77 protein-coding genes and 8 pseudogenes are annotated in these 97044 nt (G+C 69.1%); 63 read left to right on the forward strand and 22 right to left on the reverse strand.

All coding sequences use genetic code 11. The annotated features are described in order from the left end of the window. From QMK28_RS08285 to QMK28_RS08360, 16 genes are all read left to right on the forward strand, one after another. On the forward strand, positions 1-6344 hold a 6344-nt coding region (locus QMK28_RS08285), incomplete at its 5' end, for an amino acid adenylation domain-containing protein (protein ID WP_443050583.1). Then, complete coding sequence (locus tag QMK28_RS08290; protein ID WP_326436376.1) at positions 6341-10957, forward strand: non-ribosomal peptide synthetase; 4617 nt, start codon at positions 6341-6343, stop codon at positions 10955-10957. The genes QMK28_RS08285 and QMK28_RS08290, both read left to right, overlap by 4 nt. A gap of 35 nt (positions 10958-10992) precedes the next feature. After that, on the forward strand, positions 10993-20811 hold the full coding sequence (locus tag QMK28_RS08295) for a non-ribosomal peptide synthetase (RefSeq protein WP_326436377.1): 9819 nt from the start codon (positions 10993-10995) through the stop codon (positions 20809-20811). A gap of 97 nt (positions 20812-20908) precedes the next feature. After that, positions 20909-22132, forward strand: a complete 1224-nt coding sequence (locus QMK28_RS08300; protein ID WP_326436378.1) for a cytochrome P450 — start codon at positions 20909-20911, stop codon at positions 22130-22132. A gap of 137 nt (positions 22133-22269) precedes the next feature. Next, complete coding sequence (locus QMK28_RS08305) at positions 22270-23439, forward strand: cytochrome P450 (RefSeq protein ID WP_326436379.1); 1170 nt, start codon at positions 22270-22272, stop codon at positions 23437-23439. 342 nt (positions 23440-23781) lie between these two features. Beyond that, a complete protein-coding gene (locus tag QMK28_RS08310) occupies positions 23782-24354 on the forward strand; it encodes a hypothetical protein (protein WP_326436380.1) in 573 nt (190 codons plus the stop codon). Then, a complete protein-coding gene (locus tag QMK28_RS08315) occupies positions 24351-25703 on the forward strand; it encodes a peptidoglycan-binding domain-containing protein (RefSeq protein WP_326436381.1) in 1353 nt (450 codons plus the stop codon). Before QMK28_RS08310 ends, QMK28_RS08315 begins: the two co-directional genes overlap by 4 nt. Beyond that, positions 25700-26425 carry an ABC transporter ATP-binding protein gene (locus tag QMK28_RS08320; RefSeq protein WP_326436382.1) on the forward strand — a complete coding sequence of 242 codons (726 nt, stop codon included), beginning with the start codon at positions 25700-25702 and terminating at the stop codon, positions 26423-26425. Before QMK28_RS08315 ends, QMK28_RS08320 begins: the two co-directional genes overlap by 4 nt. After that, positions 26422-27672: an ABC transporter permease gene (locus QMK28_RS08325; protein ID WP_326436383.1), complete on the forward strand. Its 1251-nt coding sequence runs from the start codon at positions 26422-26424 to the stop codon at positions 27670-27672. Before QMK28_RS08320 ends, QMK28_RS08325 begins: the two co-directional genes overlap by 4 nt. A gap of 625 nt (positions 27673-28297) precedes the next feature. Beyond that, positions 28298-29569, forward strand: a complete 1272-nt coding sequence (gene dpgA / locus QMK28_RS08330) for a 3,5-dihydroxyphenylacetyl-CoA synthase DpgA (RefSeq protein WP_326436384.1) — start codon at positions 28298-28300, stop codon at positions 29567-29569. A 14-nt stretch (positions 29570-29583) separates the two neighbouring features. Next, on the forward strand, positions 29584-30246 hold the full coding sequence (dpgB, locus tag QMK28_RS08335) for an enoyl-CoA-hydratase DpgB (RefSeq protein WP_326436385.1): 663 nt from the start codon (positions 29584-29586) through the stop codon (positions 30244-30246). Between the two features lie 131 nt (positions 30247-30377). Then, on the forward strand, positions 30378-31550 hold the full coding sequence (gene dpgC, locus QMK28_RS08340; RefSeq protein WP_443050585.1) for a (3,5-dihydroxyphenyl)acetyl-CoA 1,2-dioxygenase DpgC: 1173 nt from the start codon (positions 30378-30380) through the stop codon (positions 31548-31550). Then, a complete protein-coding gene (gene dpgD, locus QMK28_RS08345) occupies positions 31547-32350 on the forward strand; it encodes an enoyl-CoA-hydratase DpgD (protein WP_326436386.1) in 804 nt (267 codons plus the stop codon). Before dpgC ends, dpgD begins: the two co-directional genes overlap by 4 nt. 74 nt (positions 32351-32424) lie before the next feature. Continuing rightward, positions 32425-33222 carry an alpha/beta fold hydrolase gene (locus QMK28_RS08350; RefSeq protein ID WP_326436449.1) on the forward strand — a complete coding sequence of 266 codons (798 nt, stop codon included), beginning with the start codon at positions 32425-32427 and terminating at the stop codon, positions 33220-33222. Positions 33223-33327: 105 nt separating this feature from the next. Next, positions 33328-33552: an MbtH family protein gene (locus QMK28_RS08355; protein WP_326436387.1), complete on the forward strand. Its 225-nt coding sequence runs from the start codon at positions 33328-33330 to the stop codon at positions 33550-33552. A 71-nt stretch (positions 33553-33623) separates the two neighbouring features. Further along, a complete protein-coding gene (locus tag QMK28_RS08360; RefSeq protein WP_326436388.1) occupies positions 33624-35729 on the forward strand; it encodes an ABC transporter ATP-binding protein in 2106 nt (701 codons plus the stop codon). A 159-nt stretch (positions 35730-35888) separates the two neighbouring features. Here QMK28_RS08360 and QMK28_RS08365 read toward each other — a convergent pair whose 3' ends face one another. Beyond that, on the reverse strand, positions 35889-36188 hold the full coding sequence (locus QMK28_RS08365) for a cupin domain-containing protein (protein ID WP_326436389.1): 300 nt from the start codon (positions 36186-36188) through the stop codon (positions 35889-35891). A gap of 369 nt (positions 36189-36557) precedes the next feature. On the opposite strand from QMK28_RS08365, the gene QMK28_RS08370 reads away from it, so the two are divergent. From QMK28_RS08370 to QMK28_RS08405, 8 genes are all read left to right on the forward strand, one after another. Further along, on the forward strand, positions 36558-37298 hold the full coding sequence (locus QMK28_RS08370) for a spermidine synthase (protein WP_326436390.1): 741 nt from the start codon (positions 36558-36560) through the stop codon (positions 37296-37298). A 270-nt stretch (positions 37299-37568) separates the two neighbouring features. Further along, complete coding sequence (locus QMK28_RS08375; RefSeq protein WP_326436391.1) at positions 37569-37811, forward strand: hypothetical protein; 243 nt, start codon at positions 37569-37571, stop codon at positions 37809-37811. Beyond that, a complete protein-coding gene (locus QMK28_RS08380; RefSeq protein ID WP_326436392.1) occupies positions 37808-39301 on the forward strand; it encodes an ABC transporter ATP-binding protein in 1494 nt (497 codons plus the stop codon). The genes QMK28_RS08375 and QMK28_RS08380 overlap by 4 nt, the downstream gene beginning before the upstream one ends. Continuing rightward, the gene (locus QMK28_RS08385; RefSeq protein ID WP_326436393.1) at positions 39298-39732 is read left to right on the forward strand and encodes an ABC transporter ATP-binding protein; all 435 of its coding nucleotides are present in this window, start codon (positions 39298-39300) and stop codon (positions 39730-39732) included. Before QMK28_RS08380 ends, QMK28_RS08385 begins: the two co-directional genes overlap by 4 nt. After that, positions 39729-40298 (forward strand): S26 family signal peptidase, encoded by a 570-nt coding sequence (locus QMK28_RS08390; RefSeq protein ID WP_326436394.1) that lies wholly within the window; start codon positions 39729-39731, stop codon positions 40296-40298. Before QMK28_RS08385 ends, QMK28_RS08390 begins: the two co-directional genes overlap by 4 nt. 372 nt (positions 40299-40670) lie before the next feature. Next, positions 40671-41402 carry a Fic family protein gene (locus QMK28_RS08395; protein ID WP_326436395.1) on the forward strand — a complete coding sequence of 244 codons (732 nt, stop codon included), beginning with the start codon at positions 40671-40673 and terminating at the stop codon, positions 41400-41402. A gap of 337 nt (positions 41403-41739) precedes the next feature. Continuing rightward, positions 41740-43470, forward strand: coding sequence for an aa3-type cytochrome oxidase subunit I (gene ctaD, locus QMK28_RS08400; RefSeq protein WP_326436450.1), 1731 nt, complete (start codon positions 41740-41742; stop codon positions 43468-43470). A 13-nt stretch (positions 43471-43483) separates the two neighbouring features. After that, a complete protein-coding gene (locus QMK28_RS08405; protein ID WP_326436396.1) occupies positions 43484-43831 on the forward strand; it encodes a hypothetical protein in 348 nt (115 codons plus the stop codon). A gap of 158 nt (positions 43832-43989) precedes the next feature. On the opposite strand, the gene QMK28_RS08410 is transcribed toward QMK28_RS08405, so the two are convergent. Next, entirely contained in the window at positions 43990-44238 is a 249-nt protein-coding gene (locus QMK28_RS08410; RefSeq protein ID WP_326436397.1) for an SCO4226 family nickel-binding protein, read from the reverse strand. 258 nt (positions 44239-44496) lie between these two features. Between QMK28_RS08410 and QMK28_RS08415 the strand changes: the two genes are divergently transcribed. From QMK28_RS08415 to QMK28_RS08425, 3 genes are all read left to right on the forward strand, one after another. Beyond that, positions 44497-45006, forward strand: coding sequence for a CHRD domain-containing protein (locus QMK28_RS08415; protein WP_326436398.1), 510 nt, complete (start codon positions 44497-44499; stop codon positions 45004-45006). Between the two features lie 161 nt (positions 45007-45167). Beyond that, a complete protein-coding gene (locus tag QMK28_RS08420; RefSeq protein WP_326436399.1) occupies positions 45168-45944 on the forward strand; it encodes an alpha/beta fold hydrolase in 777 nt (258 codons plus the stop codon). Between the two features lie 264 nt (positions 45945-46208). Continuing rightward, positions 46209-47396: an aminotransferase class I/II-fold pyridoxal phosphate-dependent enzyme gene (locus QMK28_RS08425; protein ID WP_326436400.1), complete on the forward strand. Its 1188-nt coding sequence runs from the start codon at positions 46209-46211 to the stop codon at positions 47394-47396. On the opposite strand, the gene QMK28_RS08430 is transcribed toward QMK28_RS08425, so the two are convergent. The 3 genes from QMK28_RS08430 to QMK28_RS08440 form a co-directional block, all read right to left on the reverse strand. Next, a complete protein-coding gene (locus QMK28_RS08430) occupies positions 47292-48011 on the reverse strand; it encodes a serine hydrolase (RefSeq protein WP_326436401.1) in 720 nt (239 codons plus the stop codon). The genes QMK28_RS08425 and QMK28_RS08430 overlap by 105 nt on opposite strands. 360 nt (positions 48012-48371) lie before the next feature. Continuing rightward, positions 48372-48608, reverse strand: coding sequence for a hypothetical protein (locus tag QMK28_RS08435; protein ID WP_326436402.1), 237 nt, complete (start codon positions 48606-48608; stop codon positions 48372-48374). Positions 48609-48788: 180 nt separating this feature from the next. Further along, on the reverse strand, positions 48789-49235 hold the full coding sequence (locus QMK28_RS08440; RefSeq protein ID WP_326436403.1) for a MarR family winged helix-turn-helix transcriptional regulator: 447 nt from the start codon (positions 49233-49235) through the stop codon (positions 48789-48791). 73 nt (positions 49236-49308) lie between these two features. Here QMK28_RS08440 and QMK28_RS08445 point away from each other — a divergent pair, with 73 nt between their 5' ends. Next, a complete protein-coding gene (locus QMK28_RS08445; protein ID WP_326436404.1) occupies positions 49309-49683 on the forward strand; it encodes a cupin domain-containing protein in 375 nt (124 codons plus the stop codon). A 478-nt stretch (positions 49684-50161) separates the two neighbouring features. Then, positions 50162-50302: a hypothetical protein gene (locus QMK28_RS08450; RefSeq protein ID WP_443050584.1), complete on the forward strand. Its 141-nt coding sequence runs from the start codon at positions 50162-50164 to the stop codon at positions 50300-50302. A gap of 50 nt (positions 50303-50352) precedes the next feature. Here QMK28_RS08450 and QMK28_RS08455 read toward each other — a convergent pair whose 3' ends face one another. Beyond that, complete coding sequence (locus QMK28_RS08455) at positions 50353-50997, reverse strand: hypothetical protein (protein ID WP_326436405.1); 645 nt, start codon at positions 50995-50997, stop codon at positions 50353-50355. A 438-nt stretch (positions 50998-51435) separates the two neighbouring features. On the opposite strand from QMK28_RS08455, the gene QMK28_RS08460 reads away from it, so the two are divergent. Beyond that, the gene (locus QMK28_RS08460) at positions 51436-51972 is read left to right on the forward strand and encodes a CbrC family protein (protein ID WP_326436406.1); all 537 of its coding nucleotides are present in this window, start codon (positions 51436-51438) and stop codon (positions 51970-51972) included. A gap of 1195 nt (positions 51973-53167) precedes the next feature. On the opposite strand, the gene QMK28_RS08465 is transcribed toward QMK28_RS08460, so the two are convergent. Beyond that, positions 53168-53545: a hypothetical protein gene (locus QMK28_RS08465; protein ID WP_326436407.1), complete on the reverse strand. Its 378-nt coding sequence runs from the start codon at positions 53543-53545 to the stop codon at positions 53168-53170. Positions 53546-53783: 238 nt separating this feature from the next. Here QMK28_RS08465 and bla point away from each other — a divergent pair, with 238 nt between their 5' ends. Then, a complete protein-coding gene (gene bla, locus QMK28_RS08470) occupies positions 53784-54704 on the forward strand; it encodes a class A beta-lactamase (protein ID WP_326436408.1) in 921 nt (306 codons plus the stop codon). Between the two features lie 180 nt (positions 54705-54884). After that, the gene (locus tag QMK28_RS08475) at positions 54885-55718 is read left to right on the forward strand and encodes an NAD(P)H-binding protein (RefSeq protein WP_326436409.1); all 834 of its coding nucleotides are present in this window, start codon (positions 54885-54887) and stop codon (positions 55716-55718) included. A gap of 472 nt (positions 55719-56190) precedes the next feature. On the opposite strand, the gene QMK28_RS08480 is transcribed toward QMK28_RS08475, so the two are convergent. Together QMK28_RS08480 and QMK28_RS08485 are read right to left on the reverse strand one after the other, a co-directional pair. Continuing rightward, on the reverse strand, positions 56191-56784 hold the full coding sequence (locus QMK28_RS08480) for an NAD(P)H-dependent oxidoreductase (RefSeq protein ID WP_326436410.1): 594 nt from the start codon (positions 56782-56784) through the stop codon (positions 56191-56193). A 521-nt stretch (positions 56785-57305) separates the two neighbouring features. Continuing rightward, a pseudogene (locus QMK28_RS08485) lies at positions 57306-57437 on the reverse strand (peptidoglycan bridge formation protein FemAB); the annotation flags it as partial. Positions 57438-57642: 205 nt separating this feature from the next. Between QMK28_RS08485 and QMK28_RS08490 the strand changes: the two are divergent. The 4 genes and pseudogenes from QMK28_RS08490 to QMK28_RS08510 form a co-directional block, all read left to right on the forward strand. Continuing rightward, positions 57643-58047 carry a M23 family metallopeptidase gene (locus tag QMK28_RS08490; RefSeq protein WP_326436451.1) on the forward strand — a complete coding sequence of 135 codons (405 nt, stop codon included), beginning with the start codon at positions 57643-57645 and terminating at the stop codon, positions 58045-58047. 537 nt (positions 58048-58584) lie between these two features. Next, positions 58585-59376, forward strand: a pseudogene (locus QMK28_RS08500) (N-acetyltransferase). Positions 59377-59476: 100 nt separating this feature from the next. Beyond that, positions 59477-60100, forward strand: a complete 624-nt coding sequence (locus QMK28_RS08505; RefSeq protein WP_326436414.1) for a class I SAM-dependent methyltransferase — start codon at positions 59477-59479, stop codon at positions 60098-60100. Positions 60101-60200: 100 nt separating this feature from the next. Continuing rightward, positions 60201-60314, forward strand: a pseudogene (locus QMK28_RS08510) (IS5 family transposase); the annotation flags it as partial. Between the two features lie 191 nt (positions 60315-60505). Here the strand turns inward: QMK28_RS08510 and QMK28_RS08515 are convergent. Continuing rightward, positions 60506-61867 (reverse strand): FAD-dependent oxidoreductase, encoded by a 1362-nt coding sequence (locus QMK28_RS08515; protein WP_326436415.1) that lies wholly within the window; start codon positions 61865-61867, stop codon positions 60506-60508. A gap of 278 nt (positions 61868-62145) precedes the next feature. On the opposite strand from QMK28_RS08515, the gene QMK28_RS08520 reads away from it, so the two are divergent. The 3 genes from QMK28_RS08520 to QMK28_RS08530 all read left to right on the forward strand — a co-directional run bounded on the left by QMK28_RS08520 (position 62146) and on the right by QMK28_RS08530 (position 66302). Beyond that, entirely contained in the window at positions 62146-62811 is a 666-nt protein-coding gene (locus QMK28_RS08520; RefSeq protein ID WP_326436416.1) for a TetR/AcrR family transcriptional regulator, read from the forward strand. A 407-nt stretch (positions 62812-63218) separates the two neighbouring features. Then, positions 63219-65222, forward strand: a complete 2004-nt coding sequence (locus tag QMK28_RS08525) for an APC family permease (RefSeq protein ID WP_443050586.1) — start codon at positions 63219-63221, stop codon at positions 65220-65222. Between the two features lie 627 nt (positions 65223-65849). After that, a complete protein-coding gene (locus QMK28_RS08530; protein ID WP_326436418.1) occupies positions 65850-66302 on the forward strand; it encodes a PhzF family phenazine biosynthesis protein in 453 nt (150 codons plus the stop codon). Between the two features lie 44 nt (positions 66303-66346). Here QMK28_RS08530 and QMK28_RS08535 read toward each other — a convergent pair whose 3' ends face one another. The 3 genes from QMK28_RS08535 to QMK28_RS08545 all read right to left on the reverse strand — a co-directional run bounded on the left by QMK28_RS08535 (position 66347) and on the right by QMK28_RS08545 (position 67237). After that, complete coding sequence (locus QMK28_RS08535; protein ID WP_326436419.1) at positions 66347-66577, reverse strand: VOC family protein; 231 nt, start codon at positions 66575-66577, stop codon at positions 66347-66349. Positions 66578-66615: 38 nt separating this feature from the next. Continuing rightward, complete coding sequence (locus tag QMK28_RS08540; RefSeq protein ID WP_326436420.1) at positions 66616-66744, reverse strand: hypothetical protein; 129 nt, start codon at positions 66742-66744, stop codon at positions 66616-66618. A gap of 307 nt (positions 66745-67051) precedes the next feature. Further along, positions 67052-67237: a hypothetical protein gene (locus QMK28_RS08545; protein ID WP_326436421.1), complete on the reverse strand. Its 186-nt coding sequence runs from the start codon at positions 67235-67237 to the stop codon at positions 67052-67054. A 230-nt stretch (positions 67238-67467) separates the two neighbouring features. Here QMK28_RS08545 and QMK28_RS08550 point away from each other — a divergent pair. The 4 genes and pseudogenes from QMK28_RS08550 to helR form a co-directional block, all read left to right on the forward strand. Next, positions 67468-67611, forward strand: a pseudogene (locus tag QMK28_RS08550) (methionine adenosyltransferase); the annotation flags it as partial. Between the two features lie 179 nt (positions 67612-67790). Continuing rightward, a complete protein-coding gene (locus tag QMK28_RS08555) occupies positions 67791-68399 on the forward strand; it encodes a TetR/AcrR family transcriptional regulator (protein WP_326436422.1) in 609 nt (202 codons plus the stop codon). A gap of 602 nt (positions 68400-69001) precedes the next feature. Further along, positions 69002-70237 (forward strand): glycosyltransferase, encoded by a 1236-nt coding sequence (locus QMK28_RS08560; RefSeq protein WP_326436423.1) that lies wholly within the window; start codon positions 69002-69004, stop codon positions 70235-70237. 187 nt (positions 70238-70424) lie between these two features. Further along, a complete protein-coding gene (helR, locus tag QMK28_RS08565; RefSeq protein ID WP_326436424.1) occupies positions 70425-72587 on the forward strand; it encodes an RNA polymerase recycling motor ATPase HelR in 2163 nt (720 codons plus the stop codon). A gap of 438 nt (positions 72588-73025) precedes the next feature. Here helR and QMK28_RS08570 read toward each other — a convergent pair. Further along, positions 73026-73450: pseudogene (locus QMK28_RS08570) on the reverse strand (alpha/beta hydrolase fold domain-containing protein). Positions 73451-73512: 62 nt separating this feature from the next. On the opposite strand from QMK28_RS08570, the gene QMK28_RS08580 reads away from it, so the two are divergent. The 3 genes and pseudogenes from QMK28_RS08580 (at position 73513) to QMK28_RS08590 (ending at position 76407) form a co-directional block, all read left to right on the forward strand. Next, complete coding sequence (locus QMK28_RS08580; RefSeq protein ID WP_326436425.1) at positions 73513-73887, forward strand: hypothetical protein; 375 nt, start codon at positions 73513-73515, stop codon at positions 73885-73887. 534 nt (positions 73888-74421) lie between these two features. Next, positions 74422-75747 (forward strand): MFS transporter, encoded by a 1326-nt coding sequence (locus tag QMK28_RS08585; protein WP_326436426.1) that lies wholly within the window; start codon positions 74422-74424, stop codon positions 75745-75747. 179 nt (positions 75748-75926) lie between these two features. Further along, a pseudogene (locus QMK28_RS08590) lies at positions 75927-76407 on the forward strand (macro domain-containing protein). 419 nt (positions 76408-76826) lie between these two features. Here QMK28_RS08590 and QMK28_RS08595 read toward each other — a convergent pair. Then, positions 76827-77357, reverse strand: a complete 531-nt coding sequence (locus tag QMK28_RS08595) for a GNAT family N-acetyltransferase (protein ID WP_326436427.1) — start codon at positions 77355-77357, stop codon at positions 76827-76829. A gap of 27 nt (positions 77358-77384) precedes the next feature. Between QMK28_RS08595 and QMK28_RS08600 the strand changes: the two genes are divergently transcribed. After that, positions 77385-77537, forward strand: a complete 153-nt coding sequence (locus QMK28_RS08600) for a hypothetical protein (RefSeq protein WP_326436428.1) — start codon at positions 77385-77387, stop codon at positions 77535-77537. 207 nt (positions 77538-77744) lie between these two features. Here QMK28_RS08600 and QMK28_RS08605 read toward each other — a convergent pair whose 3' ends face one another. After that, on the reverse strand, positions 77745-78392 hold the full coding sequence (locus QMK28_RS08605; RefSeq protein WP_326436429.1) for a DUF7691 family protein: 648 nt from the start codon (positions 78390-78392) through the stop codon (positions 77745-77747). 293 nt (positions 78393-78685) lie between these two features. On the opposite strand from QMK28_RS08605, the gene QMK28_RS08610 reads away from it, so the two are divergent. From QMK28_RS08610 to QMK28_RS08645, 8 genes are all read left to right on the forward strand, one after another. Next, the gene (locus QMK28_RS08610) at positions 78686-79069 is read left to right on the forward strand and encodes a hypothetical protein (protein ID WP_326436430.1); all 384 of its coding nucleotides are present in this window, start codon (positions 78686-78688) and stop codon (positions 79067-79069) included. Positions 79070-79154: 85 nt separating this feature from the next. Next, entirely contained in the window at positions 79155-79565 is a 411-nt protein-coding gene (locus QMK28_RS08615) for a hypothetical protein (RefSeq protein ID WP_326436431.1), read from the forward strand. 572 nt (positions 79566-80137) lie between these two features. Then, positions 80138-80659, forward strand: coding sequence for a putative immunity protein (locus QMK28_RS08620; protein WP_326436432.1), 522 nt, complete (start codon positions 80138-80140; stop codon positions 80657-80659). A gap of 1210 nt (positions 80660-81869) precedes the next feature. Further along, positions 81870-82499, forward strand: a complete 630-nt coding sequence (locus tag QMK28_RS08625; RefSeq protein ID WP_326436433.1) for a hypothetical protein — start codon at positions 81870-81872, stop codon at positions 82497-82499. Between the two features lie 84 nt (positions 82500-82583). Beyond that, a complete protein-coding gene (locus tag QMK28_RS08630; RefSeq protein WP_326436434.1) occupies positions 82584-83435 on the forward strand; it encodes a phytanoyl-CoA dioxygenase family protein in 852 nt (283 codons plus the stop codon). 75 nt (positions 83436-83510) lie between these two features. After that, complete coding sequence (locus tag QMK28_RS08635; protein ID WP_326436435.1) at positions 83511-84479, forward strand: phytanoyl-CoA dioxygenase family protein; 969 nt, start codon at positions 83511-83513, stop codon at positions 84477-84479. A 5-nt stretch (positions 84480-84484) separates the two neighbouring features. Further along, positions 84485-86101 (forward strand): B12-binding domain-containing radical SAM protein, encoded by a 1617-nt coding sequence (locus tag QMK28_RS08640; RefSeq protein ID WP_326436436.1) that lies wholly within the window; start codon positions 84485-84487, stop codon positions 86099-86101. A gap of 280 nt (positions 86102-86381) precedes the next feature. Next, a complete protein-coding gene (locus QMK28_RS08645; RefSeq protein WP_326436437.1) occupies positions 86382-86978 on the forward strand; it encodes a TylF/MycF/NovP-related O-methyltransferase in 597 nt (198 codons plus the stop codon). 358 nt (positions 86979-87336) lie between these two features. On the opposite strand, the gene QMK28_RS08650 is transcribed toward QMK28_RS08645, so the two are convergent. The 3 genes from QMK28_RS08650 to QMK28_RS08660 form a co-directional block, all read right to left on the reverse strand. After that, positions 87337-87879 (reverse strand): FABP family protein, encoded by a 543-nt coding sequence (locus tag QMK28_RS08650; RefSeq protein ID WP_326436438.1) that lies wholly within the window; start codon positions 87877-87879, stop codon positions 87337-87339. Positions 87880-88299: 420 nt separating this feature from the next. Next, the gene (locus QMK28_RS08655) at positions 88300-88716 is read right to left on the reverse strand and encodes a VOC family protein (protein WP_326436439.1); all 417 of its coding nucleotides are present in this window, start codon (positions 88714-88716) and stop codon (positions 88300-88302) included. Positions 88717-88726: 10 nt separating this feature from the next. Further along, on the reverse strand, positions 88727-89101 hold the full coding sequence (locus QMK28_RS08660; RefSeq protein ID WP_326436454.1) for a helix-turn-helix transcriptional regulator: 375 nt from the start codon (positions 89099-89101) through the stop codon (positions 88727-88729). 288 nt (positions 89102-89389) lie between these two features. Between QMK28_RS08660 and QMK28_RS08665 the strand changes: the two are divergent. From QMK28_RS08665 to QMK28_RS08690, 6 genes and pseudogenes are all read left to right on the forward strand, one after another. Continuing rightward, positions 89390-89626 (forward strand): annotated as a pseudogene (locus tag QMK28_RS08665) (AraC family transcriptional regulator); the annotation flags it as partial. A gap of 5 nt (positions 89627-89631) precedes the next feature. Beyond that, on the forward strand, positions 89632-89757 hold the full coding sequence (locus QMK28_RS08670; protein ID WP_326436440.1) for a hypothetical protein: 126 nt from the start codon (positions 89632-89634) through the stop codon (positions 89755-89757). Between the two features lie 114 nt (positions 89758-89871). Continuing rightward, positions 89872-90228, forward strand: coding sequence for a VOC family protein (locus tag QMK28_RS08675; protein WP_326436441.1), 357 nt, complete (start codon positions 89872-89874; stop codon positions 90226-90228). Beyond that, positions 90200-90708 (forward strand): annotated as a pseudogene (locus QMK28_RS08680) (pyridoxamine 5'-phosphate oxidase family protein). The gene QMK28_RS08675 and the pseudogene QMK28_RS08680 overlap by 29 nt, the downstream one beginning before the upstream one ends. Positions 90709-90879: 171 nt before the next feature. After that, positions 90880-93264 (forward strand): excinuclease ABC subunit UvrA, encoded by a 2385-nt coding sequence (locus tag QMK28_RS08685; RefSeq protein WP_326436442.1) that lies wholly within the window; start codon positions 90880-90882, stop codon positions 93262-93264. Between the two features lie 205 nt (positions 93265-93469). Next, the gene (locus QMK28_RS08690) at positions 93470-93700 is read left to right on the forward strand and encodes a winged helix-turn-helix transcriptional regulator (protein ID WP_326436455.1); all 231 of its coding nucleotides are present in this window, start codon (positions 93470-93472) and stop codon (positions 93698-93700) included. A gap of 257 nt (positions 93701-93957) precedes the next feature. Here QMK28_RS08690 and QMK28_RS08695 read toward each other — a convergent pair whose 3' ends face one another. Further along, positions 93958-94350, reverse strand: coding sequence for a hypothetical protein (locus QMK28_RS08695; RefSeq protein WP_326436443.1), 393 nt, complete (start codon positions 94348-94350; stop codon positions 93958-93960). A 149-nt stretch (positions 94351-94499) separates the two neighbouring features. Here QMK28_RS08695 and QMK28_RS08700 point away from each other — a divergent pair, with 149 nt between their 5' ends. Together QMK28_RS08700 and QMK28_RS08705 are read left to right on the forward strand one after the other, a co-directional pair. Further along, positions 94500-94721 carry a hypothetical protein gene (locus tag QMK28_RS08700; RefSeq protein WP_326436444.1) on the forward strand — a complete coding sequence of 74 codons (222 nt, stop codon included), beginning with the start codon at positions 94500-94502 and terminating at the stop codon, positions 94719-94721. 142 nt (positions 94722-94863) lie between these two features. After that, positions 94864-95508 (forward strand): ArsR/SmtB family transcription factor, encoded by a 645-nt coding sequence (locus QMK28_RS08705; protein WP_326436445.1) that lies wholly within the window; start codon positions 94864-94866, stop codon positions 95506-95508. On the opposite strand, the gene QMK28_RS08710 is transcribed toward QMK28_RS08705, so the two are convergent. Beyond that, positions 95496-95957, reverse strand: a complete 462-nt coding sequence (locus QMK28_RS08710) for a hypothetical protein (RefSeq protein ID WP_326436446.1) — start codon at positions 95955-95957, stop codon at positions 95496-95498. The two genes, QMK28_RS08705 and QMK28_RS08710, sit on opposite strands and share 13 nt — an antisense overlap. 295 nt (positions 95958-96252) lie before the next feature. Continuing rightward, entirely contained in the window at positions 96253-96777 is a 525-nt protein-coding gene (locus QMK28_RS08715; protein WP_326436456.1) for an SMI1/KNR4 family protein, read from the reverse strand. Positions 96778-97044: the final 267 nt, after the last annotated feature.

Raw genomic sequence — 97044 nt, forward strand, 5'->3', positions numbered from 1 at the left:
CGGCCCTGTGCGTGCTGTTCGCCGGGGTGTTGGGGCTGGAGCGGGTCGGGGTCGAGGACAGCTTCTTCGAGCTGGGCGGGGACTCGATCATGTCGATGCAGTTGGCATCGCGGGCGCGTCGTGCGGGATGGGTGGTGACACCACGTCAGGTATTCGAGGAGAAGACACCGGAACGTTTGGCATTGGTCGCGGAAGCGGACGGCGCGGCGGGACATGAGGCTGTGGGAACCGTCCTGGAGGCGGAAGCGGAAGCGGGTGAGGTGGCGTGGACGCCGGTGATGCGGTGGCTGGGTGAGGGGGCTGCTGGTTCGCGGTTTGCGCAGTGGATGGTGGTGGGTGCTCCGGTTGGGTTGGGGCTGGGTGTGTTGGTGGCGGGTGTGGGTGTGGTGGTGGATGCGCACGACCTGCTGCGGGCCCGGGTGCTGCCGGGTGGTGCGGAGCCGTCGTTGGTGGTGGGTGAGCGGGGTTCGGTGGATGTGGCCCGGCTGGTGGTCCGTGTCGATGCGGAAGGTGTCGGGGACGCGGGGCTGGACGGGTTCGCGGGTGATGTGGCGGGGGCGGCGGTGGAGCGGCTGGATCCTGTGGCGGGTGTGATGGTTCAGGTGGTGTGGGTCGATGCGGGGCCTGGTCGGGTTGGTCGTGTGGTGTTGGTGGTGCATCACTTGGCGGTGGACGGGGTGTCGTGGCGGATTTTGTTGCCGGACCTTGAGGCGGCCTGCGAGGCGGTGGCGGCGGGGCGGGTGCCGGTGCTCGATCCGGTGGGGACCTCATTCCGGCGGTGGTCCGCTCTGCTGGCCGCGCAGGCTCGTAGCGAGGAGCGGCTGGCGGAGCTGGACGCCTGGACCGCGTTGCTCGGCGGGACGGAACCGACGCTGGGACAACGGGCGCTGGACCCGGCACGGGACACCGTACGAACGCTGCGACACCGCTCGTGGATGGTCCCGGCACAACAGTCGGCCACGCTGACCGCCCGCACGCCGAGCGTCTTCCACTGCGGTGTCCATGAAGTGCTGCTGGCCACGCTGGCCGGGGCAGTCGCGCACTGGCGACCCGAAACGGATGCTGCCGGGGCGATGGTGGATGTCGAGGGACACGGGCGCGAGCCGGTGGCGGACGCGGACCTCTCACGGACGGTCGGCTGGTTCACCAACGTGCACCCGATCCGACTGGACACCGGGTCGGTCGACGTCGCCGATGCGGCGGCGGGCGGCCGGGCGGCCGGTGCGCTGCTCAAAGCGGTGAAGGAGCAGGTGCAGGCGGTGCCCGGCGACGGGCTCGGATACGGGCTGCTGCGTCACCTCAACCCGGAGACCGGCCCGGCTCTGGCCGCGCTGCCGGCGCCGCAGATCGGGTTCAACTACCTGGGCCGGTTCGCCGCCGGTTCGCAGAGCGGCCCGGCCGGTCCCTGGCAGTCGGCCGGGGAGTCGGCGATCGGCGGCTCGGCCGACCCGGACGCGCCGGCCATGCACACGCTGGACGCGGGTGCGGTCGTACGGGACACCCCGCAGGGCCCGGAGCTGACCATCACGCTGAGCTGGCCCGGCGAGCTGTTGGAGGACGCCGAGGTGGAACGGCTGGGCCAGGTCTGGCTGGAGATGCTGACCGGCCTCGCGGCCCACACCACCGACCCGGCCGCCGGCGGGCACACCCCCTCCGACTTCCCCCTCGTCGAGCTGACGCAGGAGGGCGTGGAGGAGTTGGAAGCCGCGGTACCGGAGCTGGTGGACATCTGGCCGCTGTCGCCGTTGCAGGAAGGGCTGTTGTTCCACGCCGCGTTCGACGACGGCGGCTCGGATGTGTACGGAGGGCAGCGGGCGCTGGCCTTGGACGGGCCGCTGGACGTCGGACGCTTGCGGGCGTCGTGGGAGGCGGTGCTGGACCGGCACCCGATTCTGCGGGCCGGTTTCCATCGGCGCGCGTCGGGCGAGGCGGTGCAGGTCATCGCGCGGGACGTGGTGCTGCCATGGCGCGAAGCCGACCTGACCGGGCTGACGGAGGCTGCGGCTTCGGCCGAAATGGCGCGGCTGGACGAGAGCGAGCTGGCGAGGCGGTTCGACCTGACGAGGGGCCCGTTGCTGCGGCTGCTGCTCGTCCGGCTCGGGGCGAACCGGCACCGCCTCGTGATGACCACCCACCACATCATCGTCGACGGTTGGTCGCTGCCGGTGCTGCTCGACGAACTGTCCGCGGTGTACGCGGAGGGCGGCGACGGACGCGCACTGCCCGCGGTGGCCTCCTACCGGGAGTACCTGGCGTGGCTGGGCCGGCAGGACAAGGAAGCGACACGGGCTGCCTGGCGGGCGGAACTGGCCGGAACCGACGAGCCCACCCTGGTGGTGCCCACGGACTCGGTCAGGGCGCCGGTCAGGCCGGAACTGGTGCGCATGGAGTGCACCGAAGAGCTGACGCGAGCACTGACGGAGCTGGCGCGCGTACACGGGCTGACGATGGCCACGGTGGTGCAAGGGGCGTGGGCGCTGGTTTTGGCGCGGCTGGCCGGACGTTCGGACGTGGTGTTCGGCACCACGGTCGCCGGCCGGCCCACGGACCTGCCGGGTGCGGAGTCGGCGATCGGCCTGTTCATCAACACGCTGCCGGTCCGGGTGAACCTGGTGGCGGGACAGCCGGTGATCGAGATGCTCGTCCGACTCCAGGAGCACCAAGTCAGTCTGATGAGTCATCAGCACATCGGGCTGTCGGAGATCAATCAACTCGCCGGTCCGGGCGCGGAGTTCGACACGCTCGTGGTGTACGAGAACTACCCGCGATCGTCTGCTGGGCCTGTCGGCGCCGACGCGCTGTCCATCCGCCCCGCCGGCGAGACGAAGGACGCGAGTCATTACCCCCTGGGCCTGATCGTGGGCCCCGGCGAACGGCTGGAGGCACAGCTGGACTACCGGCCGGACGTCTTCGAGCGCGCCCAGGCGGAGGAGGTCCTGGGGTCCCTGCTGCGGGTGCTGGAGCAGATCGCGGCCGCCCCCTCGGCGCCCGTGGCCCGGGTGAGCGTGCTGGACGACGTTCAGCGGTCGCGGGTGACGGAGGGCTGGCACGACACCGCCTGTCCGGTTGTCTCCGGTCCGCTGCCCGAGCTGTTCGGGCGGCAGGTGAAACGGTCGCCGGACTCGGTGGCCGTGGTCGCCGGCGAGCGGTCGCTGTCCTACGGCGAGCTGGAGGCGGAGGCGGGACGGCTGGCGCGCTATCTGGTGGCTTCGGGCGTGGGCCCGGAGTGCCGGGTGGCCGTGGTGGTCGAGCGCTCGGCCGCGATGATCGTGACGCTGCTCGCGGTCTCGATGGCCGGCGGGGTCTTCGTCCCGGTCGAGCCGGGCTATCCCGTCGAGCGGGTCGAGTACGTGCTGCGGGACGCGGATCCGGCCGTGGTGATCTGCACCGAAGCCACCCGGAGTGTGGTCCCGGAAGGATTCTCGGGCCGGGTGACGGTCTTGGATGAGCCGGAGGTCGTCGAGGCGGTGGCGGGCTGTGCGCCCGGCTTCGTGGACGACGCGGAGCGGACCGGACGTCTGAGCCACGCCAACGCGGCGTACGTGATCTACACATCGGGGTCCACGGGACGACCGAAGGGCGTCGTCGTGTCGCATACGGGGCTGGCGAACCTGGCGCGGGCACAGATCGACCGGTTCGGCGTGCATCCGCAAGCGCGGGTGCTGCAGTTCGCGTCGTTGAGCTTCGACGCGGCGGTCTCGGAGCTGTGCATGGCGTTCCTGTCGGGCGGCTCGCTGGTGGTGGTCGCGACCGGCGGCCTGCCGCCGCGGGTCGCGCTGGGCGAGGTCGTACGGGATACGGGAGCGACGCACGTGACCGTGCCGCCGAGCGTCCTGGCCGTGGAAGAAGCGCTGCCGGAAAAGCTGGAAACGCTGGTGGTGGCGGGCGAGGCATGCCCGGCGGGGCTGGTGGACCGCTGGTCGGCTGGCCGGCGGATGGTGAACGCGTACGGGCCGACGGAGCTGACGGTGTGCGCGGCCATGAGCCTGCCGTTGTCGCCGGGCGTCGGAGACACGGTGCCCATCGGGCGTCCCATGGCGAACATGCGAACCTTCGTGCTGGACGAGTTCCTGCAGCCGGTTCCGGTCGGGGCCGCCGGCGAGCTGTATGTCGCCGGGCCCGGCCTGGCCCGTGGCTATGCCGGCCGGCCGGGGCTGACGGCGGAGCGGTTCGTGGCCTGTCCGTTCGTACCGGGTGAGCGGATGTACCGCACCGGGGACGTGGTGCGCTGGACGGCCGGAGCGCAGTTGGTGTTCGTCGGCCGGGCGGACGCGCAGGTGAAGGTGCGCGGGTACCGGATCGAGCCGGGTGAGATCGAAGCGGTCCTGGCCGCACACCCGGACGTGGCACAGGCCGTGGTCGTCACGCGCGGCGACGGCCCCGGCGACAAGCGCCTCGTCGCCTACGTCGTCGCGGACATGACTGACCGCACGCACGAAGACCTGCGAACCGCCCTGCGCGCACACGTGGCCGCGGTGCTGCCCGAGTACATGGTGCCTACGGCGTTCGTGCCGTTGGACCGGCTGCCGGTGACGGTGAACGGGAAGGTGGACCGGGCCGCGCTGCCGGCGCCGGACTTCGAGGGGCTGGTTTCCGCGCGTGAGCCGCGGACGGGGGCGGAGACGGCCCTGTGCGTGCTGTTCGCCGGGGTGTTGGGGCTGGAGCGGGTCGGGGTCGAGGACAGCTTCTTCGAGCTGGGCGGGGACTCGATCATGTCGATGCAGTTGGCATCGCGGGCGCGTCGTGCGGGCTGGGTGGTGACACCACGTCAGGTGTTCGAGGAGAAGACGCCGGAACGTCTCGCGCGCGTCGTGGAAACGCCGGGAGCGGACGGCGACGGCACGGGGGATGACGGCGTGGGTGAGGTGGCGTGGACGCCGGTGATGCGGTGGCTGGGTGAGGGGGCTGCTGGTTCGCGGTTTGCGCAGTGGATGGTGGTGGGTGCTCCGGTTGGGTTGGGGCTGGGTGTGTTGGTGGCGGGTGTGGGTGTGGTGGTGGATGCGCACGACATGCTGCGGGCCCGGGTGCTGCCGGGTGGTGCGGAGCCGTCGTTGGTGGTGGGTGAGCGGGGTTCGGTGGATGTGGCCCGGCTGGTGGTCCGTGTCGATGCGGAAGGTGTCGGGGACGCGGGGCTGGACGGGTTCGCGGGTGATGTGGCGGGGGCGGCGGTGGAGCGGCTGGATCCTGTGGCGGGTGTGATGGTTCAGGTGGTGTGGGTCGATGCGGGGCCTGGTCGGGTTGGTCGTGTGGTGTTGGTGGTGCATCACTTGGCGGTGGACGGGGTGTCGTGGCGGATCTTGTTGCCGGACCTTGAGGCGGCCTGTGAGGCGGTGGCTGCGGGGCGGGAGCCGGTGCTCGATCCGGTGGGGACGTCGTTCCGGCGGTGGTCCGCTCTGCTGGCCGCGCAGGCTCGTAGCGAGGAGCGGCTGGCGGAGCTGGACGCCTGGACCGCGTTGCTCGGCGGGACGGAACCGACGCTGGGACAACGGGCGCTGGACCCGGCACGGGACACAGCGCAGACCGTGCGGGTCCGCTCGTGGGCGGTTCCTGCCCAGCAGGCCGCGACGCTGGGGGGACGCACGCCGAGCGTCTTCCACTGCGGTGTCCATGAAGTGCTGCTGGCCACGCTGGCCGGGGCGGTCGCACACTGGCGACCGGGCGCTGAATCCGGAGTCCTGGTGAATGTCGAGGGGCATGGCCGTGAGCCGGTGGCGGGAGCGGACCTCTCCCGCACGGTGGGCTGGTTCACCAGTACCCACCCCATCAGGCTGCGGACCGGCGATACCGATCTCGACGATGTGCTGGCCGGCGGACCGGCGGCCGGCGGCTTGCTGAAGGCGGTGAAGGAGCAGGTGCAGGCGGTGCCCGGCGACGGGCTCGGATATGAGCTGCTGCGTCATCTCAACCCGGAGACCGGCCCGGCTCTGGCCGCGCTGCCGGCGCCGCAGATCGGGTTCAACTATCTGGGCCGGTTCGCCGCCGGTGCGCGGAGCGGCCCGGTCGGTGCCTGGCAGTCGGCGGGGGAGTCGGCGATCGGCGGCTCGGCCGACCCGGACGCGCCGGCCATGCACACGCTGGAGGCGGGCGCGGTCGTACGGGACACCCCGCAGGGCCCGGAGCTGACCATCACGCTGAGCTGGCCCGGTCAGTTGTTGGAAGAGGACGAGGCGGAACGGCTGGGCCGGCTCTGGCTGGAGATGCTGGGCGGACTGGCCGTTCACACCACCGACCCTGTCGCGGGCGGGCATACCCCCTCCGACTTCCCCCTCATCCACCTCGCACAGGACGAAGTCGAGGAACTCGAAGCGATAGCAGCAGAACTCGAAGGAGGACGGTCCCTGTGAAATCGTCAACACCCGTCAAGGGCTCCGCCCTCGCAGAAGTCTGGCCGCTGTCCCCCCTCCAGGAGGGGATGCTGTTCCACGCCGCGTACGACGACCAAGGCCCCGACGTCTACGCGATGCAGTGCGTGCTGGCCGTCAACGGGCCACTGGACGCGGACCGGTTCCGGGCGTCCTGGAAGGTGTTGCTGGGCCGCCACGCGGCGCTGCGGGCGAGTTTCCAGCAGCGTAAATCGGGTGAGGCGGTGCAGCTCATCACGCGGGACGTCGTACTGCCGTGGCGCGAGGTCGATGTGTCCGGTCAGGACGAGCCCGACATGCTCGCTCAGGTCGGGAAGCTGGCCGACCAGGAGCGGGAGCACCGGCTGGACCCGGCGGCGGCGCCCTTGCTGCGGCTGCTGCTCGTCCGGCTCGGTGAGCGCCGGCACCGGCTGGTATTGACGACCCATCACATATTGATGGACGGCTGGTCGATGCCGGTCCTGCTCGACGAGCTGTCCGCGGTGTACGCGGCGGGTGGAGACGTACGGGTGCTGCCGCCGGTGGCCTCCTACCGGGAGTATCTGGCGTGGCTGAGCCGTCAGGACAAGGATGCGGCGCGGGCTGCCTGGCGGGCGGAGCTGGCGGGCGTCGCTGAGCCCACTCTCGTGGCGCCGGTGGACCCGGCCAGGGGCGCGGTGTTGCCGAAGGACACCCTGGTGGGGATTTCCGAGAGGACCACCGCGGCGTTGACGGAGTTGGCCCGTCGCCGGGGCCTGACGTTGAACACGATGGTCCAGGGCGCGTGGGCGCTGGTGCTGGCACGGCTGACCGGGCGCAGCGATGTGGTGTTCGGCGCCACGGTGGCAGGACGGCCGCCGGAGCTGCCGGGTGTGGAGTCGATGGTCGGCCTGCTCATCAACACGCTTCCGGTACGGGTGCGTCTCGAAGGCGGGCAGCCGGTCCTGGAGATGCTGGCGCGGTTGCAGGAACGCCAGTCCGCGCTCATCGCACACCAGCACTTGGGACTGTCGGAGATCCAGAAACTCGCCGGTCCCGGCGCGACCTTCGACACGCTCCTGGTGTACGAGAATTACCCACGTCCCCCCGCTGAACCCGCCCCCGCCGACACACTCTCCTTCGCCGGCATGGAGACGCACGAGGCGACCAATTTCCCGCTGACGCTGGGGATCGTTCCCGAAGATCGTCTGCAGATCCTCGTGACGCACCGGCCCGACCTGTTCGACGAGCAGGAAGCGGTCCGCATGGGCCGCCGTCTGGCGCGGGTGCTGGAACAGGTGGTGGCCGATCCGGCGGTTCGGGTGAGCGACATCGACGTGCTGGACGAGGCCGAGCGCTCGCGGGTGGTCGGGCAGTGGAACGACACCGGTCAGCCGGTGCCGTCGGGCACTGTCGTTGATCTCTTCGGTGCGTGGGCGTGCCGGTCTCCGAACGCGCCGGCGGTGCGGTGCGGTCCGGTGGTGCTGTCGTACGGGGAGTTGGAGGCGCGGGCGAATCGCTTGGCGCGGTATCTGACTGGTTTGGGTGTGGGTTGGGAGAGTCGGGTGGGTCTGTGTCTGCCGCGTGGGGTGGACATGATTGTGGCGCTCTTGGCGGTGTGGAAGGCGGGCGGCGCATTCGTGCCGTTGGATCCGGAGTATCCGGCTGACCGGCTGGCGTTCATGGTCGCGGACAGTGGCGCGTCGGTGGTGCTGGTGGACACTGGCGGAGCACTGTCCGAAGTGTCGGGAGGTACGGCGCGGGTGGTGCTGCTGGACGAGGTCGCGGAGGCCGTCGCGTCCGAGTCGGCGGAGCCGCTGGGCGTGCCCGTTGCGTCCGGCCAACTTGCCTACGTGATCTACACCTCGGGGTCGACGGGCCGACCGAAGGGCGTGGCGGTCGCTCACGGCGGCGTGATGAACCTTGCCGGGGCGATGCGACCGGTTCTCGGCGTCGCCGAAGGCACGACGGCCCTCCAATTCGCGTCGTTCAGCTTTGATGCGGCGGTCTTGGACGTGGCGGTCACGCTGGGGGCCGGGGGCACCCTGGCGATTGCTTCGAGCGAGGAGCGTACTGAGCTGGGGGCGTTGGCGGAGATGATCCGCTCGGCGGGCGTGACTGTGGCCAGTGTGGTGCCCTCGCTGCTGGGCGTGCTGGACCCGGCTTCTGTTCCCGGCGTGGAGAACTGGGTGCTCGGCGCGGAGCGTCTGAGTGCTGATCTGGCTGCTCGGTGGAGGGCTGGGGCGCGGGTGTGGAACACCTACGGCCCCACCGAGGCCACCGTGATCACTACGACGACGCTGCTGGATGAGGGCATCAGCCCGCAGGACGCGCCTCCGGCCATCGGCCGCCCCATCGACAACGCCCAGGTATTCGTGCTCAACGACTTCCTGAAGCCCGCTCCGGTCGGGGCGGTCGGCGAGCTCTACGTGGCCGGGCCCGGCCTGGCCCGCGGCTACAACGGCCGCCCGGACCTGACCGCCGAACGCTTCGTGGCCAACCCCTTTGCCACCGGTAGGCGGATGTACCGCTCGGGCGACCTGGCCCGGTGGACGGCCGACGGACAGCTGGAGTTCGCCGGCCGCGCGGACGACCAGGTCAAGGTCCGCGGCTTCCGCGTCGAGTTGGGTGAGATCGAATCGGCGCTCGCGTCCCACGTGACCGTGAGCCAGGCCGCGGTCGTCGTCCGCGAGGACCGGCCCGGCGAGAAGCGCCTGGTCGGCTACGTCGTCTCCGACGTGCATGAGGCCGACCCGAAGATGCTGCGTGAACACGTGGCCCGGACACTGCCCGACTACATGGTCCCGGTCGCTGTGGTGCCGCTGGTCCGGCTGCCGTTGACGGTGAACGGAAAGGTGGACCGGGCCGCGCTGCCCGCGCCGGACTTCACCGAACGGGTCTCCGGGCGGGCGCCGGAAGGCGAGATCGAAGAGACTCTGTGCGGCCTGTTCGCCGGGGTGTTGGGGCTGGAGCGGGTCGGGGTCGAGGACAGTTTCTTCGAGCTGGGCGGGGACTCGATCATGTCGATGCAATTGGCGTCGCGGGCACGTCGTGCGGGGCTGGTAGTGACGCCACGTCAGGTGTTCGAGGAGAAGACCGTGGAGCGTCTCGCGCGCTTGGTGGAGGCGGCGGGGGCTGAGGCGGACGCTGCGGATGATGTGGGTACGGGCGAGGTGCCCTGGACGCCTGTGATGCGCGCGCAGGGCGAACGGGTTGCTGGTTCGCGGTTCGCGCAGTGGATGGTGGTGGGCGCTCCGGTTGGGTTGGGGCTGGACGTGCTGGTGGCGGGTGTGGGTGCGGTGCTGGATGCGCACGACCTGCTGCGGGTTCGGGTGGCACCCGGTGGGGAGGCGCCCCCGCTGGTGGTGGGCGAGCGGGGTTCGGTGGACGCGGTGGGGCTGGTCACGCGGGTCGATGCGACCGGCGTGGCGGACGGTGAGCTGGACGGGTTCGCGGGTGATGCGGCGCGGGCGGCGGTGGAGCGGCTGGATCCTGTGGCGGGTGTGATGGCGCAGGTGGTCTGGGTCGATCCCGGGCCTGGTCGGGTTGGTCGTGTGGTGTTGGTGGTGCATCACTTGGCGGTGGACGGGGTGTCGTGGCGGATTTTGTTGCCGGACCTTGAGGCGGCCTGTGAGGCGGTGGCTGCGGGGCGGGTGCCGGTGCTCGATCCGGTGGGGACGTCGTTCCGGCGGTGGTCGGGTCTGCTGGCCGCGCAGGCTCGTAGCGAGGAGCGGCTGGCGGAGCTGGACGCCTGGACCGCGTTGCTCGGCGGGACGGAACCGACGCTGGGGCAACGGGCGTTGGACCCGGCACGGGACACGGCACAGACCGTGCGGGTCCGCTCGTGGGCGGTCCCTGCCCGACAGGCGGCCACGCTGACCTCCCGGACGCCGAGCGTCTTCCACTGCGGTGTCCATGAAGTGCTGCTGGCCACGCTGGCCGGGGCAGTCACGTACTGGCGAACGGGCGCTGACCGCCGAGTCCTGGTGGATATCGAGGGGCACGGCCGGGAGCCGGTGGCGGGAGCGGACCTGACACGCACGGTCGGCTGGTTCGCGAGTGTGCATCCGGCCCGGCTGGACATGACGGGTGTCGACCTTCCCCAGGCCCTGGCGGGTGGCCGGGCCGCCGGCGCACTGCTGAAGGCCGTCAAGGAGCAGGTACAGGCGGTACCCGGCGACGGGCTCGGATACGGGCTGCTGCGCCACCTCAACCCCGACACAAGTCCCACGCTGGCCGCGCTGCCGGCCCCGCAGATCGGGTTCAACTATCTGGGACGGTTCGCCGGCGGCACATCGACGGGCGTGGTGGGCCCGTGGCAGATGGCGGGGGAATCGGCGGTCGGCGGTGCGGCCGACGCGGACATGCCGGCGACGCACGCGCTGGAGGCGGGCGCGATCGTACGGGACACCCCGCAAGGGCCGGAGCTGACCATCACGCTGAGCTGGCCCAGCGAGCTGTTGGAAGAGGACGAGGCGGAACGGCTGGGCCGGGTCTGGCTGGAAATGCTGACCGGTCTGGCCGCTCACACCACCGATCCCGCCGCAGGCGGGCACACCCCGTCCGACTTCCTCCTCGACCTCGCGCAGGACGAAGTCGACGAACTCGAAGCCGAGTTCGCCGACGACCACATGTGACCCGCTGCAACATTCCGTTGTGAGGAGAAAGAGCGATGACTCGATCCCATGTCGAAGATGTATGGCCGCTTTCGCCGTTGCAGGAAGGCATGCTGTTTCACGCAGCCCTCGACGACCAGGGCCGTGACGCCTACCAGGGGCAACGGACACTTGAGCTGATCGGGCCGGTGGACGCGCAGCGGTTGCGCACGTCGTGGGAAGGACTGCTGGCCCGGCATGCCGTGCTGCGGGCGAGTTTCCGCCGGCGCAAGTCGGGCGAGGCGGCCCAGGTCATCGCGCGGGAGGTGACGCTGCCGTGGCGGGAGGCGGACGTCTCCGATATGACGGAGGCCGACGCTCTGGTCGAGCTGGACCGGCTGGCCGCACAGGAGCTGTCGGAGCGGTTCGACCTGGCGGTCGCACCGTTGCTGCGGCTGCTGCTCGTCCGGCTCGGTGCGGAGCGGCACCACCTGGTGGTCACCAGTCACCACATCCTCATGGACGGCTGGTCCCTGCCGGTTCTGATCAACGAAATGTTTACGGCATACACGGCAGGTGGTGACGCTGCGGGATTGCCCCCGACGACTTCCTACCGGGAGTACCTGGCCTGGCTGAACCGTCAGGACAAGGATGCGGCGCGGGCTGCGTGGCGGGCGGAGCTGGCGGGCGCCGCTGAGCCCACACTCGTAGCACCGGCGGGCCCACCCCCGGCGGCCGTGGCTTTCGCAAGCCTGATCACCGAGATTCCCGAGGACATGTCCCAGGGCCTGGTGAGGCTGGCCCGTAGCCACGACCTGACGGTGAATACGGTGGTGCAGGGCGCGTGGGCGCTGGTGCTGGCACGGCTGACCGGGCGCGGCGATGTGGTGTTCGGCGCCACTTCGGCAGGGCGACCCACGGAGCTGCCCGGCGTGGAGTCGATGGTCGGCCTCACCATGAACACCCTCCCGGTACGGGTGTGCCTCCAGGGCGGGCAGCCCGTGCTGGAGATGCTGGCGCAGTTGCAAGAACGCCAGTCCGCACTGATGACTCACCACCACCTCGGGCTGCCGGAGGTCCAGCGACTGGCCGGCCCAGGCGCGACGTTCGACACGCTCGTGGTGTACGAGAACTACCCCCGTCCCCCCGCCGCGCCGCCCACCCCGGACGCCTTCGCCATCCGTTTCGCCGGCGGGCAGGAATCCGCGCACTATCCGCTCACGCTGCTCGTGGCCCCCGGCGACCGGATGCCCTGCAAGCTCGACTACCGGTCGGACGTGTTCGACCGTGACGCCGTCGAGCTGATCTTCGAGCGTCTGGTACGGGTACTGGAGCAGATCGTGGCGGACCCGACGGCCCGGGTGAGCGACATCGACGTGCTGGAGGCGGCTGAGCGTTCGTGGGTGGTCGAGGAGTGGAACGACACTGCGCTGCCGGTGTTGGCGGGGTCGTTGTTGGAGCTGTTCCGGGTTCGGGTCGAGCGGTCGCCGGGTGTGGCTGCGGTGCGGTGTGGCTCGGTGGTTGTGTCGTATGGGGAGTTGGAGGGGCGGGCGAATCGTCTGGCGCGGTATTTGACTGGTTTGGGTGTGGGTCGCGAGAGCAGGGTCGGATTGTGTCTGCCGCGTGGGGTGGACATGGTTGTGGCGCTGTTGGCGGTGTGGAAGGCCGGTGGCGCGTATGTGCCGTTGGATCCGGAGTATCCGGTGGACCGGCTGGCGTTCATGGTTGCGGACAGTGGTGCGTCGGTGGTGTTGGGCACCGGCGGAGCACTGTCCGAGGTGCTGGTCGGGGCGGCGCGGGTGGTGTTGTTGGACGAGGTCGCGGAGCGCATCGGGTCCGAGTCGGGGGAGCCGCTGGGCGTGCCGGTTGTGCTTGGCCAACTCGCGTACGTGATTTATACGTCGGGGTCGACGGGTCGGCCGAAGGGTGTGGCGGTCGCCCATGGTGGGGTGGCGAATCTGGCGGAGGTGATGCGGCCGGTTCTCGGCGTGGCCGAGGGCACGGTGGCGTTGCAGTTCGCGTCGTTCAGCTTTGATGCTGCGGTCCTTGATGTTGCGGTGACGTTGGGCGCGGGCGGGACGCTGGCGATTGCTTCGAGTGAGGAGCGTAGTGAGCCGGGGGCGTTGGCGGAGATGATCCGCTTGGCGGGTGTGAGTGTGGCCAGCGTGGTGCCGTCGCTGCTGGGTGTGTTGGATCCGGTTTCTGTTCCTGGTGTGGAGAACTGGGTGTTGGGTGCGGAGCGTCTGAGTGCTGGTCTGGCTGCTCGGTGGAGGGTTGGGGCGCGGGTGTGGAACACCTATGGGCCCACCGAGGCCACGGTGATCACCACAGCGACGCTGCTGGATGAGGGCATTACGTCGCAGGACGCGCCGCCTGCCATCGGCCGCCCGATCGGCAACGCCCAGGTGTTCATCCTGGACGCTTTCCTTAAGCCTGCTCCGGTCGGGGCGGTCGGTGAGTTGTACGTGGCGGGTCCTGGTCTGGCCCGCGGCTACGTAGGGCGCGCGGATCTGACCGCCGAACGCTTCGTGGCCTGCCCGTTCGTACCCGGTGGGCGGATGTATCGCTCGGGTGACCTGGCCCGCTGGACGGCTGAGGGACAGTTGGAGTTCGCTGGCCGCGCGGACGACCAGGTCAAGATCCGCGGCTTCCGCGTCGAGCCCGGTGAGGTGGAGTCCGTCCTCGCCTCGCACCCGGACGTCGGCCAGGCCGCAGTCGTGGTCCGCGAAGACCGCCCCGGCGAGAAGCGCCTGGTCGCATATGTCGTTCCCATGGTCGCTGTCGAGTTCGACAGCACGGTGTTGAGTGGCTTTGCCGCCCGTCACCTGCCGGAGTACATGGTTCCCGCCGCGGTGGTGGTGCTGGAGGCATTGCCGCTCACGGTGAACGGCAAGCTGGACCGAGCCGCTCTGCCCGCACCTGACCGCGCGCTCAGCACCGGCCGTGCTGCTGCGACACCGACGGAGGAGGTGTTGTGCGGACTGTTTGGTGAGGTGTTGGGGGTGGAGTGGGTGGGGGTTGGGGTGTCGTTCTTTGAGTTGGGTGGTGATTCGTTGTTGGCGATGCGGTTGGTTGGGCGGGTGCGGTCGGTGTTGGGGGTGGAGGTGGGTGTTCGGGAGTTGTTTGGTGCGCCGACGGTGGCGGGGTTGGCGGGGTTGGTTGATGGTGCTGTGGGTGGTGTGGGGGTTGGGTTGCGGTCGTGGGAGCGGCCGGGGGTGTTGCCGTTGTCGTTTGCGCAGCAGCGGATGTGGTTTTTGAATCGGTTGGAGGAGTCGGGGTCGGAGGGTGCTGCGGCTTATAACTTGCCGTTGGCGTTGCGGATTTCGGGTGGGTTGGATGTGGGGGCGTTGGGGGCGGCGTTGGGGGATGTTGCTGATCGGCATGAGAGTTTGCGGACGGTTTTTCCGGATGTGGAGGGTGTGCCGTTTCAGCGGGTGTTGGAGGGGGAGTTGGGGCGTCCGTCGTTGGTGGTGGTGGAGGCTGGTGAGGAGTGGGAGGGGGTTTTGGCTGGGCTTTCGGGGCGTGGGTTTGATGTGCGGGTGGATTTGCCGTGGCGGGTGTGGTTGTTGAGGGTTGCGCCGTCGGAGTTTGTGTTGTTGGTGGTGGCGCATCATATTGCTTCGGATGGTTGGTCGATGGGGGTGTTGGCGCGGGATCTTGAGGTTGCGTATGGGGCGCGGTGTGTGGGTCGGGTGCCGGGGTGGGAGCCGTTGCCGGTGCAGTATGCGGATTATGCGTTGTGGCAGCGGGAGGTGTTGGGGGAGTTGGGGGATTCGGGGAGTTTGGTCAGTGGTCAGTTGGATTATTGGCGGGGGGTTTTGGCGGGGGCGCCGCAGGAGTTGGTGTTGCCGTTGGATCGGCCGCGGCCGGCGGTTCCGTCGTTCCGGAGTGGTTCGGTGCCGGTGGGGGTGGGTGCGGGGACGCATGCGGGGTTGGTGGAGTTGGCGGGGCGTGGTCGGGTGACGATGTTTATGGTCGTGCATGCGGCGGTGTGTGTTTTGTTGGCGCGGATGGGCGCTGGGGAGGATGTGGTGGTCGGTACTCCGATTGCGGGTCGTTCGGATGCGCAGTTGGAGGAGTTGGCGGGGTTCTTTGTGAATACGTTGGTGTTGCGGGCGGATTTGGGTGGGGATCCGTCGTTCGTGGAGTTGTTGGGGCGGGTGCGGGAGGCGGATCTTGGTGCGTATGCGCATCAGGAGGTGCCGTTTGAGCGGTTGGTGGATGAGTTGAATCCGGTCCGTTCGACGTCGCGGAGTCCGTTGTTTCAGGTGATGGTGGCGTTGCAGAATGTGCCGGAGGCGCGGTGGGAGTTGCCGGGGTTGCGGGTGAGTGCGGTGCCGCCGTCGTCGGCGCCGCCGGCGCGTTTTGATTTGTCGGTGACGTTGGGGGAGCGGCGTGGGGCGGATGGGGCTCCGGCCGGTTTGGGTGGCGGGATCTTGTATGCCGCGGATCTGTTCGATGAGGCGACGGTGCGGGCGCTGGCGGCGCGTCTGGCGCGGGTGCTGGAGCAGGTCGCGGCCGACCCGCAGATCCACCTCAGCGACATCAACGTACTGGAGGAGATCGAACGCTCCCAGGTAGTGGAGCAGTGGAACGACACCACCCAGCCGGTGCCGGTGGGAAGCGTTGTTGATCTCATTGCTGCGTGGGCTGGGGCGGCTCCGGGTGTGGCGGCGGTGCGGTGCGGTCCTGTGGTGCTGTCGTATGGGGAGTTGGAGGCGCGGGCGAATCGCTTGGCCCGCTATCTGACCGGTCTCGGTGTGGGTCGCGAGAGCAGGGTCGGATTGTGTCTGCCGCGTGGGGTGGACATGGTTGTGGCGCTGTTGGCGGTGTGGAAGGCCGGTGGCGCGTATGTGCCGTTGGATCCGGAGTATCCGGTGGACCGGCTGGCGTTCATGGTTGCGGACAGTGGTGCGTCGGTGGTGCTGGGCACCTCCGCGACCTCGGCGCGGGTGTCGGCCGGGGCGGCGCGGGTGGTGTTGTTGGACGAGGTCGCGGAGCGCATCGGGTCCGAGTCGGGGGAGCCGCTGGGCGTGCCGGTTGTGCTTGGCCAACTCGCGTACGTGATTTATACGTCGGGGTCGACGGGTCGGCCGAAGGGTGTGGCGGTCGCCCATGGTGGGGTGGCGAATCTGGCGGAGGCGATGCGGCCGGTTCTCGGCGTGACCGAGGGCACGGTGGCGTTGCAGTTCGCGTCGTTCAGCTTTGATGCCGCTGTCCTTGATGTTGCGGTGACGTTGGGCGCGGGCGGGACGCTGGCGATTGCTTCGAGTGAGGAGCGCACTGAGCCGGGGGCATTGGCGGAGATGATCCGCTTGGCGGGCGTGAGCGTGGCGAGTGTGGTGCCCTCGCTGCTGGGTGTGCTGGACCCGGCTTCTGTTCCCGGTGTGGAGAACTGGGTGTTGGGTGCGGAGCGTCTGAGTGCTGGTCTGGCTGCTCGGTGGAGGGCTGGGGCGCGGGTGTGGAACACCTACGGCCCCACCGAGGCCACGGTGATCACCACAGCCACCTTGCTGGATGAGGGCATCAGCCCGCAGGACGCGCCGCCCGCCATCGGCCGCCCGATCGGCAACGCCCAGGTGTTCATCCTGGACGCTTTCCTTAAGCCTGCTCCGGTCGGGGCGGTCGGCGAGCTCTACGTGGCCGGTCCTGGTCTGGCCCGCGGCTACAACGGCCGTCCGGACCTGACCGCCGAACGCTTCGTGGCCTGCCCGTTCGTACCCGGCGCACGGATGTACCGTTCGGGCGACCTGGCCCGCTGGACGGCCGAGGGACAACTGGAGTTCGCCGGCCGCGCGGACGACCAGGTCAAGATCCGCGGGTTCCGCGTCGAGCCGGGCGAGGTCGAGTCCGTCCTCGCCTCGCACCCGGACGTCGGCCAGGCCGCAGTCGTGGTCCGCGAGGACCGGCCTGGCGACATGCGGCTGATCGGCTACGTCGTACCCGAGACAGTCGTACCCGAGGAGGTCGTATCCGAGGCAGCCGTACCCGAGACACAGGGCATCGACCAGCGGCTGCTGCGTGAGCACGTGGCCAAGGCGCTGCCCGACTACATGGTCCCGACAGCGGTCGTCGTGCTGGAAGCACTGCCGCTCACCGCCAACGGCAAGCTCGACCGGAATGCCCTGCCGGTGCCCGATCTTGCCGAACGGGTCTCCGGCCGGGCGCCGGAGAGCGAGACCGAGAAGGCCGTGTGCGCGCTGTTCGCCGAGGTCCTCGACCTCGAACGGGTCGGTGTGGACGACAACTTCTTCGACCTGGGCGGCAACTCGACACTGGCGATGCGCCTGGCCGGGCGGATCAGGACCGAGCTCGGAACCGAGTTGAGCATGCGTCAGTTCTTCGGCGCGTCGACACCGCTCGGCGTGGCGCGGATGCTGGAGTCGAAGGTGCGCCCCGTACTGGAGCCGGTCGACCACCCGGACGACATTCCCCTCTCGGCGAGCCAACTGCGCACCTGGCAGCTGGCCCGGCTGAACGAGGACACGGCGGACCAGCAGACCTCGGTCGCACTTCGCCTGGGTGGTGAGCTGGACCCGGCCGCGTTGGAGCAGGCGCTGGGAGACGTCGCGGCGCGGCACGACATCCTGCGGACGACCTTCGTCGGCGCCGACGGCGGCGATGTGCGCCAGCACATCCTGGAGGCCGATACCGGCCGTCCCACGCTGACGGTGGTACCGGCCACTGAGGGAGAGCTGGCCGATCTGCTGGCCACCCGTACCCAGCACAGGTTCGACCTCTCGCGGGAGGCGCCCTGGGCGCAGTACTTGTTCGCCCTCTCGGACACCGAGCATGTGTTGCTCCTCGTGGTGCACCGGATCGCCGCGGACGACGCGTCGTTGGACGTACTGGTCCGCGATCTCGCGGCGGCGTACGGCGCACGGCGGGAAGGCCGCGTTTCCGAGCGAGCGCCGCTGCCCTTGCAGTTCGCCGACTACGCGCTCTGGGAGCGGGAACTGCTCCAGGGCGAGCAGGACGCGGACAGCCTGATCAGCGATCAGCTCACCTACTGGAAGAACACCTTGGCGGACGTGGGCGCGGAGACGCGGCTGCCGACCGACCGTCCGCGGCCGGTGCGGCCGTCCCACAGCCGCGGTGCGGACTCCGTTCCGCTGAGCCTCGACGCCGAGGCGCACGACCGGCTGATGGAAGCCGCCGAAGCTCATGGGGCTTCCGCGTTCATGGCCGTGCACGCCGCCCTCGCGTTGCTGCTGACACGGCTCGGCGCGGGAGACGACCTCACGCTCGGAACCGTCCTCCTGCGCCAGGACGCCGAAGAGGGGCTGGACGGGTTGGTGGGCCCCTTCACCGATCGGCTGGCGCTGCGTACGGACATCTCCGGCGACCCCACGTTCCTCGAACTGCTCGGCCGGGTACGGGAGACCGATCTGTCCGCCTACGCCTATCAGGACGTCCCCTTCGAGTACCTGGTGGAGGCGCTGCGGCTGCCCCCGTCGAAGGGGACCCATCCGGTGTTCCAGGTCCTGCTCGAAGTGCACGACGACATCGCCGAGAAGTGGGACACGTCGGAGCTGCCAGGTCTGCACACCACCCGGCTGCCGGTGGAGACCGAGTTCTCCGGGCTGGACCTGTCGTTCAGCCTCACCGAGCGGCAGGAGGACGACGGCAGCCCGGACGGCATGGACGGTTCCCTGCGGTACTCCGCGGAACTCTTCGACCGGGCCACCGCCTCAGCCCTCGCGAACCGGCTCATCCGTGTTCTGGAACAGGTGGGGGCCGATCCGGGGCTGCGGCTGAGTCAGGTGGACATCCTGCTGGACCCGTCCGAGCACCGTCGGTTGGTGGAGACTTGGAACGACACGGCGGCGGAGGTCCCGGACTGCACCCTGGTCGAGATGCTGGCCGAGCACGTGGCCCGTACCCCCGATGCCGTCGCGGTCTCGGATCAGGACGGCGCGCTCACGTACGGCACGCTGGATGCCGCGGCAGGGCTGCTCGCCCATCGGCTGGTCGGGCGGGGGGCCGGGCCGGAAGAGGTCGTCGTGGTGGCGCTGCCGTCTACGGCCGGGCTCGTGGTGGCGCTGCTCGGCGTACTCAAGTCCGGCGCCGCCTGCCTGTTCGCCGACCCGGACCGGCCCGTGGAGGGGATCGCGTCCGCTTTGAGGCGGAACCGTCCCGCCGCGCTGATCTGCACTGCCGTCACGGCCGGGCTGCTGCCCGACGACAACACGGTCGCGGTCGTGCCGATCGACGACCTGCTGCCGGCGGCGGTGAACGGCGCAGCACGCGAGGCCGGCCTCACGGGGCACGACCTCAGCCGGTTGCCGTCGCCGTTGCCCGGTCACGCGGCGCTGGTGCTCGACGCCACGACACCGGCCGGCGCCGCCGCGGGTGCGGTCGTCGAACACCGTGCGCTGGTCAACCAGGTGGCGCACCGTATGCACGCCTTCCCGGCGGATCACGCGGTGACGCTGGACGTACGCGCCCCCCTCTCCGCGCTGTACACGTCGCTGCTGGCGGCCCTGTGCGCCGGCTGCGGCGTCCGGCTGGGCGTACCCGGGCGGGACGGCACACCGGCCGCTGGAGACCCGGCTGCTGGAGACCCGGCCGCGCCGGATGGCACTTCGCTGCTGGTCACCACTCATGAGCAACTGGCCGCGGTGATGGAATCCCCGGCCGGGGAACCGCCTTTCGCCGAGGTCATGGTGGTGGACAGCGGGCCGGCGGCAGCCGGGAGCATGGAGGAGTGGCGGGAGCGGTATCCGGACGTGGCGCTAGTGAGCGGCCATGGCGCGGCGGAGACCGCCGGCTCGTGGCTCGACCACCGGCACGGGCCCGAAGAGCCCCTCGCGCTACATGTCCCCACCGGGCGGCCGGCGTGGAACACCCGTGCTTTCGTGCTGGACGACCTCCTGCGCCCGGTGCCGCCGGGTGTGGTGGGAGATCTGTACGTCGCGGGGGCCTCGCTGGCGCGCGGCTACGCGGACGCTCCGGGGCTGACCGGCGAACGGTTCGTGGCCTGCCCCTTCGGCCGTGCCGGGGAGCGGATGCTCCGTACGGGCGAGCGGGCGCAGCGCACCGCTGCGGGGCTGCTCACGGTGCTGGACGAGGACCCGAACAGCGACCAGCGGTCTCAAACGGCCCTGCGCGCCGTCAGGAACCGCGACGACCTGGACGTGCTGTTGCCGCTACGGTCGGCCGACGGCCGGCCTCCGCTGTTCTGCCTGCACCACAGCACCGGTTTGAGCTGGGGATGGGCGGCCATCCTCCAGCACCTGCCGGAGGACCAGCCGGTGTACGGGGTGCAGGCGCGCGGCCTCGCGGGGCCGGAGCCCCTGCCGCAGAACATCGAGGAGATGGTGGCCGACTACGCCGATCAGATCCGGTCCGTCCAGCCCTCCGGTCCGTACCACCTGCTCGGGTGGTCCGTCGGCGGCGTGATCGCCCAGGCGCTCGCCACCCGGCTTGAGGAAGTGGGCGAGGAGGTGGCGCTCCTCGCGCTGCTCGACGGTTACCCCGGCGTCCTCGGCAGGTCCACCTTCACCGGCGCCGAGGACCCGGGCGGCGCGGAAGGCGACGCCATGCCGGAGGCGCGCGATTTCCAGACGTCCCCCGGCGAGGGCGCCCCCTTCCCGATGGGCGTGAGCGGCCCGCTCGTGACGAACATGCAGGAGATCATGCGGAACACGGTCGAGATCGCGCAGAATCACACACCGCGTCGCTTCCGGGGCGACCTCCAGCTCTTCATCGCGACCGAGGACCGCCCGGCGGACCTGCCGGTGCCGGACGCGATCGCGAGCTGGCAGCCCTTCACGGGTGGGGAGGTCGTGGCGCATGAACTGCCCGTCAATCACAACGACATGCTCCAGGCGGCCAACCTGTCGCACATCGGACGCATCGTCGCGGATGCGATCCGGGCGGTGGGCGACGCGTGAGAGGCGCGAGCGCGACGACCGAGAGGCAAGGGACGACCGAGGGGCAAGGGACGACCGAGGGGCAAGGACGGAAGGAAAGGCCGAAGGGGGCCCGCGAATGACCAAGCCAGCAGACCTTCCCGCGCGTCGGCACCGGAGCGGGGTGAAGCCGTCGGACCTGCCGGTGCACCAGCAGCGGAACAGACAGGATCCGTTGCCCGAGCTGAGCCGGATGAGTGCGGAAACACCGCTCGTCGAAGACCCCGGGCCCGGCATCAACGACTGGGTCGCCACCGGCCGTGACGAGGTGCGGGCGATCCTCGCCGACGCGGACCGCTTCAGCACCCGTCCGCCCGCGGACAGCCCGGAGGACTCCCGACGGCTGACCCAGGTCGGCAACCCGCTGCAGTACGACCCGCCCGAGCACACCCGGATTCACAAGATGCTGCGGCCGGAATTCACCGTGCGGCGGATACGCAGACTGGAACCGGCCATCGAGAAGATCGTGGCGGACCGGCTGGACGTCCTGGAGCGCGCCGGGCAGCCGGCCGACCTCATGCGCCACTTCGCCTGGCCTGTACCGGGCCTGGTCGGCTGCTCCCTGCTCGGTATCCCCCGTGACGACCAGGCCGAACTGGCCCGCAACATGGACCTCAGCCGTCGCACCGACCGCCCCCGGAAGCTGGTGCTGGCCGCGGCGAACGCGTTCGACGGATACCTGATCAGGTTCGTGGCGCAGAAGCGTCGTGACCCGAGCGCCGATGACCTGATCAGCACGCTGATCCGGGAGTACGGGCAGGATGTCCTCGACAAGGAACTGGTGGGATTCTGCGCCTCCCTGCTGGCCGCCGGACTGGAGAACATGGCCGGGATGCTGGGGCTCGGCACGCTGGCGCTGCTGGAACACCCCGACCAGCTGGCTCTGCTCCGGGAGCGGCCGGAGCTGCTGGACCAGGCGGTGGAGGAGATGTTTCGCTACGTCGCGGTCGTCCCGATCGCCTCGCCCCGAACGGCCCTGGAGGACGTGCCGATCGCGGGCCGGGTGATGAAGGCCGGCGAGATCGTGTCCTGCTCGCTGCTCGCGGTCAACCGGGCCCAGAACCCCGATGCGCCACAGGATGATTTCGACATCACCCGCGAGAACAACAACCACATGGCCTTCGGGCACGGCGTGCATTTCTGCACCGGTGCGGCGTTGGCCCGGATGGAAATGCGGATCGCCGTCTCGGCGCTGCTGGACCGCTTTCCCCGGCTGCGGCTGGCCGTGCCGGTGGGCGAGGTGCGCTTCAGGCCGCTGACGCTGGCGGCTTACGGCGTCGAGAAGCTTCCCCTCGCCTGGTAGGGCGCGAGCAGGCCGTTCGCGACCAGGCCCTGCGCTCGTCCGCGCGCGTCGTGGAAAACGCGCGCTGGGCAAACACGCGCCATGGAAAGCCGTGCACCGCCTTTTCGTTGAGCGGAGAGTATGAAAGGGACATACGAATGCCGAAGCCATCAGACATCCCCGTGCACCAACGCCGCAATGGAATAGACCCCTTGCCCGAGCTGAGCCGGATGAGTGCGGAAACGCCGCTCGTCGCGGCCGCCGGGCCGGGAATGCACGACTGGATCGCCACCGGCAGAGAGGAAGTGCGGGCGATTCTCGGCGACGCGGACCGGTTCAGCACCCGGCCGCCGACGGTGAGCGAAGAGGACTCCCGGCAGCTGGTCGAGCCCGGCAACCTGCTGCAGTACGACCCGCCCGAGCACACCCGGCTCCGGAAGATGCTGACGCCGGAGTTCACCGTTCGCCGGATGCGCAGGATGGAACCCATCATCGAGAAGGTCGTGGCGGACCAGCTGGACGCCCTGGAGCGCGCCGGGCAGCCGGCCGACCTCATGCGGCACTTCGCCTGGCCCGTACCGGGTCTGGTCGCCTGCGGGCTGCTCGGTCTGCCCCGTGACGACCTGACCGATCTGGCGCGCATGCTCGATATCCGCGCCACCAGCCGCAGCAGGAAGAAGATGGTGGCGGCGAAGGCGCTCGACAATTATTTGGTCAAGATCATGGCACGAAAGCGCCGCGATCCGGGCGAAGACCTCCTCGGCATGCTCATCCGCGAGCACGGCGAGGGCGTCACCGACCAGGAGTTGGCGGGAATCTGCTCGTCCTTCGTGGCCGCCGCGCTGGAGGGCTCCACCCAGATGCTGGGACTGGGCACGCTGGCGCTGCTGGAACACCCCGGCCAACTGGCTCTGCTCCGGGACCGGCCGGAGCTGACGGACCAGGCGGTGGAGGAACTGCTCCGTTACGTGGCGGTCGTCTCGACCGCTTCGCCCCGCACCGCCCTGGTGAATGTGCCCCTCGCCGGCCAGGTGATCAAAGCCGGCGAAGTCGTCGGCTGTTCCCTCCTCGCGGCCAACCGTGCCCAGGACCCCGATGCGCCGCAGGACGATTTCGACATCACCCGCGAGAACACCACTCATCTGGCCTTCGGACACGGCGTCCATTACTGCGTCGGCGCGTCGCTGGGCAGGATGCAGCTGCGGATCGCTTTCGCGGGGCTGCTGCGGCGCTTCCCCGAGCTGCGGCTGGCGGTACCACCTGACGAGCTGCGCTTCCGGCTTTTCGCCCCTCAGTACGGTGTGGAAGCGCTGCCCGTGGCTTGGTGACGGACGACTTGGTGTCGGACGACTTGGTAACGGACGAGGAGAGACGGGGACGGAAGGACAGCTTCATTTCGGCTGTGCGCATTCCGCGAGATTAGGCATGACCGAGGTCTGACCGACGTCTGACCAGGGCCGGACCGAAACCGGACCGAAACCGGACCGAAGCCGGACCGAAAACCGGACCGAAAACCGGACCGAAGGACGTCGGCGGAGAGCGTCAACGCTCTCCGCCGACGTCCTTTCGTATTGCGCGAGCTGCGACGATGCGCGCGCCGCGCCGATTCCTTAGAAGTCGTCGTCGGCTGTATCCGCCGTGTGACCGGCCGCCGCGTAGAACTTGGCCTCATGTTCCTCACACGAAAGCGCGTCAGCGCGCAGACTCTGCTAGCCGTATCAGCCCTTTTTGCCGGGGCCCTGCTCACGGGCTGCTCCGAGGACTCCTCGGCCGCGTCGTCCGATCCGAGCGCGTCCTCGTCTCCCAAGAGCGGGTTCGACCAGGCATTGGCCCACGCGCAGTGCATGCGCGAGAACGGGGTGCCCAACTACCCGGACCCGAAGCAGGACGCCAACGGGCGCGTCAACATCAGCCCGGGTGAGGGCGTCGACCCGAATTCCCAGGCGTTCAGGGATGCGAGTCAGGCATGCCGGGACCTGCAGCCGCAAGGCCAGGGCGGCCCGGACGGCGGTGGCGAGATCAACCCGGCCAAGGTCGCGAAATGGGCGAAGTGCATGCGGGCGAACGGCCTGCCCAAGTTCCCCGACCCGGAGATCAACGGCAATGAGCTGACGATCGACGTCGCGGCGGCCGGCATCAAGCCGACCGACGGCAACTTCCAGAAGGCCCAGCAGGCATGCCAGGACAAGTTCCCCGGCGGCATGGTGCGGCTGCAAGGCCCGGGCCCCGGTGATGCGCAGTGACCACGTCGGACGGAACCGACGAGCTGCACAGGCAGCCCGGTGCGTCGTCCGGCGCACTGGAAGTCCACGGCCCGAGTGAGGTGTCGAGTGAGACGTCCGTCGAAAGCTCCGGCGCCCTCGCCGCCACGAGTGCGGACGGCGGTGAGAGCGTTGTGCCGCCGGAGAGCGGTCGCCGTCGCCGACCGCTGCGCACCTCGCTGATCGTGACCGTCGCGATCGCCGTCGCCGCGGCTGCGGGCATCGCCGCCACGGGAACGTTCGGAGGCGACGACACGAGCAGTACGAGCGCGGCCCCCGCCGGACCCTCGGCGACGGCGAAGGTCAAGCGGACCACGCTGAGCAGCACCGAGACCGTGGACGGCAACCTCGGCTACGGCGACGAGTCCACCGTCCAGGCCCCGGCCTCGTCCGGTACGGGCGGTGGCGGCAGCGGGGAGTCCGCGCAGAACGGCCAGCCGGCGCAGAACGACGGGGCGGCCGACAGCGGGTCCTCCGGGATCATCACCTGGCTGCCGGACGGCGGCGACACCATCACGCGCGGCAAGCCCGTGTACAAGGTCAACCAGCAGAAGGTCCCGCTGCTGTACGGCTCCACGCCCTTCTACCGCACGCTGAAGCAGGGCAGCGAAGGCGCCGACGTCAAGACGCTGGAGCAGAACCTCTCCGAACTGGGCTACGACGGGTTCACCGTGGATGACGAGTACACCTACTCCACGGCTCAGGCGGTCAAGGACTGGCAGGACGACCTGGGCCGCGACCAGACCGGGACCGTGCGGCCCGGGGACGCGGTGGTGGCCTCCGGCGCCAGGCGCGTCGCCGAGGTGAAGACCGCCCCCGGTGCCCAGCTGAGCGGCGCCCTGCTGACCTGGACCGGCACCGAGCGGCTCATCGCCGTCGACCTGGACGTGGAATACGAGGACACGGTGAAGAAGGGCACCAAGGCCACGGTCACCCTGCCCGACAACACCGAGGTCGAGGCCGAGGTGACGGACGTCGGGACCCCCACCACCCCCAAGAGCGACGGGTCCTCCGACAGTTCCTCCGACAGCTCCAAGGATTCCCAACAAGCCACCCTGCCCGTGGAGCTGAAGGTCAAGGACCAGAAGAGCCTCGGCCGCTACCAGGCCGCCGCCGTGGATGTCGAGCTGAAGGACAAGACCCGCAAGGACGTGCTCGCGGTTCCCGTAAACGCCCTGGTGGCGCAGCGCGGCGGCGGCTACGCGGTGGAGGCCGTGACGTCGAAGGGCTCCGAGTACCGCCCGGTCAAGGTCGGCATGTTCGCGGACAGCCTGGTCGAGGTGTCCGGTGACGGCATCACCGAGGGTCTGGTCGTGGGGGTTCCCAAGTGAGTGTGCGATCCCATCCCGTGGTCGCCCTGGCCGGGGCGTCGAAAGCCTACGAAGACGTCGTCGCCCTCAGGTCCGCCGACCTGGTCATCGAGCGCGGTGAACTGCTCGCGGTCGTCGGCCCGTCGGGCTCGGGCAAGTCCACGATGCTCAACATCATGGGCACGCTCGACCGCCCGTCGACCGGCACGGTGCGCGTCGCCGGCCATGACATCGACGACCTGAGCGACCGTGAACTGTCCGCGCTGCGCGCCAGCACCATCGGCTTCGTCTTCCAGCAGTTCCACCTTGCCACCGGAGTCCCGGCGTTGGACAGCGTGGCGGACGGGCTGCTCTACAGCGGCATGCCGCGCCGCGAGCGGCGCCGGGTGGCCGAGCGCGCGCTGCGCAGGGTCGGTCTCGGCCACCGGCTGTACCACGAGCCGCACCAGCTCTCCGGCGGTGAGAAGCAGCGGGTGGCCATCGCGCGGGCGGTGGCCGGCGATCCTCCGCTGCTGCTGGCCGACGAGCCGACCGGAGCGCTGGACTCCCGTTCCGGCGCGGTGGTGATGGAGTTGCTGCACGAACTGCACGAGGCCGGCACGACGGTGGTGGTCATCACCCACGACCGGGACATCGCGTCGTACCTGCCGCGCGAGGTCCGGCTCAAGGACGGCCGCATCGAGCACGATTCCGCCGTCGGTGCGGCCTCCGCCGCCCTGGTGCCCGAGGGGGCCCTACGATGACCGCGCCGCACGCGATGACGGAACTGGCCGGGCGGCCGGCGATCCCCCCGCCGCCCCGCCCCAAAGCGGCCCGGATGAGCCTCGCGGACGTGGCGCGAGTCGGCGGTTCGGGGCTGCGCTCACGCCCCATGCGGGTGTTCCTGTCAGCGCTGGGCATCGCCATCGGCATCGCCGCGATGATCAGTGTGGTGGGCATCTCCACCTCGTCCACCGAGGATCTCAACCGCCGGCTCTCCGCGCTGGGCACCAATCTGCTCACCGTCACCCCCGGCACGTCGTTCGGCGGCGGGACCGCCCATCTGCCCAAGGCGTCCGTCGACATGATCGCCAACATCCCGTCCGTCGACTCGGTCTCCGCCATCGGCGGCACGAGTGCCAAGGTCTATCGCAACGACCGCATCCCCAAGGCGGAGTCGGGCGGTCTCACCGTCAGCGCGGCCCGGACCGATCTGCCGAAGTCCATCGGCGCCGAGGTCGTCGGCGGTCGCTGGCTGAACGCCGCCAACAGCAGGTACCCGGCTGTCGTCCTCGGCTCCGTGGCCGCCAAGCAGCTCGGTGTGCACAAGGCGGGACCCGACGTGCGGGTCTGGCTGGGGGACCGGTGGTTCACCGTCGTCGGCCTGCTGGCGCCCAACGAGCTCATCCCCGATCTGGACTCCGCGGCCCTGGTCGGCTGGTCCGTCGCGGAGCAGGAACTGGGCTTCGAGGGGTACCCGACGACGATCTACACCCGGGCGGACGAGTCGGCGGTCGAGGACGTCCAGGCCGTCCTGGGCGCCGCCGCCAACCCGGAGAGCCCCAGCGAGGCCGACGTCTCGCGTCCCTCCGACGCGCTGGCCGCCAAGCAGGCCACGGACGACGCGCTCAGCGGTCTGCTGCTGGGCCTGGGCGGGGTGGCGCTGCTGGTCGGCGGGGTCGGGGTGGCCAACACCATGGTCATCTCGGTGCTGGAACGGCGCTCCGAGATCGGCCTGCGGCGCTCGCTGGGAGCCACCCGCGGCCAGATCCGCACCCAATTCCTCGCCGAGGCACTGCTGTTGTCCGCCCTCGGCGGTCTCGGCGGGGTACTGCTGGGCATCGGCGTCACCATCGGATACGCCGCTTACCAGGGCTGGGCCGGGATGGTACCGGTCTGGGCGATGGCCGGCGGCATCGGTGCCACGCTGCTGATCGGCGGCCTGGCCGGCTTCTATCCCGCGGTGCGAGCCGCCCGGCTGCCCCCCACCGAGGCTTTGGCCACTACCTAGAACCATCCCACAGACCGCGGTGCCCTCGTCGCTCTACCCCCGTCGACGAGGGCACCGCTTCTGCATGCGCCGGATGCACCGGGTTCTGTGCGCGCCGACATCAGCACCGTCGCCGGGATCGCGGCCCGCGGCACTGGACGCTTGACGCTTCGGACCCGTCCGCGATATTCAGCTGTCACGAATACATCGCCGGATGAATGCGTCAAGAGCCGAGGGTTCCAAGACGTGCTCTCCGGCGAACGTCAATTAAAGATGTAAGGGCCAATTGGTGAATCCCGTAGGGTTCGCGCAACGGGATGGGCGCGGGTGCCGGCGTCCAAGTGTCGAAACCGGCCGGTTGGACAGCGGCGCCTGCGAAATCCTTTTCCGGCACGGCAGTTGACGCGGTGGGCGGCGGTGCTTCGATCGGTTGGACGCTGCTGTCGCCAGACAGGGCGATTATGTGATCCTGAGCGCCGGGAAATGCTTTCCCATTCACTGATGCCGCGAGGGAGTCCTGGCGGTGATGAAGGCAACTGCGCTGCGAACCGGGCGAGGTTGCAGCGAGAGGGGTGGCGTAAGTGACCGGCGTCAGTGGCACGCGAACGCCGCGAAGCAAGCAACGTCTGTGGGGGTGGACTTTTCGATGACCATCAGTGTGGAACCTCCGGAGTACCTGGACCCGGATTCCCTGGAAGCTGAGGTGTTGGCGGCGGGGAAACGTGATCTGGCGGCAGTCGGCCGGCCGAGGATAGTCGGCGTGGGCACGGCCGTCACCGCCACCTCCTATTCTCAGCAAGAAGTGCTCGACGCCTTCGGGATCACCGATCCCAGGATCCATTCCGTTTTCCTCAACAGTGCGATCGAGCGGCGTCACCTGACGCTGCCGGCCCCGGACAGCGAAGGGGTCCGGGCCTCGGAACCGCAGGGTGACCTGCTCGACAAGCACAAGACCCTGGCCGTCCAGATGGGTACCGAGGCACTGCGTGCCTGCCTGAAGCGGGCCGGCGCCGAACTCTCGGACCTGCGCCACCTGTGCTGTGTGACCTCGACGGGCTTTCTGACCCCGGGCCTGAGCGCGCTGCTCATCCGCGAGCTGGGCATCGACCGGCACTGCAGTCGCTCCGACATCGTGGGCATGGGCTGCAACGCGGGGCTCAACGCCCTCAACGTGGTGGCCGGCTGGTCCGCGGCCAACCCCGGGGAACTCGCCGTCGTGCTGTGCGTGGAGGCATGCTCCGCCGCGTACGCGATGGATGCGACGATGCGGACCGCGGTCGTGAACAGCCTGTTCGGCGACGGCGCCGGGGCCATCGCGCTGATGACGGGCAGCGGCGCCGGAGAGCCGGCCCTGCCCGAGCTCCCGGTCGTCCCCGGGATCGCGGACCTGCCCGCGACGGCCGCCCCCGGTGTTTCGGGCGTCCCCGCGATGGCGGTTCCCGAGATCGCCGGCGTGCCCGCGACGGCGGCTCCCGAGGGCCCCAGCATCCTCAAGTTCGCCAGCTGCATCATCCCCGAGGCCGTCGACGCCATGCGGTACGAATGGGACCGCGCGCAGGACAGGTTCAGCTTCTTCCTCGACCCGCAGATCCCCTACGTGGTCGGCGCGCACGCCGAGATCGTCGTGGACCGCCTGCTCTCGGGGACCGGCCTGCGGCGCAGCGACATCGGGCACTGGCTGGTGCACTCGGGCGGCAAGAAGGTCATCGACGCCGTCGTCGTCAACCTCGGACTGACCCGCCACGACGTACGGCACACCACCGGCGTGCTGCGCGACTACGGCAACGTCTCCAGCGGGTCGTTCCTGTTCTCCTACGAAAGGCTCCTCGACGAGGGAGCCGTCCGCCCCGGTGACTACGGCGTGCTCATGACCATGGGGCCGGGATCCACGCTGGAGACGGCGCTGGTCCAATGGTGAATCCGGAGGGTGCAATGGAGCACACGCTCACACTGGAGATCGACGGTGGCGAGCCCCTGTCGGACGCCTCCGTCAAGGCCGTCGGGGAGCTCTGCGACCGGGCCGAGGACCGGAGCGGCTCCGGCGTCGTCACCGTGTACGTCACCGGGGCACCGGTCGGGGCGTGGACCAGCAGCCTCGACGTCATGCTGGTCAGCAAGTGGGAACGCGCGCTGCGCCGGCTGGAATGTCTGCCCGTGGCCACCATCGCGGTGGCCGACGGCGACTGCGGGGGGACGGCGCTCGACGCCTTCCTGGCCGCCGACATCCGCGTCGCGATCCTGGGCACCCGGCTGCTGATTCCGCGTGACGGGTCGTCGGCCACCTGGCCGGGGATGGCCGGCTACCGGCTCGTGCAGCTGGCCGGGGCCGCCCGGATCCGCAGGGCCGTGCTGTTCGGCCTCCCGATCGAGGCGCCCGACGCGCTGGCGCTGGGCATCGCCGACGAACTGGTCGGCGATCCGGCGCAGGCGGTCGCTGCCGCCGCCGGACTGGTCAGCGGCCTGTCCGGCAAACAACTCGCGATCCAGCGGCGACTCCTGTTCGACGCCACGTCCACGAGCTTCGAGGACGCCCTCGGCCCGCACCTGGCGGCCTGCGACCGGGCGCTGCGGATCGCCGCGGGGGAGGCTTCGTGACGACCGTCCAGTCCTCGCGGGCAGCCGGCCCGGGTGTTTGGCCGGATCTGTATGAGGCCGCGGCGCGCGTCGGGGATCTGGCGGCGTCGCTGCCGGACCCCGGTGCGCGCTCGCCCGGCCAGCGGGACGCGATGGCCGCCGCGCAGAACGCGGCCCGTGCGCTGCGGACACGGTTCCTGGACGCGCACGCCGACGCCGTGTACGACCGGCTCACCGACGGCCGCACCCGCAGTCTGCGGCTCGCGGAACTGCTCGAAGCCGCCGGCGCCGACTACCCCGCGCTGGTGCCGGCGGCCGGCCGGCTCGCCTCCGAGCGCAGCCGGCGCCAGGCCGACAAGGAGGGGTACGAGATCGATCAGGGGATCTTCCTGCGGGCGGTCCTCGGGTCCCCGTCCGCCGGTCCGCATCTGCTCGACGCGATGCTGCGGCCGACGCCCCGCGCGCTGGAACTGCTGCCGGAGTTCTGCCGGACCGGGGTCCTGGAGACGCGCTCGGTCCGGCTGGAGCGGCGGGACGGCGCCGCCCATCTGACGATGTGCCGGAACGACTGCCTCAACGCCGAGGACGAGCAGCAGGTCGACGACATGGAGACCGCGGTCGACCTCGCGCTGCTCGACCCGGACGTCCAGGTGGGCGTGCTGCGGGGCGGCGAGATGAGCCACCCCCGCTACCGGGGGAAGCGGGTGTTCAGCGCCGGCGTCAACCTCAAGAGCCTGCACGCCGGCGACATCTCGCTGGTCGGCTTCCTGCTCCGCCGTGAACTGGGCTATATCCACAAGCTGGTCAGGGGGGTGCTCGTCGAGCGCGACGGGGCGTGGCACGCGCGCACGACGGAGAAGCCCTGGATCGCCGCCGTCGAGACCTTCGCCATCGGCGGCGGCATGCAACTGCTCCTCGTCTTCGACCATGTGCTCGCCGCCTCGGACGCCTACCTCAGCCTCCCCGCCGCCCGCGAGGGCATCGTGCCCGGAGCCGGCAATTTCCGGCTCGGCCGGCACACCGGCCCCCGGCTCTCCCGCCAGATCATCCTCCAGGGCCGTCGGATCCGGGCGAGCGAACCGGACGCGCGGCTGCTGGTCGACGAAGTGGTGGAGCCGGAGGAGATCGACGCGGCCCTCGCCCGGAGCGTCGAGCGGCTGCGGAGCCCGGCGGTCGTCACCAACCGCAGGATGCTGAACCTGGCCGAGGAGCCGCCGGAGGAATTCCGGCGCTACATGGCCGAGTTCGCCCTGCAACAGGCCCTGCGTCTCTACGGCGAGGACGTCATCGGCAAAGTGGGCCGGTTCGCGGGGCGGCAGGCATGACCGACGCCGCCGCCCGGGTGCGCTACGAAAAGAAGGACCACGTCGCCTACGTGACGCTGGACCGGCCTGAAGTGCTCAACGCGATGGACCTGCGCACGCACGAGGAACTCGCCGGTGTCTGGGACGAGGTCGAGGCCGACGACGAGGTCCGGGTGACGGTGCTGACCGGAGCGGGCGAGCGGGCCTTCTCCGTCGGGCAGGATCTGAAGGAGCGCGCCCGCCTTGACGCGGGGGGAGCGCCCCCGACGACCTTCGGCAGCCGCGGGCAGCCGGGCGCGCCGCGGCTCACCGACCGGTTCACCCGGTCCAAGCCGGTGCTCGCGCGGGTCCACGGCTACGCCCTGGGCGGCGGTTTCGAACTCGCCCTCGCCTGCGACCTGATCATCGCCTCTGACCGGGCGGTCTTCGGCCTGCCCGAGGTCCGGCTCGGCCTGATCCCCGGGGCGGGCGGCGCGTTCCGCCTGACCAGGCAGCTTCCCCAGCGGATCGCCATGGGCTATCTGCTGACGGGCCGCCGGATGAGCGCCGCGACGGCCCTGCGGTTCGGGCTGGTCAACGAAGTCGTCGCGCCCGACCGGCTGGACCGCTGTGTCGAGGAGTGGACGACGGACCTGGTCCGCGGCGCTCCGCTGTCGGTCCGGGCCATCCGGGAGGCCGCGCTCCGGTCCGTGGACATGCCGCTCGAAGCGGCCTTCAGCGCCGAGTACGGCTGGGAGGAACGCCGCAGACGCAGCAGCGACGCCCTCGAAGGGGTCCGGGCTTTCGCCGAGAAACGCGACCCCGTGTGGACCGGCCGCTGACCGCGGCGCGGCAACCGTCGGCGCATCGCTCGTCCGCCGTCGACGCGACAGGACGTGCAGGTGAAAGGAGACAGATGCCGGTCGCTTTGATCAACGGAATCAACCTCAGCTTCGATGACCACGGCGCCGGCGAGCCGGTCGTGATGGTCACCGGCACGGGGGCTCCCGGACGCATGTGGCGCACGCACCAGGTACCCGCCCTGAAGGCGGCGGGCTATCGGGTGATCACGCTCGACAACCGGGGGATCCCGCCGAGCGACCTGTGCCCGCAGGGATTCACCCTCGACGACATGGCGGCGGACGTCGCCGGCCTCATCGAGCATCTCGGCCTGGGGCCGTGTCGTGTCGTGGGCTTCTCGCTGGGTGCGATCATCGTTCAGGAAATGCTCGTCGCCCGGCCCGAACTCGTCCGGCAGGCCGTTCTGATGGCGGCCTGCGGGCGAGCCGACACGCTGATCACCGCCATGTCGGCCGCCGAGACGGCACTGTGCGACAGCGGCGCCGAGGTCCCCGCGCGCTACGCGGCCTACGTGCAGGCCCTGCAGAACCTGTCCCCGGCGACGCTCGACGACCAGGAGCAGCTCCGGGACTGGCTCGACGTCTTCGAGATGTCGATGGTCGACCTTTCCCGGGTCCGCGGGCAGCTGGGCCTCCAGGTGATCCCCAACCGGCTTCCGGAATACCGGAACATCGCCTGCCGCTGCCTGGTCATCGGATTCCAGGACGACCTGGTCGTTCGCCCGTACCTGGCACGCGAGGTCGCCGAGGCCATTCCCGGCGGCACGTACACCGAGATATCCGGATGCGGTCACTACGGATATCTGGAGAAACCCGCCGAGGTGAATTCAGCGATCATCGATTTCTTCCGCTGAATGCTGTGCCTGCTGAATGCTGCGCCTCCGGATCCTTGTCGGTACCCGTTCGCTCGGCTATCGTTTTCACGTCCAAGACCGCACGACCGATTGACGGGAGTAATCATGGCGAACCCGTTCGACGATGAAAACGGGAATTTCCTGGTGCTGGTGAACGAAGAAAACCAGTATTCTCTCTGGCCCGCCTTCGCCGATGCTCCGGCCGGCTGGCGGGTCGCTTTCGGGGAGAGCACTCGCAAGGCGTGCCTGGAATACATCGAGGAGACCTGGACGGACATGCGTCCGCAGAGTCTCATCGATGAGATGAAGAAATACGAAGCCGCCAGTTAACTGAGGTCCCGCCCGGCGGTGACTACGAGACGGAGGTGGTATCTGTGGCCATGATGGGTGGCCCGGGGCCGATGATAATAACAGGAGACGGGCCCGACTCCTCGATAAGAAATCAGAAAGTCAAGCGCGGCACAACGAAACGGATCATCCCGTACACCAAGCCACACCGCCGCAGCCTGGGCTTTCTCCTGGTCATCACCACGCTGAACGCCGGCAGTGCGGTGGCGCCGCCCCTCCTGCTCAAGTACCTGATCGACAACGGAATTCTCGCGCGCGACACCTCGGTCGTCGTGTGGATCTCCCTCGCGGTCGCCGTACTGGCTCTCGTCGCGACTCTCGTGGGGTTCGCGGAGGCGTGGTATTCGGCTCAGGTCAGTGAGGGGCTCATCTACGATCTGCGCGTCAAAGTCTTCGACCACGTCCAGCGGCAACCCCTGGCGTTCTTCACCCGGGCGCAGACCGGTGCACTGGTCAGCAGGTTGAACACCGATGTGATCGGCGCTCAGCAGGCGGTGACGCAACTGCTGTCCTCCGTGGTGTCCTCCGCGCTGACCCTGGTGTTCATCCTGGTCACCATGTTCTACCTGTCCTGGACGATCACCTTGATCTCGCTGGTCCTGGTGCCGTTCTTCATCCTGCCGGGCCGGATCATCGGACGCCGGGTGCAGGGGCTCGTGCGACAGCACATGCAGGTGAACGCCGAAATGGGCTCGATGATGCAGGAGCGCTTCAACGTGACCGGGGCCCTGCTGGTGAAGCTCTACGGCCGGCCGGACAGCGAGACGAGCCAGTTCTCACGACTGGCCGGCAGGGGCCGCGACGTCGGCGTCCAGACCTCCGTCTCCATGAAGCTGCTCTTCCTCGCGACCATGCTCGTGGGCTCCCTGGCCACCGCGGCGGTGTACGGCTTCGGCGGCACTTTCGCCATCGACGGCGCCTTCCAGGTCGGCACGCTGGTGGCGCTGGCCACGCTGCTCACCCGGCTGATGGGCCCGGTCGGCCAGCTCTCCAACGCCCAGGCGGACGCGATGACCGCACTCGTCAGCTTCGACCGGTTGTTCGAGGTACTCGACCTCAAGCCGCTGATCGCCGAGAAGCCGGGTGCGGTGGCTCTGCCTCTGCCCGCAAACGGGACGGCACCGGAGATCGAGTTCAACGGGGTGTCGTTCCGCTACCCGAAGGCCGCCGACGTCTCGCTAGCCTCCCTGGAGTCGATCGCCCAGCCCATGCAGGAACGGGGCGACAACGCCTTGACCCTGTGCGACCTGAGCTTCACCGCGCCGGCCGGCAGCCTCACCGCACTGGTGGGCCCCTCCGGCGCGGGCAAGACGACCATCACCCACCTGGTGCCACGGCTCTACGACCCCGACGAGGGCAGCGTCCGGATCGACGGCCACGACCTTCGCGACCTGACCTTGAAGTCGCTGCACGACACGGTCGGCATGGTCACCCAGGACGCGCACCTCTTTCACACGACCATCCGCGAAAACCTCCTCTACGCCCGCCCGGAAGCCACCGAGCAGGACCTGATCGAGGCGTGCCGGGCGGCGCAGATCTGGAATCTGATCGAATCGCTCCCCAACGGTCTGGACACCATGGTCGGCGACCGCGGATACCGGCTCTCCGGCGGCGAGAAGCAGCGCATCGCCATGGCCCGGCTGCTGCTCAAGGCCCCGCCGGTCGTCGTACTGGACGAGGCGACCGCGCACCTCGACTCGGAATCCGAGGCGGCCCTCCAACGGGCTCTCAAGACCGCGCTGGCCGGCCGGACGTCGCTGGTGATCGCCCACCGGCTCTCCACTATCCGGGACGCCGACCAGATCCTGGTCGTCGACCAGGGGCGGATCCGGGAACGCGGTACCCACGAGGAACTGCTCGAACTGGACGGGCTCTACGCGGAGCTGTACCGCACCCAGTTCTCCCGCCAGTCCTCGGGTGACGTCGACGCGCCGGCTCCCGAACGGATCCCCGAACCGGTCGGTCCTCCTGGGCACTTCATGGGTCCCGGCGGTCCCGGTCCGGTCTTCCACGGTCCAGGCCCCGGCGGTCCGGGTCCCGGCGGTCCGGGTCCCGGTGGCCCCGGCTCCGTCTTCCACAGCCCCGGCCCCGGTGGGCCAGGTCCGGGCGGGGGGCCCTTCCCGGGTGGACCGGGAAGGGGAGGTCCAGGGCCGGTCTGATCCGTTGTTGTCGACGAGCGGTGTCCGCGACGTGCTACTCGACGTCGCGGACACCGCTTCGCACATCCGGCTCGGGGTGCGCCGCGACCGCCGGGGCCCGTGGGCCGAGCCGCCCTCAGCCGCACCCGACGATCTCAGCCGTGTCCCCGGTGAACGCGCTCAGCCGCTCCGCGGCGTGGCCTTCAGTTCGATCTCGGTGAAGATCAGTTCCTGTTGCCCGTCGTTGGTCACGTTGTGTGCGGCCCCCGCTTCGCGGAAGTAACTGCTGCCCGGGGCGAGGGTGGACAGCGTGGAGTCGTCACCGGATTCGATGCGCATGCGCCCCGCGGTCAGCGGCACGACGATGTAGGGCAGCTCGTGCCGGTGCCCACCGGTCTGTTCGCCCGGCTGGAACGTCCAGGTCGTCACGCGCACTTGGTCGTTGTCGATGGAGACGTCGGATCGGGCCGTCTGCGACACGTGGTCCGCCTTTCCGGGGGAAGTCAGCGATCTTCAGGAGCCGTCAGAAGGTAGCAGGACGACGGTATCGGCCCGGCGCTCGGAGCGGCCTGTCCGACTCCGGCGACCTCGACGACATCGTCCTGGTCATCAGTGGGAAAACCGCCGCCCCGCCCGCCCGGAGATACGGACTCTCCCCCCTCGCCGGAGGGTAGAGTCGGCGCCCGCGATGAGGTGGCCGCTCCTGAGGAGCGGCGGCCCCGCGACGGGCGTGCGCAGACGCGAAGCCGATCAGTCGGCCGTTCGCCCGGGCGGCCGCAGCGGGAGCCCCCGTGGCGGCGGTCGACGCGCGGAACTCACCAGCACCGGTGGCGAAGAGAAGGAGAGCGGATGAGCGCGCGTTTCGAGGAGATCGACTGGCGTCCGACACCGATGGGCGACATCAGCCTGCGGCGTCGGCGCGATCCGTCGACGGGAACAGACGTGTACGAGGTCAAGCTGGGCGACGAGTTCCTCATGTCCAGCCTCTTCACAGAGGGAGAGATCGCGCTGACGCGGCTCGGTCTGGCGAAGCTGCCGGGCGGCGACCTCGACGTCGCCGTGGGCGGCCTCGGCCTCGGGTACACCGCTCAGGCGGCCCTGGACGACCCACGCGTGCGATCGTTGATCGTGGTCGAGGCGCTCGGCGAAGTGATCGACTGGCACGAGCGAGGCTTGGTGCCGCTCGGTGAGCGCCTGACGTCGGATTCCCGCTGCCGGCTGGTCCAGGGCGATTTCTTCGCGGAGGTCGGCGCCTCCCGCGGCCTGGACCCCCAGGCGCCGGACCGCCGTTTCCACGCGATCCTCCTGGACATCGACCATTCACCGCAGCATGTGCTGCACCCCAGTCACGCCACGCTCTACGAGCCGTCGGGGCTGCGCCGCCTCGCCGACCAGCTCCACCCGGACGGCGTCTTCGCCCTGTGGTCGAACGACCCGCCGCACGAGGATTTCAGCTCCGTGCTCGCGGAGGTCTTCGCGGATTCAGAGGCGCACATCGTCGACTTCGACAGTTCTCTGCAGGGCGGCAAAGCCGCCAACACCGTCTATGTCGCGAGGAAGCGAGCAGCGGAGAGCGACGGCCAGGCGTGACCCTGGGGCACCCTGGTACTTCAGCGGCGTCTCGCCGATTCGTCCGGTTCCTGATGCCTCCGGGGTGCCACGGCGATGACCGGCCGTACGCCGCGTCAGGTCATCACCGCCCGCTCGGCCGCAGCCGCTCCTCCGATGTCCGCCGCCCGGGTTCGGGCGAGACCACACCCGTTGTACTCACCATGTGATGGCTTGGGCGCGCGATGGCTCGGGCGCGGGGCGATGCGCATTTGTTCAATACACGATACCGGCGCGGGCGGCGCCAGGGCCATGCCCGGCGGGCGCGACCGCGTGCTGGCCACGGTCGGCGTCCAGCGGACCACCGACTTGGTCGCCCGACTGATTCCGGTGGCACAGGTCGTGGCGGAGTCCTCCCAGCACGGCACGGTGGGCCCGGCCTTCCAGGTCGCCGCGTTCCCGTCCGTACTCAAGGTCGCGGCGAACGGCCGCGGCCTGCCGGTGGTCACGGAGGCACGAGTCGACCTGGACCGGCGGCCTTCCCCCGCAGTATGAGCACGGCCAAGGCACCCGGGGCCACGCCTCAGGAACAGACGCCGGCGCTGAGCCTGCCGCGCCGGCTCACCGCCGCCGCGTCACTCGCCGCACGGGCCGCCCCCGGCGCGTTCACCGTGCACGCCCTGCTGACGCTCGTCACGAGCGCGACACCGGTGGCCTCGGCGTGGCTGATGAAACTCGTCGTCGACAACCTGGTCCACCAGGGCCCGCGGAGTACCCTGATCGCGCTCGCCGCCGGGCTGGCCGCGGTCGGAATCGGCACCGCGATGCTCCCTCAGCTCATCCAGTATCTCCGCGGCGAGCTGGACCGCAGGGTCGGGCTGCTGACCCAGGACCGGCTGTTCGGAGCGACCGACGGCTTCGTCGGCCTGGGGCGGTTCGAAGATCCGCAGTTCCTCGACCGGCTGCGGCTCGCGCAGCCCGACATCGGCATGAATCCGAACGATGTCGTCGGCGGGGTGCTCAGCGTGCTGCGGGCCGCCCTGACCATGACCGGATTCCTCGGCTGGCGCTTTCTCCTGGGCCCGGTCATGGCCGCACTGCTCCTGCTCTCGGGCGTCCCGATGCTGGCTGCCGAGATCTCCCTGTCGCGGCGGCGGGCGCGCATGATCTGGAAGGTCGGCCCGGTCGAACGGCGGGAGTTCTTCTACAACGACCTGCTGTCCAGCGTGGAAGCGGCCAAGGAGATACGGCTGTTCGGCACCGGTGGCTTCCTCCGCGGACGGATGCTCACCGAACGGCGTACGGCCAACACCGCCAAACGGGCCATGGACCGGCGGGACGTCGCCGTCCAGGCCGGACTCGCGACCCTGGCCGCGGCGGTCTCGGGCGCGGGACTGACATGGGCGGTTGTCGCGGCGCAGCGCGGGACCCTCTCGGTCGGCGACGTCACGATCTTCGTCGCGGCGGTCGCCGGAATGCAGGGCGCCCTGTCCACGATCGCGGGCGAGATCGCCCGCTCCCACCAGGCGCTGGAGCTGTTCGGCCGCTACCTCGCCGTCACGACCGCCGGCCCGGACCTGCCGACCGCCACCGAGCCGCGCCCGCTTCCCGCGCTGCGCCGCGGCATCACCCTCAAGGACGTGTGGTTCCGCTACTCTCCCGAACATCCCTGGGTGCTCCGGGGAGTCGCTCTGCACATCCCGCACGCGCGGGCACTGGCCCTGGTGGGTTTGAACGGCGCCGGAAAATCCACCCTGGTGAAGCTCCTGCGCCGGTTCTACGACCCGTCCCGGGGCGCGATCCTGTGGGACGGGGTGGACCTGCGCGACGCCGACGCGGCCGACCTCCGGCGGCGGATCGGCGCGGTGTTCCAGGATTACATGCACTACGACATGACGGCCGCCGAGAATATCGCCCTCGGTGACCTGGAAGCCCTCCACGACGCCCCCGGCTGCGAACCGCCGCGCTCCACGCGGGAATCCACGACACGATCAGCGGACTGCCGTGCGGCTACGCGACCCTGTTGTCACGGATGTTCTTCATGACCTCGGACACGAGCCAGGACGGTCCGGGCACCGGAGTGACGCTTTCCGGCGGGCAACGGCAACGGCTGGCCCTGGCCCGCGCCTTCCTCCGCGACCGCTGCGAGCTGATGATCCTCGACGAGCCCTCCGCGGGCCTGGACGCCGCCGCGGAACACGACATCCACCTTTCCCTGCGCCGGCACCGCCAAGGACGTACGAGCCTGCTCATCTCACACCGCCTGGGCGCGGTACGGGACGCCGACCTCATCGTCGTGCTGGCCGAGGGGAAAGTCGTGGAACAAGGAGACCACCTCGCCCTGCTGGCTGCCCAGGGCGAGTACGCGAGGCTGTTCGCCCTCCAGGCGGCGGGCTACCGCAACCAGTGCCAGGACGCGCCGGCACCCGTGCCGGCGTCGGCACCCGTGCCCCCGGTGACGACAGGAGACCGATGACGCCCGGACCACCGCTCCTCCTGCTCGGCACGGTCACCACGGCCCTGCTGCTGCGCCGCGCACTGGTGTCGGTGGCGGTGCACGGTTCGAGCATGGAGCCCGCCTACCACGACGGCGACCGGATCCTTGTCCTGCGCGCCCGCACACCGTCCGCGGGCCAGGTGGTCGTCGTGGAACGCCCAGGCCCTGGAACCACCACCTGGCCGCACTCGCCGCTGGCGCGGGGGGCAGGAGCGGCCGCGCTCTCCGGCCGGCAATGGATGATCAAGCGCGTGAGCGCGACACCAGGAGATCCGATACCTCGCCACGTACCCCAGCCGCCACCACACCGCGCCATGGCCGCACGCGCACACACAGGGGCGGAGCACGTACCGCCCGGCAGCCTCGTGCTGCTCGGCGACAACGCGCACGCCAGTCTCGACTCACGGCAGGTGGGGTACTTCCCCGCGGCTCGGATCCTGGGCGTGGTACTGCTCGCTCGCGCGGTACACCGCAGACCTCGGCCGACTCCAGGAGCAGCGCGAAGCGTTTGGTTCCGTGGGGGGCGAGGGCGGCGGACCCGCTAGGGAGGCGTCGGCGGTGGTCGATGTCCGGAGCAGCGGGGGGTGGGGGAGGTGCCGCAAGTCCGGGAACGAGACGAGCGGATCCGCTTCAGCCCGCAGGCGGCTGTGTCGGCGGGCGGTGCCGCGCACCGGGGGATGCCGGCGGGCCGTTCCTCGCGGCACCGCAGCCCGGTTGGCTTCCTTGTCGCTGGCTGACCGTGGTGTCGGGGGACGTCGACCTCGACGCGGGTATCGGCGTGGTCTGGCTGGTGTGGAGTCCCAGGTCCGCGAAAGCCGAGGCGCACCTCGCGCTGATGGAGCGCTGTGGCGAGGAGTGGCAGTACACAGGCGGTGCCGGGGTCGACCGGTCGACCACATCCGGTAGCGGCCAGTGCGGTGTCCGGCCGGCGCATACGCCGCACCGGCCCCACGCCCGCGGAGCCGGTCCCCGCCGGGCGGCCCCGCGCCCGCGCCCCGAAACCCCTCACCCCGAGTAATGACGGCGACCTCGACAGCCATGTCCTGATCCGCGCCGCGATGGCCCACCTGAACCTGGTGAAGGTCCGCCCCTGGTCCGACGGCAACGGCCGCATGTCCCGCTCGTTGCAGACGCTTCTGATCGCCCGGGGCTGGGTCCTGGCTCCCGAGTTTCCGTCGATCGAGGAATGGCTGGGTATGCCGGGCAACACCTGGGAGTACTACAAGGTGCTGCGTGAGGTCGGGGGGTCCGTCTGGTCGCCGCAGCGCGACACGCTGCCGTGGATCAAGTTCAACCTTCTCGCCTACCACCAGCAGACCCAACGCGTGCAACACCGCGTCGACCGCTCCAACGACTGCTGGACGCAGCTCATGGACGAGGCTGACAGCTACGGGATCACAGAGCGGCAGGTGACGGCCCTGCACGAGGTGGCAATGGCCGGCAGGGTGCGCCGTTCCCGCTACGAGAAAGCCGAGGCGATCAACACCCAGCAGGCGACCCGGGATCTGCAGGCGCTGACCCGGGCTCAGCTGCTGACCGCCGTCGGCCAGACCAGAGGCCGGCACTACCTTGCTGGGCCCCGTTTCCCGCAGAAGGTGCTGGCCACGGCCCAGCGCCGTCACACGATCAGTAACCCGTACACCGCGTAGGGGAGGGCCGGCGCAGCCCCTACTGGCGGGGGCCGTCAGATCGGCGCTCGCGGCGCAACTTGCCCGAGCTGCTCCCGTTCGCGTGCGGGACGGGCGACTGCCGCCGTCCCCGGTCCAGCGCGGGCGGAGGCTCGACGGCCTCGTTCGCATGCGCGCCCCGCCAAGCCGCGTCCCGCCACGCCCACGATCGGGTCAACACCCGCCCGACCTGGGTTCTTTGCGCTATCAACGTCTGGAAGCCGACGCCGTCGGTACGGCGTCGGACCTGCCCGAACGTGGGAACCGGTCCGGCGGCGCCGGTGGGGCGTCGACGCGGACGGACCGAAAGGGCGGGGCCATGGCGGTAGCAACTGAGCCGCGAACAGAGACCATCGAGCGTGAACCATCACCCGGAGCCGCCGTGGTGGGGTGGATGACCACCACCGATCACAAGCAGATCGGCTCCCTCTACATGGTCACCTCGTTCGTGTTCTTCCTCTTCGGAGGGCTGCTGGCGCTGATCATGCGGGCGGAACTGGCCCGCCCGGGCCTGCAGATCCTCTCCAGTGAGCAGTACAACCAGCTCTTCACGATGCATGGCACGATCATGATGCTCTTCTTCGCGACGCCCCTGTTCGCGGGCTTCGCCAACGCCATCATGCCGCTGCAGATCGGCGCTCCCGACGTGGCGTTTCCGCGGCTGAACATTTTCGCCTACTGGCTCTACCTCTTCGGTGCGCTCATCTCCGTGGCCGCCTTCCTCACCCCCGACGGCGCCGCCTCGTTCGGCTGGTTCGCCTACACGCCCTTGTCGGGCGGGCTGCACAGCCCCGGCATCGGCGGCGATATGTGGATCATGGGTCTGGCGTTCTCCGGCTTCGGCACGATCCTCGGCGCGGTCAACTTCATCACCACGATCATCTGCATGCGCGCACCGGGTATGACGATGTTCCGGATGCCGATCTTCACCTGGAATATTCTGCTCACCAGCGTGCTGGTGATCTTCGCCTTCCCGGTGCTCGCCGCAGCGCTGCTCGCTTTGGAGGCGGACCGCAAGTTCGGCGCGCATATCTATGACCCGGCCAACGGTGGCGCCTTGCTGTGGCAACACCTGTTCTGGTTCTTCGGGCATCCCGAGGTCTACATCATCGCTCTGCCGTTCTTCGGCATCATCACGGAGATCATCCCGGTGTTCAGCCGCAAGCCGGCATTCGGATACATCGGCTTGATCGGCGCCACCATTACGATCACCGGCTTGTCGATCGTGGTGTGGGCCCACCATATGTTCGTCACCGGCGCCGTTCTGCTGCCGTTCTTCTCCATGTTGTCCTTCCTCATCGCGGTGCCCACCGGCGTGAAATTCTTCAACTGGATCGGCACGATGTGGAAGGGGTCGCTCTCCTTCGAAACCCCGATGCTGTGGAGCATCGGGTTTTTGGTCACCTTCCTCTTCGGCGGCCTGACCGGTGTCCTGCTGGCCTCTCCGCCGATGGACTTCCACGTCAGTGACAGCTATTTCGTGGTCGCTCATTTCCACTACGTCGTCTTCGGCACCGTGGTCTTCGCGATGTTCGGCGGGTTCTACTTCTGGTGGCCCAAGTTCACCGGGAAAATGCTCGACGAGCGTCTCGGGAAAATTCACTTCTGGGTGCTCTTCGTCGGCTTCCACACGACGTTCCTCGTTCAGCACTGGCTCGGCGCCGAAGGGATGCCCCGCCGCTACGCCGACTACCTGTCGACCGACGGCTTCACCGCCCTGAACACCCTGTCGTCCATCGGCGCGTTCCTGCTCGGGTTGTCCACCCTGCCGTTCCTCTACAACACGTGGGTGACGGCCAAGTACGCGCCGAAGGTCGAAGTCGACGACCCCTGGGGCTACGGCCGCTCGCTCGAGTGGGCGACCCCATGTCCTCCGCCACGGCACAACTTCCTCAGCCTCCCGCGGATCCGCTCGGAATGCCCGGCCTTCGATCTGCACCATCCGGACATCGCAGCGCTGGACCGAGCCGAGAACAGCGGTCGCCGGGACATGGTCGACGCCGGCAAGGGCTGGGCCGATCCGCTGTCGGAGCACGAGGACAAGGGCTGAGGCCGCAGGCGCCGTGCACAGCGACCAGGAGGCAGCCTCGGGCATCGCACGGCTGGAGGGCTATCTGCTCTGCCAGGCCGAGAACCGCACCGCGCGAGCCGAGGCCGAAGCCTTCGCGCGGCGCCTGCCCTGGCTCACCGGGGACCAGCACGAGGAGGTCGTCCGCCTCTACACCGAGGAACGCCTCGCTCTGGCCCGCAGCACGCTGCAACGCATCGCCGACCGTTGCCACGAACTGCACGCCGACTACGCCGCCCGATACGAGGACCTCCGCCGACGCCTGGCCCGCGCCATGCTCGCCGTCCTTCTGGGCGCAGCGAGCCTCTACGTCTGCGCGCTGCTCGCCATTCGCCCCGGCTGACACCAGAGACCGGGAGCCGGCTCGTCTCCCGGTCACCGCACGTGGACGGCCTTCCGCGGGTCCGTGAACGGACACGGATGGCCGAGGGGGAGTGCCGCGCTGTTGCCGTCGCGCGGGAAACGCCGGGTTCGACATCCGGGCTGCTTCGGGAAACCGTGTCACACGGTGAGCGGTACGGGGTGGATCTCGTCCGCCGCATGGCCGGCGCGCTCGTGGATGCGCTGTACGGCTTCCGCCGAGGGGGCTTCTGAGAGGCAGAAGACGTCGCCGGAGCCGGGGTCGGCCCAGGCACGTTCGAAGTGCACGTTTTCTTGGCTTTCGATCGCGAGGTCGGCGTTGTGCGCCTCCTTGAGCTGCTCGGCCGTGATGTCTTTCATTCCTCGATGGATGTCCATGAACTTGGCCATGGGGATCAGTCCTCCAGCTGGCAGACGAATATCCTGCCCCTACATGATGCATCGCTTTGCGTAATAATGTGTTGTTTGTTCAGAGTCTGGCCTCGCCCGTGGACGTACGCAGACGACGCCCGGCGAATACCCGTCCAGCCCCGCAAATGTTGAGAGATCCTCGCGGGTCGCTTTGTGTGGAACCGGCGAAGCTCCCTCAGGGAGCGGGGCAGCCGGGACCCGGCTGCCCCCATGCGCCCGGCACAGAAATGAGTCCTTATGCGTGTTCTGACCAGCATGATGGTCGCTGCCGTTGGCTGCGCCACCGCCCTCACGGGCCTGGCCGCATCCGCCACCGCGGCGGACACCGACCACGTCGGCAGCAGTGCTCCGAGCCGCGCCAGCGGCCGCGCCCACCTGGATGGCCGGCAGGAGGTGCCCGGGCCGGGCGACCGCGATGGACGCGGCGAGTTCTGGTTCCAGATCAGGCACGGGAGCCTGTGCTACTCGCTGCAGGTGCGGAAGATCGCCCGGCCCACCGCCGCGCACATCCACGCCGGCAGGCGTGGGGTGGCCGGGCCCATCGTCATCACCCTGAAGACACCCCACCGGGGTGAGTCGAAGGGCTGCATCACCGCGCAGCACCGACAGACGGTCCACAACGCCGCCACCGTACTGACGGTCCGTGAACTGCGAGAGATCACCCGCGACCCGCACAAGTTCTATGTGAACGTCCACAACAAGCGCTTCCCCGACGGCGCTATCCGCGGGCAGCTCGCGCACCGGTAGGCGGAACCGCACCCCGTCCGTCCGGCGCGTATCCGTCCGGGTGGGGGACCGCAGGACAGCCTCGCGCGAGTTCCCAGCGGACGACTCCGGCCGCACCCGATGGGACTGTTCGGCCGTCGGCTGTCTGGCGCGCCGAGGGGCGCTTCGCCCAGACTCGTGCCATGGAACTCATGGTGTCGGTCAAGGACGGCGAACCGTGGGCGGACGACTCGGGCGGGGACGGCTTGCCGATCGTGCTGCTGCACCCGGGGGTCGGTGACTCCCGCATCTGGGACGGGATCACACCGCGGCTCACGCAGCGGCACCGGGTGATCCGTTACGACGTGCGGGGCTTCGGGCGCTCGCCCGAGCCCACCGTGCGCTACTCACTGGTCGAGGATCTGCTCGCGGTCCTCGACCACTTCGAGCTGGACCGGGTGGCTCTGGTCGGCTCCAGTATGGGCGGCGCCACCGCGGTGAGCCTCGCGCTCGACGCCCCCGGCCGCCTCGCGGCGCTCGGCCTGTTCTGTCCGGGCGTCACCGGCTACGCCGCGCTCGAATCACCGCGATTGATGGCCGAGATCGGGGAGCTGGCCCAGGCCGGTGACATGGACGGCCTGGTCGCCCTGGGCCTGCGCACCTGGGCGACGGCCGGCACCGGCGACGATGCCGAAGCCACCGCCCAGCTGCGCTCGGCGATCCCCGGCTGGTTCACCAGCCATCCCTACCAGGTCCCGGAGGCGCCCGCCTTCGAGCGCCTGGGCGAACTGGACGTGCCGTGCCTGCTGGCGCTGGGCGAGCAGGACCAGCCCGAGGTCATCCGGTGCAACGAGGACATGGCCGCGAGCATCCCGGGCTGCCGGCCGGTACGGCTCGCGGACTGTGACCACTTCCCGTCCCTGCGGCATCCGGACACCGTGGCCGGGCTGGTGCTGGAGCTGTGCGACGGCCGTCGCTGACCTACGGCGCTTGTTGTGCCGAGGGCGGCCTCGACGGTTCCGCTGCCGGCGAGAGTCTGGGTGAGCTGCGGGTCGTCAAGATGACCCAAGCCCAGCTGACCAGAGTGCGCTGTCCATCCGGCCCCCGGTCATCGTCGCTGCTCACCCTGCACACAGCTGTGAGGCCCCATGGTCGGCTGCTGCGCGTGAAGTTAGCCTGAGGCCGCTGGGACCGAGGGGACGTCCATGACGTGGGGGTGGGATGTGAAACCGTCACTGTTTCGCATGCTGGAGTGGCACGAGCAGATCGAAGCCGAACGACAGCAGCCCAAGGGCAGGGTGTTCATCTCGGACTACAACGGCGGACACCCGTTCGTCGAGAAATATCTGGGTGAGCTCGCCGACGCCGCACCTCATCGCCTCGCGGACATCACCCGCTACTCGGGACTGGACGAGGACACCGAGCTGCGGTCCAAGACCGCCGAGATGCACCGCCGGTACGACGATGTGCCCTACACCGAGGACAACGTCATCCCCGCCGGCGGCTCCAGCAGCGTCCTGGGTACCTTCGCCGTGTGGCTGGCGCTGACCGGGCGAAGGCGCATCCACTACATCCCGCCCGTCTACTACAAGCTGGCCTACCTCTTCCAACGGATGGGCATCGAGCCTGTCCCGGTCGCCCGCGGCCACGCGTACCAGGATGAGTTCGACCTCCGATTACCGGACGAACGGACCGTCCTCGTACTCACCGACCCGGTCTGGTACGCCGGACGGCGTGTTCCCGTCGAAGTGCTGGAGAGGATCAGCGCGTGGCAGCGAGCGACCGGCTCGCTCGTGTTCGTCGACGGGACGTTCCAGTACATGCCGTGGGACGAGCAACGGGGCGAGGCCAGTGCGCGGCTGCCCGCCGCCCAGACGCTGCGCATGGTCTGCCCCACCAAGTATCTGTCGATCCACGGCTACCGCTGCGCCCACCTCCTCGTTCCGCGGCGGATGCGCGAGGAGGTGGCCGAGCTGCACATCAACTTGCACGGCGACGTCGCGGTCAGCGATCGGATCTTCGCGCATCGCGCGGCTGATCTCATGCTCGACCAGGGCAACGGCGACCTCATGGAGCACGTGCGGGAGCAGCACGCGGAGCTCACCGCCGGCGGCGCGCTCACCGCCCAGGTGCCGATCGAGACGGGATTCTTCCTCTTCGCGCGCCCACGACTGCCCCGCCGGCAGTTCCTGGCGCTGGATGCCAAGTTCTTCGAACTCGACGGATATCCGGGCTTCGTCCGCATCAACCTGCTCAACGAGAACGGCCTCAACGCGCTGCGAGGCCGAGGAGCGGCGCCGCAGTCCCTACGTGCGGCGCCGCACTCTCTACGCGACGGGTCGTCCTCGGCCGAGGTCATGGCGGCGGCGCCACACGCCCGCGGAGATACGGGCCAGCAGCCGTGCGGCGGGATCGTCGACGTCGTGCCCTGAGGCCAGCGGCCCGCTGTAGCAGACGCACAGTGCGTACGGGGCGGCGTCGTGCGGGTAGACGACGGCGGCGCTGTGCCGCAGCCCGGGGAACCAGCCGTTCTTGCCCGCCAGCCGGGTGCCGGACGGCAGCCCTGTGGCGAGGTCCACACGGTGGACGTTGTCCTGGAGCAGGGTGAGCACGTCCGGCTCCAGCGACTCCAGCAGCCGTACCAGGTCGAGGGCGGTCACCCGGTTATGGACCCCCGCAGCGCGCCCCGCGTAGTCCTCGATGCCGCGCGGGCTGGAACTGCCCGTCACCCCGGCCTGCCGCCACACCCGGTCCACCGCCTCCTGCCCCACCTGCGCGAGACACAGATTGGTCGCCAGGTTCGAGGAGTGGGTGACCATCCGCTCGGCGAGCCGGCGCAGCGACGCCGTACCGCCCAACAGACTCCACGGCAGCGGGTCGCTGTCCGCGGCACGGCTGTTCGCGTACACGCCGCCGGTCACCGACTCGAACCGATTGACCACCGGCACCACCGTCTCCAGGCTCAGGCGACTGCGGTACAACGCCGCCAGCACCGCCACCTTCATGGTGCTCGCCGCATCATGCGCGACGTCCGCATTGCGCAACACCACCGGAACTTGCCGCCACGGCGCCACCACCACTGAAAGCACACCTCATCGTAGCCAGTGAGGTCCCGTACGGCACCACACCCACGTTCCAAGGATCGGGGGCGGGAGAGTCGACTACCTTCGATCCGACGAGATGCGCCGCCGGGCCGGGCGGCGGCGGGGGCGTTCGCCGCTCAGCGCAACGCTGTCGGCCCAGGTGGCCGCGCTGCTCGCCTGCATCCGGCCTCAGTCGCGCGTAGAGCCCCGCGAGGACGAGCGCCGTCTCCGGCGGGCCCCGTCACTGATACCGGTAGCAGCTCCCAGTGGCCACCGGGCAGCCGTGGAACGCGGACCGCAAAATGGCTACGTCGGGGCGCGGGATCAGTCGTTGCACAAGACGCAGCCCTCCCAGTGCGGCAGCGAGCTCAGGACGCGGTGCTGTACACACGAGGCCAGCGCGGCCGCGTCTGAGTCCGGGAAGGTATCGCGCCGGTGCTCGGCGGTCGCCGGATCGAACGCCTCGACCATTTCTCGGTACTGCCGGAGGTAGTCCTGGGCGAACGGCGGGTGGTAGCCCAGCTCGTCCCACCGGTGCCGGCGCGAGGCGAGGTCGAGCACGCGCAGCGCGCTACGGGTCTATTTCTATAGACGTGTCAGCGAGTGTTGTGCCGCGAAGCTCTTGAGGAGATTGAACTGTCACGCGAGGAGAGGGTGAAACTACCCGGTTCGAGCAGTTTCTACGTCCCGACGGAGCTTCTCCGTATCGGACCGTAGACATTGGGGCCTGTGGCCCGCGCCTCACCAGGTGGGCCGTAGCCGTCCGTTCGGTGCGATCCGGGCGAGATCCTCCCGCAGCGCGCGCAGCCGCTGCTCGCCGAGCGCGTCGCGCCAGGGGGCGATCGCTTCCGCCGCGGCGTCCTCGGCGGCCCGGGTGCAGGCCCGACCGCGTTCGGTCAGCACCACCAACCGGGCCCGCGCGTCGTCCGGATGGGGTCGGCGCTCGACGTACTCCTTGCGTACGAGTTCGTCGACGAGTTGGCTCGCGGCCTGCTTGGTCACGCCCAGGTGCTCGGCCAGCTCGCCGGCCGTCGCGCCGCCCCCGGCGATCCGTGTGAAGGCGAAGCCGTGCGCGGGGCGGACGTCGTCGAATCCGCGCGCGGCGACGCCGGTGTTGATCCGGTCGACGAGTCCGCCCGCGGTGGCGAGGATGAGGGAGCTGAGGGTCAGGGCTTCTTGGCTGTCCACGGGAAAAGCTTGACATGCATAGTCAAGCCGCTTGACTATATAGACAAACTACTTGACTATATCGGAGGTTCTCATGCCCGTTGTCCGCGCTGCCGACGCCGTCGTCCACACCCTGCACGGGGCTCATTTCACCTCCTACGCCGGCTCCGCGTCCGGCAGCCGGGAGCTGTGCGCCTGGCGGCTGGACATGCCCGGCGGAGTGACCGGTGTCGCGCACCGCATCACCCGCGAAGAGGTCTTCTGGGTCCTGGCCGGCACCTTCCGCGCCACTGTCGACGGGCATTCCTCTGACCTCGTGACCGGCGATGTCCTGATCGCCCCCGCAAGCAGCTCGCTGCGGCTCGACACCCCCGGCGAGAGCCCGGCCGCGGCCTGGGTCACCACCGGCGTCGGGCTCGAAGCGGTCTTCGACGACGGCTCGCGCGTCACACCGCCCTGGGCGGCCTGAACGCCCCGGCCCCGCCGGAGGATCACGGAAGTCCGACGTTCCTCCACCACGGCGGGAGGGGCGCGCCCCTTGGCCCCCGACCCGTGCTCGGCATGCTCGCCACCGGAGCCCTCGGCCTGGCGGAGGCACCCTGTCTGCGACGCGGACTCGACGGTCGACACACCCGGCCGCTAGGACCTCGCCGACTTCGGGGAGGCCGATCACTCCGCGGTGAACGCCTCGGTCACCTCATGCCGGTGCGCGCACTACCGACTGATCAGCGTCGAGGCGCTGATGAAGAGGTGATCGCACGAAGGGTCGCCGTCGGCGTTGGCTGCGGAGTAGTGCCGCTTGAGTTGCCAGAGATCTCCGATTCGCTGCCATCGCAGCCGCTCGGCGGCATGGGCCAGCGCCTCGGGACGCAGCCCGGTCGCCCCAGCAGCACGCCGACCTCACCAGGGGCGGCTGGCCTGTCTCAGGGGGTGGCGACGCGCTGGGTGTGTTCGGGGCCACGGTGGACGCGCTGACCGACTCGGCGCGTACGGGGGCGCACCCCCGCGACGTACGGTTCGGGCTGCGGCTCAACGAGGTGCTCGCGCAGGCCGAGGCAGCGCTCGGACCGGTGCCCGCCCGGTCCTGAATGCGGGCCGCCGGCCGCCCTCACGACGGCCCGCATTCGTGCTGCCGTGGTCAGCCCATGCGCTCGATGCGGGCGTTGCGGATCAGGAACTTGCCCGGTTCGCGGACCTGCTCGAATGCCGCGTTGTTCAACAGGGCGCAGCTGCCGGAGGCCGAGACGACCTTCACCGTGGTGGCCTTGTCGTTGTCGAGGTTGGTCACCTTGAGCTGGGTGCCGACGGGGAACTCGCTGCTGGACGCGGCCGGTGCGCCGCCTTCGCCGGAGAGCGTCACGGTCGACCCGGCACAGACGACCTCGCCGGCCGCCTGGTCCTCGCCACCGGCTTCTTCACCGGGCGATGCGCTGTCAGCAGGGTCCTCGGCCGGCGGTGCGGCCTCGTCCTCGGCGCCCGCCTCGTCCCCGCACCCGGAGGCGGCCTGTTTACGCCGGATCTCCGCGATGACGTCCTCCCGGTTGGCGATCCGGGCCTCCGACTGGGCATCCGGGTTCGCTCGCTGCCCGGCGATGAACTCCTCGTTGTTACTCACGGCCGTCGCCAGCCCTGTACAGGCGACCGACGAACTCTGGTCCGCCGGTGGGGACTGCGATGCCTGACTGGTCCCGGCCAGTACGGCCGCCGTTCCGCCGGCGAGTGCGACGGCTCCCGCAAGCAGGGCGAGCTTCTTCTTGCGGCTGAGGGTCCTTTTGCGTGACACGTAGGGCTCCTGTCCCCGGACCGGAGGTGCACTCCGGCCGGTGCGGTGCGTGTGTGGCCCTACGTACGAGTAACACGTCCCTTCCGTTCAATCGCCTCACACATAACTTCCGTACCCTTGGCGCTGGTTGCGTGTCACTCACCCGGCGGCAAGCGCCCGCACAAGGCACTCAGCGCCTCCGTGTACCTATGATCGGCCGGTGTCGCATACCCCACGACCAGCCTGTCCTGCCGTGATCCGGTGGAGACGGCGGCCGGATGAGCGGCAGCGATGCCGACGACGGCGAGGAAACGCTCAGGCGTCCGTTCGTCGCCGGGTGCGAAGCAGTCGCTCAAGATTTACCAACCTCGTCCACGAGCGCATCCAGCCGCTCCTGAGACCTCAGGTGCTGGAGCCGGTCGGCACGGTCGCCGGCGAATGATTGCTACGGTCGCTGGCGTGAGCGAACTGCTTCCGGTCTTTCCGTACCATCCAGATCCGCTGGCCACTGGATCGGTGGTTGCGTCCAGCAGGGTGTGCGTCTGCTGCGGGCGATCGCGGGGGTACCTCTACACGGGCCCGGTCTACGCGGTCGAGGAACTCCGGGGGCGGCTGTGCCCGTGGTGTATCGCGGACGGCAGCGCGGCCGAGCGATATGAGGCGCACTTCATGGGCGACCCTGTCGGTGACGAAGTGCAGGTCGCGGTCGTTCTGACCGTGGCCGCGAATACACCGGGTTTTTCCGCGTGGCAGGATCCTCGGTGGTTCTTTCACTGCGGCGACGGTGCTGCGTTCCTGGGGGCGGTGGGGGCCGCTGAGCTGAGCGAGTTTCCTGACGCTCGGGAGGCATTGCGGAGCGAGGCCGACGGGTGGGGCTGGGGCGTGGATGAGGTGGAACGTCACCTCAGTGCTCTGGACAAGGACGGCCAGCCCACGGCCTACCTCTTCAGGTGCCGGTCCTGCGCAACGCACCTTGCATATGCGGACTTCACATAGCCGAGCGAGAAGGGCGACGACAGGCACAGGGGAGCTGGTGGCACGCGGGCCGATCGCTGCGCTCAGCGACCCCGAGACGGCCGCCGGGGTGGGCCGGCCGCAGGAGTTGGAGAGGGCTGATGCGGACCCTGATGCCCGGCTCCACCATTAACGATCTTCGAAGAGGACGTCATCATCCGCCGGCACCAGCAGCTCCTCATCCGTCGCAGGGAAGAACGCCGGGCAGATGAGTACCACGATTCCCCCACCCAGGAGCGGCAGGGCTTCCCGATGCGCTTCGGCAAGTGCCAGGTCGAGGTCGGCTCCGGCGGCCGCTCCGTGCGATCCGGTGGAGAATCGACCTCGTGACCCTCTTCTACTGCTCGAAGTGCGGTGCCGCGCTTACTCCCGATCTTGTTGCCCTGGCCGCCGTCCCGGAAGTCGCGGACCCGGACAGCGGCAGGGACGAGAGGACAGGACGTGCGGGTTCCACCGTGCCGCGTGGACACCATGCGGTCGACCCGGAGCCCTGGGGGTCGCCTTTCGTCCCGGACGGGGATGCGGAGAGGCCGACGCGCCAGTCCGGGCGTGCCCTGCTGATGGTCGACGGGCATCAGCAGGTGTCGGCGGGTCCCCGCAACACCATCGTCATCCACCCCGGGGATGCGCCTGGCCTGCAGCCGTTCGTGCAGGGCGACAACAATGGGGGCTGTTGCGGACCAACCGGCGCGCACGGCCCCAACCGGGCGTGCCTGTGCGGCTCCCGCCTGGCAACGCTTGTCGCGGACTGCATGGGACCGTGCGAACTTCACTTCGATCCCGTCCGGGTATACGCATGGAACCCATGACAGCGTATGTGTGCCGCCGTCGGCCGGGCGGGAGCAGCTACCGGCCGGTCGGCCGGCACACGACCGCCCCCGCCCCGACCGCCGTACGGCCAGCGCATCGCGAGGCGGACTGCTGCGGGCACTGTGCAATATCCGCGCTGTCGATGGAGATAACGGTGCATCACTGACCTCGCGTCGCTGGGCAGAAGCCGTGGAAACTCGGCTGTGCCCATGGATCGAGGTGGGGAGCATGACGCCGAGCCGGTGCGCTTCCAAGGCGGCGACCGTCCCTGTAGGCGCGGGGGAGAGCGCACCGTCACGCCGCAGCGTGGTGATCAGCCTGCTGAAGGGGTGCGGGCTCAACCCGGTGAACGGTGATCCGGCCCTCTTCAGTCGGCCGTGGCTGCAAAACGGTGGAATTCGTGGACCACTCGGATCTCGCCGATGATGTGGGCATTGAAATCATCGAGTTCTTCGGCCGGAACCCACAGCTCAAGGATCGTCTGTCCGCCGGCCTGCTGGATGGGGTAACGAGTCAGGAACTCGGACTCGACCTCGAAGCGGGTGACGAATCCGGCCCCGTCGTACTTGACGTTCCAGTCCCTCGCGATCTTGATCGCGTATTCCTCGTTCAGGACCGGGTAGAAGATCGGCTGTTCAGGCAAGCGGGGCGGCCATGCACGCCACTTCAGCTCCCGGACCAGATCCAGCTCCTTGGGACCGGTCGGGCGCCACAGGGTCGTTGCATGCTGGCTGGTCATGAACATCGCTCTCTGAGCGGGCGGCGTGCCGGTATGGCGGTCAGGAGATCGGACGATACCGGGGTGGTGAGCGGCTGGCCAGAAAGATCCTGTGAGCGGCACCGGTTCCCGTCGCGCCGGCACGTCACAGCGGCGGAGATATTTCGGGTCCAGCCGCGGCAAATGGCATGCAAGCGGAACCGGAGGGGCTCGTGAGGTGTCTTGTTCTGCGGACACCGTTCACCGGTCAGAGGAGAAAGCAATCGTGGAGACCTCCGGAACGCGCCCGAGCCGCCGCGCGGTGCTCGCCCTCGGCGCCGGGGCGGCGCTGACCGCCGCGGTGTCCACGGACGGGGTGGCCTATGCGGCATCGCCGGGTGTGGGAGACCGCATCTCCCGGGCGCTGAGCAATCTTGAGAAAGAGCATTCCGCCCGGCTCGGCGTGTTCGCGTACAACACGGTCACGGGCCGGAGCGTGCTGCACCGCGCAAAGGAGTCGTTCCCGATCTGCTCGGTGTTCAAGACGGTCGCCGCCGCTGCCGTCCTGAGAGACCTCGACCGGCACGGCGAGGTCCTCGCCAAGCGCATCCGGTACACCGAAAAGGATGTCGCGGACTCGGGCTACGCCCCCATCACGGGCACGCCCGAGCACCTCGCCGACGGCATGACCGTCGCTGAGCTGTGCGGGGCCGCCATCGCCTACAGCGACAACACCGCGGCGAACCTCCTGCTCCGCGAACTCGGCGGCCCTACGGCCGTCACCCGCTTCTGCCGGTCGATCGGGGACGAGACGACCCGGCTCGACCGGTGGGAGCCCCAGCTGAACTCGGCCGAACCATGGCGCGCGACAGACATCACGAGCCCGGCCGCTATCGCGCGGACCTACGCGAAGCTCACACTCGGCAATGCCCTCACGCCCCGGGACCGGCAGCAACTGACCGCATGGCTGCTCGCCAACACCACCAGCGGGGCTCGCTTCCGCGCCGGCCTTCCCCAGGGCTGGACCCTCGCGGACAAGACCGGCACCGGCGAATACGGCACCACCAACGACGTCGGCGTCGCCTGGACGCCGGACCGGACACCCATCGTGTTGGCCGTCCTCTCCACCCAACACGACGCGGACGCGCCGGCGGACGAGCCGCTCGTCGCCAAGACCGCCGCACTGCTGGCGGCAGCACTCGCCTGACCGACGCGACAGCGCGATGGCCCAGCCTGCCGCAGTGTCTGTGTACTCGGTGACGTGCACCGTCACGTGCGGATGAACAGGTCCAGCTCTGGGTGCCTGTTGGGCCTCCTTGACCTGAAGCTTGGTTGAGGTCTCACCGTCATGTCACCTACACCACCACATGACGACAGGAGAAGACCCATGATCCTCGTGACCGGGGCTACCGGAAACGTAGGAAGCGCGCTCTTGAAGGAGCTCCAGGCGTCCGGCGCCGGACCGTTGAGGGGGACCACCCGTGACACCGCACGGGCCGCATTTCCGGAGGGGGTTGAAGTCGTCGAGGGCGACTTCGCTCAGACCGCCTCGCTGAAGCCTGCGCTGGAGGGGGTGCGTTCGCTGTTCCTTGTGTCACGCATGGGATCGGACGCCGAGATCCTCGAGGCCGCGCGGCAGGCAGGGGTGGAACACGTGGTGTTGGTGTCCTCCATCACCGCCCAGACCCATCCGCATCTGGGCCCCGCCGACGAGAACCTGACTGTCGAGCATCTGCTCAAGGACAGCGGCATGGAGTGGACGATCCTGCGGCCGACGCAGTTCGCCTCGAATGCCCTGTGGTGGGCAGGAGCGATCCGCGAGCACGAAACGGTCCGTGTGCCCTATGCAGACATCGGCCTGCCCACAATCCATCCCGCGGACATCGCATCGGTGGCTCGGGTGGCGCTGACCGAGTCCGGCCACCGAGAGCAGACGTACGCACTGACCGGCCCGGAGCGGATCACAGCCCGGCAACAGGTCGGGGCCATCGCGGCGATGCTGGGGCGGGACGTGCCGTTCGCCGAGATCGGCCGGGAGGAGGCGCACCGCCAAATGGCCGGGTTCCTGGGCGACGAAGCCGCGGACGCGGTGCTCGACGTGACGGGCGGCGACGTCAACGACGAACTGCTCACAGTTCGCGACACCGTCTCCCAGATCGTCGGTGCCCCGGGCAGGGTGTTCCAGCAATGGGCCTCGGGGAATGCCGCTGCCTTCCGGTGAGCTGCCCGGTCCTGAGTACGTTCATCTGTCCCGAGCAGGAGACCTTCCGGTGTGACGCCGGCAGCGGGTCGGGACCATCCGCAGGCGCGGTGGCCGGCGCTCACATCGGTGGGACAGTCCTCACAGGGCAGAGCGCGGTCCAGCCTGGTGGCTGACACCGCATGCCGATCCGTGAAGTCCAGCCGGGCACCCGACGCGTTGCCCCAGACCCCGACCCCGACCCCGACCAGACCTTGCTGATCGGTCCGCGTCGGGTGCCCGTCGGCATTCGCACATGCGGTGCACGCCAAGCGCAACACGGCTATCAGGACGCCCGATCGCTCAAGCACCCTCGCGGATCTATGCACGCTGCCCCTCCCGGTTCACTGGCGGAACCAAGACAGTCCTCTGGCCGGCGGGCCCGCCGCCCAGCCTTCTCCGGATCAGCGCCAGACCTCGCGGAAAACGGGCTCCACGCCGGATATGGCGGGTGTCAGGTCATCAGCGCGGCGGCTTGCTGACGCGCTTGGTGCAGCCAGGACGCACGTGTTTCATCGGCTGAATCGGTGACCGTGCGGAAGACGACTCGGCGGACGTCGGCAACTCCCACGTACGGCAGGACGCAGGCCGCCCAAATCTTTTGCAGCGGGTCGCCGAACTCGCTCTCTTCACGGTCGGCGGGTGTATCGGAGGTGTTCAGGATGAGAGCCCGGCCGATCTTGAGCAACCCCAGGGGCTCCCCATCCGCGGTAGCGAGCTTGTAAGCGACGCCGGGCGCGAGCACGCGCTGCACCCAGCCTGTGAGGACAGCGGGTGGCATGCCCCACCAGTTTGGATGAACGAACACCAGGGCGTCCAGGGTGGCCACCTCCGATCGGTGCAGTTCCACCTGTGCGTCACAGGCGGAGGTGGCCGTCTGGACCGTCTCCGTCTCGTCGGCGGACAGCGCGGGTGCGAATTCTTCAGCGCAGAGGTCATGCGCGAGCACGTGACATCCTCGGTCACGCAACTCTTCTACCACGGCATCGAACACAGCATGATTGAAGCTGCCCGGCCGCGGGTGTGCGAGGTAGACACCTATACGCATGGTTCATCCCCAGTCGACGGCTGAACTTTTGCGGGGGTTGGTCGTGCAACCGCCCCCGCCCGATTTGATCATCATCACCCGTCAGGCACTGTTCGTGGAGCAGGTTTCGAGATCCCGCAAAGCCACCGGCCTTCTCGCCGCGTTGAAGACCGTCCCGAGCCTGCAACTCACCCTTCGCCGAGACGTCGTCCGTGAGCCGTCTTCCGTTACTGGCGCGACAATCTGACGGACGGTGAACGCCTCGCCCCCTGGATCCGGCCCCGGGCAGCCTGACGCGCGACCGCCCATACGGGCACACGCTCCGGCGCTCACCCGGGATCATCCCCGCCGGCGTGGGGAGCAGGAAGCCATGGGCTCCGGGCTGTTCTTGTCGAACGGAGGCGGAGGGCGACTCCCGGGACATGGGACCGTCCGCGCGGGGGTGGGCGGGGGAGCTGAGAGGTTCGGTACGCACTGTTCACTGGGCGAGGGGCGTGTCGGGAATGCGGGTGTCGGCTCGCTGGGAGGGGCTGGTCGGCTGGCTATCGCCGTGTCATGTAGAGGTCGAGTGCCTTGTGCAGGAGCTTGTTGAGCGGGAAGTCCCACGCACCGATGTACTCGGCTGCCTGGCCTCCGGTGCCGACTTTGAACCGGAGGAGGCCGAGCAGGTGATCACACAGCTTGCCCCATCGGACATCGAGGTGACGAAGAGTCACGTCTTCCCGAAATGTTGCTCAGAGCCACAACCGGTGTCCGCGATCCAGGGTCAAGCCCCGTCGGCGTCCACATCTGTACCCCTCCTTTGGCAGGCCTGTGTTGGCTCCCGCCGACGGAGTAGTTGTGGCGACCGCGAGCAGGCAGCGTGATCACCTGTCCCGGATGTCGCTCCCCGGCTTCGTCTACCTCCACCTGGAGGGTTTCGTACGCAGCCTGGGCTGGCCATGCCACCTCTGGGGCAACTACATCCTGCTGGACCTGGGTAACGGAGTCCACACAGGCTTCGCGCACTTGCGGCGTGGCTCGCTTCGAGTGACTGTGGGCGACAGCGTGACGGCTGGTCAAGAGATTGCCGAGTGTGGGAACTCCGGTAACACTTCCGAGCCTCACCTGCACTTTCAGCTCATGGACGGCTCCGATGTGATGACCGCACGCGGCCTGCCATTCGAATGGCGTTACCGCGACGGCGAAGGGGTGGAGCACACGGGAGTGCCCGTGGATTCCACACACTGCGCCGGCGTTGGGTCTCCTGCCATCGTCTCCCTTCGGCTGGGTCGGTCCGTTTGAGTCCGGAGACGGTGGCAAGGCGTCGTCGGCCCGAGCCGTGGCTTCGGCGCCCGAGGCCGGAATGCCGGTCGCGCAGCACCCATCTACGACAACAAGTCGCTGTAGGCGGCCTGACGGGTCACCCGTTCCGCCCCGGTCCTCGCGGCCGGGGCGGAACGGGGCCCTCAGCTGCCGGCACTCCCCCCAAAGCTCGGCGACCGACGGCTTCTCTGTCGCCTTGAGTCTGGTGAGCAACCCGACTCAGAGTCGCATGGACGTGCCCGGCGACCTGCTCGCCGTGACTGGCCCTGACGACGTGCTTTTCTGCACCGGCGGCCTGAACAGCTCGTAGGCATGGCGGCGTCCCGGCCCGCCGGCACAAGGTGTTCATTGCGCTCGCCGGCGTCAATCAGCCACCCGGTCGATATCCCCGCGGCTCAGGAGCGCGGTCAGAACACTGTCCGGCCCAACCCACGAAAGGTACGAAAGTACGTCGCACGGGATAGCTGAGAGAAATCCAGTGGCCGCGATGATGACCTTGTGGCAGGGTGCCCCGCTGTGACAGCCGTCGACAGCATCCAGATCACCTCGCTCGCCGAGCGTCCGTCGTTGAACGCCCGCGTCTACGAGATCGCCGAGACCTGGCCGGCGTTCATCTCGCACGATCCGGTCGCGGGCGCCTTGTTGAGCAGGGTGGCTGAGGACTTCCCGCAGTACTGCGTTGTGGCAACGGATGGCGACCGCGTCGTCGCGCGGGGGCTCAGCGTGCCCTTCAACGCCGAGATCGGCGACCGGGAGGAGATGCCGGACTAGGGATGGGACCGGGTGCTGGTGTGGGCATACGACGACCAGCGTCGCGGACACCCGGTGACGACAGCCAGTGCGCTCGAGATCACGGTGGACACGGAGTACCTCGGCCGCGGTCTGTCGTACCGCATGCTGGCCGCGCTGCTCGACGCGGTCGGCCGGCAGGGCCACCAGGCGCTTCTGGCGCCGGTCCGTCCGACGGCCAAGCACCTGCAACCACGCGTCCCCATGGCCGCATACCTCCGCCAACGGCGCGCCGACGGGCTGCCGACCGACCCTTGGCTGCGCGTCCACGTCAAAGCGGGCGGCAGCATCGAGAAGGTCGCTCCCGCATCGATGACGGTCAGCGGATCCCTGAGCCAGTGGCGGCACTGGACCGGCCTGCCCTTCGACCGAGACGGTGACGTCGAGGTGCCCAGTGCCCTGGTCCCGGTGCACTGCGACACCACGCATGACCACGCGGTCTACGTCGAACCCAATGTATGGATCCGACACGGCGTGCACCCGCACACCGCCGAAGGGCTGCTGCCATCCATCGGTTAAATGCCAAGGTCAGGGGGGCAAAGAGGGGTTCTCGCCGAGCGGATCAATATGCGTCCAGGCTGCTCCGGTGCCATGCTGGAAGCGAGACACGGAGGCCGCGATGGGGTTCTACACCGACCAAGTGGTGCCGCGGATCATCAATGTCGCCTGCGGGGTGAAGGCAGCCGAACCGCTGCGGCGCCGGGTCTGCGAGGGGCTGAAGGGCGAAGTCGTCGAGCTCGGATTCGGCACGGGGCACAACGTCCCCTTCTACCCGCCTACCGTCACCGGCGTAGCCGCGGTCGAGCCTTCCGATGTCGGATGGAGACTTGCCGGCGACCGCATCAGGGCGGCGCGGGTCCCGGTGCGGCGGGCCGGCCTGGACGGGCAGTCGTTGCCCTTCGAAGACGACAGTTTTGACGCTGCTCTGTCCACTTGGACGCTGTGCACCATCCCCGATGCCGATACCGCTCTGCGTGAAGTGCGGCGTGTCCTGAAGCCCGGAGGGACTCTGCACTTCCTCGAACACGGGCTGGCCCCGGAAGAGGACGAGCAGGTACGTCGCTGGCAACGACGGCTTGAGCCGGTGAACAAGCGGCTCTTCGGCGGATGCCACCTCACCCGGCCGACCGTGGACCTGCTGACGAACGCAGGGTTCACGATCACGGCACTCGACGCCTTCTACGAGCAGGGCGTACCGAAGGCTATGGGGGCGGACTCCCTCGGCACCGCCGTGTCTCCCTAGCCGCTCATCACTCGACCTCGGTCGGGTCATGAGTCCGGCGCGGAGGGTGCGGACGGCTGGGGGCGGGCGCGTCCGCACCGCGAGCGCACGGTCATCGAGCCTCGCCCATGACTACGAGACCCACCCGCACGGCCCCGAAGCCATGATCTACTTTGCGATGATCGGCCTCATGAGCCGCAGACTCACCGCCGAAGCCACCCCCAACTGGCGAGACCCACAGCCCGGAATCAAACATGAAGCCGGCCGTGCGCTTCGCGGCCACCGTTCACATCGCCGCGATCAACGCGTGGCTGCGATCCGGCGGCATTATCCGTCCCGCACGCCATGCTGACCGCGGCAACGGCCCGGGGAGTCGACCGGGAAAGGAAGGCAAGCCCTGGCGCGACCAGAAGCAGGTGGCCGCTGTCAGGTGCCGCTGTGGCGGAGCATGTCCTCTCGTTCGACGACCTTGACGCGCTCGCGGTCCTGCGCTGCGCCCAGGGCCCGCTCATGGGCGTCGAGTTGGTGCCAGCCGCCCCAAGTGGTGTAGCGGATGCCGCGTTCTCGCAGGACGGCTGTGACGGCGTCCGGATCCGGTGCGGCGGCTCCGGGGAGGCGGCCGCTTGTGTGGTCGTCGAGGAGACAGGCGACGGTCTCGTTGGCGTCGCCCTTGGTGTGGCCGATGAGTCCGACGGGGCCGCGCTTGATCCAGCCGGTGACGTAGACGGCGGTCTGGTGGCTGTCGGCGGCCAGCACACGGCCGGCCTGGTTGGGGACGGTGCCGGAGACAAGGTCGAAGGGCAGCTTGGGCAGCTCGTCCGAGTAGTAGCCGACCGCCCGGTAGACGGCCTGGACGTCCCAGTCGGTGAAGCGGCCGGTGCCGCGGACGTTGCCGGTGCCGTCGAGTTGGGTGCGTTCGGTGCGCAGCCCGACCACGTGCCCGGCTGCGCCGAGGATCTCCTCGGGGGACTCGAAGAAGTGCAGGTAGACCTTGTGGGGGCGGGTGCCGATGTCGCGGATGGCCCAGTTCTCCAGGGTGGAGGCGACCATGTGGGCCTGCTTGTTGCTGCGGCGCTCGGCGATGGAGCCGTCGTCGTAGTCGATGTCTTCGGGGTCGACGACGACCTCGATGGTGGGGGAGTGGTCGAGTTCGCGCAGTTCCATCGGGCTGAACTTGGCCTGCGCGGGTCCGCGGCGGCCGAAGATGTGAACCTCCAGGGCCTTGTTCCGCTGAAGCCCGGCATGGACGTTCGGGGGGATTTCGGTGCGCAGCAGCTCGTCGGCGGTCTTGGCGAGGATCCGTGCGACGTCCAGGGCGACGTTGCCCACCCCGAGGACGGCGACCTTCTCGGCCTCCAGCGGCCAGGTCCGCGGGACGTCGGGGTGGCCGTCGTACCAGGAGACGAAGTCGGCGGCGCCGAAGGAGCCGTCCAACCCGACGCCGGGGAGGTCAAGGGCCCGGTCGGCCATCGCGCCGGTGGCGAAGACCACGGCGTCGTAGAAGCGGTGCAGGTCATCCAGGGTGATGTCGCCCGGATAGTCCACGTTCCCGAAGAGCCGCACCTGTGGCTTGTCCAGCACTTGGTGCAGCGCGCTGACGATGCCCTTGATCCGCGGGTGGTCCGGCGCCACGCCGTAGCGGATCAGCCCGAACGGCGCGGGCATCCGCTCGAACAGGTCGATGGACACTCCCGGGTCCCGGGCGGCGTCGGACTTCAGCAGCGCGTCAGCGGCGTAGATGCCGGCCGGACCGGCACCGACGATCGCGACACGGATGGGACGAGGCATACGAGACGTTCCTCCAAGCAGCGCGGACAGACGGTTCGAGACAAGCCCACCCGGTGGGTCCCCGGTAGCCGGCGGCGACCTATGAGCCCATAACCCGAAGCTATGACCCGGCACGTCCCGGTCCACCTGAGCGCTCGTGGCGGGCATCGATGCCATCTCTCCCACCGAGAGCCGAACAGGCGTGTCACCCAGAAGCGTATGGCACCAGGTGACAGAATCTTCGGGCGGTCCACGGTCCGGAGCCGCCGGTATGCTGTCCCGCCCAGGAGGAACTTCGCATGCACCCGAGCCCGGCTGAACGCACCGCGTCCGCCGGCTTGCGTGATCGCAAGAAACTCAAGACCCGCGACGCGCTCTGCCACGCGGCCCTCGACCTGTTCGGCTCCCGCGGCTTCGAGGGCGCCACGCTCGACGACATCGCAGCCGCGGCCGACGTCTCCAAACGCACGGTGCTGCGCTACTTCACCGGCAAGCAAGACATCCTGCTCGCCGTGTTCCGGGAGATGGCCGCGCTCACCGTGCGTGAGCTTGAGCGCAGACCCGCTGAAGAGGCCCCGCTGACCGCCCTGCGTGAAGCCACGCGCCATGCCTTGTGCGAGGTGGGCCGGGCCCTTCCCGAGTACCGCGGCACGCCGACCTGCCTTGCCGTCCTACAACTGGTGGCGACCACGCCGGGCATGCTCGTCTCCCTCCACCACGTCCTCCTGGTCCACCAGGACGCACCCGCGAAGATCCTCGCCGCGCGCGAGCGGATCGAAGACCCGGCCGACCCGCGCCCCCAACTCCTGGTATCCGTGCATGCCGTCGCCATGACAGTCGCCGTCCGCTCCTGGCAGGCGAGCGGTGCCCATGATCTCGACACCATCCTCGACACCGTCGATATGTGCCTCGACAACCTCAGCTCGGCCATCGCCGGCCGCTGGTCAGTTGCCGCACCCGCCTGACCGCCGTGGTCAGCACGGCACCTGGGCCCCTCGGTTCGTGTGCCGTCGGCGCTGGGTCCGAACACGCCACCGCAGTCGCATGTTCGGCCAGGGCCGCGGGGCCGGTTGCGCCGGCGGGGAACCATCGGGCGACAGTGGAGAGCTGGGGAGGCCGAAGCCCCGATTACGCCAAATGCGCCACTGGTTCGCAGATCCTCGCGCGTCCTTAACGCCGACGCCGTATCGCCTCCAGGGCGTCAGCTGGATACCGTCCTGGCGGCCTCACCTGCGCAAACGAAGTCGCCGCAGGCCGCCGGGGAGACTGTGGAACGGTTGTTCGCGGAGTCGAGCGGCTGAGTGGGTCGGCTTACGCTCGCGCTGTGTTCAACGTGACCGAAATCCTCAAGCGCCTGGTGATCGGGCGAGCCATGCGCAGCGAAGAGCTGGGCGAGACGCTGCTGTCCAAGCGGCTCGCCCTGCCGATCTTCGCTTCCGACCCGCTCTCCTCAGTGGCCTACGCCACCCAGGAGATCCTGCTGGTTCTCACCCTCGGCGGCCTGGCCTACCTCCACTTCACCCCGTGGATCGCGGCCGCCGTCGTGGCGCTGATGACGGTCGTGGTGCTCTCCTACCGCCAGGTGGTGAACGCCTACCCGAGCGGCGGCGGCTCGTACGAGGTCGCCTCGACGAATCTGGGGCCCTCTGCCGGCCTGGTGGTGGCCGCCTCGCTGCTGGTCGACTACGTCATGACGGTGGCCGTGTCGGTGGCCTCCGGGGTGGACAACATCATCTCGGCGGTGCCCCGGATGGCCGAGCACCGGGTGCTGACGGCGCTGGTCTTCGTCGCTCTTCTGACCGCGATGAACCTGCGCGGTGTACGCGAGTCCGGCCGGACGTTCGCCGCCCCCACGTACCTGTTCGTCGGCGGTGTGCTGATCATGGTCGGCACCGGACTGTTCCGCTACCTCATCGGTGACGCACCGGTGGCCGAGAGCGCGGCGTTCGGCGTCAGGCCGGAGGAAGGGGACGCGAACCTGACCGGCCTGGCGATGGTGATGCTGGTCCTGCGCGCGTTCTCCAGCGGCTGTACGGCTCTGACGGGCGTGGAGGCGATCTCCAACGGCGTACCCGCCTTCCGCAAGCCCAAGTCGAAGAACGCCGCGACCACCCTGGCCGCCATGGGCATCATCGCGGTCACCATGTTCGTCGGCGTCACGACGCTCGCTCTGATCACCAAGGTGCACATCACCGAAAACGCCTGCCGGCTGACTGGTCTCGGCGGTGACTGTGCGGGCTACACCCAGCGCACCGTTATCGCGCAAGTCGCCTCCGCCGTCTTCGGCGGGAACAGCGTCGGCTTCTTCTTCATCCAGGCCGCCACCGCCCTCGTCCTGATCCTGGCCGCGAACACCGCGTACAACGGCTTCCCGCTGCTCACCTCGATCCTCGCCCAGCACCGATACCTGCCGCGCCAGCTGCACAACCGCGGCGACCGGCTTGCCTTCTCCAACGGCATCCTGGCGCTGGCGATCGTCGCCGGCCTGCTGCTGTGGGGTTTCAAGGCGGATGTGACGAGCTTGATCCACCTCTACATCCTCGGTGTCTTCACCTCCTTCACGCTCTCCCAGACCGGTATGGTCCGGCACTGGAACCGTGAACTGCGCACCGAGACCGACCTCGCCGCGCGACGACGGCACCAGCTGGCCCGCGCCATCAATGCCACCGGTGCGGTCGTCACCGGCCTGGTTCTGGTCATCGTGCTGGCCACCAAGTTCACCCAGGGCGCCTGGCTGGCGGTACTGGCCGCAGCATTGCTGTGGCTGATGATGCGGGCCATCCGACGCCATTACGACCTTACCGCCGCCGAGTTGGCGGTCACCGATGCGCAGAGCGAACTCGCCCCGCCATCAAGGGTGTTCGCGATCGTGCTGGTCTCCACCGTGCACAAGCCGACCCTGCGTGCTCTGGCGTATGCCCGCGCCTTCAGGCCGCACCAGCTGGAGGCGCTGACCGTCGCGGTCGACCCCGAGGGACTGGCCAACCTCGAGCGGCAGTGGCAGGAGTTCGACATCCAGGTCCCGCTCAAGGTCCTCAATTCCCCGTACCGCGAGATCACCAGGCCGGTCGTGGAGTACGTTCGCTCCATCCGGCGTGCCGGTCCGCGCGACGTCGTGGCGGTCTTCATTCCCGAATACGTCCTCGGCCACTGGTGGGAGAACCTGCTGCACAACCAGTCGGCACTGTGGCTCAAAAGCCGTCTGCTCTTCACGCCGGGGGTGATGGTGACCAGTGTGCCGTGGCAGCTGGACTCCTCCGCGCACGCCGACCGCCCGGCGGTGCGCGCCCCGGGCTCGGTTCGCCGCGGCGAACCCGTCCCGCCCAGCACGCCGGCCCGGAAACCGGTGGCTCACGGCAGCTCTGACGACAAGTAACGCCGACCAGATCCTCTGGGAGGCGAGCGAATCGGACCAGCGCACGTGGGCGGTACGAACGCCAACCCCTCTGACTACCTGGCCTTCCCCGGCGTCGCAGCGCCCTTTGCTGCTACGAGCGACTCCTCAAACTCACCATGCAGGACACGGCCTGAGGAGCGGGTGGCGGTAGCCGTACCTCCGCCGTCCTGCTGGAATGGCGAGGAGCGGACCTCCTGTTCCCGGCCCAACTTGCCGCAGCTTGTCCATACTTGAGCATGAACGACATCAGGGATACCAGGGGACCGTATGGAACCGAGCGCGATAGTTGCAGAGGTAGTCCCTATGGTTGCGCCCTCTGTCGGTTCTGGAGCAGCGGCGGCGGGAACGCGATGGGGAGAACTCGTTTCTGAGCGGCTGCGTATGACGCCGCAGAGGCGGACCGCGCAGACGGGCTGGGCGTGACCCCGCCAAACGAACAGGTGGCAGAGGCGGTGCAAGGGACGGCGCGGGGGCTGTGCTGCTCACGGAGGTGGAACGGTGGGGCATCGACGCCGGCCGGCGAGCGCTGAAGGCTTTCCCCTGCGATGCCGCGCAGTCTGCGGTCGTCTGCCGGGACCGGCTGCTGCGCCGCCTGTATGTCGACTGGTGCCCATTGGCCGGGCTGATCGACACGGCACCGCGGGCACCTTCGTTCCCGTTGAGTCCTCCCGCCGGTTCGGCCGATGTTCGGCGGAAGCGCGGAACTGGACGGCGCCCAGCACGGGTTCGCCGTCCACGAGGACCCGCACCGCGTTCGCCCTGCCGCTGGCGGACCAGGCCGCAGCGGACTGGGCCATCCGCTGGTTCACGCCGCTCGTCGAGGCCAGTCTGTGCGGTCACGCCACCTTGGCCACGGCGCATGTGCTGCGGGCCGAGCGGGGGCTCCTCGGTGCCGTGCGGTTCATGAGCCGGCGGCACGGGGTGCTCGTGACGCATGCTGACGACGGAGGCGACATCACCCTGGACTTTCCCGCGGTACGTGGTATCGGCTCCCTGCAATCGCCCCTGCGCGCCTTCGCCGCCGCCACCGGGCTGGACGGCCTGCACGGACTGACTTGATCGGCACGGACGCGGGTACCGGTCGGCTCGGCCGCAGATGACCGCTACGGGCCGTCGACGCCCACGATCACACCGAACGGACCGCGTACCTGGGCGATACGCACCCCAGGACTGACCGTGAGGGGACCGCGGTGGTGCGCGCAGCCGGCGTCCAGCAACCAGGCCCGCGCTTTGTCGATATCCGCGACCTGCCAGCAGAACACCGGACTCCCGCCTCGCGGATTGCGCTCGTCGTCATCGGGGTGAAAGCCCAGCTCGACGCCGGCGTGCTCCACCCACGCATGGACAACGCCCGCTTCGCTGACGTCGCGCTCTACCGCACGCCCGACAACTCGCCGTACCAGTTGGCCGCGGCATCGGAGTCTTCGACGAACGCCGTCACCGTGCGTACGTGCTCGAAGGGTCGGGTGCTGCGGGCTGCGATGGTCGGCTTCGCCGTCATCACGACCGTCGTGGCAACGGCGTCCGCGCTACGTCGTCACCGGCGGGCCGCCGTGCTGTGGGCGGCAGCGTCCTGCAAGCGGGGTCGGCGACTGGAAACGCGGTGCAGCACCGCAGGTCCCAGGGGGTGGGTGGGTTCTGCGGTACTGCGTCCTGCCGGACATTCCGCCGTCCGGCAGGTGGTCCTGTGGTGCCCTGGCCGGCAGGCCGGCCGGGGCACCACAGAGGGGTCCGGGCAGGGGTGTTCACCCGAATCGCTCACGCATCCGGCGCCTGCGGCTTCCCGCAGGCGCCGGGCAAGAAGCGCGTTAGTCGAGGTCCATGTCGCCGAAGATCACGACGGTGTTGAAGGAGTTGTCGATGTCGGTCACGATGCTGTCGTTGATCCAGGTGTTCGATGCCGAATGGCCGTCGTAGCCTCCGGCACTCGCGGTACCGGCGCCGCCCAGGACGACGAGAGCGGCCAGAGCGGCGGTGGCGATTGCGGTACGCATACGCATTATTTTTTCTCCTCGTACAGGACTTCGTGACGCTCCACCACTTCTCGGCGGCCAGCCGGCGGAAACCGGGCACGGAACAAGATCACCCGTATGGAGCCTCCGTGTGACGGATCGGCCGGCAGCGCGACTGCCTCTGCGCCTCGTTGGAACCCGGCGTCCGCCAGCCCTCGTGCCGTGAGCCAAGAACGTCGTGGCCGCGGGCCTGGCCTCTTACTGCGAGGTCCAGGCCGGCTGTCCGCGACCTGGGCCTGCTGTGGCCGATCTACGTGAAGACCGCCGCCTACGGTCACTTCGGCCGGTAACTGGCCGACTTCGCCTGGGAACGTACCGACCGCGTCCCGGCCTTGAGTGAGGCAGCAGGCGTGTGACGCACATCGCATGACAAGCGGGCGCTGGAGTCCCGCCGCCGAGACGCCTCGCCCTGCGAGGCTCCAACGGGCGGAGGCAGGATCACCGCAGGTGCCCGCTGACGCCGCCGCACCCGCCCCGGGGCGGAGGTTTTTACAACTCCCGGTAGATAGATAGAACGGTACGTATGCTTCTCGGTATGACTCTTGATCCCCCCAAGGCAACTGTCCGCCCCTCGGCCGCCCGTCGTCGTCTGCTGTCCGCGGCCGACGAGCTGTTCTACGCGCAGGGCATCGACGCCACCGGAGTGGACGCCATCATCGAAGCGGCAGAAGTCGCGCGGATGACGTTCTACAAGCACTTCCGGGGCAAGGACACCTTGGTCGTGGCCTACCTCCAGGCGCGCGACGCGCGCTGGAATGAACTCCTCACGCACGCACTCGAAGGCGTCGGCGACGACCCGCGGGCGCGGCTCATCGCCGTGTTCGACGCCCTGGGCAGCTGCCACGCCGACCCGGACTTCCGCGGCTGCTCGTTCGCGAACGCCGCCGCCGAACTGGCCCATCGGGACCATCCAGCGCGCGCGGTGGTCACGGACCACAAGAAGGCTCTGCGCGAGGACCTGACCCGGCTGACGCAGCAGGCAGGCTTCGCGAACGTCGGTCTTCTCGTCGACACCCTCCTGATGCTGTACGAGGGCGCGACCACCACTCAGGCCCTGGGATCGGTGGAGAACGCGATCGGAAAGGCCCGCACCACCGTGCAGCGACTTCTCGACTCGTGGCCGACGGACGACGACGGCTTATGAGCGGGGGCGCCATCGCGTGGCCGCCGCGCTCCGCGCGGACCGGCAACTCCCCCCGCAGAAAGGCATCTGATGGAACAGGGCAAGCCGCGGCTGTCGGTCGCGTGGAAAGTCGGCATCGCGGCCCTTCGCCATCGGCCTGCCCGCCCCGCTGCCCGAGGCCACCGGCCGCTACGCGTAGATCTCCCTGCGCAAGCTGCGCTCCCACGCCGGCGGCAAGCTGTCCGAAGCCGACCGGACCCTGCTCGACACCCTCCTCGAAGACGCCGGCCCGCATCCTGAGGCGCGAGGACCTTACTGTCCGTACCACCCGTACCACCTGGGCCGCCCGCCGCCCCTGACCCATCCCCGGGCTGTGCGCGACGCCGACGAAGAGCGCATGCTGCTCGTGGCGCCAGAACTCGCGACGTGCTCAGCGCCGTACGCGGCGCGCCCGGTATTTCGCGAGGAGGTTGTCCGTCTGTAGCGGACGAAAGAGGGAAAGGGGGAGTGCCCACTCCTCTCCACTCTCAATTTATAGCGCACAGGGGGGCTTGCGGCAAGGCCCCGGTCGTGCCGCAGAATCGTCGGCCGAGGCCAGAATCTGCGGAAATGGGAGTCACGGAATGCGTGTGTTGTTGTCGACGTACGGGTCGCGCGGGGACGTCGAACCGCTGGTGGGACTCGCGGTGCGGTTGCGGGCACTGGGCGCGGAGGTGCGGGTGTGCGCGCCGCCGGACGAGGACTTCGCGCAGCGGTTGGCCGGTGTCGGCGTGCCGCTGGTTCCGGTCGGCCGGTCGGCGCGCGCGCTGACGACTGCGGCGCCGCCGCCGTCATCCCTGCCCCAGCGCGCGGCCGAGTTGGTCGCCGGCCAGTTCGAAGCGGTCACCGCGGCGGCCGAGGGATGTGACGCGCTGGTGGCGACCGGCATGATGCCGGCCGCGGCCGGCGCGCGGTCGGTGGCCGAGAAACTGGGCATCCGCTCCGTGTCCGTGACCTTCCAGCAGCTCACCCTGCCGTCGCCGCACCACCCGCCGCTGGCGTATCCGGGCCGGCCGTTCCCGCCGGAGGTGACCGACAACCGGGCGCTGTGGGACCTGGACGTCCAGAGCATCAACGCGCTGTTCGGTGCGGCGCTCAACACGAACCGGGCGTCGATCGGCCTGCCACCGGTGGACAACGTCCGCGACTACGTCATCGGTGACCAGCCGTGGCTGGCGACGGACCCGATCCTGGACCCGTGGCAGGAGACGCCGGACCTCGACGTCGTCCAGACCGGCGCGTGGATCCTGCCCGACGTCAATCCGCTCCCGGCCGAGTTGGTGGCGTTCCTGGACGCCGGCGCACCACCGGTGTACGTGGGCTTCGGCAGCATGCCCATGCACACATCGACGGACGTCGCCCAGGTGGCCATCGAGGTGATCCGAGCGCAGGGCCGCCGCGCGGTCGTGGCCCGCGGTTGGGCCGACCTGGCCCTGATCGACGACCGGGACGACTGCTGCGTCGTCGGCGAGGTCAACCAGCAGGTGCTGTTCGGCCGGGTGGCCGCCGTCGTGCACCACGGCGGCGCGGGCACCACGACGACGGCCACCCGGGCCGGCGCGCCTCAGGTGGTGGTACCCCAGGCGGCGGACCAGCCATATTGGGCCGGCCGGGTGGCCGAGCTGGGTATCGGCTCGGCACACGACGGTCCGACTCCGACCTTCGAGTCCCTGTCGGCCGCGCTCAGGACGGCCCTGACCCCCGAGACCCGCGCACGAGCGAGGGCCGTGGCCGGCACGATCCGCACCGACGGGGCGACGGTGGCCGCGAAGCTGCTGCTCGACGCGGTCAGCCGAGAAAGGCAGCCCATGTCCGCGTGAACCACGCGGGATCGTCGAGCCAGGACCCGGAACACGAGCCCGCGAACCCTGGCGACCTGAACCGACGACGGCCACGGGGTCCACGTCAGGCGGAGCGCTGCTCGTCATGGCCACCAGGTTCGTCACGCCGGCTCAGACGCCTTGCCGGGCGCAATCGTTGCAAGCGACCTCAGATCGGAACTGATGAATGAACCCCCTGACCACCAGCGCGTTTGAACTTCCCGACCACCTCTCACCCAAGGCCGACCCAACGCTGATCGCCGGCGATGAGCAGCACTTCGCGGCCATCGCGGAGTGCCTCGAGCAGTCGATCGCCGAGCTGTCCGACCGCCTCGCCGCCGAGCGTAAGGCGCCCGGCGGCGCAGGCCGGCAGGCGATGGACCGGGACACGGAGATCCACCGGCTGACCGCTCGCCTGCGCGCACTGCGTCGCTTCGGTCTGGACCTGTGCCTCGGACACATGGTCAGCGCGGACAACCCCGAGCCCGTGTACGTCGGACGACTCGGCCTTACGGACACCACGGGTCGTCGGCTGCTGCTCGACTGGCGCTCCCCCGCGGTTGAGCCGTTCTTCGGAGCCACCCACGCCAACCCGATGGGGCTGGCAAGCCGCCGCAGGTATCGCTGGACCCGCGGCCGGATCAGCGACTACTGGGACGAGGTGTTCGCCTCGGACGGGTTCGCCGGACACGCCGCGCTCGACGACCAGTCCGCCTTCATCGCCAGCCTGGGCAGCAACCGGTCGACACGGATGCGCGACGTGCTCGGCACCGTCCAGGCCGACCAGGACGCCATCATCCGCGCGGGATCCCGCGGCGCTCTCGTCGTCGACGGCGGTCCGGGTACGGGGAAGACCGTCGTCGCTCTGCACCGCTCCGCCTACCTCCTCTACTCCGACCCTCGCCTCGGTCACCGCCGGGGCGGCGTGCTGTTCGTCGGTCCGCACCAGCCCTACCTGGGCTACGTCGCCGATGTCCTCCCCAGCCTCGGAGAGGAGGGTGTGCAGACCTGCACCCTGCGGAACCTCGTCGCCGAGGGAGCCGCAGCAGCGATCGAGGCCGACCCGAACGTGGCCCTCCTGAAGTCGTCCGCGAACCTGGTGAAGGCGATCGAGACGGCCGTCAGGTTCTACGAGGAGCCGCCCGCCAAGGGGATGACGGTCACGACCCACTGGTCCGACATCTGGCTGAGCGCCGACGATTGGGCCGTGGCGTTCGAAGCAGCAGAACCCGGTACTCCGCACAACGAGGCGCGCGACCAGATCCGGGAGGAGCTGCTCACGATCCTGGTGGACAAGCACGACGACGACGCCTCGGCTGACCTGCTCCGCAAGTCGCTGCTCCAGAACAGGGAACTGCTCACGACCCTCAACCGCGCGTGGCCGCTGCTCGAAGCCGCTGACCTCGTCGGAGACCTGTGGTCGGTACCCGCCTACCTGCGGAAGTGCGCTCCCTGGCTCAGCCCCGATGACGTCTCGAAGCTGCAGCGCGGGGACGCCCATGCCTGGACGGTGTCCGACCTGCCGCTCCTGGACGCGGCACGGCAGCGGCTCGGCGACCCGGAGGCGTCGCGACGTCAGCGTCGGCACAACGCCTCTGTCGCCGCCGAACGCGAGCACATGTCCAAGGTCGTCGACGCCCTGCTTGAGGCCGATGACGACGGTGAAGGTGTGATGACGATGCTGCGCGGACAGGACCTGCAGGACACCCTGGTCGACGAGAGCGCACCGCCCAGCACCGAACCGGACCTTCTCGCCGGCCCGTTCGCGCACATCGTCGTGGACGAGGCTCAGGAACTGACCGACGCAGAGTGGCAGATGCTGCTGCTCCGGTGCCCGTCCCGGAGCTTCACCATCGTCGGGGATCGCGCCCAGGCCAGGCACGGGTTCACGGAGTCGTGGCAGGAACGGCTCGAGCGGATCGGGCTCGACCGGATCAACCTGGCCTCCCTGAGCATCAACTACCGGACGCCGGAAGAAATCATGGCGGAAGCCGAGCCGGTCATCCGGGCCGTACTCCCGGACGCCAACGTGCCGACCTCCATCCGCAGCAGCGACGTTCCCGTCGTACACGGCTCCGCTTCGGATCTGAGCTCGGTCCTCGACACCTGGCTCGCCGCACATGCCGACGGGATCGCCTGCGTCATCGGCACTGGTGACATCGGAGTTGGTACATTCCGGACGACGTCCCGCGTCCGGTCGCTGACCCCGCAGCTGTCGAAGGGGCTCGAGTTCGACCTGGTCGTCCTCATCGACCCAGAGGCGTTCGGCAAGGGCATCGAAGGAGCGGTCGACCGCTATGTCGCGATGACCCGAGCGACCCAGCAACTCGTCATCCTCACGAGCACCTGACTCCGGCCGGACGAACGCCCGCTCCCGCTGATGTGGTGGCGTTCCTGGATGCCGGCACACCACCGGTGTACGGGGGCTTCGGCAGCATGCCCATGCGCGACTCGGAGGAGGTCGCCCGGGTGGCCGTCGAGTGCGGTCTGCTTCGCCGTCGGCGAGGTACCGAAAGCGATCTATGCTCAGGTCGCTGAGCGAGTCCGGGCGGCCGAGAAGGAGCGGAGGGCCGCGGGCCTGGTCGCCGCCCGACGCGAGCAGCGTCGTGCGGGCAGGCTGGCGTGAACGTCCCGTTGGCTGCGTCGAAGCCCGTCCGGCTGCCGCCGGCCCGGACGGGCGCGGCGTTACCTGAGTACCTCCGGAACTGGGCGATGCGCACACGACGCGTAAACTCCTCGGGTCTGAAGGGTTGTTGACATACCGTTTGACCTGTGGGAATGACGCCGCTCACACGCCGCGCAGCCACCGCCCCGCCCCTTCCAGTGCCTCCTCCGCCTCCGGCAGCACCCCTGCGGCACCCAGGAAGCCGTGGAACGTGCCCGGTTGGATCCGGACTTCGGCCGGCACGCCGGCTCGCCGCAGTCGCTGCGCGTATGCCCGGCCCTCGTCGCGCAGCGGGTCGCACTCGGGCAGCACCAGTAGCGCGGGCGGCAGTCCGCTCAGGTCGTCGGCGAGTCCGGGAGAGCGTACGGGTCCGATCCGTCGCCGTCCGGGCCCAGGTACTGCTGCCAGTACCAGCGCATATGGGCTCTGGTGTGGAAGAAGCCGGTGGCGTAGTCGGCCGCCGACGCGGTCTCCAGCCGGTGATCGAGGCCTGGGTAGAGGAGGAGTTGGGCGGCGAGTTCCGGGCCGCCGCGGTCGCGGGCCATCAGGGTGAGAGCCGCGGCGAGATTGCCGCCGCTGGAGTCGCCCGCGACGACGAGGCGGGACCCGGATGGTCGCCCAGGAGACCGGCAGCCGTGACAAGCGGGTCTACCGGATCGCCGGTGAGGGCATGGATGCGGTGCGGACCTGGGCGCGTGAGTCGCCGGTCGAGCCGCCGGTGCTCAAGCACGGCGTCATGCTGCGGATCTGGCTCGGCCATCTCCTCGAAGCCGAGCGGATGCGTGAAGTGCTGGGCGCGCACCGCGCGTACGCGGAGGCGATGCGCGAGAGGGCGCAGGCCGACGTCGCCGGGGCGCAGGGCCAGGAGGCGTGGGCGTACCCCACGCTCACTCTCAAGTGGGCCGAGCGGTACTACGCCTCGGAGCGGGATCTGGCCGACGCGATGCTCGCGGACCTGGAAGAGCTGGAGCGCAGGCGACCGTAGGCACGCCGGAAGTACAACAGCGGCTCGGCGCCCGGGAGCCGATCGAGAGAGGTGACCCGGCATCGAAGCAGGCCGTGATGTCACCCTCGACGATCCACTCATAATTGTGTGGCCGCGAGGCGAGACAACGCACCTCGGCTACCGCGTCATGGGTCCGGCGAGGTGACGAGGCCCTTCACATGTCGTTCGAGGCGAATCATCTGCTCGTCCCGCTGCGGCAAGGCGCTGGTGGCCACGAGGACGCTGCGGCTGTGCTCGACGACCTTGCCTTCCGGGAGTTCGTCCAGGGCCTCGTGCGCCAGGGGCCAGCGGCCGGATCCGAGGTTGGACAGGACGGTGGAGACGCTGCCGAAGCCGAGGTCGAAGAGGCCGGGCCGCTCTCGTACGCGCCCGGCAGCGCCACGCCGACCTCACCGCCAGCCGCTCCCGGACCCTGCGCGCGGTCGCCTGGAGGGGCTGATGCACCGTGAGCCCTCCTGCCGGCGGGCTCTCGAACGTGACGCGATACCCATAGACCCTTGAGTAGGATCCTGAATGAGCCTGTCCGTCGCCAGTCCGTCCCGCCTCTGGACGTCGAACTTCGGCCTTTACTTCACCGCCCGCGTCGTGTCGCAGGTGGGCGACACGATGATCCCGGTCGCGACGGCGGTCGCGATGTTCTCGCTCGGATACGGCGTGAGCGGGGTCGGGTTCGCACTCGGTGCCTGGATGGGGGCGTTCGCGCTCTTCGTCGTGTTCGGCGGGGTGTTCGCCGACCGGTTCCATCCCCGGCCGCTGATGATCGGCGCGGACGCCGCCCGGTTCCTCGTCCAGGTTCTGCTCGCGGTCTATCTCTGGCTAGGCCACCCAACACTGTGGATCATGATTGCCGGATCGCTGATCGGCGGCATCGCGACCGCGATGTTCCAGCCGGGCACATCCAGCCTGGTGCCCCAGGTCGCCGCCGACGCGCAGAAGGCCAACGGGGTGCTGCGGGTGAGCGAGGGGTTCGCCACGATGGCCGGACCGGCGATCGCCGGGGCGCTCGTCGCCGCGACCTCGCCGGCCTGGGTGTTCGGCATCGACGCGGCCACCTTCGCGATCAGCGGGATCTGCATGCTCGCGCTGCGGCTTCCCCGCTTCGAGGTGGACCGGACCGCCTCCACGCTCACCAACCTCCGCACCGGATGGGACGAATTCCGGTCCCGGTCCTGGCTGTGGGGGGTCATCCTGATCTGGTGGGTGCTGGGCGTGTTCGTCTGGGGCCCGATCACCCCGCTCGGCGCGGCCTCGATCATCGAAGCGCACGGCAAAGCCGCCTTCGGCTACGCGGAGGGCGCGTTCGGCGCGGGCTGCGCCCTCGGCGGCCTGATCGCGATACGGGTCCGCCCCGCCCGCCCGCTCTTCGCCGGCGGCATCGCGATGCTCCTGTTCCCGCTGATGCCGCTGGCCGCCGCCCTGGTCCCCGCTCAGCCGCTGCTCATGCTCGGGTACGCGGTGAGCGGCATCGGCTGGGCGTTCTGGGGCGTCCAGTGGGCCACCACGGTACAGACCCAGATCCCCGAGGACCGGCTCAACCGGGTCGCCGCCTACCAGGTCGCCGGCTCCATCCTCGCCGTCCCGCTCGGCCAGGTGATCGCGGGCCCCGCCAGCAGCCTCGTCGACCTCCACCGCCTCCTGCTCGTAGCCACCGTGGCCGCCCTCGGCTGCGCCATCGCTCTCCTCGCCACCCCCGCCATCCGCCGCCTCCGCCGAATCCCGACAGGATCGGGGCCGCACACGATGAACCATGCGGCGCGCACGATTGCAGAGCGCCAGCGATGCAACCGCGCTGAGCCGGCACGGCCGGGCCCTGCGTCGAACGACGGGATGACGGGATGACGGGATGACGGCCCAAGTCCGTTCACCCGGTGAGTGATCAGGTTTCTTCTCCAAGACCCTGTGTGGCGTCGGCCGCGACGCCGGCCACGTCCTGGACCGGCGGCCCCGGAGGCGGGGGGTAAAATCCGCCGGGAACGTGTCAGTTCGCCTTGTCAGAGGTACCGCATACGGTTCTTCCCATGGGGACGGGGATCGAATATGTACGGGGCGACGCGACAACACCACTGGGCAAGGGGCCCAAGGTGATCGCGCATGTCTGCAACGACCTGGGCGGCTGGGGCAAGGGCTTCGTGCCGGCCGTCTCGCGGCGCTGGCCGGAGCCGGAGCGGGCGTACCGGAGTTGGCACCGCGAACGCGCGCAGAACGACTTCGGCCTCGGCGCCGTACAGATGGTGCAGGTAGAGCGGCTGGCCTGGATGGCCAACATGGTGGGCCAGCACGGGATGCTCACCGGCAGCAAGGGCGTACCCGTGCGCTACGAAGTGATCGACGCAGCCCTGGTCAAGGTCGCCGATCGGGCGGTCGAGCTCGGCGCCTCGATCCATATGCCCCGCATCGGCTGCGGCCTGGCCGGCGGGCGTTGGGAGCGCGTGGAACCGCTGGTCCGCACGCGCTTGGCGGACCGCGGGATTGTGGTGACCGGTGTACGACCACGGCTGAGCGGGCAACTGGATGAGCAGAGGCAAACCAGGTCAAGGGCTCGGGGTCCTGTTCAGCATGTGCCGGAACCCAGCCATACACGATCCACACCTGCACCGCATCGTCAGTGACGACGAACTCCTCCACCTGCTCATGACCTCTCTCCGTGATCCCCCGGCGCATCGACGGCGCCCGCAGCCGACCATGAACCACCGCGAGTACGAGAACGGGGCGGGGCCCTGTGCGGGTCGCCGGGCTCGCGGCCTGCTCACGGCGCTGAACGGTCGGGTAGCCGGATCACACCGAGCGCTGGAGGTGGCCGGGAGAAGAGCTTGAACCACCTGCCCCATCACCCCGCCCCCGCCCCCGCTCACGCAAGCCGCCTAAAACTCCTTGGCGATCACAGTGTCCACCGGGGGACGGGGAGAGGACACCCGTACTTACGGTGCCCATTCCTCTGCAAGCAGGCCGAGGATAACCCTGTCGACGAAAGCGCCGTACACCCAGGCGGAGCACCGCAGGGTGCCCTCGACGGAGAATCCGGCTCCGGTCGCAGCAGCGATCATCGCGGTGTTGTCGACGAGGGTCTCGACTTGTAGCCGTTGCAGGCCGCGTACAGCGAATCCGTACTCGCACAGCACACGAATGACGTCGCCTCCCAGCCCACGTCCCCGGAAGGCGGGGAGCATAGAGATCCCCAGGTGGGCCGTTCTGTTGTGCAAGTCGATACCCCACATCAGGGCTTCGCCGGCCAGTTCCTGCGACTCCAGCTCCACCACCGAGAAGTACGCCTTCTGCTCCGACGGTGCAGCCGCCGCGGAGGGAGACTCTGCCGCCTCCGGCGGGATGGGCCGCCAGGGGAGGGAGTCGGCGCGTGATCGCATCACCACGTCTTCATACAGCTCGGCCTGGAAAACCGGGACATCACCGTCTTGCCGAGTCCGCAACCCGACCTTGTCTCCACGTATCACGCGTCATTGCTATCCCACATGCCGTAGTTGATCAACCGAGCTGTCCAGATGTCCCTGCGGCTGCTGCTCGACCTTCTGCCGCAGCTCGGCCACGATCTGCTCGCAACGCTCCTGACCGACGTTTCCGGCTCGTGCCTGGCCCGCGACTCGGAACCCGGGATCAGAAAGTGGCACAACTGAACGTCTACTGTGCAGCCGTACGCGACCGCATCTGACGAAGACCAGCTCACCGTCGCCTGAATCGAGCCTGGGCTACGGGCTGCTCGGAGTGACTCCACACGTGCTCGATGCCCCTCACCCTGTGCGACACCACGCGGGTTCTCGTGAGGCTGCCGCGAAGTGGGAGCTCCACGAGGCCCCCTGGGGGGCGCGTCTGGTGGCGGCCGGTCAGCCCTGAATCGAGAAGAAGACGGTGTCCATGGTGTGCCCGTGCTGGAGAGCGGTCTGCCATTCGTCGTGCTCGAACTGCATTTTGTCGATGAACAGTTCGGCCTCGTAGGCGAAGGCGTCGTCCAAGCGGCCCAGGACGGCGCGGTAGGCATCGGCGACAGCCTTGGCCTTGGCCAGTGGCAGGCGGCCGATGGCCGGGTAGCCGTCCATCGGGTAGGGGATGTGGAAGGGCACTCCGTCGGGAGGGCCGGCGTAGAGGAACTGGTGCGGGCACAGGTCGGCGGGGACACCGAGGCGGCGCAGCTCGTCGTCCATGTGGCCGAAGAAAGTGGAGGGCTTGGAGTAGACGCCCAGGTCGTCGAGGTCGGACCCGTTGGACGCGATGATGTGCTGGAGGGCCGTGTAGTAGGCGTTGCCGGCACATTCGCCGTCCGCGTCGGCCCGGCCTGTAATCAGCTCTTCGAGCGCGTCGGGCACGGTGATGTCCCAGTCGAGGTCCTGGCGGTCGAGTTCGGCCTGACCGGTGCGGGCGTCCACCCGCATGTATTCGAGAACGCGTTGTTGGTCCGCAGTGAGTTCGCCGCCTTGCAGGTAGGCGAGGATGCGGCTCTGGTCGGCGGTGTTCATCGAGATGATGTGACTCATACGCCCATGATCGCAACCAGCACTGACACACGACCGGGCGGCGGTCCGGGTCGGCAATGTGCGCAGGCGCTTGCCTTGGCCCCCCCACTCCGTTGAAGGCTTGAGCGAGCATCAGGAGGCCTCCTGGTCGGGAAGAGGAACTGGAGCAGAGCCGCCGTGTACGGGCGGCAGGGGGCCGGCTGCCGTGGGGCGGGCGGTTCAGCGCGGGTCAGCGCGGTCTCCGGGAAGAGGTCGAGCTGACCGGCCGCCGCCGTGGCGGCGCGGGTGAGCGAGGCCGTCACGCGGTGGTGCCCGTGGTCCAGGCGAAGGTGACAGCGCTGGCAGGCACCGATCCGGTTCGACGGATCGACGTCTTCGGGCGTGTGGTTGAGGTGGGCGCAGGTCCGCCCCACGGTGGCTCCGGTGTCCGGGTTGGGCTGACGGTGCAAGGCTGGGCAACGGCCGCCGGGGCGCTCCAGTCCACAGTGACCGGCGCACTCAAAGCGGCCGCCGCCGCGCACGAACCGGATCCGCCGCGAGATCTCCGGCCAGTCGGCCGGGTGCCGGGCAAGGTTCTCGGGCCGTATCGGCATGCCGGCTCGGCTTTCGCCAGTGGCCTGGCGCCGCTCGTAGTCCGCGAGCAGTTCGCCGATGGCGTTCGGTTCGCCGACCTCGAAGCCCAGATCGCGGGCACCTGACAACTCAAGACAGTTCCGCTTCATCCGGCCGGTGTCCACAGGAAACCTGTGGTCACCGGCCGGGCTGCATGGCAGGCTCTGGCAGATGGAACCCCACAACGAGCAGGGAGCGGGCGAGGTCCTGCATCAACGCGGCTGGCGCAAGGCGTTCACGGTCCAAGAGATGGTCGACAAGTGGGCATGGCTCGTGGGCAAAGTCGAGGACGGCTACAGCGACATGGTCGACGAGTACACCAACGACCTCTACAGCCGAAACTGGCTCCACGAGGCATGGCCGATCGTCACTGAACGCGTGGTCGTGCTCTGGACCCCGAAGATCAAAGCTCTCGACGACCGCTTCAGGGCCGCCACCGTCTTCGACGACGGCATCGCCTTGTCGCAATTCCACCGGATCAGCGGATTCGACCCCGTCGACATGTGGTGGTGGCGCCGCCACCCTCGCACACTCGTCGGCGACCTCGGCCGGTCACTCCGCTTGGCAGACGTCACCGACTGACTCTCGGCAGGACCCCGGATGGGACTTCCAGCAAACCGTGGACGAGACCACCCGGACGAGTGGCAAGGCCTGATGCAATGAGGACGCGCACCCTGAACTTCGGCTTGTACGCAGACGAGCAGCAACTGGCCTGGGTCAGGGGCCTGGTCGACCAGGCCGTGCGTTCCCGCAGCGCTTGGATCGTCGATGAGACCGTCGCGCATACTCTCGCTGGGAGCGAGCTGACGACCGCTGACGTGTACGACATTCTGGCGGAGCAGTGGGCCTGGGAACAGCCCGGTGAGAGCAGTGGCGCGCGGGAACCGGTTGAGCTGCGCGTCCACTTGGTGTGTTCCCTGCGGACATGGCGAGCGATCCGCAAGACAGTGATCAGGACTCTGTGTCCACAAGGCATGGCACCCCACGCCTGTCGTGTTCCGTGGATCGCTGCCTGAGCTGGTTCGCGGAGCCCGATGGCGCACGAAACGGCTGCCGGGTGGATCGCGGCCGCACCGGTCCCGCACCCGTGGGCCGTACGTTCTGAGTTGGGAGCCAGCAGCGACAGGGAGCAGCAGAACCGGCAGGATGTGCGGGTGAACAAGGTGACCATAAGCGAAGAGGACCGCCGACTTCTCGGACTCTGGGCTGCCGATTGCGCCGAGCGGGTGCTGCCGCTGTTCGAGGCTATGGCTCCCCATGACACCCGCCCTTGCGAGGCGATCGAGGTCCTTCGGGCCTTCACGCGCGCGGGGAAACGGACAGGGCAACTGCGCTCCGTTGCCTGGGCGGCCCACACAGCCGCACGCGAAGTTGACGATCCGGCTGCCGCAGCCGCCGCTCGCGCGGTGTGCTACGCAGCAGCGGCCCCTTACATCCACTCATTGGCCACCCCTCACCAGGCGAAACATATCCATGGGCCGGCGATTTACGCGGCGCGCGCTCGCGAGCTCTCGGCGGGCGATGACGCCGGCGTCGGTGACGAGGAGGTCCGATGGGCGATCGAGCACGCGTCGCAGGCAGTTCGCGAGCTAGCGCGGCAGATGCCGGCTTGCGAGCCTGGTCGCAGTCGGCTGGCCGTGCTTCGCTACCAGCTGGACGCAGCCCTTCGCCGCTGACCAGCGAGGCGCGCAGCGTCGCCGGAAGGAACCACTTCCGGCGAACGTCGCCAGCGGCGTCAGCTCATCGACGGTCGCCATCAGGCCATCACCGTCCACGACAGCTGTCGCGGAGGATCCCAGCCGACCACAGCGGGGCTGACCAGGAGAAACGCCGACCGCCAACAAGACGACCTTCGGCCTGCCCCACAGAAGCGACATGCCCCAGGCACGCTCCCCAGTCCCGCCGCGGGATCGCGCCGTCGGGGATCTCGGCATCGACGGCGCCGCCTTCCCAGCGACCTGGTGGTCGGTCCGCCCGATCACGTGATCCGCGAGGTTGTGACGTGAGCACGGCCTACACCGACGGAAGGTGGCGAGCGTTGCCGCCTGCTCTAACGACGTCACTGGCCATCCCCATCCCCGAGCTCTTCGTCGGAGTTGGGCTTCTCCGCGACGCTCGCGCACTTGCGGCACGAGTAGCGGCCGTCCGGGGCCGAATACGGGAGTGGTCATGCTCAGGGTGACGGGGGTCAGGTTCCCGCACTCCTGGCACGGCTCGGCGAGCATGTGCAGGCGCGTCAGCTACTCGGCGAATCCGCTGTGTCGTGCCCGGCCTTGTGCAGCAGGCGACACCTGGCTGCGCATCGAGGCCTGACATCGGCGGGCACAGGTGCTCGTCATGAGCGCCTGGGCCACTGGGGCGCTACGGGCGCAGCTGCCGCCGATCGATGACGACTGCCTCTTCGAGGGCGAGCGCCGGCCGCGGGCTACGCGGGTGCGGTGAATGCGTGGCTTCGTACGCTGCCGGCCAGCGGGTTGCGGTCCCCGTCGCCGGACTCGTGGCGTGCGTACGCAATGGCGGACCGGGACTGGCTGGTGCGCGTCATGCACCGCTCAACGCGCATGGTTGAAAGAGGTTGACCGGAATCCGACGTATCAAGCCAGGCCGATTACGCCGGAATCGTGAATCTGCTGGCACCGATCTGGGGAACCTTCGCCATGGCCACGTGGGGGAACAATGTGGTCTGGGTGACATGCTTGATTCTTGGTGCCGTCGGGGGAGTTATGGCAATTGGTTATTGGTGCGGCCGTAGACCGGAGGCTCACGGTTGTCTCAAAGCAGACGCTTGACGGACCTTGACGTCCACACCGCGACTGCTAGTGTCTGAGTTCACTCGAGCAATATCCGCCCTCGGCTCTGAGGAATATCCTCCAGGAGGTCGAAGCAATGCGTATTGCCACTGGTGTCAAATCCCCTGTGCCGGTCGAGCAAGTGGAGATGGGGGCTCTGGCCTACCTGCGCGACGAGTCGTCCGTTCTCGCAGCCAAGGCGATGGAACTGACCGACTCCTGGGGCCAGGCCATGTTCATCCTGGACCGCGAGACGGTCGAGAGGATCTTCTCGGTCATCGGGTTCTCCCACGCGGTCGTCGCCGGGGTCTACGACGGCGTCCGGGACATCGCGTACGTGGAGCACAAGGTCACCGACGAGCCCACCCGGCCCGAGTTCACCTATCACGCGCTGGACGCCGCCTGCCTGGTGCTGCGTGGTTTCAGTGACCTCGACAAGGCCCTCGTAGAGGTCCACGACGACAACGCGGAACTCTTCCTCGACCAGCAGCGCGGCCTCTTCGACCGGATTATGGAGAGCCTTCCGGACTACTGCGGGAACCTCATGTTCTCGCCGGACGTCGCGGCCAGGGTAGTCAGCTCGCTGGGCGGCAATGTCAGCGCGGACAAGCTGTACGAGCTGGCCTGGAAGTTCGGCGGCCAGGTGACCCTCGACCTGGAGGGGCGCCGCGGCGTCTCCACCCAGTTCATCCGGGCGTTCACGCTGACCCTCTCGACGACGGTGTGACGGCACGACGGTACCCGGCCGGCCGGCTGCCGACCGGGTACCTCTCGTTCGTGCCCCGCCGTCTCCTGTCGTCTGGAGTGTGCGATGCCTGGTCTGACGAAGCAACAGATCGACGACTATCGGCGAGATGGCTTCGTTGTGATTCCCTCAGTGCTGTCGGTGGAAGATGTCGTGCTCATTGATTCATCGATAGCGGAGCTCGCCGGAGCCGGTGAAGAAGAGATAGCCGGAATCTTTGAATTCGAAAAGGAAACCATCGACGGAGAAAGGACGGCCCGCCGCCTGTACAACCCCTACGAACAACACGAAAATTTTCGGAAGCTGGCGACGGACAAGCGCATCACCGACCGCGTCGTCTCACTGCTCGGCCCGGACCTGGCGCTCCAGCACAGCAAACTCAACCTGAAGCCGCCCAGGGTCGGAGCCCCGGTCGACTGGCACCAGGACCTCACCTATTTCCCGCACACGAACGACGACCTCGTTGCCGTCCTCATCTATCTGGACGACGCCACCCGGGACAACGGCTGCATCGAGGTACTGCCCCGTCTCCACCACCGCTTCCTGGACCACGCGATGCCCGACGGCACCTTCGCGGGCCGCATCGTGGAGAACCTCGACGACGAGCGCCACGGTGCCCCGGTGGCGGTCGAGGGAACCGCCGGGAGTGCGATCCTCCTGCACCCGCTCACCCCGCACCGGTCCGCGCAGAACCGGTCGCCGGCCCGGCGGCGGGCGTTGATCTACCAGTACCGGGCGGCCGACGCCTTCCCGATCTACACCGGCAAGCACCTCGTGGCCATGGAGGACTGCGCGCACCACATCCGGGGCGAGCGTGCTTCTGTCGCCCGCTTCGGCGGTCCCTGTCCGGTGATCTACCGTCCCCACGGCAGCCCGAAGTCCCTGTACCAGCTGCAGGAGTCGTCGAGGAAGAAGTAACGCGGAGCACGCCCCGCGACGCCGTGCCGCGTGCTCGAACGGGGCGTGTGCCAGCGGAATTCGAAGGGTGCTGAGATGCTGAGTGCAAGCCTGTTGGAGGAATACGCGGAGCAGGGATATGTGATCGCCAAAGGCGTCATCGATCCGGACACGGTCCTCGAACCCGTGATCGACGAGTACGGGGGCGCGGTCGACCGGCTGGCAGAACAGGGGCTGCGCGACGAAACCATAGCGGATTACGACGCGACGGCAGCCCCCGTCGACCGCCTGTTGCACCTCATGCGGGAGACACACGGGGCGTGTTTCCAGTCCCTGGACATCACCCTCCCCATGGAGGACGACATCCTCCCGGACACGCCGATGCACCTGGGTGCCGCAGTGTTCCACCTGTTGCGCGACGAGGCCCTGCTGGACGCCGTGGAATCCTTCATAGGCCCGGAAATTCTGTCCAACCCGGTCCAGCACATGCGCATCAAACCCCCGGAGCGCAACATCTCCGCGAAGAACAAGGCGCACACGCTGACCCTGACCGGCAAGACCTTCTGGCACCAGGACCTCGCCGTCGTGACGGACGACGCGGACCGGACCAACCTGGTCAGCGCATGGATACCGCTCAACGAGGCGACCGAGGAGAACGGCTGCCTGCTGGTCGTCCCGGGAAGCCACAAGGGTGGTCTGCTCCACCACTGCGACACCCCGTCCTCCCAGGGAATACCGGACCGTCTCCTGGGCGATCACAAGGTGCCCCTGCCGGTCTCTCCTGGGGACGTCATCCTCCTGCACCCCCTGCTCGCGCACGCCTCTCTGCCGAACGTCAGCGACGGCGGCCGCTGGAGCTTCGACCTCCGGTACAGCCCGGTGGGGCAGCCGACCGGACGCCGCTGGTACCCGGAGTTCGTCGCCCGCAGCCGGGCCCACCCGGAGACCGAGACGAGGGATCCGCAGGAGTGGGCGGCCTCCTGGCTGGCGGCCCGGCGGGACCTGGCCGGCCGTGACCGGCCGCGCTTCCACCGGTGGGACCCGGCTGATCCGCTCTGCGCCTGAAGGACGTGATCCTGTTGATCGATCTGGATGTACTCGGCCGGGGCAGCGGTTTCTCCGTCCGTGCGGGACCGCCGCGGCTGGCCCTGGTCCATCACGGCTTCCGTGCGAACCAGATCGGATTCGCCGATGCCCGCCAGGACCGCTTCACCGACCGCTACGCGTCCCTCGGACTACTCAACCTCGCACGCTCCGCCCAGGCGGACTTCGAGCAGCACCGGATCCCGTACAGCCCTGAGATGAAGTACTTCGACGAGGACCACTACCTCGATGACGCCCGGATGGCAGAGGCGATCGAGCAGTGGCTCCGTCCGGCCAAGGCCAGGTTCGTCCTGGTCAGCCTGTACTCACTCGCGTTCGAACGTACGGCGAAGATGCTCGCGCTGCTCGACCCGGCGGAAACCTGCGTCGTCATCGGCGGCGCGCACCCCACGATGGCCCCCCAGGCGACCTTCGCGCACCTGGTAGTCCGCGGCGAAGGCGGCTCCGCACTGCGGCACATCCTCAACGAACTGCTGCAACCGGGCTTCGGCCAGGGCCCCGAGGCCCGCGGCATCTGCTACACCCGAGGGGGCGAGTCCCACATCGGCCCCCCGGCCTTCGACCGGTCCCTGGCCACGATTCCCGCTCCGGCCTTCCGTTACGATCTCACCAGGGACCCCGAGCACGGCATCGAACGGGTCCGCGTGCGCTGGTGGAAGGCGCTGGGAAGCCGGCCGCAGATCTACATCTGTACCCAGAGCTGCCGCGCCCGGTGCTCGTTCTGCTCGACGTACGTCATCCACGGGAACCTGGTCTCGCGTCCGGTCTCCCTCGTCTCCGCCGACCTCGACCACGTCATCGGCGAACTGGGCCACAATTCCATCGAGTTTCACGACGACGACCTGCTGCAGCACGACGAACTGGACGACCTGCTCGCCGACCTGGGCACCCGCGGCGTGCCGTGGAGCTGCAACGCCCGTGCCGAGTTCCTGGACGAGGGGATCGCCGACAAGCTCTACCGGGCAGGCTGCCGGAAGGTCTTTCTGGGCATCGAGTCGATGAACCAGCGCACGCTCGACTACTACCGCAAGAAGACAACCGTCGAGATGAACAGGAAAGCCGCCAGGTCGCTCGACGCGGCAGGCATCGGCGTCATCTCCGGATTCATCATCGGCGCCCCGCACGACACGGTCGACAGCATCGTCGAGGACATCGACCGCATGGTGGAACTGCCGCTGCTCTTCCTGAGCGCGGCGATCCTCACTCCGGACATCGGCACGGCGGAGTTCAGCCGGGCGAAGAAGCGGATTCCCCTGCTGGGGGCGCTCGGGGACGACGGCTCGAAGATGAACATACGTCCCCGCCCGGACCTGTTCGGATCGGCCACCCCCTATGGACTGCCGACCGTGTGCGAGGCCGTTCCGAAGGAGCAGCTGAACGAGTTGTACGCGCTGGCGAACTGCGAGTTCTTCCTCCGGGAGACCAGCAGGGAGCGGATCGCCCGCTACACCCCGGCCGACCGGTTGGCCGATGCCCAGGCATGGTGCGCGGTCCAGCGCGAGCGGGCGAAGGAGCTGGCGGAGACCGCGGAACTGGATGTCGTCCGTACCCGTGCGGCAGCCCTGCTGGCCGCACGCATCTGAGACCGACAGGGGGATCATGGGACGGCGTGCGGTCCGCAGTGGTGATCCGACGGTCCCGAGAGGCCCCCGCCCCGAACCGCGGACGAGGACGGGTGCGTTCGTACGCACGTGGGAGCGCCGTATCACCGGTGTGCTGCCCGGAGGGGCACTCGCGTGCGTCGACGCACTCGCCGACCGCGAGCGCCGCTTCGCCGGGGGGTTCCTGGCGGACCGGACCCTGGGGGTGCCGCCGCGACACCGGTATCGCCTGCTCCGGCAGCATTACCTGGCATCGAGGTTCTTGATCAGCCCCCACACGACCGGCGAGATCCTCGGCTTCTGTCGGGCCGTGCTCAGCCTCCCGGCCCACCTTTCCGGCTGTGTGGTGGAGGCCGGAAGTTACAAGGGCTCGAGCACGGCCAAGTTCAGCATCGCAGCCCACCTGGCGGGACGCCGCCTGGTCGCGTGCGACTCCTTCGCGGGGCTTCCCTCCTTCGACGAGCAGCACGGTCTGAGCATCACGGGTCGTCAACTCGTCTTCAACGAGGGTGATTTTGTCGGTTCGATGGACGAAGTGCGTGCCGCCGTCGAGCGTTTCGGCATCCCCGGGGTGTGCTCCTACGTGCCCGGCTGGTTCGAGGAATCGCTCCCCGCGTGGCGCGAACCGATCGCGGCCCTCTACCTCGACGTGGACCTGGCGGCCTCGACCCGTACCTGCCTGAAGCACCTCTACCCGTGGGTGTCTCCCGGTGGCTGGGTCTTCTCGCAGGACGGGCACGTCCCCCTGGTGCTGGACGTGTTCAAGGACAAGGTGTTCTGGAACGACGAACTGGGCGTGGACCCGCCCGTGATCGACGGGATGGGCCGGCAGAAGCTGATCGGCTTCCGCAAGCAATAGGCGCGTCCCGAGGCAGGTCCCGCCCGGCGCGGGGCGGGGACCGGCGTCCTTCCGGCGCAGCCGGGTCAGTCGAGTTGTTCTCCGAGTTCGCGGTGCGCCGATCGGAGCCCTTCGGCTGCCACCACTCGAAGAGCTGGTCCTTCAGCGTCATCGCCTCTCGTACCGGACGAGGTCAGGGAGCGGCGTGCCGTTGAACTGTGGTGCGCAACGTGGCCAATTGGAAGGTTCTGACCGCGTTTGCGTGATGGCTACGTCAAGGTCGGCTGTCCACTACGCAATCGAGCTGAAGCGTCACGGAGAGCCCGTGCGCGTTCCTGACCTGGCCCCCCGTCACGTGCTGTATGACGGGCAGCACGGCCTACCCTCTGCGTCGCAGGCGTGCCGAGAGATGGTGTTGCAACGGCTGACCGACTGCCGCGAGGTCGTGGATGAACGTGAGCGCGTCGTCGTCGGTCAGGGCGTAGCGTCGGCGGGTGGCGTTGACCTCCTTGGCTGTGGGGGTGAGGGCCACCTCGTGGGTGGCGAGATCGACCGTGTTGTCGGCGGCATGGCCGACCGCGATCTCCGCGATGCCGGTGGGCTGGGTGATCAGTGCCTCCACTCGGCCGTCGGGCTGGAATCGCCACCAGCCGCTCTCCCGGGCCGACGGGCGCAGCGGTGCGCCGGCGGCGTCGAGCAGCCAGGCCCGGGTCTCGTAGCGGAGGAAAGGGCGGCCGTCGTGGCTGAAGGTGACCTCCTGCGCGTAGGCGAAGTCCCCGGCGAGCGTCGGGTATCCGCCCTGTCCCCGGCCGCGCCAGCTGCCCAGGAGGCCGAGCACGGGCGTGAGCAGTGCGTGCGGCGCGGGCGCCTCGTCCGGTCGATGGCCGTCGGGGTACGGGTGCTCTGGTACGGGGTCGAACACGGTTTGCGCTCCTGAAGTCGAGGCCGGTGCTGGCTGGAAGCCTAGGGTGCCTATCCCCTCGGCGACGGGCAGGGGAGGCTGTCCCAGCCTGTCGCCGTCGAGCGGAGCACGGTCATTCGGCGGTGACCCCGGGCTCGGGATAGTGCCGGCGTGCATCCCAGGGCCCCTCACGGCATGCCGTGACCAGAGCTGACGTCCCCCGAGGATGCCCGTCGGGACTGGCGGAGCCTGGCTGTACATCCCGATGTGCCTGCGTGGCAGTGAAAGCCCCGAGGTGTTCGCGGACTATGTGCGACGGAACGGGTCGCCGAGGAGGCGCGGACGGCGGCCTTCGCATGCCGGCGCGGGCCTGCGGACGGCCGGCAGGTCTTCAGAGCGCGGTCCGGCAACCCCAGACCCTGAGCGGGGCCCGCCAAGGGCTCACTTCCCGAGGGGCTGGTTGAAGCGCAACAGGTTGCCGGCGGGGTCGCGGAACGCGCAGTCGCGGACGCCGTAGAACTGGTCCATCGGCTCCTGCAGCACCTCGCCGCCCGCGGTGCTGATGCGCTCGAAGGTGGCGTCGCAGTCGTCTGTCGCGAAGATGACGCCGCGCAGCAGGCCCTTGGCCATCAGCTCCGCCATGGCCAGTTTGTCGGCCGATGAGGCGTTCGGGTCGGCGAGGGGCGGTTCCAGGACGATGTTCACGTCCGGCTGGGAGGGCGACCCGACGGTCACCCAGCGCATCCCCTCGAACCCGACGTCGTTGCGTACCTCAAGGCCGAGCACATCGCGGTAGAAGGGGATCGCCTTGTCGTGGTCGTCGACGGCGATGAAGCATTGGGAAAGCCTGATGTCCATGCCGTTCACGCTACGGCTGAGCGGCAGGGCCCGCTTCTCCATTCCTGACCGGCCGCGTATGGATTTTGGCCATGCATGCCGGGATGCCGGCGCCGTCGTCATGGCTCCGGGCCCGGTAGGTGCTCGGGCTCTCGCCGACCAGCTCCGTGAAACGCGAGCTGAACGACCCCAGCGACGTACAACCGACCGCGAAGCAGACGTCGGTCACGGTGAGGTCACCGCGCCGCAGCAGCGCTTTGGCCCGCTCGATGCGGCGGGTCATCAGGTAGCTGTAAGGCGTCTCGCCGAAAGCGGCGCGGAAGCTGCGGGAGAAATGGCCGGACGACATCAGGGCGCCACGCGCCAGCGCCGGGACGTCGAGCGGCTCGGCGTAGTCGCGGTCCATCCGATCGCGGGCCCGCCGCAGCCGGACGAGGTCGTCGAGCTCCTGTCGTCTCACCTGACCAGTTTCCCACAGCACCCGAGGCCGGTGACGAGGAGCATGGACGACGCCCTGGAGCCAGAGCTGACCGAGGACGAGCTGAGCGACCTGCTCAGCGACGACGACCGCGAGGCCGGGGAGAAGGACGAGTCGAGCAGGTGACCGCGCCCAGGCGCCCGGCACGGGCCGTCATACCGGAGCGGCGACACGCCTCGCCCGCCGCGCCGTTGTCGAACAGTTAGGCGATCTTGCCTTTGGCGCGGTTGGTCTCGCGACCTCAGCGTTACTGAGGTCTGTTTCGCGGGGTCGGCTGCGCGTCCCTGGGCACCTTCAGTACTCGCTTCACCGAGTTGGTCGGTGTGCCGCCCAGCACCGATCTGGGCCAGACAGCTCGTGCGACGGCGGAGATGCCGTCGTGCGTCGCGAAACAGGCGACCAAAATCGATCAGGAATCGAGAAGCGCGGACCCCCGAGCCGCAGCTAGCGTGACCGCCATGGACATCGCCATTCACGCGAGCTTCCTCCCGCGCGACGACCCGGAGGCATCCCTGGCCTTCTATCGCGACCGCCCGGAGGCGGTCCCGGTGGTCCTCCTTCTCTTGCGGGCTGGGCCCGGTTAAAACGAACGGCCAACGGCGAAATCGCCATCCGGGGCGATCGGGCTGTCGATTTGGACTTCCCGTTCGTCTTTAAGCCAGACGATGCCGACCAGACCCACGACTTCAGGAGTGACCATGACCGGCTCTTCCACCCAGGGAATCAAGACCGTGCTGTATCCCGTTTCCGACCTGGCGGCGGCCAAGGAGGTATACGCCGCCCTGCTCGGCGTACCGCCGAAGACCGACGAGTCCTACTACGTCGGCTTTGAGGCCGAGGGCCAGCACATCGGGCTGGTGCCGAGCGGTGGACCGCAGGGCATGACGTCACCGGTGGCCTACTGGCACGTGCCGGACATCGAGGCGAAGCTGGCCGAGTTGACCGTCGCGGGTGCCACCGTGAAGGAGCCCGCGCACGACGTCGGCGGCGGCCGCCTGGTGGCCGCCGCCACCGACACCGACGGCAATGCCCTCGGGCTGCTTCAGGACCGCTGAGTGCCGGCCCCCCCGCTCCCGCGCCCAGCGTCGTCGCGACACCGAGCATCGGCTCACCCACGACGTCGACGTCTGGGTGGCCAGCGCCTCGGCCGACGGTGCGCCGCATCTGGTGCCGCTGTCCTTCGACTGGGACGGCGAGGTGCTGCTGATGGCCACACCGGCGGACAGCCCGACCGGCTGGGGGCACCTCCCGGCCGAAGGCTGGGGGAGAACCTGGCCACCACCAGGACCGTTCGGCTGGCGCTGGGCCCCACCCGCGACGTGACCATGGTCGACGGCGAAGTCGAGGTCCTCGACATCGACGCGCTGCCGCAGGAGCGCGGCGACCGGTTCGCCGCCCAGACCGGCTTCGACCCGCGTGCGCAGACCACGCCGTACCGCTGGTTACGCGTTTCCCCGCTCCGCATCCAGGCGTGGCGCGAAGTGAACGAGATAGTCGACCGCGAGCTGATGCGCGACGGCCGCTGGTCGGTCTGACGCCTCGGCGGGCGCGGGCGCGGGCACGCCGCGTGGCCGGGGTCCAGGGGCTCCACGGGGCGAAGAGAAAGAGAACCAGACGTACGGCTCGAAGCTTGTCGGGTCGAGCCAGGCGACGACGGCGGAGACCGCGAAGGCGGCCCCCGCCCAACAGATGGAGACACGAAGAGCATGGCCACGAAGAGGAACACGCAGTCGCCTGCGCCGCACGCTGCCGACAGCCACGATCTGATCCGCGTGCACGGTGCGCGCGAGAACAACCTCAAGGACGTCAGCGTCGAGCTCCCGAAACGCCGGCTGACGGTGTTCACCGGCGTCTCCGGCTCGGGCAAGAGCTCGCTGGTGTTCAGCACGATCGCTGCGGAGTCGCAGCGGATGATCAACGAGACCTACAGCACCTTCGTGCAAGGCTTCATGCCGACGCTGGCGCGGCCCGAGGTCGACGTACTCGAAGGGCTGACGACCGCGATCATCGTCGGCCAGGAGCGGATGGGTGGCGACGCCCGCTCCACCGTCGGCACGGCCACCGACGCCAACGCGATGCTCCGCATCCTCTTCAGCCGACTCGGGAAGCCGCACATCGGCTCGCCCAAAGCGTTCTCCTTCAACGTCGCCTCGATCAGTGGAGCAGGTGCGGTCACCGTGGAGCGCGCCGGACGGACCGTGAAGGAGCGTCGCAGCTTCAGCATCACCGGCGGCATGTGTCCGCGCTGCGAGGGCCGGGGCTCGGTCACCGACATCGACCTGACTGCGCTGTACGACGCCGGCCAGTCGCTCAACGAGGGTGCGCTCACGATCCCCGGCTACAGCATGGACGGCTGGTACGGCCGCATCTTCCGCGGCTGCGGCTATTTCGACCCGGACAAGCGGATCAGCAAGTTCACCAAGAGGGAACTGCACGACCTGCTCTACAAGGAGCCGGCCAAGATCCAGATCGACGGAATCAACCTGACGTACACGGGTCTGATCCCGCAGATCCAGAAGTCGTTCCTGTCCAAGGACATCGACTCGCTGCAGCCGCACATCCGCGCGTTCGTGGAGCGTGCGGTCACCTTCACCCTCTGCCCCGAGTGCGGTGGCACCCGGCTCAGCGAGGCGGCCCGGTCGTCGAAGATCAAGAAGATCGACATCGCCGACGCCTGCGCGATGCAGATCAGCGACCTCGCCGGGTGGGTGCGCGGTCTGGACGAACCGTCGGTCGCGCCGCTGCTCGCATCGCTGGGGGAAACCCTCGACTCGTTCGTCGAGATCGGGCTCGGCTACCTCAGCCTCGACCGGCAGTCGGGCACGCTCTCCGGCGGCGAGGCGCAGCGGACCAAGATGATCCGCCACCTCGGCTCCTCCCTCACCGACGTCACCTACGTCTTCGACGAGCCGACGATCGGGCTGCACCCGCACGACATCCAGCGGATGAACGACCTGCTGCTGCGCCTGCGCGACAAGGGCAACACCGTGCTCGTCGTCGAGCACAAGCCCGAGGTGATCGCGATCGCCGACCACATCGTCGACCTCGGCCCGCGCGCCGGCACCGAGGGCGGCGAAGTGGTTTTCGAGGGCGCCATCGAGGGGCTGCGGGCCAGTGACACGGTCACCGGGCGACACCTGGACGACCGCGCCTCCCTGAAGCCATCAGTGCGGACGTCGTCGGAGGTGCTGAAGGTGCGCGGCGCCGACGCAAACAATCTGCGGGACGTCGACGTCGACATCCCGCTCGGCGTGCTGGTCGCCATCACCGGGGTGGCGGGCTCGGGCAAGAGCTCACTGATCCACGGCTCGGTGGTCGGGCAGGACGGGGTGGTCTCGGTTGACCAGGCCGCGATCCGCGGCTCGCGCCGGAGCAACCCGGCGACGTACACCGGGCTGCTCGACCCGATCCGCAAGGCGTTCGCGAAGGCCAACGGCGTGAAGCCGGCGCTGTTCAGCGCCAACTCCGAGGGCGCCTGCCCCAATTGCAACGGCGCCGGTGTCATCTTCACCGACCTGGGGATGATGGCCGGTGTCGCGAGCACGTGCGAGGAGTGCGAGGGGAAGCGCTTCGAGGCATCGGTGCTGGACCACCACCTCGGCGGCCGTGACATCAGCGAGGTGCTCGCGATGCCGGTGACCGAGGCCGAGGAGTTCTTCGGCGACGGCGAGGCTCGCACGCCGGCCGCACACAAGGTCCTGCAGCGGCTGGCCGACGTCGGGCTCGGCTACCTCAGCCTCGGCCAGCCGCTCACGACACTGTCCGGCGGCGAGCGGCAGCGGCTCAAGCTGGCCACTCAGATGGCCGGGAAGGGCGACGTCTACGTCCTCGACGAGCCGACCACCGGCCTCCACCTCGCCGACGTCGAGCAGCTGCTCGGCCTGCTCGACCGGCTCGTCGACTCCGGCAAGTCGGTGATCGTCATCGAGCACCACCAGGCGGTCATGGCGCACGCCGACTGGATCATCGACCTCGGCCCCGGCGCCGGCCACGACGGCGGCCGGATCGTCTTCGAGGGCGCCCCCGCCGACCTGGTCGCCGACCGTTCCACCCTCACCGGCGAGCACCTCGCGGCCTACGTCGGCGCCTGATCGGGGTCCTCGCGGGCACCGCGGGGTCTGCTGCACGGATAGGTGACACCTGATCTGCGGTGCCGTGTGGTGCCGCTGGAAGGATGTGCACCGTGCCGAAGCCGTATCCCAGGGAGGTCCGCGAGGACGTGATCCGGGTCGCCCGGAACCGTGAACCCGGCGTGACCATCAAGCAGATCGCGAGCTGACCCAGACACTGCGGGCCCTGGAACGGGACGGCCTCGTCAGCCGCACCGTCTCCCCGACCGTTCCGCCGCGCGTGGAGTACCGGCTGACAGCGCTTGGGGCCGAGGTCGGACGGCTGGCCGGCGCGATCGCGGATTGGTCCGTGGAACACGCCCGGGAGATCCTGGCGGCCCGCGGTGAGTTCGACGATGCTTTGCGGGGCGCTTGCGTCCCCCTCCACACAGGTCAGGTCAGCCCCGACGCGTGGTAGTTGCTGCAGTCGGCCTATGGCGGTTCGCGTCGGGGTGCTGCTGGCCGGACGATGGCCGGCAGGGTTGAGACGCGGGTCTGCGGCTCACCGGAGCGTCCTGCCATTGGTGCGCGGAGCGCGGCACCATGGGTGTCCGGCCGTCGCACCCGGGCTCGCTGCTGCCGGCGGTGGGCAACGGCCCGGGCCGTTGCCCACCGCCGGCAGCGGCGGGGGCGGGCCCCCCCCGCCGGGTTCAGAAGGGTGCCGGGGCCCGGGTGTCACCCGATGGCGTACGTGTACACACTCGGGGGCGTCGGGTTCGAGCGGCCGTTGTGGTCGAAGTGCTTGACCGTGGCTTTGGGGCAGGCCTTGTCGGTGTACGTGTAGGCATGGTGGGCGGGCCGCCAGATCTTGACCTGAACGCACTTACCGTCGGCGGCGGTGTCCTTGAGCCATCCGGACACATGGGTGGTGCTGCCGCAGCTCACCGTGTAGTGCGACTGGCCGCCAGGGATGGAGACGTCGTACGTCTTCCCGCACCCGGCCATCACGGTGACGTCCGAGGCGGCGCTGGGCGCGGCGGCGCTCGCCGATCCCGGGACCGCCGCCAGCACACCACCGAGTGCCAGCGCACCGCCGGCCGCCGCGACCCCTATCCTCTTCCGTTGCATGTCGTCTCCCTTCGTTGGATTCAGCGTCCCCAACGGTGCCCGACGCCCTGCCCTGGCCGGTCTCCTTTCATCCCTCCATGAACCGATGCCGCCCGAGGCGCCGCCGTGGTATAGAGGAGCGGAGGCACACACACCACGGGGGAGGCGTTGTGCTGCGCATTCACTTCACGGGGGAAGATCTCGGCCGTACGAGGATGACCGCCGGGCCGTTACCGGCTTGGGAGACCGTGCTCAGCCTGCACCGACTACAGCGCCAGGACGGCCGCCGCCAGTACACCCGGTGGCGGAAATCCGTCCGGGCCGAGCTGCCGCGTTCCTGGCAGCTGCTGGCCGAACTCGTCCCGCCCCAGGGGTACTTCCCGGACTTCTGACGCCCGCCGCCCCGCCCGCCGGCCTGGACGAGGCGCTCGACCAGGTCCTCGGCAGCCCGCGCACCGTGCTGCGCCGGGACTTCAGTCTCTCGCCGAGCAGCGCCCGCCCAGCGCGTGGGGCCGGGCTCTCGGCGTCGGGGAGGTGCCCGCGCTCAAGGTATTCGGCGCGGCCATCAAGGCGTATCACCGCATCGCGGTCGCCCCGCACTGGGACCGTATCCGGGAACAGGTGTGCCGGTGCCGCGCGCGGATCGCCGAAGCGATGCTCACCGAAGGCACGGAGGGGATGCTCAAGCGTCTGCTGCCCGCCATCCGCTGGCGAAACCCGGTCCTTGAGGTCGACTACCCGGTGGACCGGGGCCTCCGGCTGGACGGGCAGGGCCTACTGCTCGTCCAGCCGTTCTTCTGTTGCCGTACGGGCGTGACACTGCTGCACAACGACAGCACACCCGTCCTTGTCTATCCGGTCGAGCACGAACTTCCGGAAGCGCAGCAGGATCCCGGTGCCGACCGGCGTTACCTGGCCGCTCTGCTCGGTCACACGCGCGCGGCAGTCCTCGAAGCCCTTGAGGAGACCAGCACGACCGGCGAACTCGCCACGCGGGCCGGAGTCCTGGCCTCCTCGGCGAGCCAGCACACGATGGTGCTGCGCAACGCCGGGCTGATCCGCACCGTACGACAGTGCAAGGCCGCACGGCACTCGCTGACCCCGATGGAAGCCATTCTCCTGCACCGGGGTTCCTTGACGAGCCGTCAACTGTCTTGTGTCAATGGTTACGTAGCGTGAGTCACGTGTCCCGGGCAAGCGTACGGAGGGAAGCGCCTTGCCGTGTCGATGAGCGACGAGGGGTGGCGGCGATCTCGATCGATCAACGCCTGGCTGGAGCCCAGCACGGTGCCCGCGGTGTCGGTGAAGGTCACCTTCCAGCCCCACAGTGGATGGTGCACCTCGCTGACGAAGGCGGTCGCGGTCAGCGCGTACGCGGCCGGCGGGGCCCGGGTGCCGGCCTCCTCCCCGAAGACCTGCCCCAGCTCGCGCGCCTCCTCCTTGGAGAACAGCCCGGCCAGCGCCTGCACCCAGTCGGCCTCCAGCTTCGTCAGCTCGTACCCGGCCTCCTGTCGGTCCGCACCGCGCAGCATCACCGCCAGCAGCGTGAGCGACCCGGCCGGCGCGGCACCGTCGCCGTAGGCCGCCTGCCGCCTGTGGCCGCGGGGCGCGAGCCCAGTTCCGATCACTCTCTCTGCTGCATGGCGGGCGATGACCGGCGACAACCTGCTGGGTGATGATCTGCGGGGGTTGGGAGCGGTTGATCGTCACCGTGTTGGGAGTGTTGTATCTGGGGGTTGGTCTGCGGGTTTCTTGTTTGATGGACTCTCAGTGAGTGACGATCTGGTGCTCTCGATTTTGGTCGAGTAGCACGTCGGTTCGCTGCTGATCGCAACAGAGGGTTCGCTGCGTCGCAGGTCAGCGGGGCAGGGTGCTCATGTCCGGCGACGGGGAACCTGCGCTGCGCCTGGCGGGACGCCTCACTCAGCGGCAGAGCTGCATGATGCTGTTCTCGAAGTCGGGGAACTCGCGTGTGGCCAACTCGGTCACTGCGGCCGCCGGCTGGCGCTGGTCTGGCGCGAACTGCTCGGCGATGGCCGCCAGCTCCTGATGGGGGCGTGCGGCCCGTCCGTGCTCCTGCGGGTCAACCGCCTCACAGGGGCCGAAGCCGTCGGCCAGCAGCCACAGGAAACCACCCAGGTCGCGCGCGACGACGCCGGTCTCTCCTTCGGAGCCCAGGAAGACGATGGGCTGATCGGCGAGTGCTCGGTTCTGGCGGGCCAGCCAGAATGCCGTGTACCCGCCGGCGCCGTCCTGGCCGAATACTCGGAAGGCGTCGCCGTTCAGCTCACGGTTCCCGGTCCAGGCCCGAAACCATTCGGCGGTCTCCTCGGCGGGCAGGAACGCGGCGTAGGGCTCGAAGTCGACTCCGGCGCCATCGTCGTAGTCCAACGCGACTGCGGCCACAGCGGCCAGGGGAGCAGGGAACTGGCGATCATCGGTGAACATCACGCGCACAGGCTAGCGACCGGTCGAACTTCGACGGCAACCGGTCGGTCTGCACTGGCACGGGACACGTGCGGTCAGTTGGGGTAGGTGGAGGTGGCCGGCGTGGGCGTGCCTGTGACCTCTTGGTCGGCGGAACTCATTGTGGTTGCGCCATCTTGAAGTGGCTGGTCAGCAGGGGTGGCGTGACCCCGTTTCGGGGTGCTCGTGCTGGTCGTGGGCGGCAGTCTGGGGTGTAGATCGTCCGGCGGGGTGGTTTTGCCGATGAGT

Source organism: Streptomyces sp. H27-D2 (assembly GCF_035828615.1).
In the GTDB taxonomy this organism is placed as follows: Bacteria; Actinomycetota; Actinomycetes; order Streptomycetales; family Streptomycetaceae; genus Streptomyces.

What these genes read in the sequence shown, in the direction of transcription:
- QMK28_RS08295 (WP_326436377.1), top strand. Translation starts at nt 10,993, where the DNA reads ATGACTCGATCCCATGTCGAAGATGTATGGCCGCTTTCGCCGTTGCAG.
- QMK28_RS08300 (WP_326436378.1), top strand. Translation starts at nt 20,909, where the DNA reads ATGACCAAGCCAGCAGACCTTCCCGCGCGTCGGCACCGGAGCGGGGTG.
- QMK28_RS08305 (WP_326436379.1), top strand. Translation starts at nt 22,270, where the DNA reads ATGCCGAAGCCATCAGACATCCCCGTGCACCAACGCCGCAATGGAATA.
- QMK28_RS08310 (WP_326436380.1), top strand. Translation starts at nt 23,782, where the DNA reads ATGTTCCTCACACGAAAGCGCGTCAGCGCGCAGACTCTGCTAGCCGTA.
- QMK28_RS08325 (WP_326436383.1), top strand. Translation starts at nt 26,422, where the DNA reads ATGACCGCGCCGCACGCGATGACGGAACTGGCCGGGCGGCCGGCGATC.
- dpgA (WP_326436384.1), top strand. Translation starts at nt 28,298, where the DNA reads ATGACCATCAGTGTGGAACCTCCGGAGTACCTGGACCCGGATTCCCTG.
- dpgB (WP_326436385.1), top strand. Translation starts at nt 29,584, where the DNA reads ATGGAGCACACGCTCACACTGGAGATCGACGGTGGCGAGCCCCTGTCG.
- dpgC (WP_443050585.1), top strand. Translation starts at nt 30,378, where the DNA reads ATGGCCGCCGCGCAGAACGCGGCCCGTGCGCTGCGGACACGGTTCCTG.
- dpgD (WP_326436386.1), top strand. Translation starts at nt 31,547, where the DNA reads ATGACCGACGCCGCCGCCCGGGTGCGCTACGAAAAGAAGGACCACGTC.
- QMK28_RS08350 (WP_326436449.1), top strand. Translation starts at nt 32,425, where the DNA reads ATGCCGGTCGCTTTGATCAACGGAATCAACCTCAGCTTCGATGACCAC.
- QMK28_RS08355 (WP_326436387.1), top strand. Translation starts at nt 33,328, where the DNA reads ATGGCGAACCCGTTCGACGATGAAAACGGGAATTTCCTGGTGCTGGTG.
- QMK28_RS08360 (WP_326436388.1), top strand. Translation starts at nt 33,624, where the DNA reads ATGATAATAACAGGAGACGGGCCCGACTCCTCGATAAGAAATCAGAAA.
- QMK28_RS08370 (WP_326436390.1), top strand. Translation starts at nt 36,558, where the DNA reads ATGAGCGCGCGTTTCGAGGAGATCGACTGGCGTCCGACACCGATGGGC.
- QMK28_RS08375 (WP_326436391.1), top strand. Translation starts at nt 37,569, where the DNA reads ATGCCCGGCGGGCGCGACCGCGTGCTGGCCACGGTCGGCGTCCAGCGG.
- QMK28_RS08380 (WP_326436392.1), top strand. Translation starts at nt 37,808, where the DNA reads ATGAGCACGGCCAAGGCACCCGGGGCCACGCCTCAGGAACAGACGCCG.
- QMK28_RS08385 (WP_326436393.1), top strand. Translation starts at nt 39,298, where the DNA reads ATGACCTCGGACACGAGCCAGGACGGTCCGGGCACCGGAGTGACGCTT.
- QMK28_RS08390 (WP_326436394.1), top strand. Translation starts at nt 39,729, where the DNA reads ATGACGCCCGGACCACCGCTCCTCCTGCTCGGCACGGTCACCACGGCC.
- ctaD (WP_326436450.1), top strand. Translation starts at nt 41,740, where the DNA reads ATGGCGGTAGCAACTGAGCCGCGAACAGAGACCATCGAGCGTGAACCA.
- QMK28_RS08410 (WP_326436397.1), bottom strand. Translation starts at nt 44,238, where the DNA reads ATGGCCAAGTTCATGGACATCCATCGAGGAATGAAAGACATCACGGCC.
- QMK28_RS08415 (WP_326436398.1), top strand. Translation starts at nt 44,497, where the DNA reads ATGCGTGTTCTGACCAGCATGATGGTCGCTGCCGTTGGCTGCGCCACC.
- QMK28_RS08420 (WP_326436399.1), top strand. Translation starts at nt 45,168, where the DNA reads ATGGAACTCATGGTGTCGGTCAAGGACGGCGAACCGTGGGCGGACGAC.
- QMK28_RS08425 (WP_326436400.1), top strand. Translation starts at nt 46,209, where the DNA reads ATGCTGGAGTGGCACGAGCAGATCGAAGCCGAACGACAGCAGCCCAAG.
- QMK28_RS08445 (WP_326436404.1), top strand. Translation starts at nt 49,309, where the DNA reads ATGCCCGTTGTCCGCGCTGCCGACGCCGTCGTCCACACCCTGCACGGG.
- QMK28_RS08465 (WP_326436407.1), bottom strand. Translation starts at nt 53,545, where the DNA reads ATGTTCATGACCAGCCAGCATGCAACGACCCTGTGGCGCCCGACCGGT.
- QMK28_RS08475 (WP_326436409.1), top strand. Translation starts at nt 54,885, where the DNA reads ATGATCCTCGTGACCGGGGCTACCGGAAACGTAGGAAGCGCGCTCTTG.
- QMK28_RS08480 (WP_326436410.1), bottom strand. Translation starts at nt 56,784, where the DNA reads ATGCGTATAGGTGTCTACCTCGCACACCCGCGGCCGGGCAGCTTCAAT.
- QMK28_RS08490 (WP_326436451.1), top strand. Translation starts at nt 57,643, where the DNA reads ATGTCGCTCCCCGGCTTCGTCTACCTCCACCTGGAGGGTTTCGTACGC.
- QMK28_RS08505 (WP_326436414.1), top strand. Translation starts at nt 59,477, where the DNA reads ATGGGGTTCTACACCGACCAAGTGGTGCCGCGGATCATCAATGTCGCC.
- QMK28_RS08515 (WP_326436415.1), bottom strand. Translation starts at nt 61,867, where the DNA reads ATGCCTCGTCCCATCCGTGTCGCGATCGTCGGTGCCGGTCCGGCCGGC.
- QMK28_RS08520 (WP_326436416.1), top strand. Translation starts at nt 62,146, where the DNA reads ATGCACCCGAGCCCGGCTGAACGCACCGCGTCCGCCGGCTTGCGTGAT.
- QMK28_RS08525 (WP_443050586.1), top strand. Translation starts at nt 63,219, where the DNA reads ATGCGCAGCGAAGAGCTGGGCGAGACGCTGCTGTCCAAGCGGCTCGCC.
- QMK28_RS08540 (WP_326436420.1), bottom strand. Translation starts at nt 66,744, where the DNA reads ATGACGGCGAAGCCGACCATCGCAGCCCGCAGCACCCGACCCTTCGAG.
- QMK28_RS08545 (WP_326436421.1), bottom strand. Translation starts at nt 67,237, where the DNA reads ATGCGTACCGCAATCGCCACCGCCGCTCTGGCCGCTCTCGTCGTCCTG.
- QMK28_RS08555 (WP_326436422.1), top strand. Translation starts at nt 67,791, where the DNA reads ATGACTCTTGATCCCCCCAAGGCAACTGTCCGCCCCTCGGCCGCCCGT.
- QMK28_RS08560 (WP_326436423.1), top strand. Translation starts at nt 69,002, where the DNA reads ATGCGTGTGTTGTTGTCGACGTACGGGTCGCGCGGGGACGTCGAACCG.
- helR (WP_326436424.1), top strand. Translation starts at nt 70,425, where the DNA reads ATGAACCCCCTGACCACCAGCGCGTTTGAACTTCCCGACCACCTCTCA.
- QMK28_RS08580 (WP_326436425.1), top strand. Translation starts at nt 73,513, where the DNA reads ATGGTCGCCCAGGAGACCGGCAGCCGTGACAAGCGGGTCTACCGGATC.
- QMK28_RS08585 (WP_326436426.1), top strand. Translation starts at nt 74,422, where the DNA reads ATGAGCCTGTCCGTCGCCAGTCCGTCCCGCCTCTGGACGTCGAACTTC.
- QMK28_RS08605 (WP_326436429.1), bottom strand. Translation starts at nt 78,392, where the DNA reads ATGAGTCACATCATCTCGATGAACACCGCCGACCAGAGCCGCATCCTC.
- QMK28_RS08615 (WP_326436431.1), top strand. Translation starts at nt 79,155, where the DNA reads ATGGAACCCCACAACGAGCAGGGAGCGGGCGAGGTCCTGCATCAACGC.
- QMK28_RS08625 (WP_326436433.1), top strand. Translation starts at nt 81,870, where the DNA reads ATGCGTATTGCCACTGGTGTCAAATCCCCTGTGCCGGTCGAGCAAGTG.
- QMK28_RS08630 (WP_326436434.1), top strand. Translation starts at nt 82,584, where the DNA reads ATGCCTGGTCTGACGAAGCAACAGATCGACGACTATCGGCGAGATGGC.
- QMK28_RS08635 (WP_326436435.1), top strand. Translation starts at nt 83,511, where the DNA reads ATGCTGAGTGCAAGCCTGTTGGAGGAATACGCGGAGCAGGGATATGTG.
- QMK28_RS08655 (WP_326436439.1), bottom strand. Translation starts at nt 88,716, where the DNA reads ATGGACATCAGGCTTTCCCAATGCTTCATCGCCGTCGACGACCACGAC.
- QMK28_RS08660 (WP_326436454.1), bottom strand. Translation starts at nt 89,101, where the DNA reads ATGGACCGCGACTACGCCGAGCCGCTCGACGTCCCGGCGCTGGCGCGT.
- QMK28_RS08670 (WP_326436440.1), top strand. Translation starts at nt 89,632, where the DNA reads ATGGACATCGCCATTCACGCGAGCTTCCTCCCGCGCGACGACCCGGAG.
- QMK28_RS08675 (WP_326436441.1), top strand. Translation starts at nt 89,872, where the DNA reads ATGACCGGCTCTTCCACCCAGGGAATCAAGACCGTGCTGTATCCCGTT.
- QMK28_RS08685 (WP_326436442.1), top strand. Translation starts at nt 90,880, where the DNA reads ATGGCCACGAAGAGGAACACGCAGTCGCCTGCGCCGCACGCTGCCGAC.
- QMK28_RS08695 (WP_326436443.1), bottom strand. Translation starts at nt 94,350, where the DNA reads ATGCAACGGAAGAGGATAGGGGTCGCGGCGGCCGGCGGTGCGCTGGCA.
- QMK28_RS08715 (WP_326436456.1), bottom strand. Translation starts at nt 96,777, where the DNA reads ATGTTCACCGATGATCGCCAGTTCCCTGCTCCCCTGGCCGCTGTGGCC.